Source organism: Gordonia mangrovi, from assembly GCF_024734075.1.
Lineage (GTDB): Bacteria > Actinomycetota > Actinomycetes > Mycobacteriales > Mycobacteriaceae > Gordonia > Gordonia mangrovi.
The window spans coordinates 2,528,192-2,642,573 of the sequence record NZ_CP102850.1 but is presented as its reverse complement, the minus strand read 5'-3'; the positions used below and the strand labels follow the sequence as shown (position 1 = coordinate 2,642,573).

Sequence of the window (114,382 nt, the reverse complement as noted above, 5' to 3'; positions counted from 1 at the left end):
ACCGGCGGTCACGCCGGCCCGGTGGAGGATCGTACGACCAGTCGGGGCACGAGCACCGTTGACGTCCGCTCGTTGCGACGAGTGTCGAGGCGGTCGACGACGGCGGCGACCGCCCGGTCGGCCTGCTCGGTCGGCTGCTGGCTGACCGAGGTGAGATCGACATTGGCCAGCCGCGCCAGGGCACTGTCGTCATAGCCGGTGATGGACACGTCTCCGGGTACATCGAGCCCGGCGCGGCGCACCATGTCGAGTATCCCCACCGCCAATCGGTCATTGGCGCAGACGATCCCGGTCGGCATTTCAGAACCGAGTAGCCGGCGCGCCGCCGCCATACCGGCCTCCTCGGTATAGCCGCCGGCGTCGATGACGGCGTCGTGGGCGTCGAGTTGATGGCGCTGCATGGCCCGCAGGAACCCGGCGCGCCGGTCGCTTGCGATCACGCCAGGCCCGGCCGCCACGTGCACGATCCGCCGATGGCCCAGATCGACCAGGTGGTCGACCACCGTCCCGATACCGCGAGCGTCGTTGGCGCGCACGACGTCGACCAACGGTGAGCTCATCCGACGCCCGACCACCACGGTGGGCAGTCGCTCACCCAACTCGACGATGTCCTTCGCATCCAGCTCTGGGCCGATGAGAAGCATTCCTTCACAACGGAAGTCGATCAAGGTCTCGATGACCCGACTCTCATCGTGAGTCGGGGTGACCGCCCCCAGTACGGTCTCGTACCCGACCAGATCAGCTGCCGAGACGATGCTCTCGACGATCTCGGCGTGAAAACTGTTGCGAATCTGCACCACCACCCCGAGCAGATGCGATCGACGGGCGGTCATCAACGCGGCCGCGCGGTTCATCCGGTAGCCGAGCGCCTCGGCCGCGGCCAGCACATCCTCGCGCGTCTTGTCACCCACCCCCGGCGCCTTCCGGAAGACCAGCGACACCGTCGCCTTGGAGACCCCGACACGGTCCGCGACGTCCTGCATCGTCGGCCTGTTCGACCCGTTGGCCACCTCTGCACTCCCATCCGATCGGCTCACTACGGGGGTTGACATACCCCTGTGATTGGGCTCATAGTAGCGGAACTAGACCGGTTTAGTAGACCGGACAAGTTGAGACTTCGACCACCCGGCACACCGGGATCAGCAAGAAGGAGCTGGCCAGTGACTGACAGAACGATCGGCGTCGCCGTCATCGGTGGCGGTATGGCGGGTCGCGCCCACGCCGCGGGATATCGGATGGCGAGCACCCTGTTCGGTACCGAACGACCCGATGTGCGGTTGGTCGCCATCGCCGACGCCAACCGGGCTGTCGCCGACGACACCGCCAAGCGCTACGGTTACGAGCGCGCCGAATTTGACTGGAAGGCCATCGCCGCGGCATCGGACATCGACGTGGTCAGCGTCGTCGTCGCCAATCACTTGCACCGCGAGATGGTCGAGGGCCTGCTGGCCGCCGGCAAACACGTCCTGTGCGAAAAGCCCCTCGCCGGCTCGGCTGCCGATGCCGAGGCGATGCTGCTCGCGGCCGAGCGCGCCGACAGCCTGGCCGCGGTCGGGTACACCTACCGTCGCTCGCCCGCGGTCGAGCAGATCCGTCGTGAACTGGCTGCCGGCACCGTCGGCGAGCTCGTCCACCTCAACGGCCACTACTGGTGCGACTACGGCCTCGAACCCACCTCGCCGATCACCTGGCGCCATCGCGGCGGCCCCGGCACCGGAGCCCTCGCCGACGTCGGCAGCCACCTCATCGACCTGTCGGAGTTCGTGTGCGGACCGATCACCGAGGTCAGCGGCGCGACCTTCCACACGCTCATCACCGAGCGTCCGGTCCCGGTCGGCACCACCTATGGCCACACCAAGGCCGCCGTCACCGGCGAGATGGCGCCGGTGGAGAACGAGGACGTCGCCACCTTCACCGCTACCTTCGCCAACGGCGCCGTGGGCACGTTCTCCGCTTCCCGCGTCGCCCACGCGCTGCCAGACGGTCTCGGTTTCGAACTCTTCGGCTCACAGGGCTCGGCGTCGTGGCAGCTGTTCCGGGCGAGCGAGTACGAGATCTCCGTGGTCGGCGACCGCCCCGAGCTGTCCGGTCCGCGCCGCGTGATCATCGGCCCTGATCACCCCTACATCCGTGGCGGTCTGCCGATGGATGCCGGCGGCGTCGGACACGGCAAGGCGGAGTTCTTCGCCTATCAAGCACGCGCCTTCCTCGACCAGGTCGCCGGCATCGACGGCGGTCTCGCCCCGGTCCCCGACTTCGCCACCGGCGTGCACAGCATGCGCACCGTCGCTTCGATCACCGAATCAGCCCTCGGTGGCGGCGCCACCGTAAAGGTCTCCTGAAAACCCTCGCACCACACGCTTTACGAAAGGTCCATGAACAATGAAGCTCGGCGTCTACACCGCAATCCTGCACCACAAGCCACTGCGCGAGGCACTCGAGATCATCGGCTCCCTCGGCCTGACCGGCGCGGAGATCAACGCCGGTGGCTTCCTGCCGACCCCGCATCTGCCGGTTGACGACCTGCTCTCCGGTGCGGTCACACCCCAGGAGTATCTGGCCACCTTCGACGGCACCGGCGTGTCGATCGCGGGACTGAACTGCAACGGCAACCCGCTGCACCCCGACCCCGAGGTGGGTCCCGAGGACGCCGAGGACCTGCGCAAGGCCATCCGCGTCGCCGGATTGCTCGGCGTCGACCGGGTCGTCACCATGTCCGGTCTGCCCCAGGCCCATCCGGGTGGGCAGTGGCCGGCATGGCACGTCAACACCTGGGACTCGGGCTATCTCGATTCCCTGGACTACCAGTGGGACGAGGTCGCGGTGCCGTTCTGGAAAGAGATCGACGCGCTGGCCCGCGAGCACGGCGTGAAGGTCGCCATCGAGATGCACCCGCAGAATCTGGTGTTCAATCCGCCCACGCTCAAGCGGCTCGTCGACAAGGTCGGCGCCACCAACGTCGGGGCGGAGATGGACCCGTCGCACCTGTTCTGGCAGGGCATCGACCCCGTTGCCGCCATCGAGTGGCTCGGCCCGCTGGTGTTCCACGCCGCCGCCAAGGACACCCGGATCAACGAGAACTGTGCGATCTACGGTGTACTCGACGATCGGTTCACCCGTATCCCACTGTCGGACAACCCGACCGGGCTGGGAGGACGGCATGTGGTCAACAAGTGGCCCGAGGACTCCGCTTGGGATTTCGTCGCGGTCGGCCGCGGCCACGACATCGACTTCTGGACACGCTTCCTGCAGGCACTGGAGAAGGTCGACCCCGACATGTGGGTGAACATCGAACACGAGGATGTCGAGTTCGATGCGCTCGAGGGCCTGCAGGTGGCCGCCGAGAGCCTGAAGTCCGCCAACTCCAGCCCGGTCAGTTGACGACCGCGTCACCGAAGGAAGCCTGCTGATGAAGCTCGCACTCGACCCGACCCCGTTCCACCACAGCCATGACCTGCTGGACTTCCCGGCACTCGTTGCCGACCTCGGCTACGAGTATCTCCAGCTGACCCCCCACCGCGATTTCATCCCGTTCTTCAATCACCCACGCGCCGACGACGATCTTGTCAAGAGGTTCCGCACGGCCTGCGCCGATGCCGGTGTCGGGATCGCGTCGGTGCTGCCGGTGTTGCGCTGGTCGGGGCCCGACGAGGACGCACGCGAGGCGGCGGTGCGCAACTGGAAACGGGTCATCCAGATCACCGTGGACCTCGGCGTGAACGTCATCAACACCGAATTCTCCGGGCGACCCGAACGTGCCGAGGAATCCGAACGGGCGTTCTTCCGCTCCATGGAGGAACTCATCCCGATCATCGAGCGAGAGGGACTCGACGTCCGGATCGATCCGCACCCCGACGATTTCGTCGAGGACGGACTCGAGGCGGTCCGGATCATCCGCGGGGTGAACTCGCCGAACCTCGGCATGGTCTACGTCGCCTGCCACACGTTTCACATGGGCGGCAACATGTCCGAGATCATGGATGCCGCCGGCGACAAGTTGCGGCTGGTCCATGTCGCCGATTCGATGGATCATCATCGCTCGCATGGACTTCGGTACATCACCAACCCGCCCGGCAACCCGGTCCGCGTCCATCAGCACCTCAAGATCGGCGACGGTGATGTGGACTGGGACGAGTTCTTCGGCGGATTGGGCCGGCTCGGCTTCTTCGATCGCGCCGACACCGTGATGGTCTCATCGGTGTTCGCGGAGAACGAGAATGCCGCCGAGGTGTCGCGCTACCAGCGCGAGACGATGCTGGCCTATCTGGACAAGTACCGCGCCGGCTGAGCTACGACAGCCGCCGGGGTTGAGTAGCGGTGAGCGAGCCTGCGGATTGGTTCCTTCACCCGTGCTTGCCGACCGGCAGCGCGCCGATCTCGGCGCCGTCGGTCCCGAAATGCCGGAACATCGCGCGGTCGCGCGCCACCCGACCGCGCCATTCGAGGTAACGCGCGCCGAGCGGCGTCGGACCGATGAGCCGATAGCTGACGGTGTTGCGGAGCCAGGCGGTGCCGAATGCCCACGGAAGACGATGCGGCAGGTGGAGATCACGCATCCCGCGAGTGCCGAGAAAACCCTCGAGCATGCTCAGCAGACGTTCGCGGGTATAGCGGGCCGCGACCGGGTGCGCGAACCGGTAGTGCAGGTCGCCCTGCACGTCGACCAGGGCACCGGCGAGTTGGGCACCCGCATGGGTCACGTCGCTCTGGGACAACAGGATCGCGTAGCTGAGCTGATGTTGATCACGTTCGTCGTCGAACAGCCAGTCCTCGTCCACGCCGATGAGCCAACCCACGTATTTCCACAGGTGCATCAGCGCCCGTGAGTCCGCTCTCGATATCGGCACCCCCAACGCGCGCACACCCATCATGAGCGCACCACTGAACAGATTGAGTGTCGAGGCGAGGTCGGTCTGGTTGATCGGCAGGCCCCACTCGGCGCTGTCCCAGCGCCCGTTGCGTTCGAACGCCTCGTTGACGAGCGCATGCATCAACCGGACGTGAACGGTCAGCCGCCACCCCTCGCCGTCACGATCCATGCCGCCGGGACGGCCGACGGCGACCGCCCATGTCTGCGTCTCCCCGAGCCGACGCATCGTGGTGGTGCCCGACAGCCCGCCCGTCTCGGCGAGCAGGTCGACCGGGCCGCCGAAGCGATATCCACCGATCAGCGACAGCTGCAGGAGCACATCGTTGGCGTTCTGCCCGAACCGCCGGAACACCGCGGCGCCACGTTCACACAGGTCGTGGTCCACCCAGGGCGGAGTGTCCTCGACGAGCTCGAAGAAGTCACGCAACGCATCGGGGCTGTCGTCGTCGACACCCGAGTCGAGTGCGCGGTGGAACTGCGCCATCGTCACCCGCTGCGGGTCGTCGGCGGGCAGACGCATCGCACGCACCAACGCTGCTGCTGGTTCATCCCGCGTCATCAGGCGGCGACCGAGCACTGCGAGCTCCGCCTCGGTCGGCTCGGACAGCCGCCAGTACAGCCGCAGCAGTTTGCCCATCCGGCGGCCTCGCTTGTCGGCGGCGCGGAAGCGTCGTGGTGGCCTGGGCATGAGCGCAGCTGCCGGTACCTCGGTCGTCGTCGACATGAGACGATTTTATCTATTCGTCTCACCGGTGGCAATGGGGCGTGCGGAGGCATCTCCCCTACTGTCGTGGACATGCAGGATCGACTGTCGACACTTGCCGGGCGGCGGGCCATCGTCACCGGTGCCACCAACGGACTCGGGATGGCGACGGCTCGCGCCCTGGCGCATGCGGGGTTGCGTGTGGTGCTGGCGGTCCGCGACGTCGACCTCGGCACCCGGCGCGCCCGCGAGTTCGGCGGCGACTGTGAGGTCGTTCGGCTGGACCTCGCCGACCTGGCCTCGGTGCGCGCCTTCGCCGATGGGCTCAACGGCCCCGTCGACTACCTGATCAACAACGCCGGGGTGTTTCCGCACCAGCACCGGCACACGGCCGACGGTTTCGAACTCGGCATCGGCACCAACTTCCTCGGGCCGTTCGCGCTGACGAATCTGCTTCTGCCGCGTATCGAACGACAGATCGTGTCGGTGGCCTCCGACGCGCATCGGGGCGCGAAGTCTCTCGATCTCGACGATCTCGACCTGGCCCACACACGCTGGTCGCCACCGCGTGCCTACGCCCGCTCGAAACTCGCGGTGATGTTGTGGGGACTCGAACTCGACCGGCGGTTGCGGGCTGTGGGGTCACCGGTGAGTGCGATGCTCACCACGCCGGGCTGGGTTGCCTCGAACATCTCCAACAAACCCCATCTGGGTCTCGCACACAAGGTGGTGCAGGGCGCGGCAGCGCGATTCGCCAACGATGTCGATGCGGGCGCGCAGACCACCCTGTACTGCCTCACCGAACCCATCGCGACGGGCAGCTATGTCGGCGTCGACGGCATCTGGGCGTTGCGCGGCGAGCCGGTCCTGTTCGGCCGGTCAGCGGCCGCATGCGATTTCGAGACCGCAGTTCGGCTGTGGGCCAAGGCCGAGGAGTTGACCGGCACCGCGTGGCCATTCGCCGTTGATGACCCGTCGTGATGTCTTCGTGACGCCCGCCATCACAGGTCGAAGGCCGCGCGGTAACGGGCGTACACCGATTCCACCTCGGTCACGGTGAGGCCGAAGTCCGCGAGATCGTAGGTGTGCACGCCATGCGCATGCTGTGCGTGTCCGGCGCGATGGCGCTCCATCTCCTCGCGAACCAGCCCGGTGAGATCGAATCCAGCTGCTGCATATATCTTCTCGACCACAGCGAGTGGATCGTCGACGAGATCGTCATAGCGGACGTCCACGAAGCGGTCGGGATGGCGCGCCCGGACGTCGAGCGCCCGGTCGACCATGGAGCCGTTCAACTCCAGCCAGTGCCGGGCCACGGCGTGGGCATCGACGTGATCGCTGAACATCGAGTGCCCGTGTGCCAGCATGCTGGAAAACGACGCCGTGGTGCGGACCGGGCCGCGATGTGTCTGCACGATCAGGGCGTCCGGGAAGACGTCGAACAGGACGTCGAGGTGCTCCAGATGCGCCGGCGTCTTCAGCACCCAGCGTGCCCGCGGGTTCTGCAGGTGCAGGATCTGCAGCAGGAGCCTGAGGTACGCATAGGATGCGTGCATGTCCTGGCGGCGCAGCCAGGTCGCGTAGGCGGGGACGTCGAGCATCGCCTCGGGCACCTGCGAGAGCAACGAATACTCCTGCAGCAGCACATCTTCTTCCGGACCGTCGGCCTCCACCGCGTGGATGGCGAAGAACTGCGGGTTCAGATATCGCAGCGTCCATTCGGCCATCGTCGTCTGCGCAACCCGGATCGTGGGTGCGCCCGGCTTCTCGTGCTTGCGCGGCAACGGATGGATCACCTCCCACGATCCGACGGCGCGCACCTCCGGATCAGCGGCGATCAGCCGGTGCAGCATGGTGGTTCCGCTGCGCTGCAGACCGGCGATGACGATCGGGGGTTCGATCGGTGTGTCGGCGATCTCCGGGTGCGTCCGGATCAGCTCGGCGACCCGCAGCCGCGTACACAGGATGCCGTGCATACGTGCCCGAATCACCAGCGACCCGAACAGGCTCAACTTCGCCTCCTCGATGATCGACGCGCACAACACGTCGAGGGCTTCGTCGGCCTGCGGCTCACAGGTCCAGGGCAGCCCGGTGGCCTTCGCCGCGCGCCGCCGGAGGGTGTCCGCCGACAGATCCACCACCGACAGCCCACGGGCGTCGAGCCTCTCGCCGACGGCATTGATCGCCCGCACCGGGCGTCGCCGAAATGGCGTGAACGTGCCGGCCACCATCAATCCAGCTGCGCCAGTTCGGCAGTGGACACCACTCGGGTTCGCGGCTGGGGGTGCGTGGCGGCGCGTATCCACCGGAATGTCATCGCCCCGCAGTCGTGGCCGGTGGTGTCGATCCAGTTGGGCAGAACGGGATCTCGATGCGCCACCACGATCCGCACACTGCCGTCCTCCCGGTACTTTGCGGTGTGCTTGTTGACGTGGATGGTGTGGTAGCGATAGTCGAGTGATTCGAGCCAATGGTTGTCCAGCTGGAAGTTCCAGCCGTCACACTCCGGGATCTCGCTCTCGATGATGAGGGCCTCATCGGGGCCCAGTCGCCAATAGCTGTGGTAGTAGATGATGTTCGGGTCGCCACCGGCCTTGGTGGACCGTTCGGGGTCGAACATCGGCAGTTCGTTGGTGTGCTGGGCGAAGTCGCGGGCCCACTTCGCGAACAGCATCGACGCACCGGCCACGAGTAGGCTGGCCTTCCCGAGTCCGGCGTCGAGTTGTGCCGGGGTGAGTGGTTCCGGTGGCGCCGAGCCCGCCAGGAGTTCGATGGTCAGATCGGCCGGCACCTCGGCCGTGCGGTCGGCGAAGGTCTGGCGGACGATGAGCAGCCCGGTCGCCGGGGTCATCGGCAGCCAGTTGCCGTCGTGTGCGGTGGCGCTCACGATCAGTTCGAACCTGCCGTCCGGACCGATCTCGAGGTCGGCGGCCTCCACGTAGCCGGTGGTGGGCATCTGCCCGCCTTCACCGTAATTGCCCTCCTGGGTGCCGAATCCGAGGTAGTCGACGGTCCCGCGGGTACCCGTGATGCGGTAGTCGAGGGTGCCGTCGACGGTGGCGTTCAGGTAATGGTTGTCGGGATTGTCCGAACCCATCTTGGCCGTCTCGTGGATCATTCGGCGCAGCACCGGCGCACGCGGGTCGGCATATTCGACGAACGCCTCCAGGCCTGCGCGCGTCAGTCTGCTGAGGTAGCGATAGCCCTCGGCTTGGGTGAGTGGGTCGGTCGGCGTCCCGGGGAACACGATCGCGGCGCCCGCCGATTTGAGGGTGTCGCAGAATTCGTCCCACGACGTCCCGTCGACGACCCGCTGCTCGGCGACGGTGTCCGGCGTCTGGCCGCGCAGCCGCAGGTAGGCCACGCGCACCTTCTTGAACTGTGCCAACGCAGCCGTCGCGATCGTCCGACCGTTCATCGTCCACCTCTCGCCCGTGCCGGTGCCTCCATGATGTCGCCGATGGCGCCGTCTGTCCCGCGATCTCTGATCACCCGCACACTCTGTCGGGCTATGGTGCAGGTCATGCCCGCTCTCCGACTCGTCCCGCCGATCGTCGACGATCCCGCCGAGTTCCACGCCCTGCGCCTCGAGGTCCGTGCGTTCATCGACGAACAGCGACGCGCCGGTCGTATCGGACGCGAGGTCGATACCTGGCTGACCGGCTGGGATGAGGAGTTCACCCGGGCGCTCGCCGCGCGGGGCTGGCTGGGTATGACCGTTCCGGTTGAATACGGCGGGCGCGGAGTCGGTTTCCTCGAGCGCTTCGTGGTGACCGAGGAGCTGCTCGCGGCGGGTGCACCGGTTGCCGCCCACTGGATCGCCGACCGGCAGGTGGTGCCATCGCTGCTGAAGTACGGCACCGAAGCCCAGAAGCACCGCTACCTCCCACGCATCTCCGACGGCACCTGCTCGTTCGCGATCGGTATGAGCGAACCCGAGTCCGGGTCCGACCTGGCGAGCGTGCGCACTCGAGCCACCCGCGTCGACGGCGGCTGGTCGATCACCGGTACCAAGGTGTGGACGTCGGGCGCGCACCGGGCCGAGGCGTTCATCTGCCTCACCCGCTCGGAGCCGCTCGACGCGGCGCACCGGCACCGGGGGCTCACCCAGTTCATCGTGGACCTGCGCTCCGACGGCCTGCGCGTCTCTCCGATCCGGTCGATGGACGGTCGCCACCACTCCAACGAGGTCGTCCTCGACAACGTGTTCGTGCCCGACGACATGGTCTTCGGGACCGTCGGTGCGGGATGGGCGCAGGTGACCTCCGAGCTCTCGTTCGAACGCAGCGGCCCAGAGCGGCTGCTGTCCACGTTCCCGCTGCTGGCCGAGACCGCCGACCAGATGGGTCGGGGATCGCTGCCTCACCACCCCGACCTCGGCCGTTTCGTGGCCCGCATCGCCGGACTGCATCAGATGTCCACCGCCGTGGCCGGCGCACTGACGCGGCAGGAACCTGCCGACACCGCCGCCGCCGTGGTCAAGGTCCTCGGTACCACCACCGAGGGCGACATCGCCGACTTCGCCGACACGCTCACCGACGATACGAATCCGGCGCTGGCCGAGCATCGCCGGATGGTCGACACCGCGGTGGTGCAACGACCCGGATTCACGTTGCGCGGCGGCACGAACGAGGTGTTGCGCGGGGTGATCGCGCGCGGTCTGGGGTTGCGCTGATGCCCGGCCTCACGGTGGATACCGAATTGGCCGAGCTGATGTCGGATGTGTTCGCCGCGCATCGGAAACGACTCGACGACAGCGTGGATGGCTCCACCGGCGACGCGGATGCCGCATTGTGGCGACAGCTGTGCGATCTCGGGCTGGCGCGGCTGACGGGCAGTGAGACGTCCGGCGGCAGTGGCGCCGACTGGCCGGCGGCGGCCGAACTGCTGCGCGCCGCGGCGTCCCACCGAGTGCCGACCCCGGTTGTCGAACACGACCTGCTGGCCGGGTGGTTGCTGGAGACCGCAGGTCTGCCGGCCGACGACTCGCGGAGGTCGGCGTGTGTGCTCGACGAGACGGGCACCGCCCGCGACGTCGGGTGGGCGCAGGCCGCCGAACGGATCGTCGTCGCGTGGCGTGGCGAGTTCGGGTGGCGGGTCACCGATATCGACGTCGCGGATCTGACGATCACACCAGGCCGCAATGTCGCCGATGAACCGCGCGACATCGTCGTCATCGACACGACCCTCCTGACCGGCGTGGCCGTCGATGACGGTGTGCTCACCCGGTTTCGCCTCCGCGGCGCCCTGGCGCGCGCCGTGCAGGTGTGTGGCGCGCTCGACGGCGCTCTCGCCGTGTCCGTCGCCCACGCCGCCGACCGGGAACAGTTCGGCCGTCCGTTGGCACGGTTCCAGGCCGTGACCAACCTGGTCGCCGACATCGCCGCGGAAGCCGCGCTGGCTCGGGCGGCCACCGAGGCCGCACTCGGCGCCGCGGTGCAGTCCGACTGGACGGCACCCGACCTGACATTCCTGGTGGCGGTGGCCCGTTCGTGTGTGGGCAGGGCGGCGTCGGTGGTGGTGCGCAACGCCCATCAGGTGCTCGGCGCCATCGGCACCACCCAGGAGCATCAGCTACACGGGTTCACCTTGCCGGCGCTGGCATGGCGGTCGGAGTTCGGTTCGGTGCACGACTGGGAACACGTCGTCACCGACGCCGCGATCGAGGCGGGTGTCGACGGTTTGTGGCCCCTCATCTCGGGGACCGCCCCGCTGTCGCCACCAGCGCGGGCGCAGGAAAGCTGACGGCGCCGGACCTGTCGCAGAAGCCGGCCAACCGCTGCGAGGCCTGCTGCCGGAGGTCGTCGAATTGAGCGTCATCGAGCATCTCGTCGAGCGTCCAGGCTCGGACATCGGTGGTGACCCAGGCGTCGATCGACGGGAAACGCGCCACGCCGGCGAGCCGGTGGACCTCGACGTCGTCGAAGGCCGTGCGCACGATGTCCGTCAGCTCGGCGGACGTCCCGATGCAGAACGGCGCGGCCAGTGCGTCGGCATACTGGGCTCCGAACATCTCGTCGAGCAACTCGACCATCGCCGTATAGCCGGGGGTTTCGGCCAATTGCGCCCAGGTCGCGATGCATACCCGGCCGCCGGGGCGCAGCACCCGGGCCATCTCCGCAACGGCGGCGGCACGGTCGGCGAAGAACATCAGACCGAATTGGCAGAACACCCGGTCGTAGCTGCCGGCGGCCATCGGCAACGCCTCGGCACGTCCGGGGATCCAGGTGATCTCCGGGGCCAGGCCGCGGGCGACATCCAGCATGCCCGCGTTCGGATCGAGCCCCGCGACGGAACCGGTCGCTCCGACCCGAGATCGTGCAGTTCGTGCCACAACACCTGTGCCGCAGGCGATGTCCAGAACATCGTCGCCACTCCCGGCCCCGCCGAGATCGAGCAGCCGGTTCGGCCACTGACCGAACAGTGCGGGTACGAAGAACCTCTCGTACAACCGCGCCGCCGTGTCCGTCACCTGTCCGGCTGCCGCTGTGTGCCTCGTTGTCATGTCGCCCATGTCTTCAGCATCGCCGGCACCGGACCCTTGCGGAAGTCCTGAAAACGAACTCGACAGGTCCGGGCGGCGGCACGAGAATGGGATCGTGCGTACCTATGGTCAGTACTGCCCGATCGCTCGCGCATCGGAGCTCCTGGCGGAGCGGTGGACCCCACTGCTCGTCCGAAACCTCATGTTCGGCGCCGAGACCTTCAGCGCGATCGCGCACGGCGTGCCACAGATGTCGCGGTCGATGCTGGTCACCCGACTCGATGAGATGGAACGCGCCGGACTGATCTCGGTGACGCCCAAAGCCCACGGACGCGGCCACCTGTATCACCTCACCGAGGCCGGACAGGACCTGTCGGCGGTGGTGAGCGCATTGGCGGACTGGGGCGAACGATGGGCGGACCTCGGGCCCCAGCACACCGATCCCGGATTCGCCCTCTGGTCGTGGTGTCAGGTTCAACTCGACCGCTCGGCGTTGCCCACCCGGCGCGTGGTGATCGCATTCGTCTTCCCCGATCAGCCGCGCGGTAACCGCAACTTCTGGCTGTTGATCGATCAGGGGGACGCGGAGGTCTGTTACTCCGATCCGGGCGGTGACCCGGCTGTGTACGTCCGGGCCGAATCCGCCGCATTCATCGACTGGCACCGCGGCGCGTTGTCGTGGCGCAGCGCAATCCGATCCGGCCGCATCGCGATTCACGGCGATCGCGCTCTCGCTCGTGCGCTGCCGACGTGGAATACCCGCGAGCCGCAGATGCGTTAGAGGACTGCGCCGATCGCGCCGGACAACTTCTCCGGTCTGGTGGTCGGGGCGAATCGGTCCACCACGTTGCCGTTCCGATCGATCAGGAACTTGGTGAAGTTCCACTGGATTCGGCCGCCGAGCAGACCGCGTTTCTGCGACCGCAACCAGTCGTAGAGCGGATGCGCGTCGGAGCCGTTGACGTCGATCTTGGCGAACATCGGGAAGGTGACGTCGTAGGTCAGCGAGCAGAAGTTCTTGATCTCGTCGGCATCGCCCGGCTCCTGATGCGCGAACTGATCGCATGGGAACCCGAGCACGCGCAGCCCGTGCCCGCCGTACTCCCGGTTGAGTGCCTCGAGTCCCTCATACTGCGGGGTGAAGCCACATTTGGATGCGGTGTTGACGATCAGCAACGGCAATCCCGCATAGGTCGACAGAGATACCGGATTGCCGTCGAGGTCGTCGGCGGTGAAGTCGTAGGCTGTGACGTCGGTGGTGGTCATGGTCCCCCCTGTTCGTGCCGGTCAGGTGTAGGCCGGTCGGCCGAGAATCTCGTCGCACGCGGCACCGCCCTCGACAATGCCACGTTCGAAGGCGCGACCGCGCTGAACCCCGGTACCGTGCGACGCTTGGTCGCGCAGCGAGTACATGAACGCGGTGGCTTCGATGCGGTCGGCCACCGTCAGCAATCCGCTCGACACGTACCACGACCATGCCGCTCCCGACCAGCAATCACTGGCCAACTCGAGTCGTCGCAGATCTTCGACGGGACCGAAGATGGTGGTGGACACCGGCGTCAGACCGACCGCCTCCTGCACACCGTGGCTCGATTCGTGGGCGAAAGCGGCGACCGCGCGCGCCCGTGTCCGGATCAGCGCGGCATCGGTGTTCCGGTTGAAGAAGGTGGTCGTGTCGCAGTGGTGCAGACCGACATTGAGCAGCGTCCCGAGTTCGGCGTAGACACAGATGTCTCGATTTCGGGGATTCCACGTGAGGCCCGCGGCCGGGTTGCTCACCTCCACCGTCCGGCGCACCACCGAGGCGTGCCCGGTGTGCTCGAGCCACCGACGCGTCAGCGCGACAGCGCAGACGACGTTGTCCATCGGTGTCGCCGCGTCCGCACACGCCGAGATGTCACCGCGCACCGTCGCCGTCCCCCAGGGGGCCGGCTCCGCCGACGCACGCGCAACGCCGACGCTCCCGGTCAGGCATAGCACGACGACGACCATCGCCACGAGGTTGCGCCCGGTCACTCCGTCACGGCCGTCCTGACGAACTCACGACTTCGGCGGGTTCAGCATCGGCACCAGGTACTGGCGGGCGATCGCGGCGAGCTGATCGTCATCGTGCACATCGACGAGCTGGCTGGGCACGGTCAGGAACGAGTTCGAGAATCGGACCATCATCTCGGCGGTCAGCTCGGTGTCGAGGTCGGCGGCGATGTTGCCGGCCAGTTGATCCCTGCGCAGCTGTTGGGAGAGGAACTGCCGGACTGCGGCCAGCATCCGCCCGTCGTCGGCGCCGATCGACCCGGCGAGCAATGTCGGCTCCGTCTCGATGAGGCCGCCGATGAGCGGGTTGTCGAGGATTGACCGCAGCGAACTGACGAATCCGAACACCACTCGTTCTTCTGCGGTGTCCGCCTCACCGATATCGGCCAGGAACCGCACGAAGTACCGACGGAACTCGCGCAGGATGACCTGTTCCACCAGCGCGTCCTTGGTGTCGAACTTCCGGTAGATCGTCACCCGGGACAGCCCGGCACGTCGGGCGACCTCGTCCATCGACGATCGCTGGATACCCATTCGGCAGAATTGGTCGAACGCGGCATCGAGCAGCCGGGTCCGGGTCGGGTCGTCGGGCTCATCGAAATCGCCGCCGATCACCGCCACGTAGGCGCGCTGCAGCAATGACGGGGACTGCTCAGGCGCCCGGATATCCGGCGCCGCGACGGCATGGCCTGGTTTCACTTGTACTCCTCGCCGGTCGTGCGCGAAGCATACCGCGAGCCCCCCACAGCCGCCGTAAGCATGTGTGGCTACGACCGTAGCCACACCGTCTTGTGAGTGTAGTCACACTGTGCTAATCCTATGTAACAGAGTTACAGGGATTGTTTCATCGCGTCATCGAGTCGGGTGGCGATAGACGGGAGTCAAGAATCATGGAGAATCTGAGCAGGCGAAACATGCTGAAGGCCGGTGGCACGGTGGGCGCGGTGGGCGCGCTGGCCACCGTCGGTCAGGCGACACCGTGGACGTGGTCACCGGCGGGTTCGGTGCCCGGCCGGGGCAGCGGCGCCAACCCCCAGGGAGTCTGGGACGACGAGGCCGACCCGGTGGTGGCCAAGCTCCTCGAGCGTGGCCAGGTGCAGCGGGTCAACGAACTGCTGCGAGGCTGGACCAAGAACGGTCAGCCGCTGCCCGCCGGCCTGCCCAACGAACTGCGCGACTTCATGGAGCACGCACGCCAGCTGCCGTCGTGGACCGACCGTGGCAAACTGGAGACCGCGGTCCGGTTCAACCAGAAGCGCGGCACCTACCTGGGCGTCCTGTACGGATTCGCCAGCGGCATGATGAGCACCGTCATCCCGCGGGAGGCGCGGGCGGTGTACTACTCGCAGGGCGGTGCGGACATGAAGGACCGCATCACCAAGACCGCGAAACTCGGCTACGACATCGGCTCGCTCAACGCCTACCGGCCCGACGGCGAGATGATCGTCACCTGCCTCAAGACACGGCTGGCCCACGCATCCGTGCGGACCCTGTTGCCGCAGTCGCCGTGGTGGAACCACTCCGCACAGGAAAAGATCCCGATCAGTCAGGCCGACATCATGGTCACCTGGCACAGCCTGCCCACCACCGTTATGCGCATGCTCAATCGATGGAATGTGCCGATCGCCGCCGACGAGTCGGCCGGCTTCCTGCACTCGTGGCAGATCACCGCCCACATGCTCGGTGTTCAGGATCAGTACATCCCCAACTCCTGGAACCAGGCCGACGCGCAGGCCCGCCAGGTGCTCGACCCGATCCTCGCCCCCACCCCGGAGGGCAAGAAGCTCGCCGACATCCTGCTCGATCTCGGCATGAACCTCGACCTCAGCCTGCTGTCGCGGGGCGTCCTGGGTGCGCTCACGCGATTCATGCTCGGCGACAAGATCGCCGACTGGCTCGAGATCCCGCGTGAGCCGGTGTGGAGCCCCTTGCTCGAGACCGCTTGGGGCCCCTACGTTCTGGTCCGCGAGGGACTGCTCCAGGTCGGCATGCCGAAGGAAGCGTACTGGCTCTTCGACGAGTTCCTGCGCCAGTTCGTCCTGTTCTACATGTCGGAACTGCGCATGCCGATCAACATCACCATCCCGGTGGGCAACAACCCGCGCTACAGCTGACGCCGGAAGCCGCTGCACACGAACAACTGTCGGGGGAAGCACGATGACGGTGCGCGGATGGTTCGTGGTGCTCGCCGTCGTGGTGGCCGGGCTCGTCATGCCGGCCACCGCGGCGGCGGCGCCCGGGCCGTCACATCGAACCAACTGTCCTGATCTGTATGTCCTGGCGATTCCGGGGACGTGGGCCAATGCCAGCGACCCCGGCATTCTCCGAGACGTCACCGATGGCCTCGGGCCCCGCACGTTGGTGCACTTCGTCGGTTACGACGCGACCGCCTTCCCGTGGGAGGGGGCCATCTACGGACGCTCGAAGGCACAGGCGGTGGCGAACACCACCGGCTTGGCGCTCACCATGCTGCACCGGTGTCCCGCCACCAAGCTGGCGATCACCGGTTACAGCCAGGGCGCCGATGCCGCCGGGGACGTGGCCGCCGAGATCGGCACCGGTCGCGCCGCGATCAGACCAGATCAGGTTGCCGCGGTGGTACTCATCTCCGATCCTCGCCGGTCACACAAGGACAATCTGGTCGGCCCCCGACTGGCGGGCCAGGGCAGCGGAGGGCCGCGTCTGACGGGCATGGGGTGGCTCAGCGCAGTGACCCACACCATCTGCGCGCCCAGAGACCTCTACTGCAACACGCCTCGCGACTACTACGTGACGCGGATCGTCGGATATCTCGCGGAGACCAGCGATCCCACGCCGAGCCAGATGGGCCAGTACCACGCGGAAGCGAACGCGATCCTGGGTGAACTACTGGCCAAGGGCGGGATCGGCGCAGTCGGCCGCGAGGTGAGCGATCAGCGTGCACGCCAACAGATCATCGTCTTCAATCGGTTTCTACAGTCCGGCGTGCACACCAACTATGCCGCCTTCCAGGTAGCGCCCGGGGTCAGCGCCGTGGACTGGGCGTACAACCGCCTCGCGGCATTGGCCACCTCGCACCGCTGACCACCGCATATCCCTGACCCCGGATCGGAAGGACGCCTGATGGACAGACAGCTACTCGAGCACAGCCTCGCCTCGGTGGACCTACCCGACGACGGCCTCACCGTGCGCTTCTACCAGATACTGTTCGAGAGATATCCGGCTGTCGAACCGATGTTTCAGCGTGACACCAAGATTCAGGCGGAAATGCTGCGCACCGCCATCGTGTCGGTGATCGACAATCTCGACGACGCCGAGTGGTTGACCACCAACCTCGGGTCCCTCGGCAAACGACACGCCGAGATGGGCGTCACCGCACCGATGTACGAGGCGGTCGGCGAATGCATGATCGCGGCGATGGCCGAGATCGGCGGCGACGCATGGACCCGCGACATGACCGCAGCGTGGACCGAAGCCCTCACTGCCGTGGCATCGCTGATGCTCGCTGGCTACCCCGGGGGCGATAGCCACTCGGGGAACTGACATTCACGCCGGTCATCACCCGTGTGAGTGTCAGTTCCCCCTGTAGGTCGCGCGATGGTCGTCGCGGTTCACATGCGTGTTGCGCCCGAGGGGAGTAGACCGGAGGAGGAAAGGGACACGAGCTGAAGGGTTGTGAGCGCATGAAGGCCATCCAGATCGTCAAGCCGGGCAGCGAACCCGAACTGCGGGAGGTGGACAAGCCCTCACCCGGACCCGGCCAGGTGCTACTGAAGGTGACCGCGGCGGGCGCCTGCCACTCCGACGACTTCGTGCTGAACATGCCCGCCGAGGGCTTTCCCTACCCCCTGCCCATGACGCTCGGCCACGAGGGCGTCGGAGTGGTCGCGGAAACCGGCAGCGGTGTGACCAGCATCGCGGAGGGAACCCCGGTGGCCGTCTACGGGCCGTGGGGATGCGGGGTATGCCACTTCTGCTCCGGCGGGCTGGAGAACTACTGCAGCCGCGCCGCCGAACTGCAGATCACCCCGCCGGGCCTCGGCGTCGACGGCGCAATGGCCGACTACCTGCTCGTCGACGATCCGCGCCACCTGGTACCGATCGGCGACCTCGATCCGGTCCGAACCGTCCCGCTGACCGACGCCGGCCTGACGCCGTATCACGCCATCAAGCCGTCGCTGCCCAAGCTGGTGGGCGGCAGCACCGCGGTGGTGATCGGCGCCGGCGGGCTGGGTCACGTCGCGATCCAGATGCTGCGCCACCTCACCCCGTCGCGCATCATCGCCCTCGACGTGACCGAGGAGAAGTTGGCCTTCGCATCCGAGGTCGGTGCCCACGAGACGGTCCTGAGTAACGAGGATGCGGTTGCAGGCGTCCGCAAGATCGTCGGAAATGAGGGCGCCACAGCAGTGTTCGACTTCGTCGGCTACCAGCCCACCATCGACACCGCGTTGGGAGTGGTGGGCACCATGGGTGACGTCGTCGTCGTCGGCCTCGGCGACGGTGCGGCCACCGCGAAGATCGGCATCTTCGCCCAGCCGTTCGAGGTCTCGGCACGCGCGCCGTACTGGGGCACCCGCAGCGAGCTGATCGAGGTGCTCGACCTCGCCCGTGACGGTGTCCTCGACGTGGCGGTGGAGACCTTCTCGCTCGACGATGGTCTCGAGGCCTACCGCAAGCTTGCCGCGAACGATCTGCGAGGACGTGCGGTGGTGGTCCCGGACTGAGCCGCGAACAGGAACGCGAGCACCGCGATCACTGCGGACATCAACATCACGACCGCGAGCGGGCCCGCAGTGTTCTCGCCGCGGATGCTCACCAGTGGTGACACCACTGCGGCCAGCGCGAACTGCGCAGCACCCAGAATCGCCGAGGCGCTGCCCGCAGCTTCTGGAACCGCCTGCAGCGCCAGGGCCGTGGCGTTCCCGAACACCAAGCCACAGCTACCCACGGCACCGAAGATCGGCAGCGCGAGCCATCCGGCGCCCACATCGAGGATGACCAGCATCCCGAGGACGCCGGTGAAGACCAGGATTGCGGAGACACCGGCGCCGACGAGCGAACGAACAGAGCGGGTTCGGGTGAGCCGGGCGGCCACCGCACTCGTCACCATGAGTGCCAATGCGTTGGCGCCGAAAGCCAACCCGTATCCGGCAGCGCCGAGGCCGATCATCTCCTGGTAGAGGAACGGCGACGCCGAGATGTAGGCCATCATCACTGCGAACGCGAACGCGAACGCCACCGCATACCCGAGGAAGGCCCGGGACCTCAGCGCAGCCAGCGGAGACGACGACCCGCGCCGCTCCGAACTGATCGCCGCTCGACGCTCGGGCGGCAAGGTCTCCCGGATCACGGCGACGGTCGAGACCATCATGGCGACGGCGAGTGCCAATACCACTGCGAGAATCCCCCGCCACCCGATCGGGCCCACCAGGAACCCACCGACCAGCGGTGCGACCACGGGGGCCACACCGACGACGATCATCATCAGGCTGAACGCGCGAGCCGCGTCTTTTCCCCGCGCCAGATCGGAGATTATCGCGCGACCGATTACCATCCCGGCGGCCCCGCCCAGACCTTGGGCGAACCGGGCGACCACCAACACGGTTATGTTCGGCGCCCACACCACGATCGCACTCGCCACGACACACAGGACCGCACCGGCCAGGAGCGGACTCCGTCGGCCCCACCGATCGGAAATCGGACCGAAGACGAGTTGCCCGATGGTCACCCCCACGAGAAACGCGGTCAACGAGAGTTGCACTGCGGTGGCCGACACCGACAATTCTTCGGTCATCTGCGGAAATGCCGGGAGGTACATGTCGGTCGCGAACGGCGCCACGGCCGACAGCAACGCGAGGACGAGTAGGAGTGCGCCGCCGACCGGGCGCGGCCCGGCCGCAGCGTGCGCCGAATCAGCCTCGGCGTGTGTGAGCTCGGTTGACATGTTGGTTATGTAATCATAATTGTTATGTCTTCACAATCGCCGCCGCTGGGCGCCCTCGCCGATGTGATCCTGCGGATCGCCCGCAGTGTCGAGCCACACCGGTTCGGCATCGAGCCACTCACTGGTACCGAAGCCGCAGTGCTGCACTGGATCGACGACCACCCCGGCACGTCACCGAGCGCCACTGCCGCTGCCACCAGCCTGCAGAAGAGCAACGTCAGCACCACATTGAGGAGCCTGGAGGCCAAGGGACTGATCGAACGCTCTCGAGACCCGCAGGACGCCCGGCTGGTTCTGCTGTCCACGACGGTGCGGGCGCGCCGCAACATCAGCCACCTCTACGCCGAGTGGACCCGTGTTCTGACCGAAGCGCTCGGCGGCGACCTGTCCGGTATCGACGAGACCCTCGCGACACTGACCCGCGTCGACGAGGGACTCAGAAGGCAGAGCTGATCCGGCCCGGCGCTTCGGCGCTATTCCTACCGGGATGGAAACACCTGCACCGCAGACCTATTCAGGAGGCCACTTCCACGAGATCAAAGCGTTCACGCAGTTCGGCCCAGGTCGCGCAGCGCCGACCGTCGACGGTCCGATAGAGATCATCGTGCCCGGGACGCCACATCCGCATCAGATCATCGCGAACCGCTGGACGATCCGCCGGCTCGGCGCTGCCGCAGACCGCGGCCACCAGCCACACCCGGGGCCGGGCGGTCCCGCTGGTCGTGCGGTCGACGCTGGTCTCATCAGTTCTCATGTCATCGGCTTTCATGACGGTGGCCTTCCGCGGTCGGAGTCCTCGTTCTCCGAGCTCACTACGTGGTCGTATCGGGGTATTGCCCCAGAGTGGACCAGCTCGGTGAGCGTGGCTGTCTCAAAGTGCGACAGCCACGGCCGGGGCTCGAGCATTTGCCCCTGGCCACGATGCTGCCGCTGAGTACCGTCGACATATGCGCTACGGAATCTGCATCCTGCCCGATCGACCCTGGTCACAGACGCGGCAACAGTGGCAGCGGGCCGAGGAGATGGGTTTCGATCACGCATGGACCTACGACCACCTGGTGTGGGGCGGGTTGCCACAGTCGCAGTGGTTCTCGTGCATCCCGACGCTGACGGCCGCGGCCGGCGTGACCGAGCACATCGGGCTGGGAGCGTTCGTGGTCTCCCCCAATTTCCGCCACCCCGTGGCATTTTCACGTGAGGTGCAGACCCTCGTGGACATCTCCGGAGGTCGTTTCCTCCTCGGACTCGGGGTGGGTGGTACTCCCGACGACACGCTGCTCGGACTCCCGCAGTACACCATCAGGCAACGTGTCGCCCGGTTTCAGGAGTTCACCCTCATGCTCGACGCCACCCTGCGCGACGATCATGTGACCCGCGACGGCGAGTTCTACCGCGCACAGGACATGCGGCTCGTCGGTGGCTCCGTCCGCGATCGGGTGCCGCTGCTGGTCGCCGCCAACGGTCCGCGCAACGTCCGCTTCGCCGCCCGCCACGGCGACGGCTGGATCACCACCGGCGGTCCGTCGACGTCGCTCGACGAGTGGTTCGGCGGCATCCGCCGCACGTGCGAGGTACTCGAGGCGACCTTGGCCGACCACTCGCGCGACGTCCGTCGCTACCTCAGCCTCGACGCTTCACCGCGCAACGCACTCGAGAGCCTGCATCTGTTCGACGACATGGTCGGTCGGGCCACCGACCTCGGCTTCACCGACGTCATAGTGCACTGGCCGCGCTCCGAAGATCCGTATCGCGCACCGGAGGCCGTGCTCGACGCGCTGGCCGCCCGCGGATTGCACTGATCCGCACCGGGACACCCACGAGTTGGTCACCGTCGACCGCACCGTCGATAGACTCGGTCGGGTGAGTGTGCGCGCAGGCATCGTGGTCACCGGCACCGAGGTGCTGACCGGTCGGGTCACCGACCAGAACGGGCCGTGGGTGGCCGGCCGACTCCTGGATCTCGGGGTGGACGTCGCCCACATCACCATCTGCGGGGACCGTCCCGCGGACCTCATCGGACAGCTGCGGTTCCTCGCCGACGACGGGGTGGACCTCATCGTCACCACCGGCGGACTCGGACCCACCGCCGACGATCTCACTGTCGCCGCCGTCGCCGATTTCTGCCGACGCCCGCTGCATCTCGACGCTGACCTCGAGGCGCACATCGCCGACATCATCGACCGCTGGATGAAGCTCCGCAACGCCGATGCGGATACCGCACCGCTGCGCGCGGGCATCCGCAAACAGGCGATGGTCCCCGACGGCGCCGCACCGATCCCGCCCACCGGTACCGCGCCCGGCGTCGCCGTACCCGCGGCCGGGCCGCTGCCGGCGATCGTCGTCCTGCCCGGGCCACCTCGAGAACTGCGGGCGATGTGGCCGAACGCACTCACAGCGGCGCCGATCGCCGCTGCAGTCGCCGGGCGCGTGCAGCACCGGCAGGAGATCATCCGGGCCTACGGATTGTCGGAGGCCGACCTCGCGGAGACGCTGCGGACGGCCGAGCAGACGATGTCTGGTTTCGACGACCTGGAGATCACCACCTGCCTGCGCCACGGTGAGCTCGAGATGGTGACCCGGTTCCCCGACCACGCCGCGGCCACCTACACCGCGCTGGCGGCGTCGGTGACCGACCATCACCGAAAACACATCTTCTCCACCGACGGCTCGACCATCGACGACCAACTCGTTGCGGCCTTGGCGGGTCGGACGGTGGCGACAGCCGAATCCTGCACCGGCGGAATGGTCGCAGCGCGGCTCACCGACCGGGCCGGGTCGTCGGCCTACCTGGTGGGCGGTGTGGTCGCCTATGCCAACGAGACCAAGATCGGACAGCTCGATGTCCCGGCGGCGCTGATCGACGAACACGGCGCGGTGAGCGAAGAGGTGGCGGCCGCGATGGCCGACGGTGCCGTGCGCCGCCTCGGCGCCGATATTGCGGTGTCCACCACCGGTGTGGCCGGCCCGGGCGGTGGTTCGGACGCCAAACCGGTGGGGACGGTGTGTTTCGGTGTGGCCGTGGCCGGCTGCCCGACCATCACCGTTCGGCGGTTTCTCCCCGGCGACCGCGCCAACGTGCGGATGCTGTCGACGGTCGCCGCGATGCATCTACTGGTGGGTGTGCTGACCGACTGATCGCCTCGACCACCCACCTATCCGATCCCGCGTCGGCTCCGAAGAACCGGTGTGACCCCCACCGAGTCCGCCGCCATGCCGCACACAGCACTTTCCACTGTCGACCTGGATCGCCGAGCGCGTGCCGTCGCCGACAGTGACATCTCCCTGGTCAGCGCCGTCCTGCGAGAGAACCTGGCCACTCACGCCGCGATCCTCACCGGCGTCCACCACGATCTCGGTCCGTTGACGGCCGTGCTCGACCGGGCCGGTGCGCGCGGCAAACGACTGCGCGCATCGTTCTGTCTCTGGGGCGCCCGCGGCGCCTCCGGCGGCGACTTGCCCGCGGGTGCCCCGGAGGTCGCCGCGGCCATCGAACTGTTCCATCTCGCCGCCCTCGTCCACGACGACGTCATGGACCACAGTGACCACCGCCGTGGCCTGCCGACGGTGCACCGACACTTCGCCGACGAACACCGGCACAACCGCCGGGCCGGCGACGCCGACGCCTACGGCGAGGCCGTCGCAATCCTCGCCGGAGATCTGTGCCTGACCTGGTCCGACGATGTGCTCGCCGACGGTACCGCCGACCTCGATCGGCCCACCCGACGTCGGGTGCGGCAGATCTGGTCGGCCATGCGCGACGAGACGATCGCCGGACAGTTCCTCGACATCGACGGGCAGACGCATCCGGCCAGTTCCGCGGCGCAGGCGGAACTCGTTCTGCGGTTCAAGAGCGCCAAGTACACCGTCTCGCATCCCCTGCGACTCGGTGGAGCCCTCGCCGGGGCGCCGGCCGAGCTGCTCAGCGCCTACGACCAGATCGGCATCGCCGCCGGTGAGGCGTTCCAACTGCGGGACGACCTGCTCGGGGTGCTCGGCGATCCGGCGCTCACCGGCAAGCCGACGATCGACGACATCCGAGAAGGCAAGCGCACCCTGGCGATCGCCTGGGCGGAGGAGAACTCGAGCCGCGTCCAGCGACGTGTTCTGGCCGAACATCTGGGCAACCCCGAGGTGACCGAGGACGGCGCGCGGGCCGTGTGCGACGTGCTGCATGACAGCGGCGCGGTGCAGCGCGTGGAGGATCGCATCGCGGTGCTGGCTGCCGACGCCACCGCACGCATCGCCGCGCTGGCGGTCGACGACGTCACCCGGCGCGCACTCGCCGGTCTCGTCGCCCGGTGCGTGTGGCGTGCATCCTGAGTCGGACGGATATCCGCCCGCCGGCACCTGCGGCCGGTACGGTGAACGAACACCATGAACCCCTTCGCATCTCGTGCGACCCCGCTGGCTCCGCCGCTCGTCGACCGGTGGCGTGTCGCCGCGCCCTGGGCGCTGTTCGGGTGTGCCTTCCTCGCTCAGACGGCGTTCCCCTTCACCGACGGGGGCACCCCGGCGTTGACCACGGCGAGCGTGATGTTCCTGGCCGCGGCCGTGGTCGCGCACATGGCGAGCAGCCGCGGCGCCCGTGCGGCGTTGACCCTCGTGGCGGTCGCGGGCGTCGGCGGCCTGGTCGCCGAAACCGTCGGTGTGCATACCGGTTTCCCGTTCGGCAGCTACGAGTACAACACCACGCTCGGCCTGCAGGTCGTCGGCGTCCCCGCCCTGGTTCCGCTGGCCTGGACGATGATGGCGTGGCCGGCGCTGGCCGCGGCACGACGGCTCGTCGGCCCGCACCGCGTGGTGACGACCCTGGTCGGTGCCTGGGCGTTGACCGCCTGGGATGTGTTCCTCGATCCGCAGATGGTCGATCAGGGGCACTGGCGGTGGTCCGATCCGCATCCGGCACTGCCTGGTGTGGAGGGCATCCCGCTCACCAATTTCGCCGGCTGGTTTCTGGTGTCGGCGATCATGGTCACGCTGCTCGACCGGCTGATCCCCGTGGCCCCGACATCCCCCGGCGACCCCGGCCCGTCCGACAGCTGGAGTGCGACAGCCGATCTGCTGCCGCTGGCCGTCTACCTGTGGACCTACGTGTCGTCGGTGATCGCGCATGCGGTGTTCTTCGGTCGTCCACCAGTGGCGCTGGTCGGTGGCGTGGTGATGGGACTGGTGGCCATCCCGGTGGCGATCACCGTGCTCCGACGGTCGGCGCTTCGAGGGTCCGCGCGTGCCCAGAACTGAGGTCATGCGAACCACGGTCTTGGTGGCGAGCACGGGTGCGGCGGCGTCCTTGGCGCTGACGCTCGACAACGCCCGGCGCATCCGCCGACCCGATCCGATGGTCGTCGTCGTGCCCGAACCACTGACCGTGCTCGTGCCGGTGCGTGACGAGGTCGACGATGTCGGAGGGTGCCTCGCGGCGCTGCGCGTCGCCGCCGACCGTTGGCCGGGCCCGATCCGCATCCTCGTGCTCGACGACGAGTCCACGGATGGCACCGATCGGGTGCTGGCCGAACTGGCGCAGGCTGACGAGCGAATTGAGGTCATGCGCGGCACACCGACACCACCGGGCTGGCTGGGGAAGTCGTGGGCGTGTGAACAGTTGTCCCGCAACGCCGAGACCGGGATCCTCGTCTTCGTAGACGCCGATGTGCGGGTCGCGCCCGATGCGCTGGTGGCGTCCGCCGCGCTGCTGCGCGCGACCGGACTCGATCTCCTCTCGCCCTATCCCCGGCAGCACGCAGACGGACCGGCCGAGCGACTGGTGCAGCCGCTGCTGCAGTGGTCCTGGATGAGCACCTTGCCGCTGGGGCTTGCGGAACGCTCGTCGCGGCCGTCGATGTCGGCGGCCAACGGTCAGTTCCTCGTCGTCGACGCGGCCGCCTACCGTCGCGCCGGCGGGCATGTCGCGGTACGCGCCGAGGTGCTCGAGGACATCGCACTGTTGCGGGCGGTCAAGCGGTCCGGCGGACGCGGGGTGGCCGCCGACGGCAGCGCGGTCGCGAGCTGCCACATGTATCACGGTTGGCGTGAGGTGCGGGCCGGGTACCGCAAGTCGCTGTGGTCGGCCTTCGGTTCGGTGCCCGGCACGGTGGCGGTGGTGGCACTGCTGAACCTGCTCTACGTCGTACCACCGATCGCGGCGCTGCGGGGCTCGCGCGTCGGGCTGCTCGGGTACCTGCTCGGGGTGGCGTCGCGGGTGATCTCCGCCCGGTCCACCGGCGGGCGCAGCTGGCCCGACGCACTCGCGCACCCGATCTCGATCCTCACGTTCACCGCATTGACCGCGGACTCGGTGGTCGCCAGGCGCACCGGCAGGCTGACCTGGAAGGGTCGTACCATCTCGGGGCCGACCCGATGAGCAGCATCGTGGTGATCGGCGCGGGGGTCGGCGGGCTGGCCGCAGCGCTGCGCCTGCAGGCCGCCGGACATCGCGTCACGGTGCTCGAGCAGGCGCCCGAGATCGGCGGGAAGCTGGGCGTGATCCGACACGACGGCTTCGTCTTCGACACCGGCCCGTCCTTGGTCACGATGCCGCACATCCTCGCGGAGTTGCTCGCCTGCGCCGACCGGCGCCTCGACGACGTGCTGCCACTCACCCGGCTCGACGTGGCGGCACGGTACCGCTTCCCCGACGGCACGCGATTGGACCTCCCGGGTGAACTCGCCCGGATCCCCCAGGCTCTCGACCGCGCCCTCGGTCCCGGCCGCGGCGACCAGTGGATGGCATTCCTGGCCCGCGCCCGGTCGATCTGGGCGGCATCGCGTGGCCCGTTCCTGGAGTCACCGATCGACCCTCGGGTCGTCGTCCGTCAATCCCGGCCGTCCGACCTGATGACCATCGCCCCGTGGCGCAGTCTGCGCGGGTTGGGTGGTCGGTACCTCGACGACCCACGGCTGGCCATGCTGCTCGACCGCTACGCCACCTACACCGGCTCCGATCCGCGGCGTGCCCCGGCCGCGCTGGCAGCGGTGCCGTGGACCGAGCAGGCGTGGGGCTCATGGTATGTGCCCGGCGGCCTCGGGTTGATCGCAGAAGTGGTGCGCGACAGCTTCCTCGACCATGGAGGTGTGCTCGAACTCGATGCCACGGTCGAGGGGATCGAGACCGATACGTTGGGGCGCGTGCACGGCGTGACACTCGCCGACGGAACGTTCCGGCCGGCCGATCTGGTGGTCGCCAACGCGGATGCCCGCCAGGTGTACGACCATTTGGTGTGGACCCCCGGCGCGGACCGGGCCGCCGCCCGCATGCGCCGCGCCACTCCCTCGCTGGCCGGTTTCGTGATCCTCCTCGCGCTCGATGATCCACCGGCGGCGACACCGCATCATCAGGTGTTGTTCGGTGATGACTACGACGACGAGTTCGACTCCGTGTTCGGCTTCGGCGGACCGGCACGTCCGGTTGCCCGTCCGACCGTGTACATCTCGGCACCCGAGGATCCGGCAATCGTGCCCGGCCCGGGAACCGGCTCGTGGTTCGTGCTGGTCAACGCTCCTCGACACGATCCGGACGGCGGAGTCGACTGGGACGCTCCCGGTCTCGCCGCCGACTATGCCGACCGAATCCTGGGGCTGATGGCCGAGCGCGGCGTCGATGTGCGGTCGTCGATCCGGCATCAGATCGTGATGACACCGGCCGACCTCGAGCGCCGCACCCGAACGCCGGGCGGGTCGATCTACGGGTCGTCGTCGAATGGTCCGCGCGCCGCATTCCTGCGGCCGCGCAACGCATCCCCGGTTCCGGGACTGTATCTGGTGGGCGGGTCGGCGCATCCGGGCGGCGGGTTGCCGCTGGTGATGTTGTCGGCGAAGATCGTCGCCGGACTGATCGGCCCGGCAACCTGACGCGACACGAGCCGCGTGCGTTCACCGGGTGGGCAGCGGCCCCACCGACCGATCCCCTCGGATCCGCTTGAGCACGAGCTCCGCGCTGATCAGACACATCGGCAACCCGATGCCGGGGGTGGTACTCGAACCCGCATAGTAGAGCCCCTCGACCTTGCGTGACCTGTTTCCCGCGCGCAGAAAGGCGCTCTGCCGCAATGTGTGTGCCGGACCGAGCGCACCACCGCGCCACGAGTTGAGGTCGGCGACGAAGTCGCCGGGTCCCATGGTGCGACGGACCACGACCCGGTCGGCGAGGTCGGGTACCGCTGCCCAGTCGGCGACCAGGTCGATCGCACGGTCGGCGATCTGCTCGACGGTCGCGGCTCCCGCGCCGTCGACGCCGCCCGATCCGATCCCTGGATCGGCCGGCACAGGGACCAGGATGAAGAGGTTCTCGTCGCCCTCCGGCGCCACCGAATCGTCCGACGCCGACGGCCGGCACACATATAGCGACGCGGGGTCGGGGACGCGGGTGGGCGACTCGAAGATCGCGTCGAAGTTGGCGTTCCAGTCGCCGGTGAAGAACAGCGAATGATGCGCCAGTTCGGGCAGCCGTCCGCGGACCCCGAGAAAGACGAGAACCGCACCGGGCCCGGATGTCGCCTTGTCCCACCACTTCTGCGGGAACGTCTGCAGTTGCGGCGGCAGCATCGTGGTCTCGACATGATGGAGGTCTGCGGCTCCGATGACCAGGTCGGCCGGCAGATCGTGTTCGACACCGTCGCGCTCGCGCGTACGCACTCCGGTGACGCGGGCGCGACGCGGACTCCATCGGCCGGCGGTCTCGCGTAATTCGGTGCGGATGGCGGTGGCGTCGGTCGCGGTGTGGACCCGCACCCCGTTCTCGACCGCCAGCTTCTCCAGGACTTCGGCCAGCCGCACGAATCCGCCGTCGGGGTAGCGGACGCCGTCGGCCATGTCGAGCCAGCTCATCAGGTGATACATGGCGGGTGCACGGTCCGGGGAGGCACCCAGGAACACTGCGGGATAGCCGAGGATCTGCCGAATGCGGTTGTCGCGGAAGCGTGACGCGATATGCGAGTCCAATTTCCTCGTCAGCAGACGGGCCAACTGGCGGGCGTTGGCCAGCACGCGGCGGCCGGCGAAGGCACCGACGGCGTCGAAGTTGGTGTAGAGGAAACGCTCCACCGCGATGTCGTAGGCCCGACGCGCGGATGCGAGGTAGTCGTCGAAGACCCTCCCGGCCCCCGGTTCGAGCGCGTCGAACAGTTCCCGGTTGCGCTGGGCCTGTCCCGCGATGTCGACGCTGTCGGCCTCACCTTCGAAGAACACGCGATAGCCCGGTTCCAGGCGCAGCAGGTCGATCTGCTCCGCGGTCGAGGTCCCGAGCAACTCGAAGAAGTGATCGAACACGTCCGGCATGAGCCACCACGAGGGACCGGTGTCGAACCGGAAGCCGTCGCGTTCCCATGACCCGGCCCGCCCGCCGACCCGCTCGTTCTTCTCGACGAGGTCTACCTGATGACCGTCGGCGGCCAGCAGTGCGGCGCTGGCCAGGCCGGCGACTCCGCCGCCGATGACGACGATCCGGCGAGCCCCGGCGATCATGCGTTCACCCGCCGCGGCTGGCCGCGACGTAGCGCGGCCGCCCCGGCGATCCGAGCCTTCGCCGGCCCCGGCACCCGCACGCGGCTGCGGCAGGCGTCCTCCGGCGCGACGGCCCGCAGCCGCGTGGCGAGTTCGGCGAACAGATCGTGGGCGGCACAGACCGCCACCCGGGTTCCGCTGGGCAGCAACGGTATTGCCTCCTGAGCGCAGGACAGATCCTGGTCGATGTCGTCGAGCCACCCGTGCCATGCCTCGGCGGATGGCCGCTTCGGGTCCAGACCCACCAGGTAGCGGCGACCGAGTTCCATGCTGTCGGCGCCGATGTCCCGCAGGAAGTTGATCTTCTGGAAAGCCGCGCCGAGACGTCGGGCCCCGGGCGCGAGTTGGTCGTAGCGCGCTTTGCGGTGCGGTTCGTCTGCCAGGAAGGCATGGACGCACATCAGTCCGACGACTTCCGCCGACCCGTAGATGTAGGTCGCCAGGCTGTCGGCGTCGTGGTTCGCGTGTTCGAGGTCCATCCGCATGGAGGCGAAGAACGGTGCCGTGAGTGCCTGGTCGATCCCGGTGCGGCGGGCGGTGCGCGCGAAGGCATGCACCACGAGGTTGCTGCTCGCACCGGTCGTCATCGCAGCGTGGGTCTGTTCCTCCAGCGCATCCAGTGCGGCGCGACGTTGGTCGACGGACTGTCCGGGCCGCGGCGCATCGACGATCTCGTCGGCGATGCGCACCAGGGCGTAGATGTTGTGGACGTCGCGACGGACGGGCGCGGCGAGCAGACGGGACGCGAGACCGAACGACGAGGAGTACGAGCGGATCACCAGCGCGGCGGTATGTTCGGCGACCTCGTCGTAATGGCGATAGGGCAGCGCATGGTCGGTGGCGCGATCTGCGGTCGAGGTCATCGTCATCACCCGGCGATTCCGCGATACGGATCGGCTCCGAGGGCGTGGACTTGATCGACGAACCAGGGACTGAACACCCAGGGTGTGCGGAGCGCCGACGTCCAGACGTCCTCGATGGGCGCCCAGACGAAGTCCATCACTTCGTCCGGGTTCGGGACAGGCGATCCACATGGTCGGGCCCGATAGACCGGGCACACCTCGTTCTCCACCATTCCGCTGGCATCCACGGCGCGGTAGCTGAAGTCGGGTAGTACACAGGCCAGGTCGCTGACCTCGAACCCGAGTTCGCGCGGCGCGTACCGGCGGACCGCGTCCTCGATGGGTTCCTCGGGCCTGGGATGTCCGCAGAACGAGTTGGTCCACACCCCGGGCCAGGTGCGTTTGGTCAACGCCCGGCGCGTCATCAGGATGCGGTCGAAGTCGTCGACGACATGACAGGAGAAGGCCAGGTGAAGTGGGGTGTCGCTACCGTGCACGCTGCCCCGCGGCGCGGTGCCGCGGGGCCTGCGCTCGGCATCGACGAGTACCACCAGATCAGTTGTCATCGGCCGTCCTCCGTTCGCTGCGCGGCGATGCGGCCGCCGCCGCATACGCTTCATTCTTCGTTACCGCGGGCACAACGGATGGATCGGACGAACAAATCTTCTCGGTCGCGTCGACGTGATTCTCAGTAGAAGTGTTTCCGGCCGCCGACAGCGCGCCCGGTGGCTCCGAGGATGGCGAGGATCGCGCCCACCACGATGAGAATGATGCCGATCGTCCACAGGATCGGGATGCTGAAGATGAAGCCGAGGACGAGCAAGATCAGGCCGAGAATGATCACGGTCTACCTCCTGTAGTCGGTTGACGGTCTGCTCGACGCTGCTGCAAGCACTTCCACCGTACTTGCCGTGTTGATCACCCATGTCCGATTTCCGGAGCGGTCATCATGCCGTGTCGGGCGACAGTTCGACGATTGCCAGTGGCCGCGACGTTTTCTGCTGGTAACCGCGGTAACGCCCGTTGTTCACCTTGTCGACGATGTCGAACCGGCGCGCGTAGTCGGGATCGTCGGGGAAGGTAGGCCGGGCGGTGACCGCGAGCTGCCGCCGACCGACCTGGATCTCGCAGCGCGGATTCGCGGTGATGTTGCCCAGCCATGCCGGCGGCCGCGGCGACCCGCCGTTGGATGCCACGACCAGGTACTTCCCGCCATCGGTGGCGTAGGTGAGGGCTGAGGTGCGCAACCTACCGGTGCGGCTGCCGGTATGACGCAGCAGCAGGGTGGGATTGCCCATCAGCAGACGATGGCCGAGCCACCCGCCGGAGTGCTCGTAGATCCACTGATGCACCTGCAGGGTGCGGACGAAGAGGCTGGCCATGCAGGCAGATTAGGCCATGCCGGGACGTCCACCCGTGCCGGCGGGCATCGCCGCGCCGGACATCGGCGTCGTGTCGACTCGTGTCCGCGCCGATGCCGCGACGACGAGTCCGACGACGGCCCACACCGCGAGCACAGCCAGCGCCGCGCCACCGCCATGACCGTCGAAGAATGCCACGCTGCGCAGTGCGGTATTGCCTGCGCCCACGGGCAGGTACTGGGCGATCTGCCCCCACGGGGTGGGCAGCAGTTGCCACGCCGACGTCGCGCCCGACAACGGGAACCCGTAGAAGAAGACCACCACTGCGGCCACCGGGATACCCGGGAGACCGATCAGCGTGATCAGTCCGGATGTCGCCGCGCTGATTGCCGCGCACAGCAACGTCATCACACCGGCGTTGGCGATCCAGGTGCCGGTCAGCACTTCGAGCGCACCCTGCAGCGCCCATGTCGAGAGCGCTCCAGCGGCCACCGCATAGCCCAGCAGCGCCGCTACCCGAATCGCACGGCCTCCCGACAGCAGGCTGATCAACGCCCCCGCCGCGATGGAGGTGATGGTCAGCGCGATGAGCGAGATGGGGAGACCTTGCCCATGGGGATCATGCTGCGGGTTGGGGACCAGTGGGGTCACGGCGACCTGCGCTGACGGATTCATCTGGCGTACGGCCGCTGGAACGGTCTCACTCAGCGCCGACGCCACCGCCGCACTCGCGGCCGGAGCGGTGTAGAGCGTCGTCCCCGTGTCCGCCACCACCAGCGCGCCATACGCTTCACGGGTGGTCACGGACTCGCGAGCGGCCTCGGGTCCGTCCACCACGGTGATGTCGAATGCACCTGGGGCGTTGCGGTTCATCCCGGTGACGATGCCGGCGACCACCGGTTGCGGGCCGGCGACCGCCAGCGGGAGATCACGGGGTTGCTGGCGTGATGCCGCCCAGGCGAACAACAGCACCAGCACGACCTGCGCCACCACGATGGCTCCGACCACGATGACGACCCGACGCGTCGGGTTGGGCATCTCCACCGAGCTCGACTCCATGACACCACCTCCATAAGAGAACGATCGTTCTCTTATGCTGCGCCCGGCCGAGGCGCACTGTCAAGAACGGTCGTTCTCTTTTATTCGTCCGCCGCCTACGATGTGCGTCGTGCCGAAGATCAGCGAGGAAGTCCGCGCCGCGCGCCGCGCCCACATCCTGGATGCGGCACGCGCCTGTTTCCTCACCCGCGGCTTTCATCAGACGTCCATGGACGACATCCTGCGGGCGGCCGACGTCTCCGCCGGCGCGGCCTACCGGTACTTTGCGGGCAAGGGCGAGATCATCGAGGCGGTGGCCGGGGAGACGGTCACCGGGCTGACCTCGCGGATCGAGTCGATGGCCGCCGAGGACCCGCCGCCCAATCTCCCCGATGTCATGCGGCGGCTCGTGCACCTGATCGACGACGTTGCCGACGACTCCGGGCGACTGGCGCTGATCGTGTGGGGCGAGGCACAGACCGACCCGGTGATCGGCGAACTGGCCCGCGGCGAGTTGCTGCGGCTGCGTCGGGTCCTGCAATCACTTGTCGCACAGTCTGAACCGGGGAACAATGCGACACCCGAATCGGCCGCGGCAGTCGTGTACTCGTTGCTCGCCGGGTTCCTGGTTCAGCGACGCGTGATCGGCAGCGCCGATGCCGAGGCCTACGCCGCGACCGCCGCAGCTTTGGTCTCTGATCTCTGACCGCAGCGCTGGTCTCAGATCTCCGAGAAGTCTCCGTGCCGCCCTGATCCACCCGTGAACCGGGCCGCCCCGGTGTGTCCGTCGGCGTTGAGCGATTCGATGCCGAGCGCGATCTCGGTGGCCATCGCGTCCTGCTCGCGGAGACCCGCCTGGTCGTACGCGGAGCGACGGTCGTTGCGCATACAGGTCGGCGGGAACTGCCTGATCTGCTGCGCCAGCGCCTGCGCCGTCGCCAGACTCGTCCCCGGCTCGACAAGTCGGTTGACCAGGCCGAATCGCTCGGCCTCCACGGCGTCGACCGGCCGACCGGTGAGGATCATGTCCATCGCCCGACTGGCGCCGATGAGTCGGGGCAGCCGGACCGTGCCGCCGTCGACCAACGGGACACCCCAGCGTCGGCAGAACACCCCGAACGTGGCATCCGTCGCAGCGACCCTCAGATCGCACCAGATCGCCAACTCCAATCCGCCGGCCACCGCGTAGCCCTCTACGGCGGCGATGACCGGCTTGGACATCGTCAGACGCGTCGGCCCCATCGGGCCGTCACCGGTCGGCTCGACCCGGTTGATCCGGTCGGTCCCGACGGCCTTGAGATCTGCGCCGGCGCAGAAGTGTCCACCGGTTCCCCACAGCACGGCGACATCCGCCTCGGGGTCGGCTTCGAAGGCCCGGAACGCTGTGGCGAGTTCGGCCGCCATGGCGCGGTCGACTGCGTTGCGCACCTCGGGTCGACACATCGACACGGTCGTGACCCGGTCAGCGGTCTCCACACGGATGGACGTGTAGTCCATTGCACCGTCATCAGGATTCGAGTCCACCCCTTGGACTGTAGCCCCGATCGAGCGGCCACCCCCGGGGTGAACGCACCAACCTCAGAACGATCATCAGGGATGTGCGACGACGGACGCGGCGCCGCGCATCGCGCACCGTGGTGGCCAAGAGGCCGGGATGGCCGTCGGGTACGCGGCATCGCGTCGGCGTCATCGCTATCACTCTATGGAGTTATCAAGGGACGGTTGCGGTCCCGACCGGGTCGGGTGCGTGGGAAGTGGTGGGCCTGGCTTCAGGCGGCTGCAGGCAGGTTGTCGAGGTTCAGGGTGCGTCGGTTGTAGGCGGGTATCGGTCGGCGTTTGGGGTCGACCGAAACGGGTGGGATGAGCCAGGGATGGCGGTCGTGGCCCATGATCACCTCCCATCCGTTGTGGTGGATGTCGGCGTGACAGGATGGACACAGCAGGCATCCGTTGTCCAACACTGTGATTCCACCGTCAGCCCAATGCACGAGATGGTGTCCCTGGCAGCGGGTGGCCGCTACTCCGCATTTGATGCAGCACTGATCCCGCTTGTGCAAGGCTTTGCGCAGATGCGGCGGGAACAGGCGTTTCTCCTTGCTCATCTCCATCGGCACCTGCTCACCGTCGACGATCGCGACGGTCGCGGTGGTGTCGCAGGTCAGGGTGCGCAACGTGGCTTCGGTGAGTGACCCCATGAACGGCAGTTCGGCCAGGTCCGGGGTATCGGCCGGTACCGACACCAGCATCTGATGACGCGGTGCGGACGCGGCATCCCCGCTGCGGGCGGCGATATCCAAGAGCGCTTCGAGGGCGTCGGCGTGGCGGCGCTCCGGGCTGCGGGCATCGGGTGAGCCGTCGGGTTCGGGGCGGGGTGCCGCCAACTCTTCCATCGCCGCACTGAATTTTTCGCCGACTTCGGTGTTGAGGTCGGCGCGCACCTGCAGGCGCCCGTCACCGTCGACGTCGTGGGTGAGGGCGTTGAGGTTGCGGTCCTCGCAGGCGGGGAGCCCACCGGTGTCCTCGGCGTGCTGGTTACCCAGTCGGCGGGCGTGTTTTCCGATCTCGGCGGGGGTGGCGCCGGAGAAGAACTGGGCGAGGAGGTCGGTCACGATGTTGAGACGCGCCGGGTCGTCGATCGGTTCCGCCGATCTTGTCGCGACGTGCTCGACACCTTTGCCGACCGCGTCGACATGTTCGGCCGAGATCGCCCCATCGGCGGCATGGGCGCCCAGGGTCGGGAGTTTCTCGCGGGCGGCGGCGATCCGGATCAACCAGGAGGCGACCGCCGGGGCCAACCCCATCACGATCAACAGTTCGCTGAGTTTGCGGCCATGATCGCGCGCCACGCCCAGCCGGTCGAGATGGCCGACCACCGTGGCGGCGTGATGCTCGATCAGATTACGCAACGTGACCAGCGCGGTCATCGCGTCGAACGCCGCCCGCCCCGACATGTCGTCGGCGAAACGCAGTTCACGAACAGAATCAGTGATGGTGGTGAGATCCCCCGAAGTTCTCATGACTCCAACGTAATCGCAAGGGTGTTCGATGTCAAGGGATTCGTTCGTGAGAATTATTCTGGGACAGAGGGTTTGGACGGAAACGCAGTGAATTGTGCTTTTCAGTGGACTTTGGTGATCAGGAGTCACAGGAGTTACATGTTTCGGGTAAAAATCACCGCGAGAGGACAATTCGCCCGAGCGCGCAGCGAGTTCGTCTGGGTAGGCGACTGGCCAAGTGTCGATCAGCCACCGGCGATGATCCGCGCTGCGATCCCCATCGCCCGATCGATCGGCACCGCGAAGCCGATGCCGATATTGCCGGACTCCGCGCCCCCGACGGTGGCGATCGCCGTGTTCACCCCCACCACTCGCCCGTCGAGATCGGCCAGTGGGCCGCCGGAGTTGCCCGGGTTGATCGATGCATCCGTCTGGATCATCGGCTGGCGCGTCCGGCCCGGACCGCCGAGCCCGGCCGGTCGATCGGTTGCGCTCACGATTCCTGCCGTGACGGTGGAGGACAGACCCAGCGGCGATCCCACGGCGATCACCGGCTGGCCGATCTGTAGCCCGGCGCTCACCCCGAGCTCTGCAGAACTGATTGCCGTACCAGGTATCTCGACCACAGCAATGTCCGCATTCGGGTCGCTACCCAGCACCGCACCGCCGATCACCCGTCCATCGGCGAGCTGCACCTCCACCCGACCGGCGCCGGCCACGACGTGATGGTTGGTCATGATGTGGCCGTCGTCGTCGATCGCGAAGCCGGATCCGCGGGCGTTGCCGGCTCGAATCTGCACGACGCTGGGCAGCAACGCCGACGATGCGGCCTGCGTGTCTCCACCTCCGGAAGCAGACGGCGGCGCCGCCGGCGAGGCGAATCCGCCCGGCGCGTACGCGGCACTCGCCATCAGACCGGCACCGCCACCGGCGATGGCACCGGCCAGCAGACATCCGATCACGAGCAGCGCCGTGCGGCCGCCGCGCCCATGCGCATCGGCCGAGATCTGTTGAGCTTCACCACCATACTCCTCTCCACCAGGTATCTCGCCGCCGTGCGCCGCACCGTCACGACCGGACGACGGTGCGCCATACGCGACCCGGATGGCGTTCGGTGGATTGCCGACCTGTCGCGGCGACACAGCGGTGTGCGGAGTGGGTGGAACGTGGTGGTCGGTGGACAGGACAGTGTCCATCGGCAGGAAATCGGGTCCGGCCGGACGGCCCAGGTCGTAGCCCGAAGCACCGTTGGGTGAGCTCGTCATGTCATCGTCCTCAGATCATTCGGGAGAACCAGCGCAGCGAGAAGGCGGCTGCGACGAGACCCACCAACAACGCGATGCCGGCCACGAACGGGGTCACCTCGCGCTGCTCGGTACGCCAGCCGATCGACGACCCGATCTCCTCGTAGACGTCCTGCAGTTCGTCGCTGCTGGCCGCCTCGTAGCTGCGGCCGCCCGTCGCCTCCGACAGGTCGGCGAGGACGGCGGCATCCACCGGGACCGGGATCGCGTACACCCCGCTGTTCAGCGTCCCCGATTCGCTGCCGTAGGCGATCGTCGACACCGGTACGCCGGCCGCGGCGGCCACCTGCGCGGCCAGCGCCGGCGGCCGACCGCTGGTGTTGCTGCCGTCGGAGAGCAGCACGATATGAGCCGGGAGATCCTCCTGGCCGGGGCCGACGACGCCACGGATCTGGTCCAGCGAGGTCAGCACGCCTTCGCCGATCGCGGTGCGGGACTCGGTGGTCGCCATCTGCAGAGTTCCACGCGCCGCCTCGTGGTCGGTGTCGGGCGGATGCATCACCGTGGTGGTGCCGGCGAAGGTGACCACGCCGACGTTGAACGTGTCGGGCAGTTGCTCGATGAACTCGCCGGCGGCGTCGAGAGCGGCGGTGAGTCGATCCGGTTCGACGTCCCGGGCACGCATGGAGGCAGACGTGTCGATCGCGACCATGATGGTCGCCCGTTCATACGGCACCCGCACCGGTAGTTCGGGGCGGGCGACAGCGAGTCCGGTGAGCGCCAGCGCGACCACCAACAGCGCGGCCGGCACATGCCGGCGCCACCGCGGCTGCTCTGGGACGACACTGTCCAACAAGGGAAGTGCGGCGAACCGGACCGCGTAGCGCTGGCGCCGCCGCAGCATCACGACATACGCCACCGCCAACACCGCAACGGGAATGAGGACCAGCAGGCCCCAGGGAAAGAGGAAGGTCATGCAGCGCCCTTCATCGGATGTGGGCGTTGTGTCCGGGACGCCCGACGGTGTGGGAGGTACGGCGGCGAGCGCGGAGGAAAGCGGCCAGGTCGCGAATCCAGTCACGACCCGTGTCGACGTCGAGGTGTTCGGCGCCGGCGCCGAGGATGGCGCGGTGCACGTTGACCTCACGCTGCGCTGCGGCAGCCGCGTAGCGGTCACGCAGATGGCGGTCGCCGGTCCAGATGTGGCGTTGCCGACCGGATTCGGGGTCGACGAGGGTCAGCGCTCCGACGTTCGGCAGCTCCCGTTCGCGCGGATCGCTCACCTCGACCGCGATCACGTCGTGTCGTGCGGCGAGATGACGAAGTGGATGCTGCCACTCGAACGGGGCCTCGTGATGACCATCGGGGTCGATGAAGTCGGAGATGACGACCCGCAGGCCGGTGCGGCGGTAGCGGCGGGAGAACGCGTCGATCGTGGACCCCAACGGCGCCGCCGTCCCCTCCCGGTCACCGGCGGCCGCCATCTCGCGGCCGCATCGATGCGCGGCGAAGCGGGACCGCTCGGGACGGCCCCACCTGACACCGTCGGCCGACAGCGTCGCGATGCCCATCCGGTTGCCCGGCGCGTCGGTCAATTCGCCGATGGCCCACACCACCTGCGCGGCCAGGTCCCGTTTCTCCCCGGTCACCGTGCCGAACGCCATGCTGGGGCTCAGGTCGAGGAGCACCCAGGTGTCGAGTTGGTTGTCGGCGCGTGATCGCCACACGTGCATGTCGACCGAACGGGCGGTGATGTTCCAGTCGATCCGGCGTACGTCGTCGCCGGGTTGGTACCGCACCACTTCCTCCGGCTCGCTGCCGGCGCCGAGACGCGAGCTGTCGTGGTCGCCGGCTACCAGGCTGTCGAGCCGGCGGCGAAGTCCCAGGTCGAGTGAGCGAAACGGGTTGCCACTCACGACGCCGCCTCGGCTGGGGTGTCGCGCGAGACGATCTGCGGGGCCGCGACACCCGCCAGGACCTGCTCGACGATCCAGCGCGGCGCCACCCCGTCGGCGACGGCGTCGAAGGTCAGCACGAGGCGGTGCGCCAGGACGTCGCCGGCGACGTCTCGGACGTCCTCGGGCAGCACATAGTCGCGTCCGCGGATCAGCGCAAGTGCCCGTGACGCGGCCAGGAGGCCCAGCGAGCCTCGCGGGCTGACCCCGTACTCGAGCAACGGTTCGATGACGGGCACGCCGTAGGCGGCGGGCTGCCGAGTGGCCATCACCACCCGCACGATGTAGTGCGCCACCGCGTGATGGACGAACACCTCGTCGCTCGCCTCCTGGAGCGCGAGCACATCGTCGGTCGACAGGATCTGCGCCGGTTCGGGTGGCCGGCGCCCCATTCGGACGAGGACCTCCATCTCGTCCAGCTCGTTGGGATGGCCCAACTCCACCTTCACCAGGAATCGGTCGCGCTGCGCCTCCGGCAGGTGATAGACGCCGTCGGTTTCGATCGGGTTCTGCGTCGCCAGCACCAGGAACGGATGTGGCAGCCGGAAGGTGGAGCCGCCGATGCTGACCTGACGTTCGGCCATCGCCTCCAGCAGCGCCGACTGCACCTTGGCGGGCGCGCGATTGATCTCGTCGGCGAGCACCAGGTTGCCGAACACCGGGCCGAGTTCGATGTCGAACGATTCGGTGGAGGGACGCCACACCCGGGTGCCGACGATGTCGGCGGGCATCAGGTCGGGCGTGAACTGCAGCCGCCGGAACGACCCGCCGACGACGTCGGCGACCGTGCGCACCGCGAGCGTCTTTGCGATGCCCGGCACACCCTCGAGCAGGATGTGTCCGCGCGCCAGCAGACCGACCAGCAGGCGTTCGAGCATCACGTCCTGGCCGACCACCACCCGTTTCATCTCGAACAGCGCACGTTCCAGGGTGGCTGCGGTGGATGTCGGCGAGATGGCCGACAGGTGTTCGGAGGGTTTGGGTCCGGCTGGTGCGGAACGCGGTTCGTCGTCTCCGGTCATCATGTCCCGAAGCTCATCAGATGACCCCGAAAACCAGTGGAAGAAGGACCGAAAGCAGATCGAAAGTGCGGTGGCCGAGCGCAATAGGCGACGCTACGCTGGGGTGGATGCGCGTGTTGATCGTCGAGGACGAAGAAGGGTTGGTCAGCGCTCTGCGGATCGCCTTGCAGCGCGAAGGCTACGCGATCGATGCGGCGCTGACCCACGCCGGTGCCCGAGAACGACTGTCGGTCAACGAGTACGACGTGGCACTGATCGATGTGACGTTGCCCGATGGGGACGGCCTCGAGCTGGCCCGCGACATCCGAGACGGTGGCGTCGAGTGCCGTTCCGGGCGCGACATGCGTGTGGTGATGCTCACCGCACTCGGCACACTGCCCGATCGGGTGCGGGGTCTCGATGCCGGCGCCGACGACTACATCGTCAAGCCGTTTGCGCTCGCCGAGCTCAGCGCCCGTCTGCGGGCGGTCCTGCGACGCGAGGTGCGTGGCGCGTCGTCGTCGATGCGGGTCGGCGACATCACCATGGACACCGCGCGGCAGGTCGTTCACCGAGGGGTCCGTGAGGTGGATCTCACCCTCAAAGAGTTCGCGGTGTTGCGGTTCCTCATGTCACGTCCCGATCATGTGGTGTCGGCCGAACAACTCCTCGAACACGTGTGGGACGAGCACACCGACCCGTTCACGCAGACCGTCCGCGTCACGGTCGGCACCCTGCGCCGCAAACTCACCGTCGACGACGAGGAACAGGTCCTGCACACCGCAGTCGGCCGCGGGTACCGGCTGCGCGCCGCGGACTCCGCGGCGGCACGGAGTTCGTGATCCGTGTCGCGACTGCACCGCACCCTGCGCCCACTGCATACGATCCGGGTGCGGTTGGCGTTGACGACCTCGGCGTGGCTGTTCGCGATCTCCGGACTCATCCTGCTCGGGCTGTATCTGGCCCTGCAGCACAGCATCGACGCCCGACCGCTTGATCCGGTCACCGTCGGAAAGTTCGTGCAGAAGTCCGACGGCACGCTGAAATACAAGACCGGCGAGACCTTCCAGGCCGCGGATCTGGAGAGTGTGCAGCAGGCCGTCAATCAATCGACGCTCGACCTCCTGCGCAACTACTCACTCATCGCGCTGGCGGTGATCTCGTTGATCAGCCTGCTCGTGGGGTGGTTCGTCGCGGGCCGCATGCTCCGGCCGATCGACGCCATCACCTCAACGGCGAACCGCCTGCGCGCCACCGACCTCTCGCAGCGCATCAACGCTTCGGGCCCCGACGATGAACTCCGCAACCTGGCCGACACGCTCGACAACCTCCTCGATCGCCTGGACACCGCGTTCCGTGCCGAACGCGCTCTGGTCGCCGACGTCTCCCACGAACTCCGTAATCCGGTGGCGGTGATCCAGGCCAACGTCGAGGCGGTGCTCGCCGACGAACGCGCCACCCCGGCCGAACGCGCCGACGCACTGGCGATCGTGTCCCGGCAGACCGCGCGGATGAGTCGACTGCTCGATGACCTGCTCGCCACCGCCCGGCGGCGTTCGGGTTCCTTCGCCGACGAACGAGTCGACGTCCACGACTTCGTCAACGACATCGTCGGCGATCATCAGCTGCTCGCCCGCGAGCGATCACTCGAGCTGACCGGTCACTGTTCGCCGGGGCCGATGGTCTATGCCGATCCGGAATCGCTGGCCCGCGCCCTGACGAACCTGCTGAGCAATGCACTACGCCTGGCCCCGGAGGGCTCGACGATCACCGTGGCCGCCGGCAGCGTCGGCGGCTGGGCCTGGATCGCGGTACGCGACGAGGGCCCGGGCATCGCCGAGGCCGACCAGCAGCGGGTCTTCGAACGATTCCGTCGCGTCGACACCCCGGATTCCCCCACGGCCCACCGCGGTTCCGGCCTCGGGCTGACCATCGCCCGACAGATCGTGGAATCGCATGAGGGTCGGTTGTACCTCTACAGCGTGCTCAGTGTCGGCAGCACTTTCGTCATCTGGCTTCCCGACCGTGCCGACGCCGCCCGCGGCGTCCGGTCCGGGCGGCCACCGGACGAAGATCCGTTGGGCGCACGGGGAGGTTCCCCCAACCGTTCATCGAGCACCTGACGACCCAGCGAGGAACCGCATCGAGGTCAGCCCCACCATCCGCGCGCCCGGGTGAGAACGGGAGGCGACCTTCGTGTCGATTTCGTTGCCTTTTCTAGGCCGATCCGATGCCATAGGTCGGGCCGTCGCCGCCGGTCGGGCGCCTATCCTGCAGTCAAGCCGAGTGGGGGGCCGCCCGAAGGGATGGACCGCCGATGCGAGCACACCGCCGCCATCGTGCACTCGCGCTGCTCGCCGCGGCCATCACCGCCCTCACGCTGGGCGGATGTGCCGGCACCGCCGACGACCCGACGCCGTCGGCCGCACCACCTCCACCCGAACACATTCCCGCCACCTTCGATGTCACCTTCCGATGGCTGGCAAACGGCGTCTTCGACGTCGCCGGACAGGAGGGTACGTTTGTGCGTGCTTTCGTCGAATCCTTCGAACTGGCCAATGCCGGCCGGTCGGTGGAGTGGGGATACCGGGGCTTCGAGGAGGCGGCACCGTCGAACATCGCCCAGATGATCGAGGTGTACCCGGCAGAGACCTCGGCGGCGCATCCCGGTGTGGGCACCGCCTTCTTCACTGGACTGCGGCGGGTCGATGAAGCCGATTGGACACGGATCGTTTTGTGCCGCTATGGCTATCGATCGGTGAAGATGTCAGATGACGAATGGTCGACGCGGCTGGACGCCCCGCGGCCGGTGGAGATCGACTTCCGGCGTGGCGGCGTCGTGCCGCCGAGCAACATCCGCGGAACCGCGCGGACCCCACATGGCGATGTCTTCGGAGACTGGCGGGTGACCCGCTACGACTTCGCCGCGATCTACCCGCACACCACCGCCGATGAACGAGCCTGCGCGGCGGGGGTACCTGCCGAGGTCCCGACGCGTCTTGCCGAGCGGACGCAATCACCCCAACCGCCGCTGACTCCGGTCCCCGGTTGGTGGGCGTCCTCGCCGTTGTAGGACCACTCGACAACGACTGCGCCACCGGTACTTTTCGCCCCTGCCCTCTTCAGGATAACGCGGGAACGGGGCCTTGCCGCAAGACCCGGGTCGGGCTGCACAATGGTCGTCCCGCGAACTGCCGCCCGTATCGCGGACACCGCACCCCTGTCCATCGCCGTCCATCCGGTGTTGCCGTTTCGTGCCGAAACCGCTACTCCGACAACACACCGCCCTTCCAGAATCTCGGAGCCGCCACGCATGCCGCCGTTGACCCCCGGTACCGTCTTCGACACCGCCCACCCGACCAAGACCGCGCCGGAGCTGATCGGCGCCGACGCCCGACATTTCGCGGAGATGTCCGCCGGCCTGGATGCCCTGATCGCCGATCTCACCGACCGACTCGACACGTTGCGCACCGCACCCGGCCGCAAGGGCACCCAGGCGATCGAGCGCGACCTCGAGATCCACGAACTGACCCGACGCCTGCGCACCCTGCGCCGCTTCCGCCTCGACCTCTGCCTCGGCCGTATCGTCGGCGCCCGACCGGACGGCACCACCGAGGTCCGCTACATCGGCCGTATCGGTCTCACCGACAGATCGGGTCGACAACTCCTGATCGACTGGCGCACGCCGGCGGCCGCCCCGTTCTTCGCGGCCACGCCCGCCCAGCCGATGGGGTTGACCAGCCGACGCCGGTACCGGTGGGGACGCGGCCGCATCGTCGACTTCTGGGACGAGGCGTTCACCGCGGACGCAGCCACCGACCCCTCCCTGTCACTCGATGCCGATTCCGCATTCATCGCAGGCCTCGAGGCGAGTCGCTCACCACGCATGCGCGATGTGCTGAGCACGATCGCATCCGACCAGGATGCAATCGTGCGTGCGGATTCGCACGGCGCCCTGGTGGTCGACGGCGGACCCGGCACGGGCAAGACCGTCGTCGCGCTGCACCGCGCGGCCTACCTGCTCTACACCGATCCGCGGTTGGCCGGCAACCGGGGCGGTGTCCTGGTGGCGGGCCCGCACGAGCCATACCTCGGCTACATCACCGACGTGCTGCCGAGCCTCGGCGAGGAGGGTGTGCAGACGGTCACCCTGCGCGACCTGGTGCCCGAAGGTGCGGCAGCAGTACCCGAGACCAATCCAGAGGTCGCCCGACTCAAGGCGGCGGTTGCCATGGTCGACGCCATCGAACCGGCCGTGCGCTTCTACGAGACGCCGCCCACCGCATCGATGACCGTGGAGACCGACTGGGCCGACGTGCAGATCACCCACGCCGATTGGGTCGAGGCGTTCGGCGCACCCGAGGTCGGCACGCCGCACAACGAGGCGCGCGACGAGGTGTGGGACACGCTGGTGGATCTCATCGTCGCGAAACACGACGCCGACGTCCCCGTGGGCGAGGTGCGAAAATCGTTGGCGGAGAACGGTGAACTTGCCGCGGTGGTGAACCGGGCGTGGCCGATGTTGGAGTACACCGACCTCGTCGGAGATCTCTGGTCGGTGCCCGCCTACCTTCGGATGTGTGCCCCGCACCTCGGACGCGACGAGATCACGATGTTGCAGCGCACCGAGATCCACGCCTGGACGGAAGCGGACCTGCCGCTGCTCGACGCCGCGCGCCGACGACTCGGCGATCCAGGTGCCTCCCGACGCCGCCGTCGAGCCACCGCCGAGCGTCGCGCCGACACACAGCGGGTGGACCGAGTGGTCGACGAGCTGTTGGAGTCCAACGCCTTCGACGACGGCGACGGTCTGATGTCGATGCTTCGGAGCACCGATCTGCGCGACGTGCTCGACGACGCCGGGAGATCCTCAGTCGCCGCTGCTGCACCGCTGTCCGGACCGTACGCCCACATCATCGTCGACGAGGCTCAGGAACTCACCGACGCGCAGTGGCAGATGCTGTTGGCGCGCTGTCCGTCGCGCAGCTTCACGGTTGTCGGCGACCGCGCCCAGGCGCGCAATGGTTTTGCCGAATCATGGTCTCAGCGACTGACCCGCGTCGGATTCCGTCATGTCAGGCAGGCGACGTTGACGGTGAACTACCGGACGCCTGACGAGATCATGGCCGAGGCAGCACCGGCGATCCGCGCGGTGCTACCCGACGCCAATGTGCCGACATCGATTCGGAGCAGCGGTATTCCGGTGCAGTCCGGCACGGTCGCAGACCTGGATCAGATCGTGGCGCAGTGGTCGGAGGCCAACCCCGATGGCACGGCATGTGTCATCGGTGCCCCCGCGTATGCCGGCTCCGCCCGCATCCGCTCGCTGACCCCACAACAGGCGAAGGGGTTGGAGTTCGATCTGGTGGTGTTGGTCAACCCGGAGGCGTTCGGCAGCGGGCTCACCGGCGCGGTCGACCGCTACGTCGCGATGACCCGGGCGACACGGGAACTCGTGGTGCTGCGCGGCTGAGCGCACACCGATCCGCGAGCATCCCCATCTCGCTTTCACGGTCGGTGACGAAGCCGTTGACCGCTGCGTACTCCGCGTACGGGCCGGCCACTTCCACCTCCCCATACGGCTACCGCTCCGTGGCCGAGACGCGGTGGTGAACCGGTGAGGGTGCCGCTCAGTACGCCGAGTTGACGTTGTCCATCGAGCCGTAGCGATGCGCCGCGTAGTTGCAGGCCGCGACGATGTTGGAGACCGGGTTCCAGACGTCGAACGCGGTGCCCTTGACGTGGTAGGCGGCGAAGGTCGGGTCGATCACCTGCAGCAGCCCCTTGGACGGGATGCCGGCGGCGGCGTTGGAGTCCCACAGGTTGATGGCCTGCGGGTTGCCGGTCGACTCACGCATGATGTTGCGGTGGATGGCGTCGTAGCTGCCCGGGATGTTGTTGGCCCGCATGATGTCGAGCGCCTCGCGAATCCACCCGTCGAGGTTGTTCGGATAGACCGGTTTCGGCGCCGGCGCCGGCGCCGGCTGCGGGGTGGGCGCTGCCGCCGGTGCAACCGTCGGTTCCGGTGTCGTTGTCGAGGACTTCGCTGCAGGCGTCTGAGCGCTGTCGCCCAGATCGATGGTGTGCGCGGTCTGCGCGATCGGCTGCTCGGCCCGGGCGGGCTCGTCGACGGTCATCGAACCCGCGGTGACCGCGGCGGCGATGGCGAGCGTCGCGGCACCCAGGGCGTGGCTTTTGCGGGCACGGGCGATGCCGCGGACACGGCGGCGCGAAGTGGTGACTACAGACATGTGAGGTGGTTCCTGATCGTTGCGGCCGCACGGCGACCGGCAGCACACAACCTCCGGGGCACTCCAGAGGCACCCGGTATGGGTCAGCGCTGTGTGGGTTGACTTGTGACTGGACGACGTGGGTCGTCGCGCGCAGTGCGCAATCCCGGGCGAAGCGGGTCGTCTGGCGTGGCTCGCTCAGACAGCGGCGGTGATGGCCCCGATGGCCAACACGAGTCCGCGGATTGCGCATGCGGGGTGGTTCCGCATAGCTATTCGACTTTCTCGTGCTGGGCAGACCGTCGCCTGCCTCGTGACAGGTAACAGATTGATATACATACCTGTGAGTTGTCCAAGTGAACGGCGGGCAAATCGCTTGAAATCGGGAACACCTCGGGTCGCCAGATGTCGGCCATCTGCCTCCTGAGCAGGATTTTCCCGATCAGGCCGGGTGGGTGACTCATTTCACACAATTTGTCAACTCGACGCGCTTGTTTGACGCCAATTCGTGACATATAGACGCTCGGAGAAGGACCTGGTGAACCCTGGCGGTCAGTGTGTGATGTTTGTCCCGGTGACCGACGGCGACTGGCACAGCGGCCGAATCCAGTGCCACCATGATTGGGTGCGTCGTGCAACCAATTCGGACCGCGGGTGGGTGCGCTCCGTGCTGACTCCGCGCCGCTGGCCGATTGCGCGCCTGCTGAGCCGCAACCCGCTCGTCCGCAGCACCGACCGGATCGAGGCCCTGACGCTCTGCCTGGCCGCCGCGCTGGCCCTGGTGGCCATCCCGTTGTCGGTCCTCGTCCACGACGAGGTCAGCGCGGCGCAGACCGCTGCGATGGAGCGCCAGGCGCAGACCATCCACTCGGTCCAGGCCACTGCCGTCGACGACGCGTCGGCGATCGTCACCGAAACCGGCGGCGGCGCGATCGTGACCGCGCGATGGACCTACAACGCGGTCCCGCACACCGGCAGTGTCAATGTGGTCGACGGCAGCATCAACGCCGGCGAGCGCTTCGATCTCTGGGTCGATCAGCGGGGCGAGGCCACCCGCGGCCCGCTGACCGCGGCCGAGGCCGCGATGGGATCGGTCCTGACCGCCATCGCCTTCTATCTCGCGGTGCTGGCCCTCACCACCCTGCTGGTCGTCGCCGCCCGCGCGGTGCTCCGACGATTCCGACATCGTGCGTGGGACATCGACCTGGCACTGCTCACCGGCAGCGGAGGCGGCCACCTCCACCGGTGAGACGAGCCATCTCGCGGATTTTCGTGCTATTGCCTGGGCATTCCCAGCGGCTTCCCGGGCGCGCGACGAGCCGCGTAGCGACGTGTTCATCGGGCCGTTACTCCGTCGAGGACTGGTCGACGGCGTGAAGCCGTCCGCAGCCGGATGAACACCTGCTCCCATGTGTACGCTCGGTGGGTATCTCGACAAAGGACTCGCCACATGAATCAAGCGCTCACCCCCGAAGCCGACGCCGCCATCGCCGACGTGGCGCAGCGCCACGGGCTCTCCTACGACGCGGTGGTCTCCATGCTGGTGGCCGTCAATGCGGGGGGCGGGACCATGGCCCAGTTCTCCATCCCCGAGCTCGGCGGGTCGGGCCAATGGATGCGCGGCGGCATGACGATGGTCGGCAACATGTTCGACAACGCACTCAAGGCGCGCGTTGATGCGCTGTGCAACGAGCTCTCCCAACTGCTGGCCACCACCAGGGTGTTCCCGCCGCTGCCGACGGCTGCACAGGGCGGTTTCACCTCGAACAACTGGTGGCCCGACGAGCTCGGCGTCCCGAGCTCGAGCGGTGGCCAGAACCAGTCCCGCTACGCCATCTTCCCCAGCACCCGCCGTCTGGCCATCGACAACGGTGGGCTCGTGCGCATCTACGACACCGGTGACCACAACATCGGCGGTGTGCAACAGCAACAGGGCGGCCCGTCGGGCTCGTTGACGTTCACCAGCCAGTACGGCACCTTCGACGTCTCGAGTCTGCCGGAGGTGGGCGGGCCCAACTCCCCCGGATCGGCCGGTGAACCGTCGCAGGACCAATACTCCGCTCCAGCGCCGATGAACCCGGAACCGACAGCGCCGCAGCAGGACCCGATGCCGTCCACTCCTCAGATGGACAGCGACGCCGCGGATCCGACGTCGATCGTCAACGCCATCGAGTCGCTGGCCGGACTGCACCAGCGCGGCATCCTCTCCGACGAGGAATTCGCCGCCAAGAAGGCAGAGCTGCTGGGACGTCTCTGACGACGGTGCGCCCGGCCCTCGAGCGCGTCAGATCGCGTTCGCGAGCGTCTCCAGAGCGCTGGTGGCGTCGATGTACTCCTGCACCCACCGCTCGATGACCGCCGACGATTTCTCCACCTTCTGGAACTGACCGACGACCTGACCGACCGGGTTGAAGGCCACGTCGATGCTCTCGTCGGGATGTTTGTGAGTGGCGGCCACCGCCATCCCGGACACCATGTACTGCAGGGGCATTCCCAACGGGTCCGGGTTGTTCGGGTCCTCCCACGCCTCGGTCCATTCGTTGCGTAGCATCCGGCACGGCTTTCCGGTGAACGACCGGCTCCGCACGGTGTCGCGGCTGCCGGCGTCGATGTAGGCCTGCTGCTGGATCGGTGTGTTCTCGGACTCCTCCACCATCAGCCACTGCGATCCGGTCCACGCGCCCTGCGTGCCGAGCGCAAGCGCCGCAGCGATCTGCTGGCCGCTGCCGATGCCGCCTGCGGCCAGCACCGGACGTGGGGCCACCGCCTTGACGACTTGCGGCCACAACACGATCGAGCCCACCTCGCCGCAGTGCCCGCCACCCTCGCCACCCTGCGCGATGATGATGTCGACGTCGGCGTCGGCGTGCTTGAGTGCCTGCTGCGGAGAGCCGCACAACGCGGCCACCTTCCGCCCGGCCTGGTGGATCTTCTCGATCATGTCGATCGGTGGCGTCCCGAGTGCGTTGGCGATCAGACTGACCTTCGAATGCTGCAGCGCGATCTCCACCTGCGGTGTCGCGGTCGCCTCGGTCCAGCCGAGCAGTTGCAGCGAGTTGTCGTCGTCCTCGTTCAGCGGAACGCCGTGGTCCAACAGCAGTTTGCGGCCGAAGTCGAGTGTCTCGGCCGGCACCATGGACTGGAGCATCTTCGTCAGATCCTCCGCGGACATGTTCGTGTCCATACCTTCGTATTTGTTCGGGATGACGATGTCGACGCCGTAGGGGTGGTCGCCGATGTGCTCGTCGATCCAGTTCAGCTCGATCTCGAGTTGCTCGGGTGTGAACCCGACGGCACCGAGAACCCCGAACCCGCCCGCCTTGCTGACCGCGACCACCACGTCGCGGCAGTGGGTGAACGCGAAGATCGGGAACTCGATACCGAGTTCATCGCAGATCGGGGTGTGCATGCAGGACTCCTTCAGCACGAAGTCGGACTAGAACGTGTTCTTGTTTTGATACTAGATCGTACGCCGTGACGGCAAGCGCACGATGCGCATACTCGGACCAGTCGGCTTCGACACTTTTCGTAGAACACGTTCTAATGCCTCGCGTGGACATGCCGTAAAGATCGGTCTTGGTGACCGGCGATCGCCGCGAGCAACACCCATCGCTGGTTCGGGGACTTGTGCGTACCGACCTGGTGGCGGCAGTGCTGGGAGACCAGGCGCTCAGCGAGGACTATCGAGGAGTCGACGTGACGCGACCCAGTGGAATCATCACTGTTCGACAACTCGTCTGACCGCGAGGCCGGGCACATGGCGAGACACCAGTTGGGCACCCTGGAGTGGACCCCACGTCAGGAAGGTGACCGATGGGCGAACTCGACAACACGGTGAACGTGGTGATGCTGCTCCTGGTGCTCGGCACCGGCGCCGCGGCCACCGCGTGTGCGGTCACCGCGGCGTATGTCTACCTGCGTCCGGGTCGCGACCGGTCCGCCGGCGATCGACTCGCCCGGCGGTGGCTGGTGGCGACCGCCATTCTCGGGTTCACCGCCATCGGATTGCGGTTCGTGTGGGCACTGCTGCTCTGACAGCTTTCGCGCGATCCCACCGACGTCCGACGTCGATACCCTGGGCGGTATGAGCGCCAGACGACGTTACGGTTGATGCCCGCACGGCAAACCCGAGTTCGTGCGCCTGCGGTTTGCGGCGTCGTTGGGGTTGCCCGCACCACTGACCGAGCTCACGGTGCGCGCCGACGAACTCGCGCAGCTCGAGCTGACGCCACGCAGTGCACTCGTGATCGAGAACGAGATCACCTACCTGAGTGTCGACGTCCCCGACAATGGTGTGGTGCTGTGGGGCAAAGGCTTCGAGGTGGATCGAATCGGGTGCCTGCCCTGGCTCGCCGCTGTGCCCATCCGCTACTGGGGTGACCTCGACACCCACGGCTTCGCGATCCTCGACCGCATGCGTGCCTGGCTGCCGCAGACCGAGTCGGTGCTGATGGATCGGGACACCCGAGCCAGTAGTCACCCCATCAGTTCGGCTGCGTTCGCCCCGGTCACCTGACGCCAGGAACCGCTGTCGCAGAAGGTATGCCATGACCGATCCAGGGTATCCTGTTGCGCGCGCACCGCGAACTCGGGGGTGAAACAGAAATCGCTGCCGTAGACCACTCGGCCGCGGTCGGCGTGTGGCGCCAGCGCGCCGAAAGCCACCTCGTCCGGCGAACCGGCGAGATCCCACCACAACGAGCCGAGGGCATCGCGAACATCGGTGGCATCGACTGCGGGGTCGCCTGCGGGCGCGAGGAAACGCAGGCCCTGCTGGAACGTCGTCACACGCGATACGAGCAGCGGCAACACCCCTCCGCAATGCGGAACGATCAGCCGCAGGCCCGGGTGTCGGTCGAGCAGTCCGCCGAGCAGCAGAGCGGAAACCACCCGGGCGCTGTCGAAGAAGAACTCCATCATCGGCCGCGGAAGACCCAAGGACGTCGCCTCCCACCCGGGTGGAGAGGTCGGGTGCAGCAGGACGGGTACCTGGCGTTCGGCAAGTACCGCCCACACGGCATCGTGCCCTGGGTCGGTGAGATACGTACCGTGCGTGTGGGTCTGCAGGATGACGCCCGACGCCCCGAGAATATCGAGAGCACGATGCGCTTCGGCTGACGCCGACACGACATCAGGCAGCGGGAGGGTCGCCAGGAATCCGAAGCGGTCGGGGAATCGTGCCACCACACTGGCGGCCGAATCGTTGACCCGCGCGGCAAGGGCAGGAGCGTCTTCGGGTCCGACGACACTCACCCCGGGCGTCGACAGCGACAGCAGCGATCGGCCGATTCCGAGATCGTCCATCAGACGGAGGTGATCGTCGGCGTTCCAGGTCGGCCACGCCGGCATCCCGTCCGGTGTCGAGAAACCGCCGCGCACCGCCTCCTCGACATACCAGTCGGGGAGGAAATGGCTGTGCACGTCGATCAGCGAAGGCGTAATCGAGTCACCCGTCGGTGGCAGCCCACTCATCGCCAGCGATCCCCTCTCATTCCCTTGACCAGCACAGACCGGCTCCGCGCATGAGACGACGCTGAGAATATCACCAGAACCTGCCGAAATCGTCACTTCTGTCGAAATCGGCCAGTAAGGTGCGTGGGTGTGACAACTCAGCACGCGATGAACAGCCCGACCGGCCGAGCCCGCGCCCTCAGTCGGCGCCGAGTCCTGCTGGCCGGCGGCGCGATCATCGGAGCGGGCGCCGCCTTCAGCGGCGCCGGCTACGGCCGCGCCGCACCGCCGGTCAACAAAGTGCTCCCCACCGGGTTCGCCGTCGATGCGCCGTGGCATGCGGCGGCTGCCCGCGCCGGATTCCAGGCGAAGAGTGCGACGGTCAATGGCGTGCAGTTCAGTTTCCGCGAAGGCCCTGCGAACGGTCCGGCGCTGATTCTGCTCCACGCACAACAGATGGACTGGTTCTCCTACAGCCGTGTGTTGCCGACCCTGGCGAAGAGCTTCCACGTCTTCGACATCGACTATCAGGGCCATGGCACCACCCGGGTACCGAACGGCTATCCCATGACTGCCCACCGGATCGGCGCGGACCTGGCAGCGTTCCTCGAATCGGTCGTCGGTGAACCGGCCTACCTCACCGGCAACTCGTCCGGCGGACTGTTGACCGTGTGGTTGGCGGCCAACCGCGCCGATCTGGTGAAGGCGACCGTACTCGAGGACCCGCCGCTGTTCTCGTCGGAGTATCCGCGGATCAAGAAGACCATCGCCTATCGCGACTTCGCATCCAGCGACAAGGCCGTGCGCCACCCGGTCGACGACTTCCTACTGTTCTGGATCAACGACAGCCGAGAGTTCTTCGACCAGAACGTCTTCCCCGGATCGTCAGTGGTCCTCACGGAGGCGGTCAAGGCTCAGCGCCTGATCCGGCCCGGCCAACCGGTCGAACTCGACATCGTCGGCAACGACATGATCCGCCTGTTCCTACGCGGGATGGACCACCAGTACGATCCGCGGTTCGGCTCCGCGTTCTATCGCGGCACCTGGAACAGGGGCTTCGATCACGCCGAGGCGCTGAGCAAGATCAGTGTGCCGTCGTTGCTGCTGCACGCGAACTTCTCCTGGACCGACGGCGACATCCTGTACGGCGCAATGGATCAGAACGACGCCGACCAGGCGATGTCGTTGCTGCGCAACGGCACCTACCGCCGCATCGACGCCGAGCACGTCACCCACCTGGACAAGCCGGACGAGTTCCTGTCGATCACGCAGCAGTTCTTCGCGGCACACCCATAGCAGGAGTCGCGGCGTCTCTCAGCGGTGATCGGCGTCCTGCGAACCGATCTCGGGTGCCGCCGGCTCGGCGAGCGCGGATAGCAGCCGCAACTTCTCCGCGTCAGCCGAGCCGACCTCGGCGTGGTAGGCGACCAGCATCAAGCCGTCGGCTCCACTGACCGCGAGCTTCTCTCTGTCCAGGCGGAGTTCGCCGACCGAGGGATGGTTGAACGTGACGGCGGCGCCGGTCCGCGATTTGACGTCGTGACGCGCCCAGAGCGTCCGGAACAGTGGACTCGCCAGCGACACCTCACCGACGAGTTCGATGTAGCGCGGATCGTCGATGTCAGTACCGACTGATTGGCGGAAACCGGCGACGAGCGCGCCCGCTGCGGCTTCGCCATGTGAGAACAACGCCTGCTCGGCAGGATCGAGAAAGATGTCGCGCAGCCGGTTGCGGCCAACCCGCAGCCGCGGTGAGAGCGCGGTCGCCAACGGATTGGCGGCGAGCACATCGAGGTAGCGGCCTTCGATGAACGCCGGGTACGGCAGATGCGCTACGAATCTCGCAGTGGATGGCGGTACGGTCTCGCGGCGAGTACGTCGCACCGTGCGTCGAGGACGTTCGGCGACCAGCGAGAGCAGGTAACTGTCGTCGTCGAGCTGGAGCACCCGGGCGATCGCCTGCAGTACCTGCACCGACGGGTTGCGGTCGCGCCCCTGCTCCAGACGCAGGTAGTACTCGGCACTGATACCGGCGAGCATCGCAACCTCTTCGCGTCGCAGGCCAGGCACGCGCCGCGACGTGAGGACCGGGATGCCGACCCGATCCGGGGTCACCAGTTCGCGGCGCGCACGAAGGTACTCACCGAGCAGATTGTGATCATCGGGCACCGTGTCACGGTAACCCCCGAGGCCACCCGGAGCCTGTCCCTGCGAGTACCAGTGTTCGCGGGGATCTGGACCGGCCACGACCGGCCGGACATCCTCGATCCCATGACCACAGACACCATTCTTGTCACCGGCGGCTCCGGCTTCATCGCCGGCCACTGCATCCTCCAACTGCTCGAGCAGGGCTATTCCGTACGCACCACGGTGCGCGACATGCGGAAGGAGACACAGGTCCGCAACGTCCTCGATGCTGCGGGCATGTCCCGCGGCGACGCGCTGACGTTCGTCCAGGCTGACCTCATGCACGATGTTGGCTGGTCAGCCGCGGTGAATGGCATCGACGCGGTGCTGCACGTCGCGTCGCCCGTGCAACCCGGGAAGGTCAAGGACGAGAACGATGTCATCGCGCCGGCGAGGGAGGGGACCCTGCGAGTGCTGCGCGCCGCGCGGGATGCGGGCGTACGGCGTGTGGTGCTCACGTCGGCTTTCCACGCGGTCGGATTCGGACATGGGCGTTCACATGCACCGTTCACCGAGGAGGACTGGTCAGTGCTCGACGGTCCGGGCGTGGACGCCTACGGCAAGAGCAAGATCCTGGCCGAACGCGCCGCGTGGGACTTCACCCGCGCCGAGGGCGGGACCACCGAGTTGGTGACGCTGCAGCCGGTGGCGGTCATGGGACCGCTGATGGGCAAGGACATCTCGGGCTCGAATCATCTCATCCAGAACATGTTGACCGGCAAGATGGCGGGTCTGCCCGACATGTACATACCGATCGTCGACGTGCGCGACGTCGCGGCGGCTCATGTGGGGGCGATCAAACCACCGGACGCCGCGGGGCAACGCTTCCTGATCGCGGCCGCGGAACCGGCGGTCGCATTGTCACAGGTGTCGAAGATCCTCCGGGATTCGCTCGGGGACAGCGCATCCAGAGTTCCGGCCCGTCGCATCCCAGGACTCGTGGTGCGCGTGATGGCATTGTCCTCCGAGGAGGCGCGCGGTGCTGCGGCCGAACTCGGTTTCCAGAAGATCATCACGATCGACAAGGCCAGAAAGGTTCTCGGCTTCTCGCCGCGATCCTCGGCGGAGGCTATCGTGGCCGCCGCGGAGAGCATCGTCGCCAACGGTCTCGGGTAGGAGTTCCGGGGAGTGGCGATCAAGCTCACGAGCCGAACCCCTCAGCCCGGCACCGGCCGACCCGACTGCTGTGACCAGAGTTCCGGGTCGTCGCGCAGTAGACGCGCGCGGCCTTTGCGCCGATAGCGCCAGATCTGCGTCACGCCGATCCCCCACAGCAGGAACTGCGCCGACATCGCCCAGGTGAAGGCGTCGGCGGGGTAGCCCGCCACGTCGTCGGGGGTGCGCCAATCGAGGATCAGGCCGATCAGCGCCACAGTGGTGAGGCTGGCGAAGAATCCGCCCTGGTTGATGATCCCGGTGGCAGTGCTGACCCGGACCACCGGATTCGACGTGCGGGCCAGGTCGAAGCCGATGATCGACGCCGGGCCGCCCATGCCGCAGATCACCACCAGGATGACCAGCAGCCAATAGGGTGCCGGTCCGGGCCACGCCAGCACCACCGCCCAGGCCCCGGCGATCGAGGCGACCACGAGCAGCACGAGGGTCGACCGATGCCACGGCCATCGAGTGATCAGCCCGGCGAAGACGGGACCGAACGCCATGATCGAGAGCACCATGATGGTCAGCAGCACACCGGCCGCCGCCGAACTGACGCCCTGTCCCTCGACGAAGAACGGGTACCCCCACAGCAAGCCCAGCACGGTCGCGCTGAACTGCGTCGAGAAGTGCATCCAGAACCCGAGGCGGGTGCCGGGGTGCCCCCACGACGAAACGAGGCTGTCCTTGATGCCGGCCAGGCCGAGCATCGGTCCCGACATCGAGCGCTGCTCCACGGAGTCGCGGACCACCACCAGCGTGGCGACCAGCAGCACGGCCCCGAGCGCAGCGGTGGCGAGGTAGGCGTGTGTCCAGCCCAACGCCGACAGCGCCCACGTCATCGGCACCGCCGCGGCGACCGCCCCGAGCTGTCCGAACACCCCGGTGAGCTGGGTCATCAGCGGGATGCGGCGGACCGGGAACCAGGCGGTCACCAGCCGCAGGACACACACGAACGTCATCGCGTCGCCGATGCCGACGAAGAATCGCGACGACAACGCCCACACGTAGTTGTCGGCGAACGCGAAGCTCAGCTGCGCGCAGGTGAGGATCAACGTGCCGGTGAGCAGCACCCGGCGCGGTCCGAACCGATCCACCAGTAGCCCCACGGGTACCTGCATGAGCGCGTAGATCAGCAGCTGCAGCACCACGAACGTCGACAGCTGCGACGCGGTGATGTCGAAGCGATCGGCCGCGAGCAGACCGGCGACGGCCAGCGACGAGCGATGGAACACGGCGACGAAGTAGACGGCGAGCCCGACGAGCCAGATCGCCATCGCCTGGGCCGGGCGCGGTGGGGCGGTCATCGGCGGAGGTCCCTGATGGGGTGCGGGGGCTGCAGACTGTCGAACACTCGGTTCATTGTCCGGCATGCGACCGGGCGTCCTCCGCCGGGTATCGCGCCGTCAGGTCTCGCACACCTCTCGGAAACCGGTGGCGAGGCTCTCGACCAGGACGTCGAGATCAGGGACCGCCGCGTCATCGACGTCGATCCCCATGCAGCAGTCACCGACGTAGGACAGCAGGGTCACGTTGAAGGCGGCACCGATGGTCGGGCCGAACGCGTACTGCCGGGTGATCTTCGCGCCCGCCAGGTACAACGGGACCGGCGAGCCGGGAACGTCGGAGGCGAGGAAGTCGACGTGCTCGAGCATCGCTCCGACCGCGGCGGCGGGTAGCACGTTCAGCGCGCCGGCGATGGGGTCGGCCAGCGGCACCGCCGGTTCCAGCCGCCACTTCATCACGATGTCGTGGATGCGGTCGATCAGTTTCTTCGGTTCGTCGAGATCGCACGGAATCCGGATCCGCACCAACGTGATCCGGTTCCCGCCGAGCGGGTCGTCCTCGTGGCGCAGGTTCATCGGCATGGTCACGCGCAAGTGATCGATCTGCGCATCGTGGCGTCGGTGATAGTCACGCATCCCGAGCACGATTCCGGCCAGGAAGGCGTCGTTGAGCGTTCCGCCGCCGGCTTCTCCGGCGGCAGCCAGCGCGTCGACGGGGACGTCCAGGGTGGCGAGATGTCGTCGGGTGCTGCGTTCGGTCATCACCGGCGACGCCGTGGAGGTGACCGGTTCGACGATCCGCGCGACCGACACCGCCGTTCCGGCGACGTCACGCAACGCCCGCAACGGCCGGACCACCATGCGGGCACCGAGCCGCGCCGCCGACGACACCGACTGGCGCACGACCGTGACACCGGAGGACGCGTACCAGCCGACGGTGTCGCGCAACGTCGGCGCGGGCGCGATCTGGTCGGAACTCGCGATCGGCTCACGCTCGGTGCCGCCTCGTTCGAAGTCCATGATCTCCGCGGCGATGCGCACCCCGCCGACCCCGTCGGTCAGCGAGTGATGGAACTTCATCACCACCGCGGCCGCCGCATCCTCCTCGAGGCCGTCGAGCAGTGTGTACTCCCACATCGGTCGCGCCGGGTCGAAGGCGGTCATCGCGGCGGTCCGCGCGACCTCGAGCACCCCGTCGAGGTTCTTCGGATGTGGGGCGTCGAGTCGGCGCACGTGCCAGTTGAGGTCGAAGTCGGCGTCGTCGACCCACCGCGCCGGCGCGAGTCCGCGGTCGGGCACGAGTTTGCGGCGCATCGCCGGCAGCACCTGCGCGGCGCGTTCGACCGTGGCGAGGAACCGATCCCAATCCGGGGAGGCGTCGAGCAGCACCACAACCACCACGGTCGAGCGCAGAATCGGGTTCTGCTCCATGTGCCAGGAGAACATGTCCGACTGGGTCATCCGGGGGGCGTCGTTGCTCACAGCAACCATGTTCCTCTGGTGATCCAGGACACGGGAGAGTCCTTCGGCCCCAGCCGGCGGCCGGACCTCCTTGGGTATGTGGTGCGCACCGCGGGCCTTCGTCAGGGAACCGAGTGTTACCCGGCTGCCGGAGCGAACGACGCCGACCGGGAAGAATGGTCGGCGCGTCCCTGGTGCGCGCTGAAGGGAGAACTGTGCGGCTGTTTCGTCGACGCGAGTTGGGGCTGGCCATCGTGCTGTCCGGGATCGCCGGGTTCGTGGATGCGATCGGCTTCGTCCACCTCGGCGGCTACTTCCTGTCGTTCATGAGTGGCAACACGACCCGGATGGCAGCGGGCGTGGCGCAGTTCCGGTGGGAGGTCGTCGGCATCACGGCCGGGTTGGTGGGGTCGTTCTTCCTCGGTGTGATCGTCGGCGCGGTGGCCGCCCGGGTGAGCAGCTCGCGGATGGGCGTGTTGTGGCTGGTGTGCACCGTCCTGCTGGCCGCCGCGGCCGTGGCGCAGGCGGGTTTCGACACCGCCTCGATGGGGGTGATGGCCGCATCGATGGGGATGATGAACTCGGTGTTCCAGCGTGACGGCGAGGTGACCGTGGGGCTGACCTACATGACCGGCACCCTCGTCAAGGCCGGCCAGCGGCTCGTCGACGCCTTCGCGGGCGGTCCACGCTGGCTGTGGCTGCGCTACCTGTCGCTGTGGGCCGGACTCGCCGTCGGCGCCATCCTGGGTGCGCTCGCCTACCGCGGCCTGGGAATCGACGTGCTGTGGCTGGCGGCCGGGGTGACGATCGTCATCGCCGCAGCCACCACGTTCTTGCGGCCGCGCCTACCGCAGCGGCCGGTACGGATGACCGAGCAGGAGTTTCCTCACTGACCGGGTGACGGCGGAGCCGATGCCTCATTCCACCCCGACCGATCTGAGCCAAAGCCCACCAGCATGGATGTGACCCGCGACACAATGGACGTGCCGCGTTGCCGCGCGGTGACGACGTGAGGGTGGTGCACATGACCGACGAGGTCGTCGTTCTGGCGGAGACACGCACGTCCGTCGAGCTGCGGGCGGTTACCGACTGGGCGTCGACCGCCCACCCGGGTGCCCCGGTTCGCCGGCCGGACGATGTCGACTTCGATGCCCTGCCGCCATCGACGATGCTGGTGCCGGTACGGCCGGTGTGGCTGCCCGCGGTCCGCCAGGGCGAGCGCCGCGTCACGCTCGGCGACGTGCTGGTGCTGTCAAACCCGCGGCGTCCTGTGGGACTGGTGCAGCCGCTGATCCGCGGCCGGCGGCCGGACAGTCTGCGCGTCGTGGAAGGGGCGCCGGCGACCATCGCGGAACTCCGTGAGCGCTACGCCCGCGACCTCGCCGAGGGTGCACCGTTCGGGAAGTACGTCGCCGTCCAGGCATCCCTGTCGGCCGAGCGGGCCGAGCGGCAGATCATCGGGGACCGCTACAAGGTGCCGCAGCTGGTCGCCGAACAGGTCAGCAGTTCGGCACGGTTCCAGGCCGGTGCGGCGAAGCTGGCCGCCGAGCTCGGCCGGCCCACCGAAACGGTGGTGGCCGAGGCCGTCGACAAGCTGTCCGGCTTCGTGGCCACCCAGAGCCGGCTGATGGACGATGTGTTCTCCGCGACCTTCGATCGGCTGCACGAACGGGCGTGGCATGTCACGGTGGATCTGGACACGCTCAACACCCTGCGGACCCTGAACAAGTCGACCGGCCTGGTGTTCCTGCCGTCCCACCGGTCTTACGTCGATCCGTTGGTGTTGGCGAAAGTGCTGCGCAGCAACGATTTCCCACCCACTCTGGTCCTGGGCGGCAACAATCTGTCGTTCTGGCCGGTGGGCCCGGTCGCACGCCGGGCCGGCATGATCTTCATCCGACGGAAGTTCGGGTCGGACCCGGTCTACAAGTTCGCCATGCGGTCCTATCTCTCCTACATCGTCGAGAAGCGGTTCAACCTGGAGTGGTACATCGAGGGCGGCCGCAGTCGCACCGGCAAGCTGCGTAAACCGATGATGGGCCTGCTCAACTACGTCGTCGACGCGGTGACCCAACTCGACTCCGGCGACGTGACCATCGTGCCCACCTCGATCGTCTACGACCAGCTGCAGGAGATCGGCGCGATGGCCGCCGAGGACGCCGGCGGCGCCAAGAAGCCCGAGGGAATCGGGTGGCTGCTCCGATATGCCAAGGCCCAGCGCAGCTATCTCGGCGAAGCAAGAGTCCGCTTCGGCACGCCGTTCTCGCTGCGCTCGGCACTGGACGACGCCGGTGAGGGCCGCGCCCGACTGGAGAAGGTCGCGTTCCGCGTGATGGACGAGATCAATTCCGCCACACCGATATCGGCGACTTCGCTGGCCGGCTTCGCGCTGCTGGGTGCACCCGACCGCGCCTACACCCTGGCGGAGATCGAGGCGATTCTGGTGCCGCTGCTCGACTACATCGCGCGCCGCGGCCTACCCGGACCCGACCCGGCGCGTTGTCGCGGGGTGGGCCTGACCCAGACTATGCGGGTGCTGGCCGGCAACGGCGTGGTGAGCTGTTTCGACGGTGGGTCCGAGCCGGTCTGGTCGATCGTGCCGGACAACCGCGCGGTCGCCGCCTACTACCGCAACGGTGCGCTGCACCATTTCGTGAACCGGGCCATCGTCGAGGTCAACATGCTGGCGGTGGCCGAAGGTGAGGTCCGCGCCACCGGCGACTACGCCACCGATGAAGGCCTGCTGGCCGTGGCGCAGCGCGAAGCCCTGCGGATACGAGATCTGCTCAAGTTCGAGTTCTTCTTTCCGGTCAAGGACGAGTACTTCCACCGGCTCGCCGCCGAACTCGACCTGATCGCGCCGGAGTGGCGCGAGCGGATACCGACCCAGGAGTGGACGTATGAGGTCCTGCACGGTCACACCGGCGCCCTGCTCGCGCGGCGGACCCTGCAACCATTCTTCGATGCGCAGCTGGTGGCCGCCACACGGCTCGTCCAGCTGGGCACCGCCGCGTGCGACAAAGCCGACCTGATCGCCGACTGCCTGGGCCTCGGCAGCCAGCTGTCATTACAAGGCATTGTGCGCAGCAAGGATTCGGTGTCCAAGGACCTTTACGACGGCGCTTATCGACTCGCCGACAATCGCGATCTCATTCACGGCGAAGGTGTCACAGATCTTCTTGCCGCCCGTCAGGAGTGGCTCGACGAGGTGAACCTCATGCGTGATCGACTCGCTCGTATCGCCGAGATCGAGGACATCCAACCGGCGCTCGGACAGAGGGATGCCCGATGAGCGCATTCACCGACCGGATGCGCGCGATCCGTGCGGCGCCGACGGGCAAGAAGGTGGCCGCGCTGTTCGACTACGACGGCACCCTGATCGAGGGCTTCTCTGCCGCGGCCATCATGCGGGCGCGCATGCGCAGCATGGAGTTCGGGCTCGGCGAGCTGGCCGACTACCTGCTGATCGGGCTGCGCGGCGTGGTGTCCGAGCAGGACTACGCCGAGGTACTCGCGGCGACGAAGCCGACATTCGCCGGCAAGACCTACACCGAGATGCTGGAGTTCGGTGAGGATCTGTTCAAGCATGAGACGGCGGCCAAGCTGCGCCCGCAGATGTGGCAGATCCTGCGCGCGCACCGGGAGATGGGCCACACGATCGTGATCGCCTCGTCGGCGACCCGATTTCAGATCGCACCGATCGCCCGGGAGATCGAGGCCGACCACGCGCTGGCCACCGATGTCGAGGTCGTCGACGGTGTGCTCACCGGCAGGATTCTGGGCCGACCGCTGTGGGGGCCGGGCAAGGCGGCGGCCGTGCGGGCGTTGGCCCGCGACCACGAGATCGACCTGGGCGCGTCGTTCGCCTACAGCGACGGCAACGAGGACATCCCTTATCTGGAGTCGGTCGGCCATCCGGCCGCCGTCTCGCCCCGTCGTTTGCTGCGCGCCGAAGCCGAGGCCCGCGGGTGGCCGATCCTGGACCTGAAGAACCCCACCTACAACCGGGCCGGCATGTTGGCCCGCACCGGCGCCTTCTACGGTTCGTTCATCGCTTCTGCCGCTGTGGGTTTCACTGCGGGACTGGTGCGTCGGAACCCTCAGACACTTGTCGAGACCCTCCCGACGGGTGTCGATGTCGGGTTGTCGCTGGCCGGTGTGCACGTGCGGGTCCTCGACGGTGGCGAATACCTCACCTCGGACCGACCGTGCGTTTTCGTGTTCAACCACCAGTCCAAACTCGACCTACCGGTGATGATCAACCTCGTCCGATCGGATGCGACGGGGGTGGCCAAGAAGGAAGTCCAGCGTGTGCCCGTGGTGGGTCAGATCCTCGATCAGGCCGGACTGGTGTTCATCGACCGCGCCGACCCGAGCCGGGCGATCGAACAGCTGGCGCCGGCGGTGAAAGCACTCCGTGAGGACGGGATGTCGCTGGTGGTGGCGCCCGAGGGGACACGGTCCGCGACGCCCCGGATCGGACCGTTCAAGAAGGGACCGTTCCACATCGCCGCGCAAGCGGAAGTACCGGTGGTCCCGGTGGTGATGCGTAACACCGGCGAATTGATGTGGCGCGGTTCGCAGTTGATCCGACCGGGAATCGTGGAGGTGCGGGTGCTGCCGCCGGTCGAGACAACCGGGTGGCGGGCCGAGGAGATGGGCACCCACGCCGAGGAGGTACGGCAGATGTTCGTGACCGCGCTCGCCGATTGGCCACTCGAGTCGTTCACCGACGATTCCCCGGAGTCCGAACAGGAGACAGTAGATGAGTGACACGGCTGATGCCGGCGATGCGGGTGATCGCCCGCTGGACTGGGCGAATGAGCCCCATATGAGCCCGGTGGACACCATCATGTGGCGCGGTGACACCGACCGGCGCATGCGCGGCACCATCTGCATGCTGGAGATCTACGACTGCGCCCCGGATTGGGATCGGCTGGTCGCCGCCCACGAGTGGGCGAGCCGGATGGCCCCGCGGTTCCGTCAGCGTGTGGTCGACTCACCGTTCGGCACCGGAACACCCAGCTGGGCAATCGATCCCGAGTTCGATCTGCATTACCACCTGCGCCGGATCCGGATCGGCGGAGACGGCAGCATGCGTGAGCTGTTGTCCACCTGCGAGCAGCTCGCCATGACCGCGCTCGACCCCGCCCGCCCGCCGTGGGAGGGCACGGTGATCGAAGGTCTGCCCGACGGAAAGGCCGCCTATTTCCTGAAGGGACATCACGCACTGACCGACGGACTGGGCGCCATCCTCGGTCTCGCCCAGTTGCATTCACCGACCCGCGAGCACAATCCGAGCAAACCGCAGCCGCCGAACCCCGAGCCGGACAACATCACCGCCCTCGATCTGCTGCGGCGCCAGTTCGGCGAGGAGGTCCGCCGGGTCCCCCATCGCCTCGATGTGGCCATCTCCGGAGTACGTGCCCTGGCACATCCGCGCCGCGCCTTGAGTTCTGCGTTGCGCTACGGGCGGTCGGTGCCCCGGGTTGCGGGGCTGGCGAGTCCACCCGGTTCCCCGCTACTCGCGCACCGCAGCCTGTCGTGGCGGTTCAGCGCATTCGAGGTTCCCTTCGCCGATCTGAAGGCGGCCGCCGCGGCCACCAAGGCGTCCATCAACGACGTCTATCTGGCCGGGCTGATCGGCGGCTTCCGGCTGTATCACGAGAAGATGGGCGCTCCGGTGGACGCGATCCCTGTCGCGATCCCCATCTCGGTGCGCCGGCCCGAGGACCCCGCCGGCGGAAACCGGATCGCGGTGGGCCGCCTGTCCGGGCCGGTCGCCATCGCCGACCCGTTCGAACGTGTGCTGACCATCCGGGAACAGGTGCGCGTCGCCCGCCACGAACCCGCGGTTGACCTGTTCAACACCCTAGGCTCGGTGATGGCCTGGCTACCCGGATCGCTGCTCATGCAGTTCAGCGGGACCACCAGCCAGAACGATCTGCAGGCCAGCAACGTCCCCGGAATCCCCTGGGACACCTACGTTGCCGGCGCCAAGGTGGAACGGATGTTCCCGTTCGGACCGCTACCCGGTTGCGCGATGATGGCGACGATGATCACCCACAACGGCACCGCCTGCCTGGGCCTGAACTCCGACGGCGCCGCCATCACCGACCTCGAGTTGTTCGCCGACTGCCTCGTGGCCGGGTTTGGTGAGGTGCTCGCGCTGGCCGCCGACGACGACCTCGCGGCGGGGGTGCTACGTCGCGTGGTGTGACCCCCGGCCCGGGTGGATCGGTTCGTCCCCCGGGAATCGCTTCGCCCTCCGCGTGCACACAGAGGATGAGCTGAAAGCAGGCGGACGAAGCTGTGCGTGCGGGTACGATCCGGATGTGCGCGGAACAGTGCGCGGCGCTTTCGTTGGCGGCGTGATCCTGTGTGCGGCGGTCGTCGAGCCGGTGCAGCCCGTGTCCGGCGCGCCGTCGGCCTGGGCGGCCGCCTGCGGTGTACCGCTCAGCGCCACCGAGGTGTCCGAGATCGTCAGCTTGTCCGACCTCGACACCCTGCCCAGCAGCCCGACCTTGCCACGGCTGGAGGCCACAGCCTCGCGCCTCAACAGGATCACCGAAATCCTTGTTCAGCACAGGGATTGGCGCGCGACGTTCGCACTCGGCCTGGATGCCCTCGAACAGGAGGCGGTGCTGCCACTGCAACGCACCGAGTCGGCGTTCGACGATCCCGACTATGCCCACCGGCTCAGCATCGCGGTGATGAGCCAGTTCCTGGTGAACCTGCACGGGGAGTTCGCTTCCGGCCACGTCGAGCCGCGCTGGGCGCGCCACTTCGCGCTGGCCCACGACTGCAGCCTGTCGCTCGGACGCGTGGCGATGACCGGATACAACGCGCACTTCACCGTGGACATGCCCCGCGCTGTCGCCGCGATCGGTTCCCGGCCGGACAACGCACGCGACTACTTCACGGTCCTCGACACGATCGGGCGCAACACACATGTCATCGTCGACCGCACCAAAGCGGTTTTCGGCAATGCTCTCGGCCCAGTCCTCGATGTCTTGTCATTCAACGGGTTCACCACTGCCGGCTTCGGCGGTTTCAACGCGATCAACTTCGCCAACGGCCTGGCGTTACAGAACCCGAGCCTGCGTGGAGCGACCGAGGCCGCAATAGGCGCGCAGTGGAAGTCCGTCGACGTCGCCGTTCAGGTCCTGTAAGGACTGCGCAGCTTCTCGGCACCGAAAGTGCTGTTCGCCATCTGATGTCGGTGTCACACTTCTGGCGTGACACCGAAGAGATCGCCCCTGGTCCTGCTGCATGGCGTAGTCGGCTCGGGCCGCGTCTGGCAGGACGTCGTTCCGCAGTTGTCCGAACATCACAATGTCCACACGCCAACACTTCTCGGGCACCACGGCGGTCCTCCGATCCGGCGCCGTCCGATCCGCGTCAGCGACGTGGTGGACGCAGCGGAACGCTACCTGGATGAACATGATCTGGCGAGGCCGCATCTCGCCGGGTACTCGCTGGGCGGATGGGTGGCCATCGAGTTGGCACGGCGCGGGCGCGCCGCAAGCGTCTGCGCCTTCTCCCCCGCAGGCTTCTGGTGGAACCGCGGCGCCCATGAACGGACCGTTAGACAGATACGCAGGTCGCGTACGCTGGCGCGTGTCTCCCGCCCGATAGCGCCGCTCGGAGTCAGGTCGGCGACAGTCCGCCGCCTCGGTTTGCGCGCCATCGCTTGTCACGGCGATCGCCTCACCGCGGCGAGGGTCCGGGAAATGATCGACTACTCCATCGACTGCCCGTTCATGGATGACTACGCACCCGTCGAGCAGGCCGAGCCGATGGACCCGTTGCCGTGCCCGATAACTCTGGCATGGGCCCAGTGCGACCGGCTCGTTCCAGCCGCTACGTATGGCCGGACGGCACGCGAACGACTGCCCGGCGCGCAGTGGGTACTTCTGCCCGGCGTCGGACACATTCCGATGATCGACGACCCCGACCTGGTGGTCCGGGCCATCGGGGCCGTGACCGGTGGTCCAGCCTGACCTGCGGGGGCATTTTGGGTCAAGGCCAGGCGGGTGCTCCGGGTCCCTTCGGTTGTCCGCCGACTCGCCACACTGCAACCCATGCGAAGGAGGCGGTCGTCGTGCGTCACGACAGGGACGCGATCACCTCGACGAGCGTATCCGGCCCTGCACCTTCCACATTGAGCAAATGGCCGGCCTCCGGCACCACGACCAGCCGAGCACCCGGAATTCCGTCAGCCATTCGGTGAGCATGTGACCGTGGCGTGGTCCGATCCGCGTCACCGACCATCACCACGGTCGGCACCCGGATCTCACCCAATCGCGGGTAGCGATCCTCGGCGTTGAACGCTCGCAAGATGGGCACCAACGGACCATGCCGGTTCATGTGGTCGTTCAACCCCGTTCGGGACACGTCCACGACTGCCGGCGACGGCGTCGATCCGCACATTGTGATCGCCAGGAGCCTTCCGCCGGCGTCGGTGCGGGCGATACGCTGCATAATCCCGGCCTCGGCCAGCGGAACCTGGATCCGAGTCTGCGGCGCTCCGTGGTATACACGTCCGGCCCAGGTGGAGAACAACACCAACCCACGAAGCCGGTCTCTTACCTCCGGTTGGTCCAGGACTGCCCGGATGGCGACAAAGCCACCCATCGAGTGCCCGACGAGTATCGCGTCACGGAGGTCGAAATGGGTGAAGATGGCGGCGTAGTCTTCGGCCATCTGGCCCGATCCGATGCCGTCCGCCCCGATCGTGGAGTCGCCATGACCGCGCTGGTCGAATGCGATGACGCGGTAGCCGTTTTCGATCAGCTTGTCCCAGACAAGGTTCCAGTTCCACCACGCGCCGGTGTAGCCATGCGCAAAGACGACCGGCTTACCGCTGTCGGCGTACCGGACCTGAAGGACGGTGCCATCCGGTCTCGTGAGCGACAGCTCCTCGGCGGCTGGGCGCGACATGAGTCGCTCACGCGGCACCGGATCCGGATTCTGCGCCACCTTGTCCAGCAGCGACCGCACGCCGAGCGCGGCAGCCGCAGACGCCACCCCCAACGCGCAGGCAGTGATGCCCACAACCGACGACAGCTTCGCCATTCGACCTCCCCGATCACGTTCGGAGCGAGTCTAGTGTGACATCGACGTCCGAGTTCGATGTATGCCGAAGTAGCGGACTCTCTCGCGGTCCGTGGCTCGGATATACGGAACAGTTTGCGTACATACTGGTGCGATGACGAAGCATCTGATCGACATCGATGACGAGACGCTGGGCGCTGCCCGCGCCGAGTAGGGCACCAGCACGAAAAAGGACACTGTGAACGAGGCGTTGCGACGTGCAACAGCCGTTCGTGAGCCCCGGATCACTGCGGCCCTGGACGTGCTCGCGAACGCTGACCTCGACGATCGCTCCGACGCGTGGCGCTGAGCTTCGTCCTCGACACCAGTGTGGTGAAGAGACCCGGACGGCCCGAGGTCCGTGCGGCCGTCGAACCGCTGGCCCGCAGCGGACAACTCGGTCGAGCGCGCATTCGCGACCTCGAAGTAGGCTACTCAGCTCGCAACGCCGACGAATGGGATCTTCTCGTGGGAGCCCTCGACGCCTTCTCCGCATTGGAAAACACTGCCGCTCATGTGAATAGAGCATTGCAGGTTCAGCGGTTACTCGCTGCGCGAGGCCAGCGGGGGCGCAAGATCCCGGACCTGCTCATCGCAGCGGCAGCCGAAGAACTGGGCATCACTGTTCTACATTACGACGCGGACTTCGACCTCATCGCCTCAGTCACCGGGCACATGTGTCGGTGGGTTGTACCCGCAGGGAGCATCGAATAGGCCACGCGGACAAAGGTCCCGCGCAAATATTGCACGAGTTCGTTCCGAGCAGGAGTGTCTCAAGCTTCTTACACACGTGCAGCGCTGGTGAACTCGTCGTGGCATTCTGACCAGAGCCAACTAGGCATCGCCGCATCGACTGCGGAAGCACCGAAGAACTCGTTCATCTCGCCCTGGCCGGTGACCCACTTACCGGCTACCGTCTGGTCCGATTCGCCGTCACCGCAGACATCGCCCGATCTGTCGCGGCTGCCGCTCACCTCGGCGTGATCACCAGACAGGTCTACCAAGAGACCCGATACCTCCAAAACTGCTTGGGGCAGATCTATTCACTCCAGGACTCCGAGGATCGGGCCAGCGCCTTCTCACCCCAACAGGCGCCCAGTTGCGCGACACGGCGCGCGCCAACATTGACCGCATGCGCATCGTTGCCGACCGCGCAAACATGTCGGAACAATCGCAAGCGTAGCCTGCAGCTCCCGCCAGACTCACACATCCAACGCCAACTCGGACATATCCACGGGCCTCTTCGTCTCCACATTTCACGATGGCGACGACAACAACAACTACCCGCGCGCCATATCCACGAACTTGCTCAAATGCAGTTGGTGCGCAACGGTTATCGTCGCCGTGGGACCATTGCGGTGTTTTCCCAGGATGATGTCGGCTTCACCGGCGCGTGGGTCGTCGCGCTCGAAGGCATCGGGCCGGTGGAGCAGGATCACCATGTCGGCGTCCTGCTCGAGGCTGTTGTGCAGTGCGATGCCGTTGGCGATGAAGTTGTGGGCACCCGGCACGGTGCCATCGAACACGTCCCGCTCGCCGACGGATTCGATCTCGACGATACGGTCCCAGTACACATCGTTTGTCGCAAGCATCTTGATCTCTGCACTGTTCAGCACCTGGGCAACTCGAGCAAGACGGGACCGACTCGGAGAGTGTTTCCACATTGTGGAGCCACAGAAACGCGAGCCCATCGCCGCAGCGAACTCTCGGTGAGTCATCCCGCTGTCGCGCAGCAGCCCTCGAACCTGATCCCACACCGCCTTCGGAACAGTGTCCACGTTGGTGTTCGGCTCGATGCTCTCCAACTCCCTCAGGACACGACGTGCTTTGACACCTCTCGCGCCATGCACCCCGATCTTGGCGAGAAACGTCGTCTGCGCGTCGACCCCGTTGATGGTCACTTGCCAACATGCGCGGTAAGAAGCCTTCTGCGTCCGTGCAATGCGCGCGTAGATGCCAAATCGCAGGAGCAGCTGCGCGACGTCATCGGCCAATTGCCGTGATGTCGTCGCGTAATACACCTGGCCCTGCTTTCGCTTCTCATCCCAGCGAACGGACCCGTCTGTCGACCACAGATGCTGAAGGAACAGTGCAACCTGGTCTGTTGGCAGCGAGAAAACCGTGGGAGGAACGAACTTCTCGTAGCTCCTCAGGCCGAACAAGCCGAGCTCGTCAAGCCACGCGGCTATCGGATTCCTCTTGCCATGCGTCAGTCGATACGGCGCCGGCAATCGGAGCGTCGTCACATGTGCCGCCGGGTAGTTGTCGCGAATCGCCTTCACGCCGAAATAGCTGGCGGCATGCTGAACAGCTTGGAGATTCTCTTCGTCCACGCTTGCATACCGCAATGGCTGTCGCTTCACACAGGATCCATCGCCGATCATATGCGCGAGCATGATGAGTTCCTGCTCAGCCATCAACCCAGTGTCACGCGGCTCCGCAACCCATCGTGGCGCCGCGACACGATCCCCGAACGTAAGTTCCTGCAACGGAATCCAGCCGTCGACAGTCAGAAACGGATGGTTCCCGGTCGCCTCGACGACCCGCCCGGACGCCATGCGTACCCGGAAGACCTCTTTACGGCCGCTCGGAAAGACTTTGACCATCCGACGTTTGACCAAACGCATACGCTCGTTGAGCGACCACACCAACGGCTGCTCACCCGTCGCCATCAGCTCACCGAGCGTGACCTCGGACCCATTGTCAGCGCGCAGGATTCGCGCCGAGGCGGGCAAGCATCCCGACTCACGCAGGTCCGACACCTGCGGTTTCTTGTCGGTCCGCTGTTCCGGACCACGGTTGAGCTGACTGATCGCAACCACCGGAACCTCGAGTTCCTTTGCCAGCAGCTTCAACTGGCGGGAAAACTCGGAGACCTCCTGCTGGCGGGACTCGACCTTCTTGCCCGACGTCATCAGCTGCATGTAGTCGACGACGACGAGGCGCAGGTCTTGGCGCTGTTTCAACCGCCGCGCCTTGGCGCGGATCTCCATCATCGTCAGGTTCGGCGAGTCGTCGATGAACAGTGGCGCTTCGGAGATCTCACCCATGCGGCGGGCGAGGCGGGTCCAGTCGTCGTCGGTCATCGAACCGCCACGCATGTCACCGAGTTTGACCTTGGCCTCCGCCGACAGCAGACGCATGACGATCTCGGTCTTACTCATCTCCAGCGAGAACATCGCACTGGTCAGTCCATTGGAGATCGAGCACGATCGCAGGAAATCCATCGCCAGCGTCGAGTTGTGCGTGGGCACCATCGCCTCGCCGGCGAGGTACATGTGCTCGTTGTTGTCCACCTCGACGCAGCGCACCGGGACCGAATCGATGGGCCGCACGTTGACGAGCCGCCGTACCCCGGCGCGGCGACGGAGTTCCTTATGGCGAATCGCCTTGTGGTGCACGGTGAACACGTCGTCGTCGGCGTCTACGCGCAGCCAGCCGGTCGCGGACCTCTTGTAGTTGTAGCCCAGCCCGGCCACCAGGTCGGCGACGACGGCGGTCATGTGCCGCGTGGCGGCCGGCACCGTGATCCAACCGTCGTCGTCGACCGTGGCACGCGCGTCGAGCAACCCCGCGAGCAGTGCCCGACGCTGCGCGATCGACCCCCGCAGATACTCGAACGGAATACGTCCGCCGAGATCGGCCATCAACGTCATCACGTCGACCGGGCCCTCGGCGTCGATCCGCATGCCGATCTCGGGATCGTCGAAGGCCATGCCGGCCAACGCGGCAACGGTGTACGGCCCGTAAGCGAAACGCTTGCGCGGCAGATCCAGCGGTTGGGTGTTGCGCACCACGGCGCATCCGACGTGGGCGCGCAGCGCGCCGGTGGTGACGGTCTGCCGCTTACCGTCGATGTCGGCAACCCACTGATGTTGTTCGTCGGCGACGAGCATTGTGCCGTCGTTGAATTCGACCTCATAGCACGGTCGTTCGGTCATCACCTCGGTGGCGGCGACCACCCGGGTGGGCCGGCCCTGCGCATCGAGCAGCTGATCGCCGACGCCGACGGTGCCCATGGTGGTCCAGCCGGTCGGCGTGGGCAGCGGTGTGTCGAGCGCGAGCGCCTTGCCGACACCGGGGCGGGCGGCGACGATGATCATCTGCCCGGGATGAAGACCGTTGGTGATCTTGTCCAGGTCGACGAAGCCGGTCGGCACTCCCAGCGACAGTCCGCCGCGCGAGGCGATGGAGTCGATCTCGTCCATCGTCGGCTGCAGCAGCTCCTCGAGCGGCAGATAGTCTTCGGCGGTGCGACGTTCGGTGACCTCGTACACCTCGGCCTGCGCGCGGTCGACGACCTCGGCGACGTCCTGGCCGTCGGCCCCGGCGTACCCGAATTGGACGATGCGAGTACCGGCGGTCACCAGTCGGCGCAGAATCGCCTTCTCCGCGACGATCTCGGCGTAGTAGCCCGCGTTGGCCGCGGTCGGCACCGTGGAGATCAGGGTGTGTAGGTACGGAGCACCGCCGATCCGGCGGAGCTCACCGGCCCGCTCGAGTTCGGCCGACACCGTCACCGCATCGGCCGGCTCCCCCTTGCCGTAGAGCTCCAGGATGGCGTCGTAGACCGCCTGATGCGCGGGACGGTAGAAGTCCGCGGACCGCAGCTTCTCGACCACATCGGCGATGGCGTCCTTGGACAGCAACATGCCACCGAGCACCGACTGCTCGGCCGCCATGTCCTGGGGCGGTTGCCGCCCAAAATCCTCCGTGGGAACTCCGTCGTTCCCGCGGCCTGCTCGTCCCCCGGACACCGGTTCCAAGTGGCCCGGTTCGTGCCCGCGGTCGTCGACTACAGCCACTCGTGTCAAACCTCTCGCAGTACTTGCACCACTCGACTTCGAGTGGGTCCGACTCTGTGGCGTCCGCGGCATGCGCCGCCGACGTCGGTCGTGCTGCCTCCGTAGTAGTCGGCGGCACCGACAGGCTTTCCCGACGGACCCCGAGCGCTCACGCAGAAGCACTGACGGAGCACATTAGATCCCCGATCCGGGCGCACTCAAACGCGGTTGTGCACAAGTTTGTCAGCAAACTGTGGACCGACTGTGGACGCGTTCGGAAGTGTTGTGAACCCCCTGTGCACAACATGGGGAGACCTTTGTTGTGGACAAATGTCGTCGCAGGTCAGCGGGGTGATCCTTCATCCACAGCCGGGGTGGAAAATTCCCTCGGCGTGTCCCGCCGAACGCCCGGATCGGCGTGTTGCCCTCAAGGTTCAACCACGCGTTGCCAACGACTCGGTAAACATCGCGTGTGACCCCGGTAACAGCTGGTCATCGCGCCGCTGGTTTCTGAAGTGCGAGTGGGTCAGCTGTCCACAGATCGTGACGAGGCGGCCCACACACCCCCGAACGTGTGTTGGAATGGTCGACGTGGGGAGGCAACAACATCTGCGGACATCGCGCACCGGTCGACGGCTGCCGGCAAAGGCAACCGTCGTCGTGGCGCTGGCGGTGACCGTCGTCGCGGTACTCGCGGGTCCGGCGCCGAGTTCGTCGGCGGCCCCGCCCGGCCCGACCTTGCCCGCCGAGTTCGACCTCTCCCGCTACCAACCGGTCAATCCCGAACAGTTCCGGTCGTTGGCCTACGTCGACAACGGTCGCGGTTTTCTGCGGGTCGGGCGCTGGATGTGTCAGATCGGCCCCGGCTACCGCTACGTCGGCTGTCAGGGGCATCCCGCGACCGCTCCACCCGACGTCCGGGGCGCGGCGATCTCCGGCGACCAGCAGGGGCCGTGGTGGGTGCCACCTGGCACCACCTATCGTTTCGGCGCACCGTCGGGCTTCCGGCCGCCGACCCTGCCGATCGGCAGCCGCGTCACCCTCTACGGCGTCACCTGCACCGCACCCCGGGCGGATGTGGTGGCCTGCCGAACCGGCTCGCGGGCGATGATCTTCACACCGGGCTGGCACAAGTTCTTCTTCCCCAGCGGCGACATCGCGCACAGTCCGAATCCGGCTCCGCGCTACCTACCGCCACGACTGCAGTACTGGAATCAGTTGCCGGTATCCCCGGCACCGCCGCGCTGACGGTGGCCGGGGGACCGGGACTCAGATGAAGGACCGGAGCTGGGTGGCGAAATCGAACACCCAAGCGCGCGAACGTCTGTGTGCTACCCGACGCGGCGATGCGGGGGCCGTGGCCCGGGCAGCCGCGGCCACCGCCCGACGCTTGCGACGTTCGGCCTTGCGATGGGCCCGCTCTCGGGCCGCGATGACCTGACGCTGCTCGTAGCGGGCGAAGTCGATCGAGGGCTGGAAGAAATAGGCGAGGACGGCGATGACTGCGCCGACGATGATGATGGTGATGAGCATGGCGAACGTCTCCTGCGGTGCTGTGATGTGTTGTCGCACGAGCCCCGTGGACGTTCGCCTCGTTGCGTCCATCCGGTCCCCCCGGATGTGGTGAACTCGTGGGAGTGACGCTACGGCGGGGGTGAGAGCGTGCCATGCGTACTGGGCTACGCGAGTTTGTTGGGTGGGGGCGTCATCGGTCTGTTGACTACGCAGGTGGTCTCGTCGTCGTGGTGGGTGACACTGGTCTCGATACGTCCTCGCCTAGCGGCTCGGACTACTCCACCAGCAATTCGGCGACGGCGGGAACTGCGCAATACGGGCACGATGACCGCGCACGGATGAATATGGGCGACACCGAGAGCGGCACTTTTCCGGGGTGGGTAAAGTTCTTCTCACGTTGAACAAGCAGCGACCCGGTACTGCCGCGCGCTCGCTGCCGGGTCTTGAGCCGGTGAGAGGTCCCCCGACTTGACATTCGACAGAGTCGACAGCGCTCGACTCCAGCGCCAGATCGCCGATCTGATGACACGGGTGCAGCGCCATGCCGACACCGACGTGCCGCTGGCCCTCGACGAGCTCGCCGCCGGCGCGGCCGAGCTTATCCCGGGCGCGCAGTACGCTGCGGTCACCGTGGCCACCGACAACAACATCGTGGACACCCCCGCGGCCACCCACCGCTATCCGGCCATCCTCGACGACATCCAGCACGACGTACGCGAGGGCCCCTACCTGCAGCTCGCCATGGACAAGGAACCGATCCGGATCGACGACCTGGAGCAGGAGACGCGGTGGCCCACCTACTGCCGCCTCGCGCTCGAACGCACCCCGATCCGCTCGCTGCTGAAGTTCCCCCTCGCGAGTTCGACACACACGCTCGGCGCACTGACCGTGTGCTCCGACACGCCCCACGCCTACGACGAGCATGCCTTCGACGTCGCCCACGCGTATGCCACGCACGCGTCGCTGGCGTGGGATGCGCTTCGTCGCAAAGAACAATTCGCCACCGCCCTGGCGACCCGCGACATCATCGGCCAGGCGAAGGGCATCATCATGGAGCGCTACAGATGCAGCGCCGACCACGCCTTCGGGTTGCTCAAAAAGCTGTCGCAGGAGACGAATCGACCGCTGCGCGACGTCGCCCGACAACTCGTGGATGCCGACGCGCCGATGGCCGAGGCCGACGACGCGGGGGTCAACCCGGGCGGGTGACGCCCGGCGCAGCGTGTGCCGCGAAGACGACGATGCCGGCCGGCCCCAGAGGGGACCGGCCGGCATCGTGTGTCGACTGAGAAGGTCGGATCAGCCTGCGACGACCGCGAGTTCGACGGTGGCCCGCACGTCCGGGTGCAGGTTCACCACGACCGGGTAGTTGCCGGTGGCCTTGATGTGGCCCTTCGGCAGCTCCACGTTGCGCTTGTCGACGGCCGGGCCGCCGGCGGTCTTGATGGCGCCCGCGACGTCGGCCGCGGTGACCGAACCGAACAGCTTGCCCGAGTCGTGGGTCTTCACACCCAGCGACACGTCGCTCAGGGCCTCGATGGCCTGCTTGAGCTCGTTGGCGTGCTCGAGGCCACGGACCTCGCGTGCGGCCTGCACGCGACGGATGTCCTCGACCTGCTTCTCGGCGCCGCGGGTGGCCTTGATGGCCAGGCCGCGGGGCAGCAGGTAGTTGCGGCCGTAGCCGTCCTTGACCTCGACGGTGTCGCCGGCTTCGCCGAGGTTCTCCACGGCGGCGGTGAGGATGAGTTTCATATCAGATCCCTTCCCGCTCAGCGTCCGGTCGAGGTGAACGGCAGCAGCGCCACCTCACGCGAATTCTTGACGGCCACAGCGACATCGCGCTGGTGCTGCACGCAGTTGCCGGTCACGCGACGCGACCGGATCTTGCCGCGATCGGACAGGAAACGGCGCAGCAGCGCGGTGTCCTTGTAGTCGATGACGGCCTTCTTGTCTTTGCAGAAGCTGCACGCCTTGGTCTTGGTGACCTTCTCGACGCGAGGCTTCCGGCTGCTCTTTGCCTTTGCCATTGGTACTCCAGTGTGTTTCTAGAAAGGTGGTTCGTCGTCCCCGCCACCGAACGATCCACTGCTCGCGGGCGCGCTGCCCCAGGGATCGTCGGCAACCTGCTGTCCTCCGCCGCCGCGGCTACCGCCGCCACCGCCGGAGGAGAATCCGCCGCCACCACCACGCGAGGCCTTGTTGACCTTGGCGGTGGCGTAGCGCAGCGAGGGACCGATTTCGTCGACCTCGAGTTCCACCACAGTGCGCTTCTCACCCTCACGGGTTTCGAACGACCGCTGCTTGAGGCGGCCTTGCACAACAACCCGGGTTCCCTTGGACAGGCTCTCGGTCACGTTCTCCGCGGCGTCGCGCCAGATGTTGCAGCGGAGGAACAGCGCTTCGCCGTCCTTCCACTCATTGGTCTGACGGTCGAACGTGCGCGGCGTGGAGGCCACCGTGAAGTTGGCCACCGCGGCTCCCGACGGCGTGAACCGGAGTTCCGGATCGGCGGTCAGGTTGCCTACAACGGTGATGACCGTGTCGCCTGCCATGTGTCTCCCCTTGGGTCGTGGTTGGGCACTCGTTGATCGACGTGTACCGGGACGTTGGGTTCAACCCTAGAGCCCGGCACCGACTGCTTTGGTGTCGATCAGGGAACTGTGGACTACTTCCGCAGGACCTTGGTGCGCAGAACCGACTCGTTGAGCTTCAGCTGGCGGTCGAGCTCGGTGACCGTCTTGGGCTCGGCGTCGAGATCGATGACGGCGTAGATGCCCTCGTTGTGCTTGGCGATCTCGTAGGCGAGACGGCGCTTACCCCAGATGTCGACACCATCCACCTTGCCGCCATCCGTGCGGACAACGTTGAGGAAAGTATCCAGTGAGGGTGCGACGGTGCGCTCGTCCAGATTCGGATCGAGGATGACCATCAATTCGTAGTGACGCATAAGACCACATCACCTCCTATGGGCTAGGTCGGCCACGGACTGTCCGTGGCAGGAGGGTCGCCTGCGTCGGCAACCGCTCCAAGATACACGACAAACCCCTGACCAGCGAAATCGATGCGCGATCACCGAACCTCGCGGCAGCCGTCGGGTGTTTTGTGCGTTTGTGACAACCGCCGTCGCAGACTTCGTCCCGGCAGGACGTGGTGTGCATCACAGTGCACCCCATAGCGTCATGCATCACACATTCCAAGACGCGTGAAGGTGAGTGATGACAGCTTTCGACTATCTGCCGTGGCGGCTCGCCGGTCGATCGGTTTCGGCGCCGGCAGTGTCCGACGACCGGATCACCCTGACGCACAGTGAGTTCGATGCCCGCACCGCTGCGGTCGCACAGCAGCTGAGTGAGCTGGGGGTCGGCGTCGGCGACGTCGTGGCGGTGATGCTGCCCAACCGCGCCGAATTGGTGATCGTGGTCGGTGCCGCCTGGCGGATCGGTGCCGCGGCCACCCCGGTCAACCCGGCGTTCACCGCCGAGGAGGCGTCGCGACAGATCGGTGACTCGGCTGCGCGGGTCGTCGTCACCCTCGACGGACACTCCCCGCACCCCGGGGCGGCCGGAATCCACGTCGACGACCTCGCCACCGAGGTCACCACCGACGTCCCGCCACGGGAGCCCGCCCCCGACGACCTGGCGCTGGTGATCTACACCAGCGGCTCCACCGGCCGCCCGAAGGGTGCGATGCTCACCCACGCCAACGTCGATGCGATGACCTCGATGATGGTCGACCATTTCGGGCTCACCCCGGCCGACCACTGCATGCTGATCCTGCCGCTGTTCCACGTGAACGCGCTGATGGTGTCCACATTCGCACCGCTGCGCGCCGGCGGGCAGGTCACCATCGTCGGGACGTTCTCGGCGAGCCGGTTCTTCGACGACCTGGCGCGGGTGCGGCCCACCTATTTCTCCGCGGTGCCGACCATCTTCGCGCTGCTCGCCGCGACACCGGCCAACGTGGAACCGGACACGTCGTCGGTGCGGTTCGCGGTCTGCGGCGCCGCGCCGGTGTCCGAGGAACTGCTGCGGGCGGTCTCGGACCGGTTCGGATTCACCATGGTCGAGGGGTACGGCCTCACCGAGGGCACCTGCGCCTCGGCGTGCAACCCGGTCGACGGCATCCGCAAACTCGGCACCGTCGGCCCCGCCATCGCCGGCCAGCAGATCCGCGTCGTCGACCCGGACGGCCACGACGTGCCCGTCGGTGAACGCGGTGAGGTGCTGATCGGCGGACCCACCGTGATGGCCGGCTACCTCAACAACCCGGAGGCCACCGCCGCGACCATCGTCGACGGCTGGCTGCACACCGGCGATGTCGGCATCCTCGACGACGACGGCTACCTGCAGGTCGTGGACCGCATCAAGGACATGATCATCCGCGGCGGAGAGAACCTCTACCCCAAGGAGATCGAGTCGGCGCTGGCCGGCGCGCCGGGCGTCCTCGAGGTGGCCGTCGTCGGCAAACCCGACGCCCTGCTCGGCGAGGTGCCGGTCGCCTACGTGGTGCCCTACCCGGACGCCGACGTCTCGGCCGACGAGCTGCGCGCGCACTGCGCCGACCAGCTGACCCGCGTGAAAGTGCCCGCCGAGATCACCGTGTTGCCGGCCTTGCCCAAGAACCCGGTCGGCAAGATCGACAAACCCACACTGCGAGCACGACTCGTGGCCGTCTGACCCGGTCGGCGGTCGCCACCTACGGCCGCCGGCATCCACCAAGAGAACGCCGCACACACGAAACACGTCGTCGTGTGGCGATACCCCCTACCCGAAAACACCCGACAGGAAAGGACTCCCCCGATGGGATTCAAGACAGCCGAGATGCCGCCGGTGGACCCGGCCGAGTTCGGTTCCATGCCGTTCATGGCCCGGATGAAGCTGCTCGCCGTGCACTGGGGCGAATACGGCTTCGGCGGACCGAAGCAGCTCAACATGCTCTACGTCTACAAGCTGCTGTTCTACGCCGGCGTCGGCGTGCTGTTGGTCGGCCTGACCACCCCCGGGCTGGGCGGCTTCGCCGAGTTCACCTCGTGGTGGACCGAACCCATCGTCTACATCAAGCTGATGGCGTGGACGGTGCTGTTCGAGGTCCTCGGCCTCGCATCGTCGTCGGGACCGCTGGCGTTCAAGTTCTCCCCGTTCATCGGCGGCTGCCTCTACTGGCTCAAACCCGGCACCCTGCGGGTACCGCCGTGGCCGGGCAAGGTTCCGCTGACCCGCGGTGACACCCGGCAGTACTGGGATGTCGCGGTCTACGGACTGATCCTGGCCAACCTGGTGTTCTTGATCGTCTTCCCCGGTTCGGAGACCTCCCGGGTGCCGGGCAGCGAGGCCGGTCTGCCGCCGCAGTGGGCGATGTTCAGCTACGTCGCTCTCATCATCGCGATGGGTTTGCGCGACAAGACGGTGTTCCTCGCCGCCCGCTCCGAGCAGTACCTCGCGGCGCTGTTCGTGTTCGCCGCGGCCGGCTCGGTGGTCGACATGATCGTCGCCGCCAAGATCTTCATGTTCGCCAGCTGGTTCGGCGCCGGCATCTCCAAGCTCGGCCGGCACTTCAGCCCCGTCGTCGCCGCAATGGTGTCCAACACGCCGTGGATCACCTCGACCCGGTTCAAGCGCAGCCTCTACCGCGACTTCCCGCGTGACCTGCGGCCGTCGCACGTCAGCGGTGCGATGGCCCACGGTCTGGGCACCATCGTCGAACTGGCGCTGCCGGTGATCCTGCTGTTCTCCACCAACAAGTGGCTCACCCTCGCCGCGCTGATCGGCATGCTCGGATTCCACATCTTCATCATCTCGACGTTCCCGCTGGCCGTGCCGCTGGAATGGAACGTCTTCTTCATGTTCTCGGCCTGGTTCCTGTTCTGGCTGCATCCCGCCGGGGACGGGTACGCCGTCACCGACATGAGCACCGGCTGGCTGATCTTCGCCATCGTCGCGGCCGCAACCTTCCCGATCCTGGGCAACCTCCGTCCCGATCTGGTGTCGTTCCTGCCGTCGATGCGGCAGTACGCGGGCAACTGGGCGTCGGCGACCTGGGCATTCCGCGGCCGGGAGGCCGAGGAGAAGCTGAACACGCACCTGATCAAGTCCAACCTGAACCAGGTCGATCAGCTCACCGCCGCCTACGGGCCCGAGGTCGCCGAGATCTTCATGCAGAAGGCGGTCGCGTGGCGGACGATGCACTCGATGGGACGCGCGCTGATCTCGCTGCTGATGCGCCACACCGACAACCTCGACAACTACGTCGTCCGCGAGGCCGAGTTCGTGTGCACCACCCTGATCGGCTGGCAGTTCGGCGACGGCCACCTGCACAACGAGAACACCATCGCCGCCGTCCAGCGCCGCTGCAACTTCGCGCCGGGTGAGCTGATCATCAGCTGGACCGAGTCGCAGCCGATCCACAAGAACTACGTGGAGTACAAGGTGATCGACGCCGCGATCGGTGTCGTCGAGCGGGGCACGTATGTGGTGAAGGACGCCACCGAGGAGCTGCCGTGGCTGCCGAACGGTCCGATCAAGCACACCATCACCTGGACCCGGCCCGGCTACGTGGCACCGTCGGACGGCTCCGCATATGTCACCGCCGGGGCTGCGGCGACCGGCGACATCGAGATCGGCGCCGAGCCTAAGGTGGGTACATGACACAGGGCGTCGTGGTCGGTAGCGGGCCGAACGGGCTCGCTGCCGCCATCACGCTGGCCGCCGCCGGCGTCTCGGTCACCGTCCTCGAAGCGGCGCAGACGCCCGGCGGCGGCACCCGGTCCGGCGAGGTCACCGTGCCCGGTGTGCTGCACGACGAGTGTTCGGGTTTCCATCCGCTGGCCACCGACAACCCGTTCTCTCGGCGGTTCGACCTCGCCGCACACGGATTGCGTTGGGCCCTGCCGCCGGTGCAGTACGCGCATCCGCTCGACGGCGGACGCGGGGCTGCCGTCCACCGATCGGTGGCGACGACCGCCGCGGGTCTGGGCGCCGACGGCGACCGGTATGCGCAGGTGTTCGGCCCGCTCACCGATCGGTTCGACGCGATCGCCACCGAATTCCTTCAGCCGATGCTGCATCTGCCGCGCCACCCCGTCGCGCTCGGCCGGTTCGGCCTGTTCGCCGCACCGCCGGCGACCTGGGTGGGCCGCCTGTTCTCCACCGACGAGGCGGCCGCACTGTGGGCCGGGGTGGCGGCGCACGCGTTCCATCCGTTGTCGACGCCATTGTCGTCGGCGATCGGGGTGGCGCTGGGCACCGCGGCCCACCGCTTCGGGTGGCCGGTCGCGGTCGGCGGTTCGCAGGCCATCGCGGCGGCGATGGTGTCGCTGTTGACCTCGCTGGGCGGTCGGGTCGAGACCGGCGTGCAGGTGTCGGCGATCGACGACCTCGGCTCGCCGGACATCGTCATGCTCGACACCGCGCCCGGCGCGGCGGCCGGGATTCTCGGTGACCGGCAACCGGCCCGGATCGCGCGGGCCTACCACCGGTACCGGCACGGCCCAGCGGCGTTTCAGGTGGCGTTCGCGGTGCGCGATGGAGTGCCGTGGTCATACGCGCCGGCGCGTGACGCCGGCACCGTGCACGTGGCCGGCGACGCCGCGGCGGTGGTGGCCGCCGAACGCGGCGTGTGGCGGGGGCGCCTGCCGGACGAGCCGTTCGTCCTCGTCGGCCAGCAGTATCTCGCCGATCCCGACCGGTCCGTCGGCGACATCCACCCCGTCGACGCCTACGCGCACGTCCCGACCGGTTTCCGCGGCAACGCCCGGGACCAGATCATCGCCCAGATCGAACGGTTCGCCCCCGGATTCCGGAAGCGGATCGTGGCCACCCATGTCCGCGCGACCGCCGACATCGCCGCAGACAACGCCAACTATGTCGCCGGCGACATCGTCACCGGCGCCAACACCGCCGGCCAGCTGATCTTCCGGCCCCGCGTCGCGGCCAACCCGTATGCCACCGGAGTGGACGGCGTCTTCCTGTGCTCGGCGGCCACCCCACCCGGCGCGGGTGCCCACGGTTTGGCCGGCTGGCACGCGGCACGGTCGGCGCTGCGGCGTCGCGGGCTGCTCGACACCCTCGACCGCCCGGCCGGCGCGGTCGCCGCCGACGCGAAACGGGTGCGATGAACAGCGGGTCCCTGCAGCGTCGCCTCGTCTCCCCCGACGCCCCGGAGGCCGCCGAGGTCCACCGTCTCGTCGCGGTGGTCGGCGACCGGTTGCAGGCCCGGTTCACCGAGATCAATGAGTCGATGAACGCGGCCATCGAAGCGGGGATGGACGAACTCACCGAACCGGATCTCGTCGACATGCTGCACGCCAGTGTGGAGAGCAACATCGCGACGATCCTGCAGATGATCCGCAACGACATCCCGCTCGACCACGTGCAACCGATCACGGCGGCCACCGAGTACGCCGACCGGCTCGGCCAGCGCGGCATCCCGGCGTCGTCGCTGCGACGCGCCTACCACTTCGGCTCCGACGACCTGCTCGCGTTCATCTTCGAGGAGGTCCGCCGCCTGGATTGCCCGCCGGAGATGCAACTGCACGTGCTGCATCACCTGTCGGGTTGGATGCACAAATACGTCGACTGGATCACCGGCGTGGTGCTCGAGGTGCACGAGGAGGGTCGGCGGTTCTCCGTCGAGCAGAATGCCACTGTGGTGTCGGCCATGGTCGGCAAGGTGCTGCGCGGCGAGGATGTGACGGAAGGCGAGTTCGCGCTGCGGACCGGCTATGCCTTGCAGCCGCCGCACCTCGCGGCGGTGCTGTGGATCGACCGTGCCAACCCGGGCATCGACCAGACCGCGGTGCTCGAGACGACGGCGCGGCAGATCGCCACCTGCCTCGGATGTGCCCGGGCGCCATTGGTCACCGTCGTCGACCGCAGTACGGCGTGGGTGTGGTTCGGTTCCCCAGCGGACGTGGATCCCACCGCCGATGCGGCGTTGCGCTCCATCACCGCGGCCGTCCCCGGCCTGCGCATCGCCTTCGGGGCACGCGCGTCGGGCGTTGCCGGGTTCCGCGGCAGCCACGATCAGGCCGAGGCCATCAAGCACGTGGCCATCATCTCCACCAATCCGGCGATGAGCGTGGTCGGGCACAGCGTCGAGGGGATGGCGGTGGTGGCGGTACTCGCCCGCGATCTCGACGCCACCCGCCGCTGGGTGCACGACGTGCTCGGCCCGTTGTCGGCCGACAGCGACGCCGCGTCGCGGCTGCGGGAGACCGTGCGGACGTTCCTGGGCTCGGGCAACAGCTACGTGACGACCGCGGAGAAGCTCAACATGCACCGCAACACGGTGAAGTACCGCCTCGGACGCGCCACCGACGAACTGGGCCGGCCGCTGTCGGAACGCCGCCTGGACACCGAACTGGCGCTGCACGTCGCCGAGATCCTGGGGTCTACGGTGCTCACCGGGCCGCAGTGAGCACCGGAAACCACCATCGGACACCGAGGGCTCCTGAAATACGGCACCGCCACCTGCCGGATAGCGACGAGCGCCACTAGCGAGAATCCCGGCCCGATCGGTGCCGGACGCCGGGTGCCACTTAGCCTGTAGGCCATGTCCGCATCCTCTGCCGCGCCGGCGCGCTTGGGCCACGCGTTGCTGGCCGGCCGCGGCCGGATGGCGCTCATCCTGGTCGTGTCCCTGTTGGCCACCTGCCTGACGATGTGGTGGAGCTATCAGGTCAAACTCAAGTGCGGCGGCGCCCCGTTCCTCGACGAGGGCCGCAGCTCGCACTGGCCGGTCGGCGACCCGGATGCGGTGATCCCCTGTTACTCCGACCTGATGTACCTGTGGATCGGGCGCGACATCAACAACCATGTGTTCCCGTTCATCAACGGCGGCATCACTCCGGACGGGAAGTTGTTCGGCGGGGTCGTCGAGTACCCGGTGCTGTCGGGGATGCTCATGTGGCTCGGCGCCATCGGCGCGCACACCGACACCGAGTTCTTCCAGCATTCGGTGTTGCTGCTGGTCCCGTTCGGGTTGGCGATCACCGTGATGCTCGCACTGATGACCCGCTGGTGGGTGCTGCTGTGGGCGGCCACCCCGCCGCTGGTGCTCTACGCCTTCCACAACTGGGAGTTGCCGGTGGTGGCGACCGCCGTCGGCGCCGTCGCGGTGATGGCATGGGGATCGACGATCAGCCCACGCACCGGCGACCGCCGACTCTCGGTGCGGACCGCGGCGATCCTGGCGGCGATCCTGCTGGGCATCGGTTTCTGTCTGAAGCTCTATCCCGGGTTCTTCGTGTTGCCGTTGGCAGCGTACGTGCTCACCTACGGCACGTCGCCCGGCCCCGACGGCGCCGCCCCGCTGCGTCGCACGCTCGACTGGGTAGGCGCGGTGTGGGTGGCGGCGGCCGCGACGCTGACCGTGATCGCCATCCAGGCGCCGTTCATGATCCTCGGTTTCGAGGGGTGGCAGGCGGCGCTGTCGTTCCAGGGCAAACGCAAGGCCGACGTCGACACCAACTCCATCTGGTACTGGGGACTGCGCCACTTCACCGGCGGCCAGAACGACACCTACAACACGCTGGTCGGGCTGCTGTCGCCGATGCTGATCGTCGCCGCATTCGCGCTGGCGGTGTACCTGGGCTGGCGGGTCTACCAGCGTGACGGGGTGTATCCGTGGATCGGGGTGTCGGCGTCGATGCTGGCCGGCTTCATGCTGTTCCACAAGGTGCACTCGCCGCAGTACACGCTGTGGATTCTGCCGTTCTTCGTGCTGCTGCAGGTGCGGTGGCCGGTGATCGCCGGCTACCTGATCGCCGACTTCATCCTCGACACCACCATCTTCCGGCTGTTCGGGATCTACACGTCCGGGTCGCCGATGAAGTGGTGGGTGATCACCGGTGTCAACGTGGGGGTATGGGTGCACGCGGTGTTGCTGGCCTACCTCATCTTCGCCTTCGTGCGGGCGCCGCTGCGTGAACCGTTGGCGTCCTTCGGTCGCCGGGCCCGGCCGTCGGAACCCGACCTGGTCACGACATCATGAGCACCTGGCTGGGCACGGAACCGATGTCGCTGGGCCGGGTCACGCTGCGCCCGTTGGTGTCCGACGATGCCGACGCACTGGCCCGGGTTGTCGGCGACCCGGGCCGGTTCCGCTGGGCGGGCGTGCCGTCGGATCTCGAGTCGAGTAGGCGATGGCTCGACACCGCACGCGCCGACCCGTCGTATCGGGTGGCCTACGCAGTCATCGACAACACCGACGGCCGCCTGGTCGGGTCGACGAGCTACTACGAGATCGACCCGACCAACCTGGCGGCCACGATCGGCTACACCTTCTATGCCGAGGATGTACAGGGCTCGTCCATCAACCCGACCGCCAAGTTCCTGCTGATGCGGCACGCCTTCGAGCACTGCGCCGCGGTGCGGCTGGTGTGGCACACGCATGAGCACAATGCCCGGTCGCGGGCGGCGATCGCCACGTTGGGTGCGACCTTCGAGGGGCTGCTCCGCAAACACCGACGCTTCGGGGACGGCTGGCGCACGACCGCGCAGTACGCGATGACCGACGACGACTGGCCGGCAGCGAAGACACGACTGCTGGAACGAATCTCGGAGTAGCTGGCTAGGGCTTCTCGGTGTGATCGGGATGCCCATGGGTGCGGCGCTGTTCTTTCATCCGCGCCTCGTGCAGATGTCGCACCCCGTCCATGAGTTCGTCGCGCACGCGCTGGTCGGCCGCACGGAACGGCGACCAATAGGTGTCGTCGAACTCTTCGACGACCTGGAAGGTCCACCGGCCGTTGAGCACGTTGCGACCGACCATCTCGGTGTCCAGTGTGTTCGCGAGGTCGGTGTGGCCATCGGCGCGAAGCTCATCCACCGCCTCGCCGAGTACCAGATCGGCGTGCCCGATGAGCTGATGGAAGCTGTAGAGGTGACCGCGGGCCCGTTCGACGAACTCGAGGGCTTCGGAGACCTTCCCGGCCGCATCAGCGGTGGTATCGGAGATGTGCTCGGCGCGATCCGACATATACCCATCTGTACCTCATCCTGGGCTTCTTCGGGACGGGACGGAGTTCAGGTGGGAACCAGGATTTGCCGCGAGTGATCGACCTGCGCCGAAACCCCTCAGCCGAGCGGAAGCCGCATGAGATCGTTGCCCACGATCACCCGTCCACGAAAACCACGTTGGGCCTGGGTCAGCCACAGCAGGTCGGGGATCTCCTTGGTCCCCGGGGCGAGGTGATTGAGCACCAATGTCTTGACGCCGGCCTCGGCGGCCAGCGCACCCACCCGGGTCACATCCGAGTGGGCGCGTTCGTGATGCTGGACCTGCTCGGGTGACAGGCCACCCGCGTTCCGGACCACCTTGAGGTCGATCACCTCATGTACCAGGACATCCGCGCCGCGAGCGAGGGTGACCATGTTGGGGGTGATGGTGGTGTCACCGCTGACGACGACCGAGCCGTATCGGGTGTCGAACCGGAATCCGTACGACGGGAAGATCGGCGGGTGCTCCACGAGGATCGCGCTGACCCGTACCCGTGCGTCGGACATCACCGTGAACGGCTTCATGCGTGGGGCGACATTCCCGCGCGCGGACGCGCCGACGTCCGGCGTAGGGATCTCGTGCCCGTGGAACATCGATCGGAAGTCCGGCCACCCTTCGTCGCGCATCCGGGTGTTGATGTCGTAGGCGGCCGCAGCCGTGTTGAGGCGGAGAAAGTCGGCCAGACCGGGTGTGGGGTTGTCGGGATTCACGGTGCCGCCCGGTCGCCCGATGAAGTCGGGCAGTTCCCTGGCCGACGCCGGACCATGGATGTGCACCGGATGAGTCATCGGATCGACGCCGCCGAAGCGCAGCCACAGGAGAGTGAAGAGATCCGCGAGGTGGTCGGAATGCATGTGCGTGACGAAGATCCGGTCGAGGTCGCCGATCGCCAGCCCGGATCTCTGAAACTGTTCGAAGGCCCCGTGCCCGAAGTCGATCAGATAGATGTGTCCGTCGACCACCAAGGCGGTCGAGACGCCGGTGCGACCGGCCATCGGCACCGGTCCGGCTGCGGTGCCCAGCAGCACGAGGTGAGCGCCGGTGCGCGGCACGGGGATCGGCAGCGCCGTCGCCTCGCCGGCGCCGAGGGGTGTGGCTGCGGTCCCGGCCACGGCGGCGCCACCCGCGGCGAGCATGGCAGATCGGAGTGCAGTACGGCGATTGAATTTCATGAAGTCCTCATTGACGTCGATGGGCTGGTGTCCCGCGTCACCAGACGGCGACACGAGGTGCGCCGAGAGCGGGAAGATAGGTGTAGACGGCGGACACGGAGGCACCGGCGACTGTGACGACCCGATCCGGGCGAACGACCGCCGCCGTCGCGCCTCCGGAAGCCAGCCACCGACCAAGGGGTGAGTGCTCGCCGACCGTCATCACGCGGGCGCCGCGTCGCTCGATCTCGTCGGTCTGCGCCCGGCTCGGGCGCGTGATGGTCACCAGGAGGAACGTCGACGACACGACGTCGTCGAGCCTCTTCTCCCCCGCACCGATCACAGCGTTGGGACACAGCGTCCCCGCGAGGCTGCGCGGGTCCAGTCCCGCGGCGGGCGTGGGCAGCAGCCGGCCCCGGGACCAACCGGAGTGCACGAGTGCCGATGCCGACAGCGCCGGCGATGCGCCGTCCACGGCCTGCTGGGTGACCCCGGGCAGATGCGGGAGCAGCGGCCCCACGACGCTGCGAACGATGTCGCCGATCCGGCCGCCGCCGGTCATGGTCACACCGATCGCCATGGCCAAGGTGATCAGTGAGGTCACGTGCGGCTTACGTTCCTGCTCGTAGGTGTCCAGAGCCGATTCCGGCAAGGTCTGGTCGATGACCCCGGCGAGCTTCCACGCCAGATTCATCGAGTCCCGCAGACCTGATCCCATGCCCTGCCCGATGAACGGTGGGGTGAGATGCGCAGCGTCACCCAGCAGGAAGATCCGTCGGTCGCGCCAGCGCTGGGCGACGTGGGCACGGAAGGTGTACTCGCGTGACCGCACGAGCGTGAGTTCGTCGATGCCGGTGGACGACAACCACGGGCGCAGAAGCGGTTCCAAGGCATTGAGATCCGGAAAGCTGTCCGCGGATTCTCCATCCAGCAACTGGAACTCCCACCGGTAGCGGACATCGCTCACCCGCATGAACGTGCCGGCTCTGCGGCCGTCGCAGACCTGCGCGACGCCGTCCCACTGGCGCAGATCCGCCGGGGTGTCGACGTCGACCACCAGCCACCGTTGGGTGAATCCGAGATCGTTCCACCGGGTACCCATCGAACGGCGGACCACACTGTTCGCGCCGTCGCACCCCAGCACGTACCGCGCCCGCACCACCTGTCGGCCGCCGGTGCGGCGGTCGGTGAGCTCGACACGCGCCGCGTTGCCCTCGTTCACCACGAGGTCCACCTCGACATCGGTCACCACGGTCACCGACTCGCGACACTCGACTGCGCCGCGCAGCAGTTGCTCGAGTTCGGGCTGGTCGAACATCGACGCACCGGGATGGCCGTGCCGACCGACCTCGGTGCGCCGGCCGAACTCGGCGAGCACGCGCAGCGACCGGTCCACGAGCCGGAGTCCACGCGCAGGCCGCGACCGCTTTCCGAACTCGTCCGCGATCCCCACGGCGTCGAGGATCCTGAACACCTCGTCGTCGAGGTGGACCGCGCGGGGTTGTGGGTACGGGTTGGCCCATCGCTCCAGGATCATCGACGGCACACCGAGATCGGCGAGCAGCGCAGCAGCAGTCAAGCCGGTCGGTCCCCCGCCGACGATGACCACTGGCAACACGTCGGGACCGTCGTCGAGCACACTGAGTTGCTGCACGTCACACCTCGCCGGCTCGGTCGGCGAACTCCCACCGCAGCGGCAGCCGGTCGAGTGCGGACCGGACTGTTGTGAGCTCGGCGTCGTCCCCGGCGGCCGGGGTCAGAACGGTGACCACTGTGCCGTCGTCGACCATGGTGTCGACGGTCATCTCGATACCGAACCCCGCGACGATCTCCTCGACGACCCGGCGAGTGGCATCCGCGCGCAGTGCGAGTTTGTACGGCTTGCCGACATCGGTGACCGGAAGATCATCGCGGACCGTCACCGAGACCGGGACCGCAGCCGATTCCGGCACGTGCGCAACTGCCCAGTCCCGCAGGTCTTCTGCGGCGATGTCGGCCCCCGGATGCAGTGTCACGTAGGCCACCGGCACCTCGCCGGCGTGCTCATCCGGTCGGCCGACAGCTGCGGCACCGGTGACATCGGGGTGCGCGAGAAGTGCGTCCTCGATGCTCGCGGGATCGATGTTGTGACCGCCGCGGATGATGAGATCCTTCTCCCGGCCGGTCAACCGGAGGAATCCACGTTCGTCGACCGCACCCAGATCGCCGGTGTCAAGCCATCCGTCCACCAGCTTGCCCAGCCCATCCAGAACGACGCCATCCGGCCCGCGCCCGACGACATACCCGGCGAACACCGTCGGCCCATGGATGACCACCGTGCCGACCTCTCCCGGCGGCAGAACGGTCCAGATGCCGTCGTCAGCGATCCGCACCGCCGTGATCTGCTGGTAAGGCAATCGCTGACCGACCGTTCCGGCCGGTTGCCCGATGGCGAAGCTCCGCGCGCTCGCGCAGGTCGCCTCGGTGAGGCCGTATCCTTCGAGCAGTGACACCCCGGTGTGTGATTCGAACGCGTCGCGGACCGCGCGAGGCAGCATCGACGCGCCCACCATGCACACCCGCAGGCTGGAGATGTCGGCGTCGACCGGACATTGTGCAAGCACCGAATACACCGTCGGCACAGCGCTCATCGCGGCGATGCGGTGGTGTTCGACGATCTTCCAGAACTGGCCGTACAGTTCCGGATCGCGGTACCCGAGAGGGCCCGCCCACACGACGGTCTGACCGCGCAGCAATGGGGACAGCACAGTCACGATCAGCGCGTTGACGTGGAACAGCGGCAGCGCGGCGAAGATGTGCGAGTGCTCGTCGAGCATCGTGTTGGCGGCCAGCATCCAGGCATTGGCCACCTCGTTGGAGTGGCGATGCGCGGCGAGTTTCGGTGCGCCGGTGGTACCTCCGGTGTGGAAGAGTGCCGCGAGGTCGTCCGGCTCGGGCGACGGGACGGTGACCGCCGTGTCCCCCCTGGCGACATGGTCCGCCAGATACTCGACGTGCACGCCGTCGACCATCGGCGCGCGTGCCGTGACCTCGACGCCGGTGGGACGCAACAGGAGCAGCATGTCGATCGCTCCGGTACGTGCGATCGCCTCCGCCTTGGCGAAGACCGTCTCATCGAGTTCGGGGCCGGCGGCGATCAGGGTCCGGGCACCCGAGCGTCGCAGGAGTTCCGAAATGTGCTGCTGTCCGAGTGCAGGATTCATCGGCGCCGCAACCCCGGCGGTCTCACACGCCAGGAGTGCGACGATCAACTCGGCACAGTTCGGAGACAGCAACCCGACCGGTTCGCTCCGGCGGATGCCGTGTTCGGCCAGCGCGCCGGCCAACCGGGACACCTCGCGGTGCAGTTGGCCGAACGTCAGCTCGACCGGGTCTCGCCATCGCGCCGCATCGGACATCACCGAGATCGCCGTCCGATCCGGCCACAGCGTGGCGGCGCGCTCGAGCACCCGGTAGGTCGAGTCGGGTAGTCCACGATCCTGCAACGGAATCGATTCCACCCGTGCGAGATCATCGGGCGTCTCGTAGGCCGTCCACATCGCTTGGTCGGCCAATGCTGTTGTCGTCGAGTGGCTGTCGTAGACGGTCATGAGTAATGCACCTCGGTCCGCTGGACGCCGAGGTCCAGCTTGCCGTCGTCGGTCGCGATGGCGAGCTCCATGACGTCGCCGTCCCGCAGGTACTTGGGGTTCTTCGCCTGGCTTGAGAAGAAGCTCTTCCACTTCAGGGCGGGTGGCAACAGTGAGCCGATGATCTCGATCGGTTTGGGTGGCGCGGTGAGCGCGGTGCCGCCCGGTGTCCCGGTCAGGATGAGGTCGCCGGTGTCGAGACGCTGGAACCGGGACAGGGCCTGCAGGGCCTCGAGCGGCGAGTAGATCATGTCGGCGACCGTGGAATCCTGTCGGACCTCACCATTCACGCGGGTGATCAGCCGGAGGTTGTCGATCTGGTCGAGGTCGCCCGGCTCGAGGATCACCAGTGCCGGCCCGACCGGCGTGAAGGATGGGTAGGACTTGCCTTCGTAGAACTGCGTTTTCGGCAGTTGGACGTCGCGGGCGGACACGTCGTTGGTGATCACCAGCGCTACGAGGTGGCGCGGCAGATCCGTCGCGGAGAGTGTGGTGCCCACGGGGATCGGTTCGCCGATGACCAGACCCAGCTCGATCTCGTAGTCGAGGAGTTTGACGTGCTCCGGTTTGATCACATCCGCAGTGGGACCTGTGATCGAGCCAGATGCCTTCCGGAAAAAGGTGAGCGGAACGGTCTCCGGGTTCATGCCGGAATCCTTGACATGGGACACGTAGTTGGTCATCTGCGCGACCACCCGGCACGGCGTCGTGACCGGCGAGATCAGTTCCAGCGTTGCGATATCCACCGAGTCGGAGTCATCGGCCGCCTGTTCCAGCTGCGTCCGGTCCTTCGTCACCGCGGCCAGCAGCTCGGCGGTGGTGGTGGCGGACGTGGCGATCCGGTGCGCGCGGGTGGTGTCGCGGACCCACCATGCGTCCGCGGTCCGGAGAACGGAAATGCTCATGACGATGCAACTTTCACTAGGCCGAGCAGACGCTGCACGTCGAACTCGTTATCGGATTCACGAAGTGAGTTGAGAATGGCGGCGAACTCCCGGATGGATTCGCGGCCGGGCTTCACGCCGAGGAAGTCGGCGGTGGCCGGTGGGCCCCACTGGTTGAGGCCGGATGCCGTCATCGGCGCCCACCCGGGTTCCAGCGTGCAGTCGAACAGATCGCCATCGGCGAAGTGCTCGACCAGGAACCCGTCGGGATCGCGCCAGTAGTCGAAGATCTGACTGCCCTGGATGTGACGTCCGATCCCCCACGAGCGGAAGTGGCCGCGCTCGCGCAGGTACTCACCGCCCTGCGCGAGCACATCGAGGTCGCGGACCTGGTATGCGGAGTGGACGTACCTGTTCGCCGGTCCCAGGGTCATCGCCAGCGTGTGGTGGTCGGCGGGGGTGGAGCCCCGGTCGCAGCGGATGAAGCTCATCACCGGCCCGCGCTCCCGTTGGCCGGGATAGAACAGAAAATCGCTGACGATGAGACCGAGATTGGCGAGGTACCAGTTCAGCGTCTCGAGGTACCGGTTCGACTGCAGTACAACATGTCCGAGTCGCTCGACCTGCGCGGGCTCGCGCGGTTGACGCACCGTGGCGTTGAACCGTTCCTGCCGCCCGCCGGTGTTGTGCAGAACTGCCTGCTGCGCCGGTAGCGCCAGGAGGTCGCGCACTCCGGCGACCACCTGGACCCGCGCTCCACTGGGATCTCGGGTGGTCGCGACGACCCCGCCGAGCGTCTCCGGAAGCCGGTCCACGCGCGCATCGACCCCGGCGGCGAATGTGTGCACATCCTCGAGCGCGGCGGCGCGGAAGGTCGGGCCGACGAACTTCGACCGCGGACCACGACGCACGATCACGCACGGCGGGCCTGCCAGCGCTCCTCGCAGATGAAGCTCGTCGTCGGTGTGCAGCGAGGTGGTGAATCCGAAGTCGGCAGCGAACGCCGCGGTGCGCGCGAGATCGGGCTTCTCGAACTCCAGCCAGGCCAGATCCTCCACCTTGATCACCGGATTCGCGTGCCGCCCCGGGTGTTCGCCGGGCAGCGCGCCCTGATCGACATGCAGGTCGTGATGCACGTCCTGTGGTGTCTCGAGATCCATGGGAATCACCTTCGTATCTAGACTGACGATATCGTCACATATGCTGCAATACTCAGTCAACAATCTCTGACGAAATCATCACTGTTGAGAGCGCGGTGTAGAGTCAGCGCTGAAGGTAAGGGGCGAGCGCATGGCGACATCGACGAACGCGGCGGTCAGCCGATCGGAGCGACGAAAACTGCGCACCCGGTCGGCGCTGATCGGGGCCGCGCAGCGGTTTCTTGCCGAGGGGCGGCTGACCGCGTCCGTGCTCGACCTGACGAATGCCGCCGATGTCGGGATGGGATCGTTCTACAACCACTTCGACAGCAAGGAAGACCTGTATCAGGCCGCCGTCGATGCTGCGCTCGAGGCTCACGGTGCGCTGATGGACCACATCACGCACGACATGGCCGATCCGGCCGAGGCATTCACGCAGAGTTTCCGACTCACCGGACGCATGCATCGGCTCAATCCGGAGATCAGCCGCGTTCTGCTACAGCGTGGTAGCTCGATGTTGCTCGCCGACGAGGGGCTCGCGCCCCGGGCCCGCCGAGATCTCATCGCAGCCGCCGCAGCGGGACGATTCGCCATCGATGACATCGACACCGCGATGGTCACGGTGGCCGGGGCCGCCGTCGCGCTCGGCGAACTGTTGCATTCGCAACCCGATCGCGACGCCGGCACGACGTCGGACGCCGTCACCCAACGGGTTCTCATGTCGTTGGGGATTAGCGCCGACGACGCCGCCGCGCTGTGCCGGATCCCGTTGCCGGATATCGGGTCTGCGGATTTGCTGACCGACGGGGCCTGACGGGCGGGCGCGGTCACCTCAGCCGGCCCGCGTCACCGCCGGCGGATTCCAGTTCCCATCGACGATCTGCTCGGATGGCCAATACAGCCGCAACACCAGCGACGCCTGTCCGTCGGCGGGCATGGGCAGCCAGTTGGATTCCCTTCCAGAACCGGGATTCTCGCGCTGGATGTAGATGTCGATCGAACCGTCGGGGTTGGTCCGTAGACGCTCGCCGCGCACCGCATAGCGGTTGATCGGGTTGGCAGCGAGGTAGCCCTGTTCGTCGTAGAGGGTGAGGGACCAGAAGGCGCGGACATCCGGAACCTGGTCCTTGTCGAAGTGCAGCACATAGTTCTGATCTGCACGCAGCGGCCTGCCGTCACCGGTGTTCTCGCCCATGGCATACACGGCGTCTTCGGGCAGGTTGGCACCCAATAGCCGGGCCGCGGTGACCGCGCGGGCCAGATAGTCGGTGCCATAGGCGCCGATGTTCTCGACCGGGGTACGCCACCCGTCTACCTGCGGGGTGGTGTTGGCGAAATCGAGACGTCCGCGGGTGGCCGGCCAGGCCTTCGTCCACACCGCTCGATCGGCTGCGGACAGGCTCGCCAGGTCGAGGCGGTGATTCGGTGACCATCCGTATCGGGCAAGGTCGGCGAGCAGCTCCTCGTCGCCCGGTCGGGTCTGGGTATGAGATCGGGCCTCGTAGTACAGATCCCAGTACTCCTGGGGAGACAATGCGGCGATGTAGTCGCCGACCTTCACGTTGCGGGGCCACTCCGGGTGGAGGTCGGTGTTGGGAAGCGGGAGGTACGGACGTCCCAGAGAGCTGAGCGGGACCGCCGAGAGCTGACGCTGCAACCCCTGCACAGCGGGGATGTCGTTGGGCTCGTTCACCTGGATCCGGCCGATCATCCACCCGGTGTCCGTCGCCATCCGGTATTCACGGATTCCGGCGGGCAGTGTGCCTTTCCAATTCGGCCCGACGATCGCGAACCGGTACGCCTGCCCGTCACCGACCGTGCGGGAGCCCGGGGCCGCAGTGGTGTCGGTCCACATGTCCATGATGGAGAAGACGTGATATCGGTCGCCCATGTCCGGAACGCTGATGACGATGGGTTCGGCGGCCACGTCATAGAGCATCGACGTGTACAGGGTGTCGACGTTGGTCCGGACCACACCCTTGAAGCTCGCGTCCGGCAGGTTGTCCTTCGATCCGAGTTGGTTTGTCGGCGCGATACCGATCGCCGGGATCGGAACGGGCACATTCGTGTTCTGCCGCCGCGTCACCTCCATCGAGACCAGCGGGTACGTATAGGTGTAAGCAGCGGTCGCTGCCTCGTCGAGCGAGGTGATCGGAAGACGTGGGGTTGCGGCTGCGGCCGACGAACAGACGATGGTCCACAGCAATGCCATCACGGTGATCGCCACTCCGAGGACGGTTCGCCGAGTGGTTCTCGAAGCTCCGTTGTGTCGTGGTCTCATTCTGATTCCTCACGCGGCGTGGCCGATTCGGTACGTAGGTCAGCTGCGCTCGACGTATGGCGGAAGACCCCGCGCAATGTGGCGGTGAATACCGCCGTGAGAGTGGCCCGATCAACCCGATCGGGATCGGTGCCGTGTTCGAGCGCGAGTCCGAGACGTAGCGCCTGCAACGTCAGGGCAAGCTGTTCGACCGGCACGGTGATCTCGATACCCAACTCCTCCGCTGCGGCCCTGAGTGTGTCGGCGAGTTCGGTGCGTAGCCCACGTCGCACAGGCGCATACAGTTCCCGCACCTCGGGATCACGGGCCGCGAGCTGGGCGATCTCGGTGAGCAGCCGGGTCCAGGCCTCCTGCTCCACGATGCCCCGCGCCCAGACCTCGGCGATGTCCTCCAGTGCGGCGTGCGGACGATTCTGCGCACGGACTTCCACGTTGCCCACCACGAGCTGCGTGCGGGCCTTGTCCTCGATCAACTCGGCAAGGAGCGCGTGTTTGCTCGAGAAGTTCGAATACACGGCCCCTTTGGTGAAACCGGCGACGCGCGCGATCTCATCCATCCGCGCGCCGGCGTAGCCGCGTTCAGCGAATACCGACACCGCGGCGTCGAACAGACGTCGCCGTACTTCCTCTCGAGGCACGCGGGCAACGGGTCCGGTCATCGTCGGAACCCGGGGTTCATCCGAGCAGTAGTCGGCAGATGGTTGATCACGCCGACACGATACTCATGAGTATCGGATACTCGCAAGTATCGAATACTTCTGGGTATCCAACACGTGCCGTCCTCTCGGCCACGCGGCTACACGTTGGTTCAGAATTCGCCGGCGACGATGACCCGCGTACGTCCCGTGACGCCGCCGGAGAGGATCGTCTTGATCGACTTCGGCAGTGCGGTCACCGCGACGTCGGTGGTCACGTCGTCGAGGTGACGGGGCTTGAGTTCACCTTCGAGTTTGGCCCACAGCGCGCGACGGTTGACGATGGGCAACTGCACCGAATCGATACCGGCCAGCGTGACCCCGCGCAGGATGAACGGGTGGACCGTCGTGGGGAGGTCGGCGCTGCCGGCGAGTCCGGATGCGGCTACCACACCGCCGTAGGCCAGCGTGCTCAGCGCGTACGCGAGGGTGGTGCCGCCGACACAGTCGACGACGGCGGCCCAGCGAGTCTTGCCGAGCGCACGGACCTTCTCGCCCTCCTCGGGGAGGCGGCCGATGATCTCGGTGGCGCCGAGGGTGCGTAGCAGGTCGGTGGCATCGGACTTGCCGGTGGAGGCGATCACCTCGAACCCGGCGGCAGCGAGCAGGTCGACGCTGACGCTGCCCACCCCGCCGGTGGCGCCGGTGACGAGCACCGGTCCGTCGGACGGGGTGATGCCGTGGGCGGTCAGCGCCTCGACGCTCATCGCGGCGGTGAACCCGGCGGTGCCGATGGCGGCGGCATCCTTGGCCGAGAGTCCGGTCAGTTTGACCACCATGTCGGCGGGCAGTCGGGCGGTGTCGGCGTAGCCGCCGTGGCGGCCGGTGCCGATGTCGTAACCGTGCGCCACCACCACGTCACCGGCGGAGAACTCCGGCGAGGTACTCGACCGGACGGTACCAGTGAGATCGATACCGGGGATCAGCGGATAGGATCGCGCGACACCACCTTTGGGGGTCACCGCGAGGGCATCCTTGAAGTTCACGCCCGAATACTCGACGGCGATCTCCACGTCGCCGTCGGGCAGGAAGCTCTCCTCGACGGTTTCGTGGACGAGGTCGATGTTGCCGTCGTCGTCCTGATGTGCCACCAGTGCTTGTACGTCACCCATGGTGCGCACCCTACGGAAATGCGTCGGCCGACGGGTCCGGTACCGCGACCCGCGACGCCCGGATGCTGACCAGTCGCCGGAGGAACAACTCCTCGTCGAGACCCTTGCGCCGCATCCAGGAAGTCACCTCGGTGTTGCACTTGCTGGCATTGCAGGACTGGCAGGCCGGCACCACGTTGAGTTCGGTGTAGCGGCCGCCCACCGACAGCGGCTGGACGCAGTCGCGCTGGAGGACGGTGTCGGTGCGGCCACAGTACGCGCAGCCGCCCCAGGCGGCCTTGATCTGCTGCCACTGCGCCGCGCTGAGGTCGTTGTCGGCGAGGCGCATCCGGCGTTGCCGCTTACGTCCCGCGCGTGCTCGTCTCGAGCCGCCGCGTGCCATGGACCGATCCTAGTGTCCGGCCTGACCGCCGACGTCGCAGGCTCGCGGGGGATGCTGTCGACGCGAAACCGGGTTCCGTCGGCGGGATTGCGGGTTCTGTCGGCGGGATTCAGGGTGCCGTCGGCGTGAGATCCGAGGATGGGGGCGGCGGCGGGCGATGGACCGAGTCGTCCACGCCGCGGCGCGGGCGACGCACGCCGCGCAGGGTGAATCGATCCGGGGCGCCGTCGAGGACGCCGCCGGCGGGGTCGTCGAGCAGGTGTTCGGGCCCGGGGTCGCGGGCGTCGCGGCGGGGATTGCGCATCAGGTCGTCGGCGGGGTGCCAGATCTGCCACAGCACCACCACGCACAACCCGATCACCATCAGGGCGCGCAACACGATGACGACGGTGAACCATTCGTCGGGCAGCCAGCGCCGATCGGCATCCAGGTACAGCGACATCCGGGGTACCCACACCAGGGCGTCCACGATCATCCAGGCGAACAGCAACCTGGTGTGCGGAATCGCGAGCACCGCCAGCGGCACCAGCCACAGGGAGTACTGCGGACTCCACACCTTGTTCACCAGCAGGAAACCGGCGACCAGCAGGAACGCCAACTGCGCCAATCGCGGTCGTTGTGGCGCACCGAGTGCGACCGCGCCCACCCCAAGCGCGACGAGCCCCAGCACACCGAGCGACACCGCATTGAGAACCGTGACGTTCCACTGGAATCCGGTCGCCGCGCTGATCACGCGATAAAGACTGTCGGCTTCGGCGGCGCGTTCGGAGTTGTAGCGGAAGAACTCCCACCAGCCCTGCGGATAGAGGATGAGGATCGGCAGATTGACCGCCACCCACACCAGTACGGCGGTCGCCGCGGTCTGCGCGAACTCCCGTAACCGTGCCGAGCGCAGACACAGGACGAGCAGCACCCCGAGCAGCAGCACCGGATACAGCTTCGCGGCGGTGCCCAATCCGATGAACAGACCGGCCAGCCACGGCTTCCGACGGGCCCAGCACAGGATGGCGAGGGCGACCATGGCGGTGGCGATGGCGTCGAAGTTGGTGAAGGCGTGCACCAGCACCAGCGGTGAGAGTGCGGCGATCCAGGCCGCCCAGATCCGGCGGCGCGCGGTGAGCGCGGTGGCCCAGATGGTGACCAGCCAGAACAGGGCGAGTCCGAGGGCCGCGAGGTCGAAGAACAGCACGACGTCGAGAGCGGCCGGCACACCCCACTTCTCGTGCGCCGACAGCCAGGCGCGCGCGACCGTCGCCATGCCGTACATGTACATGCCGGTGATGACCGGATACTCCATGTACCGCTTGATCTGCTGTCCGTCGGGGCCCTGCTCGTACCAGAAGGTGCGGTACGGGAAGGCGCCCTCGTTGAGGCGTTCGGCTCCGAACAGTCCGATCACATCGGAGTAGCAGAGGTTGGTGTACTGGCGCTGATCGTCCCAGTCGAGCCGCAGTTCTGCTCCGGCGGGGGAGTTCTCGTCGGCGGGTGCCTGCTGCAGACAGCTCGCCTTGCCGAACCAGCTCACCGCCAACGCGCACAGCGCGAGCAGGAACAGCACCCGGATCGGTGTCCATGCCCGGCTGCGACCGACCGCGGCATGCCGTCCCACCGGTCCGCCCACCACGGTCGACGCCTCTCGGGCGACGACATCGGTGCGGCTCGGCAACACCCGGGTGTGATCGACGCGCGGGTCCTCGGCGAGGACGGCCGCGGACTCCCAGTCGGGGTCGCGGTCACGATCGCGGTCGGCGGTCACCGCCCACGGGTCACCGGGGGAGCCCGGTTCGTTCGAGTTCTCCTCTGCCACGGTCGGTGTCGGCTCAGTTCAGCGGTGGGGGTTCCGGGATGTCGCCACCGAAACCGTCCTGGTAGCCGCCTCCTGTTGTGCCGTCGCCGGTCCCGCCACCACCGGTGTAGTCGTCACCGCCGGTATTGCCGCCGCCCGAGTCACCGCCCGGGTTGCCACCGGAGTTGCCGCCCGAATTCCCGGAGTTGCCACCACCACCCGGTGCGGCGTTGCCCGGTAGTGGGATGGTGACGCCGGGCGCCAGGGTCAGGTTGCCGTCACCGTTGCCGGGGAACCGGCGTGACGGCCCCTCATCGTCGGGCGACTCCGTCTCCCGAGTGTCCGGGTCGTAGGTCACCGGCGGCGGCTCGTAGGGCACACCGGCCTGACCGCCCACGGCGTCGGGCTCCGGGAAGTCCTGGATCGGCTTACCTTCCAGCGCACCGTTCATGGCGGCCTGCCAGATATCCGACGGCAGCATGCTGCCGTAGATCGAGGAGCCGGCGTAGTTGGTGATCGCGGTGCCCTCGTCGGTACCGACCCATACCGCGGTGGACAGTTGCGGCGTGTAGCCGACCATCCACGCATCCTTGTTCTGTCCGGTGTCACCGAGCTGTGCGGTACCGGTCTTGGACGCCGACGGACGTGATCCGAGGCTCGGGTCGTAGAGCGCGTGGCCGTTGGAGTAGGACGCGATCGGCTCGAGCGCGGCGCTCACGTTGTCGGCCACCTTCGCCTCGAAGACGCGTTCGCCCTTGTTGGGCTGGCGGTCGAAGAGTACTTCGCCATCGGAGGTCTCCACCTTCTGCACGAAGTACGGCTCGCGGTACACGCCGGATGCGGCGAGAGTCGCATACGCCGAGGCCATGTCGATGACCCGCGACGGGTACTGGCCGAGCACCACGCCACCCTCGACACCCCCGTTGGCTTCCTGCAGCGTGTGCTCGATGGTGCCGAAGCTCTCGGCGACGCCGGCCTGATGTGCGGCGTCGGCGACCGCTTGTGCCTGGCCGTCGAGGTCCATCATCAGGCGGTAGTAGACGGTGTTGAGCGACATCTTCATCGCCGTCGCCAGGTTGCAGGACCCGCAGCTCTCGCCGTCGGAGTTCTCCACGGTCAGCCCACCCGGCGCGGAGTAGGGTGCCGAGCTGTACGTCTTGGACAGCGGGATATCCTGCTCCAGCGCAGCGACGAGGGCGAACACCTTGAATGACGACCCGGTCTGCAGCCCAGCCTGTGCGTAGTCCCAGCCGGTGGCGTCGTTGCCGCCGAAGTAGCCCTGCACTCCGCCGGTACGCGGGTCGATGGAGACCACTGAGGTCCGCAGCTTCTTCGGCTCCCCCTCGAGTTTGCCGTTGGCCGCTGCGACCACCGAGCGCTGCACCTTCGGATCGATGGTGGTGGTGATCTTGAGTCCCTCGGTGCGGACCTGCTGCTCGGAGATGTTGAGCTCACCGAGCTCGGCGAGTACCTGCCGCTTGATCAAGCCGTTCGCCCCCGGCGTGTCGTCCCCTTGCGCGCGGGCCGCCGGCACCTTCGGGTACTGCATCGCCGCACGATCGGTGGGCGCGAGCGCACCGGTGCTGACCATGCCGTCGAGCACATAATTCCAGCGCGCCTCGGCGGCCTCCCGGTTGATCTCCGGGTCGTAGTACGACGGCGAGCGAATCGCGGCCGCGAGCACCGCGGCCTCCTCGGTGGTGATCTTGCTCAGATCCTTGCGGAAATACGCCTGGGATGCGGCAGCCACACCGTAGGCACCACGGCCGAAGTAGATGGTGTTGAGGTAGGCGGCCATGATGTCGTCCTTGGACCACTCGTTCGACATCTTGGTCGCGATCGCGAGTTCTTTGAACTTGCGCTCGTAACTGTGCTCGTCACCGACGAGTGCGTTCTTGACGTATTGCTGAGTGATGGTCGATCCACCGCCGGCCTCACCACCGTTTCCGGTGACCTGTCCGATCGCCGCGCGCGACAGGCCACGGATGGAGAAGCCGGAGTTGCTCTCGAACTCGCGGTCCTCGGCGGCGATCACCGCGTCCTGGACCGACTGGGGGATGTCCTCGATCTTGACGTCGGTGCGGTTGCCCTCCTCGGGCACCACGCGCGCGATGGTCTGGCCGTTGGAGGTCAGGATGGTCGCGACCTGATTCTGCTTGATGTCGCCGGGCGCGGGCACCGACGCACCGACGTAGGTGAGCATGAAGGCGACAATGCCGATCAGGGCCACCGCGGGCACGATGGCGCCGACGGCGCCGAGTCCGACCGCGAGCCATTTCTGCCGCTTGCGGCGCGGGTCGTCGGCGGAGGAGCGAGCCCTACGTCCACCGCCGGCGGGCGATGTACCGCGTGTACTCATGGTCCAACCATCCGATCTGCGCGCACGACCGTGTCAGCGCTGTTCACTATCCGTCTCCGTCATTCCGCCGGTCACCCAGCCCGTTACCCTACTGTGACCTACGAACGGCGTTAGGGCAAAGTTCCACGACCCTCAGCCGACGGTGGGGCCGCGGCCCACACCGGCGCGGCGCACCCGGCGCTACTTGGCGACCCGGCGCGAACGCGACGAACGTGGCGGCAAGCCGGCAACGTACGACTGCACCAAATGGTTCCAGCTACACGTGCGGCACACCTCCACCACGTGTACCGAGAATTCCTCGGCGGTGGTGTCGAGCCGGGCGATCTCGTCGTTGGTACGCGCCGACCCCGACACCTGCCCCAGTTTCTCACCGAAGACCCAGGACACCAGGGTGACCGGCTCCTTTCGGCAGATCGGGCACAGGGTCGGCGACGGGCGGCCGTGGAACTTCGCGGCCCGCAGCAGATACGGACTCGCATCGCAGACATCGGCCACGGCGGTCCGTCCGGAATGGACCTCGGACAGCCGCGACCTGCGCTGCAGGGCGTAGTCGACGATCTGGCGTTGCACGGGTTCAAGGGTACGTGCTCACCCCCACGACTGTGGGTGTGACCGTCATCCCCATCGGCACCGTGTCGTGACAGGGCGGGCGGCTGGAGCCTCTGGGAGCGCGAGCCCGCTGTAGACGACGAATATATCGGTGCGATACATTGGTAATCACATCGCGGCGAGGTGTTGTGGCGTCAGAGTTGTCGAACACATCGTCTCGCCTTGCGGTGGTCGTCACGGACGCCCGGCGGAAACAGGCAATGGATCGAGAAGGGAGTGAGCGCCGATGTTGGAGCTCGCTGTTCTCGGATTGCTGCTGGAAGCTCCGATGCACGGCTATGAGCTGCGTAAACGGTTGACCGGGTTGCTCGGCGCGTTTCGCGCGTTCTCCTACGGGTCGCTGTATCCGACGCTGCGACGGATGCAGGCCGACGGTCTCATCGACGAGGCCACTGCGCCGACCGCGGTCAAGGTGCGCCGCGGCCGTCGGGTGTATCAACTCACCGACAAGGGACGCGAACGGTTCAGCGAGCTCGTCGCCGACACCGGTCCGCAGAACTACACCGACGACGGTTTCGGTGTACATCTCGCGTTCTTCAGCCGCACCCCCGCCGTGGCGCGGATGCGCATCCTGGAGGGCCGCCGCCGACAGGTGGAGGAACGCCGGGAGGGATTGCGTGAGATCGTCGGCCGCTCCAACCGGGCCGTCGACCGCTATACCCGTCAACTGCACCAACTCAGCCTCGAATCGAGCGAGCGCGAGGTGCGCTGGCTCAACGAACTGATCGCTGCCGAGGCCTCGGGCGATCACGACGGCGACGATCTGACCGATCCCGAACGGGATCCGCTGATCGACACCGCCGACACCGACTTCCGCGTCGCGGGCTCAGAGCCGTCCCGCGACGGGGGGCGAGAAGAAACCCACCAAGAGAAAACACCGGTGACGCAACGAACTGCGGCGCCGCGATCAGAAGGAGAGCCCGACCATGGGTGAGCCCAATAAGGTGCGCGTGGCCATTGTGGGCGTAGGAAACTGCGCTTCATCCTTGGTTCAAGGCGTGCAGTACTACAAGGACGCCGACGAGAACTCCACCGTCCCCGGCCTGATGCACGTGAAGTTCGGTCCGTACCACGTGCGCGACGTCGAGTTCGTCGCCGCGTTCGACGTCGACGCCAAGAAGGTCGGCTTCGACCTGTCCGACGCGATCTTCGCGAGCGAGAACAACACCATCAAGATCGCCGACGTGCCGCCGACCGGCGTCACCGTGCAGCGCGGCCAGACACTCGACGGGCTCGGCAAGTACTACCGCGAGACCATCACCGAGGCCGACGGCGACGGAGTCGACGTGGTCCAGGCACTGAAGGACGCCGAGGTCGACGTCCTCGTGTCCTACCTGCCGGTCGGCTCGGATCAGGCCGACAAGTTCTACGCCCAGTGCGCGATCGACGCGAACGTCGCGTTCGTCAACGCGCTGCCGGTGTTCATCGCCTCCGATCCGGAGTGGGCGCAGAAGTTCATCGACGCCGGTGTCCCGATCGTCGGTGACGACATCAAGAGCCAGGTCGGCGCCACCATCACCCACCGCGTGATGGCGAAGCTGTTCGAGGACCGCGGCGTCACCCTCGACCGCACCTACCAGCTCAACGTCGGCGGCAACATGGACTTCAAGAACATGCTCGAGCGTGAGCGTCTGGAGTCGAAGAAGGTCTCCAAGACCCAGGCCGTGACGTCCAACCTGACCGGCTCGCTGGCCGGCAAGGTCGAGGACAAGAACGTCCACATCGGCCCCTCCGATCACGTCGAGTGGCTCGACGACCGCAAGTGGGCCTACGTCCGCCTCGAAGGCCGCGCCTTCGGCGACGTCCCGCTGAACCTCGAGTACAAGCTCGAGGTGTGGGACTCCCCCAACTCGGCCGGCATCATCATCGACGCCGTGCGTGCCGCCAAGATCGCCAAGGACCGCGGCATCGGCGGCCCGATCCTGCCGGCCTCGTCCTACCTGATGAAGTCCCCGCCGCAGCAGCTCGCCGACGACGTCGCGCGCGCGCAGCTCGAGGCGTTCATCCAGGGCTGACCGACACCCGCCGCGGTCACTGACTGAGATCGTCCCCGTCAGCGGGGTCCGAGGGGATACATATCTATCCCCCGGATCACGCTGACGGGGACGTTTGTCGTCGCCGTCCCGTGCGAAACTGAAATCCGGACCCTGGGAGGCACGGACTTGCTGGACGGCTCGACGGACGACGCGAAAGACGACTCGGCGGGGGACTCGGCGGGGGGAATCGCCACCGCCTCAGACGCGGCCCCGGCACGGCCACCGCGCACGGTGGTTCGCTGGATCGTGGTCGGCGTGCTCGCCATCGCGATCGGTGTGGCGACCTACGTCCTCGCCGTGCGCACGATCACCGGTCAGACGATCGAGAACGCCGCACTGCGCGGCGCCGACCAGGCGGGCCGGGCGATGACGGTGCAGGCCGATTCGGTACTGGGCACCATCACCATCACCTCGATGGTGATCGCGATGCTGGCGCTGCTCGTGTTCGCCGTGATCCGACGCCGGTCGTGGGTCGGGCTCGCCGCACTTGTCATCATCGTCGCCGGTCAGGTCGTCACACAGGTCCTCAAGAGCTTTGTTCTGGCGCGGCCCGAACTGATCGACGCCTACCCGCAGTACCTACAGAACAGCCTGCCGAGCGGCCACACCACCGCGGCGATGACCATCCTCTTCGGCGTGCTGCTGGTCACGCCGTTCCGCCTGCGCGCGCTCGTCGCGCTGGTGGTGATGCCGTGGGCCATCGGCGTCGGCGCCTACACCATCACCGCGAAGTGGCACCGCTTCTCCGACACCCTCGCCGCCGATGCGGTGGCCCTCGTCATCGCCTGCCTCGTGTGTGTGATCGGCGTGCGGATGGGATACCTGCGCATCACCGTCGCCGAACCACCCGGGCGTCCGATCGGTCACCGCGCCGTCGTCGCGTTCTGGTCGGTGCTGTTCGTGGTCGCCCTCGTCGGCGGCCTCGCGCTCTGGGTCCTCACCTGGCTCGCCGGACCGATCGACGCTTCGGCGGAGTACCGGTACTTCCTCGGCGCGCTCGTCGGTTCCGCGGCCGGATCGATCGCGACCGGACTGGTGTTCTGGTGGACGCTGCAGGGGGTGACCATCGGCGATGGACCCGCCGCACGCGATGACGCCGCCCGCTGATCAGCTCGGCAGCGTTCCCAGCACGTCCGAATGCCCGTGCCGGCGACACCAGCTCACGATGTAGCGAGCATGTAGTCCGCACCACCGGTACACCGCCGCCTGCGACATCGGCAGGCGCTCGTCGTGTTCGCCGCGCTGGGTGATGATCGGGCCGAGGTAGTGACTGGTGAGCTTGTTCGCGGTGTTGGGTGACACCTTGGCCGCGACCGCGAGGCTCGCGGTGTCGGTGGCGTTGCCCGACGCGATGGCGCCCGCGAGTCTGCCCGCCGTATGACCACGGCGCCCGACGAACAGCTCGTACAGCGGGGCGACGCGGCGACCGGTCGACTCCCCCACCGACAATCGCTGACCGAGTGCGACGGTCCGGATCGCGTTCATCAACGGCATCAACCCGTCGGACTTGGCGATCACCCCCGACACCTCAGGCCGCAGGCGGGCCTCCTCGAGGTGATCACGTTCCATGCTGTGGCCTTGGGTCGCCAGTAGCACCGGCGCCAGCCGGTCGGCCTGACGAAGGGCGTCGATGGCGTCCAGCCCATCGAAGGTCCACTCCATCGTCGGCCGATTCCAGATGAGGTCGGCGGCCACCACGTCGAACCGAACCCGCCCGGCGATACCACGCACGAACTCGTCCTGGTCGACGGCCACCTCCACCGTCACGTCATCGAACGACGATTCCAACGGCATGGCGACGACATGCCCCAGGGGCGAGGCGATGAGGATACGAATCCGACTTCCCACATGCGTAATCTTGCCTCCAGATCCGCCGGTCATGCGCGATCTGACATCGAAATCAACCGTTCGGGTGACAAACGAACAGAAACTGATCGCAATGGGTCACAACAACTGCTGATCTTGTCGGTGCGGTACGTGAGGCTGGATTTCATCTGATCCATCTCCAGCACAGGGGAACACATGACCAGTCAGATCGACCAGGAACTCCGGGTCCCGCTGTACTCACTGCCCAGCCCGGCCACCGTGGCAGTCGTCGCCGAGCGCGACCTCACCGACGCCGCCCTCGTCGCGCTCGTGGAAAGTCTCGGCTACCACACCGTCGTCATCGACCTCGACGTCAACGCCACCCCGATGCCGCCGACGATCGCCATCATCCGGTCGGCCGACAAACTCGCCCGATTCCGCGCGCGACGCGGCATGCACAACTGTCTGATCGCGGCCATCGGGATCGACATCCGCGATGCCCCGGGGATCGCCATCGCGGACTCCCCGCTGGCGGCGCGGCAGCTCGAGACGCTGCTGGAGCAGACCGCACGGCGCCGGCCACAGCTTCGCAGCCGGGTGTGCGTGACCGACCGCGAGCGGGAGATCCTCACCACCTACGCACTGGGCGCGACGCTGCGCGAGACGTCGCACACCCACTATGTCGCCGAGAGCACGGTGCGCGCCCACTACCGCCGGGTCTCGCAGCGCTACAGCGAGGCCGGCCGACCGGTGGGCAACAAGGCGCAGCTGCTGTTGCAGTTCATGGCCGACGGCTGGGTGCAGCCCGACCAACTGGCCATGTGACGCGACACCCGCCAGGTTGGTACTCGGTTCTGGCCGCAGCTACGGGTTCTGGCCGCAGTTTCGGCCGCAAGCCGGAACCCACAGGTGCGGCCAGAACCGAGGGCTGACCTGGCGCTAACCTGGCGGGATGCGCACACACCGCTGGGTCGCCACCGGCTTCGGCGGACTCGACGACTTCGAGTTCGTCGCCGACGAACTGTCGCCGCCGCAGCCCGGGGAGGTCACGATCGAGGTCCGGGCGGCCGGGGTGAATCCGGCCGACCTCAAACATGCTCAGCGCGGTGGTGACCCGGCGGATCTGCCGCTGCCGATCGGCTACGAGGTCGCCGGCACGATCGCCGCCATCGGCTCGGACACCGAGATCGCCTCCGGTGGTGGGGCGGTCGGCGACGATGTGCTCGCATTCCGGGTGCGCGGCGGGTACGCCACTGCGCTGACCGTGCCCGCGTCGACGGTGTTCGCCAAACCGGAGTCTCTCGACTTCCCGGAGGCCGCCAACCTGTTGCTCGCCGGGTGCACCGCCGCAGACATGCTTCGCGCCGCACGCATCGAGCGCGACGACACCGTCCTGCTGCATGCGGCGTCGGGCGCCGTCGGCGTCGCCGTCCTCCAATTCGCCCGACTCCGCGGAGTCACGGTGATCGGGACGGTTGGTGGCCCGGACAGTGCTGAGCGGGTCCGCGCGTTCGGCGGGATACCGGTCCGCCATGGCGAGGGGCTGACCGACAGGGTGCTCGCGATCAGCGAGGAGCCCGTGGTCGCGGCCTTGGACGCTGCGGGCACCGACGAGGCCGTCGACTCCTCGCTCGAGCTCGTCGCCGACAGGTCACGAGTGATCACCATCGCGGCACCACAACGCGCCCGCACCGCCGGATTCATCGCCCTGGGCGGCGCCCAGCCGGAGAGTCTGGCGTTCCGCAACGCGGTGCGACCCGAACTGATCGCACTGGCCGGCGACGGCGACCTGATGGTGCCCATGGCGCGTACCTATCCGCTCGCCGATGCCCGGACCGCACTCGAGGTGGTCGCAGGCGGCCATCCGGGCGGCAAGATCGCGCTGATCCCCTGAGGCTGCTCAGCTGATCTCGCCGCTGTCCTGCAGCACGGTTTCCTCGGCACGGTGCTCGTCGGAGTGTTCCTCCGCGGCCAGCCGCGAGATCAGACCGCCCGCGAGCACATCGGCGACCTGTCGGGGCGAGAGGCGATGGCGCACCCTGAACGTTTCGTCTTTCGTCACATTGGCGACGGTGAGGGTGTCTGTCGAGCCGATGGTGTCGCGCAGGTTCTCCAGCCGCAGCACGTCGTCCCGGTCGATGCCGTCGTAGTCGGCGGGGTCGGCGAACTCCAGCGCGAGGACGCCGAAGTTGGCGAGGTTCTGCCAGTGGATGCGGGCGAACGACTTCGCGATCGCCACACGCAGCCCGAGATGCCGCGGTGCGATGGCCGCATGTTCCCGCGACGATCCCTGCCCGTAGTTGTCGCCGCCGACGATGATGTGTCCGCCGTCGGCGGCGCGGGCACGGTCCGGGTAGGTCTCGTCGACCTGGGTGAAGCTGAACTCGGCAAGCTTGGGGATGTTGGAGCGCAACGGCAGCGCCCGGGCACCGGCCGGAGAGATCTCGTCGGTGGAGATGTTGTCGCCGACCTTCAGCAGCACCGGTATCTCGATCTCGTCGGGCAACGGGTCGAGCTCCGGCAGGCTGGAGATGTTAGGACCCTTCACCGGTTCGATCGCCGCCGCCTCGGCGGGTGGCGGCGGTTCGACGAGCATCGCCGTGTTGATCGCATGCTGTTTCGGCAGATCGAGTGCCGGATACGCCATGCCGACGTCGGCGGCCCAGTCCCGCGGATCGGTGATCTGCCCGGTCAGCGCCGATGCGGCCGCCGTCTCCGGCGAGCACAGCCACACCGCGTCCTCCTTGGTGCCCGAGCGTCCCGGGAAGTTGCGTGGCATCGTGCGCAACGAGTTCCGCCCGGTCGCGGGCGCCTGACCCATCCCGATGCAGCCCATACATCCGGCCTGATGGATACGCGCCCCACTGATGACGAGCTCGGATGTGGCGCCCATCTTCGTGAGATCGGTGAGGATCTCTCGGGACGTCGGGTTGATGTCGAAGCTCACCTCGGCGGCGCTCTGACGGCCCGCCACCATCGCGGCGGCGATGGCGAAGTCCCGCAGCCCGGGATTGGCGCTCGACCCGATGACGACCTGCGAGATCTCCGCACCGGCGACCTCGCGTACCGGCACTACATTGCCCGGCGACGACGGCTTGGCGATCAGCGGTTGGATCTCACCGAGGTCGATGCTCTCCTCGACGTCGTAACTCGCACCGGGATCGGCGACGAGTTCGGTCCAGTCGTCTTCGCGTCCTTCGGCTGCCAGGAACTGCTGCACCGCGCCGTCACTCGGGAACACCGTGGTGGTGGCACCCAGTTCGGCGCCCATGTTGGCGATCACGTGGCGGTCCATCGCGGTGAGTCCGTCGAGCCCGGGACCGTGATACTCGATGATCCGATTCACCCCACCCTTGACGTCGTGGCGGCGCAACATCTCCAGGATGACGTCTTTGGCCGAACACCATTCGGGCAGTTCGCCTTCCAGGCGGACACCCCAGATCTCCGGCATTCGGATGTTGAGCGGGCGGCCGGCGATCGCGAGGGCCACCTCCAGCCCACCCACGCCGATCGCGAGCATCCCCAGCGACCCGGCCGCCGGGGTGTGCGAGTCGGACCCGACCATCGTCTTGCCGGGTATCCCGAATCGCTGCATGTGGGTGGGATGGGAGACACCGTTGCCGGGTTTGGAGAACCACAGCCCGAAACGGGCGCACGCGGTTCGCAGGTACTCGTGGTCCTCGGCGTTCTTCTCGTCGGTCTGCAGCAGGTTGTGATCGACGTACTGGACGCTGACCTCGGTGCGGGCGCGATCGAGTCCGAGCGCCTCGAGTTCCTGCATCACCAGCGTGCCGGTCGCGTCCTGGGTCAGCGTCTGGTCGATGCGGATCGCGATCTCCTCACCGGGTGTCATCTCACCGGCCTCCAGATGTGCGGCGATGAGTTTGCGGGCGACGTTTTCGGGCATGATGTGCTCCTCCGACACGACTGGGCGATCTCGGGTCCGGACCCATCACCGGGTTACCCAGAACACGTCGCGATGACACCGGCGAATTGGTGCCCTTTGGCCCACGACATCCGCAGCGCAGCGGCGCATGCTGGGGTCATGAACACCGGATGGATCCTCGCCGCGGGCGCTGTGGCTGCCGCCGCCGCGGTGGGCTACCAACGCAACCTCCGGCAGCCGATTCTGAACTGGGGCGCCACCGACGACGAGGTCGCCGCCACGTTGCCGGGCGACGAGTTGTTGCCCGACCCCGACGGCGTGTCGACCCGCGCCATCACCATCCTGGCCCGCCCCGAGTACGTGTATCCGTGGCTGGCACAGATGGGCCCGACCCCGCGCGGCGGGGCCTACACCTACGACTGGATCGAGAATCTCCTCGGCCTGCACATGCACAGCACCGACGTGGTACTCGACGAATTCCAGCACCCACAGATCGGCGACGAGATCGGTCTGGGTCCCAACAAGATGCGGGTGGAGATCGCGGAACAGAATCACGCATTCGCGACGCGCTCGGCCGACGGCAACTGGGTATGGGCGTTCACCCTGATCGACCGCCACGACGGCACGACCCGGCTGATCAGCCGCAACCGTTTCCGCCTGCCCCGGCTGATCGACCGGATCGGGATGCTCCCGATGGAACCGGGCTCACTGATCATGGAACACAAGATGCTGCACGGTATCCGGGATCGGGCCGAGACGCTGGCGGGCACCGGGTCGCACGTCACCTGACTGGTCGCCGGACCGGCGTTACTCTTCGACGCGGTTACCCTTCTCGTCCCAGTGCGCGGCGACCTTCTTGCTGGGCTGCACCCGCGGCGGTTCGCCGGGCATCTTGGGGTAGCTGGGCGGATACGGCATGTCGCCGAGCCCGTTGGCGTCGTCGCGCTGCACCATCTCCAGCAGCGGTTCGATGCCCCGGCGGCGCTCGGCGATGTCGGCCATCGGATCTCCGCGTCGAGCCACCAGATCGGGCACGGTCGCGATGGTGCAGTCGTCGGGGTCAACTTCGGCCAGTTCGTCCCACGTCACCGGCGTGGACACGCGCGCGTTGGGGCTGCGTCGCGCCGAATACGGCGAGGCCATCGTACGGTCGCGCGCATTCTGGTTGAAGTCGATGAAGATCCGTTCGCCGCGTTCCTCTTTCCACCACGAGGTGGTCACCGCGTCGGGGTCGCGTCGTTCCAGTTCACGGGCCAGCGCGATCACCGCACGCCGGGTGGCGATGAAGTCCCATTTCGGTTCGATGGGGACGAACACGTGGATGCCACGACCGCCGGAGGTCTTCGGAAAACCCGTGTAACCCAACTCCTCCAGCAGTGGTTTCAGCCCGTCGATGGCGACGCGTCGCACGTCGTCGAAGTCGGTGCCCGGCTGCGGGTCGAGGTCGATGCGGAGCTGATCGGGGTGGTCGTTGTCGGGGTCGACGGTGGGCCAACTGTGGAAGGTGACGGTGCCGAGGTTGGCGCCCCACACGATGTCGGCGGGGATGGTCGGTTTGATCGCGTCGCCGGTGCGGCCGGAGGGGAACACGATTCGCGTCGACTGCACGTGCTCGGGCCGCTTCTTGGCGATGTGTTTCTGGTAGATCTCGTCGCCGTCGACCCCGTCGGGGAAACGTTGCAGGAACGTCGGCCGGTTGCGCAGGGCGGTCATGATGGCGCCCTGCAGGGCGATGTCGCGGTAGTACCCGACGAGATCGCGTTTGCGGCCACCGTTCTCGCCGAGTTCCGGAAAGTAGATCTTGTCCGGGTTGCTCAGCCGGACGGCGACACCGTCGACGTCGAGTTCCTCCGCGGGAGAACGAGAAGGCATGTCAGGACGTTCCTTCCAGGACGTCGTGCAGGTCGTAGGTGAGTGGCACCTCGAGCTGCTCGTAGGTGCAGCTCTCCGGATCGCGGTCCGGTCGCCAGCGCAGGAACTTCACGGTGTGCCGGAACCGGTGGTTTTCCATCTGGTCGTAGGCCACCTCCACCACCAGCTCGGGCCGGATGGGAATCCACTCGCCGGACTTCTCCGAGCGCCAGCGGGTCGGTTCCCCCGCGGATGGTTTGTCGGGATCCAGGCGCATCGGCTCGAACATCTGCTGCAGCTCGATGCGTTTGGCGTCGGAGAAGGCGCCGGCACCGCCGACCATCCGTAGCTCGCCGTCGGCGTAGAGCCCGAGCAGCATGGAGCCGAGGCCGGTGCCGCTCTTGTGCACGCGGTAGCCGAACACGACGCAGTCGGCGGTGCGCTTGTGTTTGACCTTCACCATCTCCCGTTTGTTCTCGACGTAGGCGCCGGCGAGCCGTTTGGCGACGACGCCGTCGAGCCCGGCGCCCTCGAAGGCGGTGAACCAGTCGGTGGCGACGGCCGCATCGTCGGTCACCCGACTGACCCGTAGTCGGCGGTCGGCGCCACCGGACGGATCGATGGCCCGCAGCAGGGCCTCCCGCCGGACTGCGAACGGCTCGCCCATCACGTCGGCGCGCCCCAGCGCCAGCGCGTCGAACCCGATGAAGATCGCCGGTGTCTTCGCCGCGAGCATGGTGACCCGGGACTCGGCCGGGTGGATGCGCTGGGCCAGCGAGTCCCAGTCCAGTCGGTGCGTGTCGCCGATCAGCGCCGGGACCCCGATCTCCCCGTCCACGACCGCCTTCTCCGGCAGTTCGGCCTTGGCGGCGGCGACCAGTTCAGGGAAGTAGCGGGCCAGATCTTTGCCGCCGCGCGAACCGATCGCCACCTCGTGACCGTCCCGAAAGATCAACGCCCGAAAGCCATCCCACTTGGGTTCGTAGGACCACACCAGATCGCCACCAGGCTGGTCGGGGACCGTCGTGACGGCTTTGGCGAGCATTGGCGCGATCGGCGGCATTACCGGGAGGTCCACGGGTCACATGGTACGGGCCGGCCGGATACGGGCGGGGTGATCGAGGTGATGGGGCCGAGGATGCGGCCCGGTCGGTAGGGTGATCGCGATGGACCTGGGTGCAAGCGCGATGCCGGCGGGACGGTATGCGCCGTCCCCGTCGGGTGACCTGCACGTCGGCAATCTCCGCACCGCGGTGCTGGCATGGTTGTTCGCCCGCACCACCGACCGGGCCTTCTTCATCCGGATGGAGGACCTCGACCGCACCGCAGTGGGCTCCGACCGTCAGCAACTCACCGATCTGGCGGCGCTGGGTCTGGACTGGGACCCGCCGGTGATCTACCAGTCACACCGGCTGCCGTCGTACCGGTCGGTCATCGACGGGCTGCACGAGCAGGGCCGCACCTTCGAGTGTTTCTGCACGCGCCGCGAGATCATGGAGGCGCCGTCGGCGCCGCACGCCCCGCAGGGCGCCTACCCCGGCACCTGCCGCGACCTCACCGAGGCCGGCCGCGCCGAACGACGCAAGACTCGACCACCCGCGATCCGAATCCGCTCCGAGGTGGACCATTTCACCGTCGATGACATCCTGCACGGCCCCTACACCGCGATGGTCGACGACTTCGTCATCCAACGCAACGACGGCACCCCCGCCTACAACCTCGCGGTGGTCGTCGACGACGCCGCCCAAGGCGTCGACCAGGTGGTGCGCGGCGGTGACCTGCTCTCGTCGGCGCCGCGGCAGGCGTACCTCGCCACCCTGCTCGGGCATCGGCCACCCGGCTATGCCCACGTGCCGATGGTGCTCAACGACAAGCGCATTCGGCTCAGCAAGCGCGACGGCGCGGTGACCCTGACCGATCTCGCCGAACACGGTGTCACCGCCGGCCAGGTGCTGTCGCACATCGCACAGTCGCTGTGGCTCGCCGACGACGGCGAGTCGGTGGACCTGCCGTTGCTCGCCGAACGGTTCCGGCCCGACACCCTGCCGAAGGAACCGTGGATTCTGACCGGGGCCGAGTGGCGATAGGCCGGTCTCAGGCAGTCGCCAACAGTCGATCCAGAACGTCGTGCAGGGTCAGCACCCCGGCGACCTCGTCGTCGACCATCACGACGGCCACATGCTGTCGGGTCTCCCGCATCGTGGCCAACGCCCGATGTACGGGCTCGGTAGCCGGAAAGGTCGGCACCGGACGCATCAGGTCGGCTGCACTGGCGTCGGCGCCGGCGGCCAGGCAATCCCGCACGTGGACGACGCCCACGTAGGGTCGGGCCCCGGAGTCGCTGCCCCGCACGAGAAGCCGCCGATGTCCGGTCGCCATCGACATCGCCCGGATCACCGCCGGCGACGCGGTCGCATCCACCGCGCTCACCGCGTCGTCGGTGAGCACGTCTGCGACGGTCAGTCGCTGCAGTTCCAGCGCTCCGGACAGATGTGCGTGATAGCGCTCGTCGAGGGTGCCGACGGTGGCGGAATGCTCGACCAGGTGACGCAGGGCGTCGGCGTCCTGCCCGGCGGCGACCTCGTCGACCGCCTCGACCCCCACCCGGTGCAGACACCAGTTGGCCAGCGCGTTCAGTCGCACGATGAGCGGACGGGTGAGCCACATGAACGCGCGCATCGGCAGGGCCAGCATCGTCGCCGACCGTTCCGGATGCGCGATCGCCCACGATTTCGGCGCCATCTCACCGACAACGAGGTGCAGGAATGTCACCACGATCAGCGCGAGGACGAAGCCGGCGACATCGGCGGACCACGTCGGCATCCCCCACGTCTCGAACAACGGCGTGAGCCAATGATGCACGGCCGGCTTGGTGACGGCGCCGAGTGCGAGCGTGCAGACGGTGATCCCCAGTTGCGAACCCGCCAACAGCACCGATAGCTCCGAGGCGCTGCGCAGCGCGGCGCGCGCCGACCGACTGCCGGCGGCGGCATCTTCGAGCCGGTGCCGTCGGGCGGCGATGAGCGCGAACTCCACGGCGACGAAGAAGGCGCTGGCCGCGATCAATCCGACGGTGACCAGTACGACGATCCACGGATTGCTCATCGCGCACGCTCCTCATCGACGGTCGGGATGGTCAACAGCACCGACGACGGCACATGCCGGCCCACCGACAGCACCGTCAGGGTCGCGATCGCGGGGCGCAGATCGTCGTCGCCGATCGGCACGGGGTCACCGGCCAAGTCGACCTCGATGACGTCGCCGACGGCCGGTAGGCCACCGAATTCGGCGATGACCAGCCCAGCCACGGTCTCGTGGTCCCCCTCGGGTAGGTCGCGGCCGACCACTCGGGACACCTCGTCGAGGTGTGCGTCGCCGCGGATCCGCCAGCCGTCCTCGACGCGGGCGATCGGTCGTGCGACATCCGGATCGTGTTCGTCGTCGATCTCCCCGACGAGTTCCTCGGCGATGTCCTCGACGGTCACCACCCCGGCGAATCCGCCGTACTCGTCGATGACCACCGCCAGTTCGTCGTGGGCGTCGTCGATCTGGGCGAGCACCTCCGGCAGAGGCAGCGAGACCGGCACGATGACGGCCGGTCTGGCGAGGTCGGCGGCCGTGGTGGTGCTGTCAGCGGTGTCGCCGTCAGACCAGACGAGCAC

105 protein-coding genes and 1 pseudogene (1 of these 106 only partly in view) are annotated in these 114,382 nt (G+C 67.4%); 52 read left to right on the top strand and 54 right to left on the bottom strand.

Going from position 1 to position 114,382, the window contains the following annotated elements; genetic code table 11:
- Window positions 1-8: 8 nt before the first annotated feature.
- Entirely contained in the window at window positions 9-983 is a 975-nt protein-coding gene (locus NWF22_RS11985; RefSeq protein WP_202398551.1) for a LacI family DNA-binding transcriptional regulator, read from the bottom strand.
- 177 nt (window positions 984-1,160) lie between these two features.
- Between NWF22_RS11985 and NWF22_RS11980 the strand changes: the two genes are divergently transcribed.
- Genes NWF22_RS11980 through NWF22_RS11970 form a run of 3 tightly spaced genes read left to right on the top strand, consistent with a single transcriptional unit; the run spans window position 1,161 to window position 4,288 of the window.
- A complete protein-coding gene (locus NWF22_RS11980; RefSeq protein WP_160901906.1) occupies window positions 1,161-2,342 on the top strand; it encodes a Gfo/Idh/MocA family protein in 1,182 nt (393 codons plus the stop codon).
- 40 nt (window positions 2,343-2,382) lie between these two features.
- Window positions 2,383-3,381 (top strand): sugar phosphate isomerase/epimerase family protein, encoded by a 999-nt coding sequence (locus tag NWF22_RS11975; RefSeq protein ID WP_160901905.1) that lies wholly within the window; start codon window positions 2,383-2,385, stop codon window positions 3,379-3,381.
- 28 nt (window positions 3,382-3,409) lie between these two features.
- Window positions 3,410-4,288, top strand: a complete 879-nt coding sequence (locus NWF22_RS11970) for a sugar phosphate isomerase/epimerase family protein (RefSeq protein WP_160901904.1) — start codon at window positions 3,410-3,412, stop codon at window positions 4,286-4,288.
- Between the two features lie 55 nt (window positions 4,289-4,343).
- Here the strand turns inward: NWF22_RS11970 and NWF22_RS11965 are convergent, their stop codons facing one another.
- Complete coding sequence (locus NWF22_RS11965; protein WP_160901903.1) at window positions 4,344-5,594, bottom strand: oxygenase MpaB family protein; 1,251 nt, start codon at window positions 5,592-5,594, stop codon at window positions 4,344-4,346.
- Between the two features lie 72 nt (window positions 5,595-5,666).
- Here NWF22_RS11965 and NWF22_RS11960 point away from each other — a divergent pair, with 72 nt between their 5' ends.
- A complete protein-coding gene (locus NWF22_RS11960) occupies window positions 5,667-6,554 on the top strand; it encodes an SDR family NAD(P)-dependent oxidoreductase (RefSeq protein ID WP_160901902.1) in 888 nt (295 codons plus the stop codon).
- A 20-nt stretch (window positions 6,555-6,574) separates the two neighbouring features.
- On the opposite strand, the gene NWF22_RS11955 is transcribed toward NWF22_RS11960, so the two are convergent.
- Both NWF22_RS11955 and NWF22_RS11950 read right to left on the bottom strand, forming a co-directional pair.
- Complete coding sequence (locus NWF22_RS11955) at window positions 6,575-7,804, bottom strand: sulfotransferase family protein (protein WP_202398465.1); 1,230 nt, start codon at window positions 7,802-7,804, stop codon at window positions 6,575-6,577.
- Window positions 7,804-8,991 (bottom strand): DUF1214 domain-containing protein, encoded by a 1,188-nt coding sequence (locus NWF22_RS11950; RefSeq protein ID WP_160901901.1) that lies wholly within the window; start codon window positions 8,989-8,991, stop codon window positions 7,804-7,806. The genes NWF22_RS11955 and NWF22_RS11950 overlap by 1 nt, the downstream gene beginning before the upstream one ends.
- A 105-nt stretch (window positions 8,992-9,096) precedes the next feature.
- On the opposite strand from NWF22_RS11950, the gene NWF22_RS11945 reads away from it, so the two are divergent.
- Both NWF22_RS11945 and NWF22_RS11940 read left to right on the top strand, forming a co-directional pair.
- Complete coding sequence (locus NWF22_RS11945; protein ID WP_160901900.1) at window positions 9,097-10,248, top strand: acyl-CoA dehydrogenase family protein; 1,152 nt, start codon at window positions 9,097-9,099, stop codon at window positions 10,246-10,248.
- The gene (locus NWF22_RS11940; protein ID WP_160901899.1) at window positions 10,248-11,318 is read left to right on the top strand and encodes an acyl-CoA dehydrogenase family protein; all 1,071 of its coding nucleotides are present in this window, start codon (window positions 10,248-10,250) and stop codon (window positions 11,316-11,318) included. Before NWF22_RS11945 ends, NWF22_RS11940 begins: the two co-directional genes overlap by 1 nt.
- Here NWF22_RS11940 and NWF22_RS11935 read toward each other — a convergent pair.
- The gene (locus NWF22_RS11935; RefSeq protein WP_160901898.1) at window positions 11,266-12,087 is read right to left on the bottom strand and encodes a methyltransferase domain-containing protein; all 822 of its coding nucleotides are present in this window, start codon (window positions 12,085-12,087) and stop codon (window positions 11,266-11,268) included. The two genes, NWF22_RS11940 and NWF22_RS11935, sit on opposite strands and share 53 nt — an antisense overlap.
- Before the next feature lie 85 nt (window positions 12,088-12,172).
- Here NWF22_RS11935 and NWF22_RS11930 point away from each other — a divergent pair, with 85 nt between their 5' ends.
- The gene (locus tag NWF22_RS11930; RefSeq protein ID WP_160901897.1) at window positions 12,173-12,838 is read left to right on the top strand and encodes a winged helix-turn-helix transcriptional regulator; all 666 of its coding nucleotides are present in this window, start codon (window positions 12,173-12,175) and stop codon (window positions 12,836-12,838) included.
- Here NWF22_RS11930 and NWF22_RS11925 read toward each other — a convergent pair.
- Genes NWF22_RS11925 through NWF22_RS11915 form a run of 3 tightly spaced genes read right to left on the bottom strand, consistent with a single transcriptional unit; the run spans window position 12,835 to window position 14,790 of the window.
- A complete protein-coding gene (locus NWF22_RS11925) occupies window positions 12,835-13,323 on the bottom strand; it encodes a glutathione peroxidase (protein ID WP_160901896.1) in 489 nt (162 codons plus the stop codon). The genes NWF22_RS11930 and NWF22_RS11925 overlap by 4 nt on opposite strands.
- A gap of 21 nt (window positions 13,324-13,344) precedes the next feature.
- A complete protein-coding gene (locus tag NWF22_RS11920; RefSeq protein ID WP_160901895.1) occupies window positions 13,345-14,073 on the bottom strand; it encodes a neutral zinc metallopeptidase in 729 nt (242 codons plus the stop codon).
- Window positions 14,074-14,097: 24 nt separating this feature from the next.
- Window positions 14,098-14,790: a TetR/AcrR family transcriptional regulator gene (locus tag NWF22_RS11915; protein WP_258321400.1), complete on the bottom strand. Its 693-nt coding sequence runs from the start codon at window positions 14,788-14,790 to the stop codon at window positions 14,098-14,100.
- Between the two features lie 191 nt (window positions 14,791-14,981).
- On the opposite strand from NWF22_RS11915, the gene NWF22_RS11910 reads away from it, so the two are divergent.
- The 4 genes from NWF22_RS11910 to NWF22_RS11895 all read left to right on the top strand — a co-directional run bounded on the left by NWF22_RS11910 (window position 14,982) and on the right by NWF22_RS11895 (window position 18,797).
- Window positions 14,982-16,205, top strand: coding sequence for an oxygenase MpaB family protein (locus tag NWF22_RS11910; RefSeq protein WP_160901894.1), 1,224 nt, complete (start codon window positions 14,982-14,984; stop codon window positions 16,203-16,205).
- Between the two features lie 43 nt (window positions 16,206-16,248).
- Window positions 16,249-17,154, top strand: coding sequence for a cutinase family protein (locus tag NWF22_RS11905; RefSeq protein ID WP_160901893.1), 906 nt, complete (start codon window positions 16,249-16,251; stop codon window positions 17,152-17,154).
- A gap of 39 nt (window positions 17,155-17,193) precedes the next feature.
- Window positions 17,194-17,613, top strand: a complete 420-nt coding sequence (locus NWF22_RS11900; RefSeq protein ID WP_160901892.1) for a globin domain-containing protein — start codon at window positions 17,194-17,196, stop codon at window positions 17,611-17,613.
- A gap of 140 nt (window positions 17,614-17,753) precedes the next feature.
- Complete coding sequence (locus tag NWF22_RS11895; protein WP_160901891.1) at window positions 17,754-18,797, top strand: NAD(P)-dependent alcohol dehydrogenase; 1,044 nt, start codon at window positions 17,754-17,756, stop codon at window positions 18,795-18,797.
- Here the strand turns inward: NWF22_RS11895 and NWF22_RS11890 are convergent.
- A complete protein-coding gene (locus NWF22_RS11890; RefSeq protein ID WP_160901890.1) occupies window positions 18,740-20,017 on the bottom strand; it encodes a multidrug effflux MFS transporter in 1,278 nt (425 codons plus the stop codon). The genes NWF22_RS11895 and NWF22_RS11890 overlap by 58 nt on opposite strands.
- Before the next feature lie 24 nt (window positions 20,018-20,041).
- Here NWF22_RS11890 and NWF22_RS11885 point away from each other — a divergent pair, with 24 nt between their 5' ends.
- A complete protein-coding gene (locus NWF22_RS11885) occupies window positions 20,042-20,470 on the top strand; it encodes a MarR family winged helix-turn-helix transcriptional regulator (protein ID WP_160901889.1) in 429 nt (142 codons plus the stop codon).
- Between the two features lie 61 nt (window positions 20,471-20,531).
- Here NWF22_RS11885 and NWF22_RS11880 read toward each other — a convergent pair whose 3' ends face one another.
- Complete coding sequence (locus tag NWF22_RS11880; RefSeq protein WP_160901888.1) at window positions 20,532-20,771, bottom strand: hypothetical protein; 240 nt, start codon at window positions 20,769-20,771, stop codon at window positions 20,532-20,534.
- A gap of 193 nt (window positions 20,772-20,964) precedes the next feature.
- Between NWF22_RS11880 and NWF22_RS11875 the strand changes: the two genes are divergently transcribed.
- From NWF22_RS11875 to NWF22_RS11850, 6 genes are all read left to right on the top strand, one after another.
- Complete coding sequence (locus tag NWF22_RS11875) at window positions 20,965-21,816, top strand: LLM class flavin-dependent oxidoreductase (RefSeq protein ID WP_160901887.1); 852 nt, start codon at window positions 20,965-20,967, stop codon at window positions 21,814-21,816.
- A 61-nt stretch (window positions 21,817-21,877) separates the two neighbouring features.
- Window positions 21,878-23,152: a competence/damage-inducible protein A gene (locus NWF22_RS11870; RefSeq protein WP_160901886.1), complete on the top strand. Its 1,275-nt coding sequence runs from the start codon at window positions 21,878-21,880 to the stop codon at window positions 23,150-23,152.
- Window positions 23,153-23,203: 51 nt separating this feature from the next.
- On the top strand, window positions 23,204-24,337 hold the full coding sequence (locus NWF22_RS11865; protein WP_258321399.1) for a polyprenyl synthetase family protein: 1,134 nt from the start codon (window positions 23,204-23,206) through the stop codon (window positions 24,335-24,337).
- A gap of 54 nt (window positions 24,338-24,391) precedes the next feature.
- A complete protein-coding gene (locus NWF22_RS11860; protein WP_160901885.1) occupies window positions 24,392-25,258 on the top strand; it encodes a carotenoid biosynthesis protein in 867 nt (288 codons plus the stop codon).
- 4 nt (window positions 25,259-25,262) lie between these two features.
- Window positions 25,263-26,378 carry a glycosyltransferase family 2 protein gene (locus NWF22_RS11855; protein ID WP_160901884.1) on the top strand — a complete coding sequence of 372 codons (1,116 nt, stop codon included), beginning with the start codon at window positions 25,263-25,265 and terminating at the stop codon, window positions 26,376-26,378.
- A complete protein-coding gene (locus tag NWF22_RS11850; protein WP_160901883.1) occupies window positions 26,375-27,865 on the top strand; it encodes a phytoene desaturase family protein in 1,491 nt (496 codons plus the stop codon). Before NWF22_RS11855 ends, NWF22_RS11850 begins: the two co-directional genes overlap by 4 nt.
- Window positions 27,866-27,886: 21 nt before the next feature.
- On the opposite strand, the gene crtI is transcribed toward NWF22_RS11850, so the two are convergent.
- The 6 genes from crtI to NWF22_RS11820 all read right to left on the bottom strand — a co-directional run bounded on the left by crtI (window position 27,887) and on the right by NWF22_RS11820 (window position 32,777).
- A complete protein-coding gene (gene crtI / locus NWF22_RS11845; protein ID WP_202398462.1) occupies window positions 27,887-29,476 on the bottom strand; it encodes a phytoene desaturase family protein in 1,590 nt (529 codons plus the stop codon).
- Complete coding sequence (locus tag NWF22_RS11840; protein ID WP_202398461.1) at window positions 29,473-30,378, bottom strand: phytoene/squalene synthase family protein; 906 nt, start codon at window positions 30,376-30,378, stop codon at window positions 29,473-29,475. The genes crtI and NWF22_RS11840 overlap by 4 nt, the downstream gene beginning before the upstream one ends.
- A gap of 5 nt (window positions 30,379-30,383) precedes the next feature.
- Window positions 30,384-30,923, bottom strand: coding sequence for an isopentenyl-diphosphate Delta-isomerase (idi, locus tag NWF22_RS11835; RefSeq protein WP_160901881.1), 540 nt, complete (start codon window positions 30,921-30,923; stop codon window positions 30,384-30,386).
- Between the two features lie 122 nt (window positions 30,924-31,045).
- A complete protein-coding gene (locus NWF22_RS11830) occupies window positions 31,046-31,201 on the bottom strand; it encodes a DUF6131 family protein (protein ID WP_202398583.1) in 156 nt (51 codons plus the stop codon).
- A 103-nt stretch (window positions 31,202-31,304) separates the two neighbouring features.
- Entirely contained in the window at window positions 31,305-31,739 is a 435-nt protein-coding gene (locus NWF22_RS11825) for a nitroreductase/quinone reductase family protein (protein WP_160901880.1), read from the bottom strand.
- Between the two features lie 9 nt (window positions 31,740-31,748).
- Entirely contained in the window at window positions 31,749-32,777 is a 1,029-nt protein-coding gene (locus NWF22_RS11820) for a hypothetical protein (protein WP_160901879.1), read from the bottom strand.
- A gap of 109 nt (window positions 32,778-32,886) precedes the next feature.
- On the opposite strand from NWF22_RS11820, the gene NWF22_RS11815 reads away from it, so the two are divergent.
- On the top strand, window positions 32,887-33,462 hold the full coding sequence (locus NWF22_RS11815; RefSeq protein ID WP_160901878.1) for a TetR/AcrR family transcriptional regulator: 576 nt from the start codon (window positions 32,887-32,889) through the stop codon (window positions 33,460-33,462).
- 14 nt (window positions 33,463-33,476) lie between these two features.
- On the opposite strand, the gene NWF22_RS11810 is transcribed toward NWF22_RS11815, so the two are convergent.
- The 6 genes from NWF22_RS11810 to NWF22_RS11785 all read right to left on the bottom strand — a co-directional run bounded on the left by NWF22_RS11810 (window position 33,477) and on the right by NWF22_RS11785 (window position 39,973).
- Window positions 33,477-34,253: a crotonase/enoyl-CoA hydratase family protein gene (locus NWF22_RS11810; RefSeq protein WP_160902181.1), complete on the bottom strand. Its 777-nt coding sequence runs from the start codon at window positions 34,251-34,253 to the stop codon at window positions 33,477-33,479.
- A gap of 272 nt (window positions 34,254-34,525) precedes the next feature.
- The gene (locus NWF22_RS11805) at window positions 34,526-35,773 is read right to left on the bottom strand and encodes an HNH endonuclease (RefSeq protein WP_160901877.1); all 1,248 of its coding nucleotides are present in this window, start codon (window positions 35,771-35,773) and stop codon (window positions 34,526-34,528) included.
- Between the two features lie 224 nt (window positions 35,774-35,997).
- On the bottom strand, window positions 35,998-37,017 hold the full coding sequence (locus tag NWF22_RS11800; protein WP_202398460.1) for a S1C family serine protease: 1,020 nt from the start codon (window positions 37,015-37,017) through the stop codon (window positions 35,998-36,000).
- Between the two features lie 10 nt (window positions 37,018-37,027).
- Window positions 37,028-37,972: a VWA domain-containing protein gene (locus NWF22_RS11795; RefSeq protein WP_160901876.1), complete on the bottom strand. Its 945-nt coding sequence runs from the start codon at window positions 37,970-37,972 to the stop codon at window positions 37,028-37,030.
- 10 nt (window positions 37,973-37,982) lie between these two features.
- A complete protein-coding gene (locus tag NWF22_RS11790) occupies window positions 37,983-38,912 on the bottom strand; it encodes a DUF58 domain-containing protein (protein WP_160901875.1) in 930 nt (309 codons plus the stop codon).
- The gene (locus tag NWF22_RS11785; protein ID WP_373692013.1) at window positions 38,909-39,973 is read right to left on the bottom strand and encodes an AAA family ATPase; all 1,065 of its coding nucleotides are present in this window, start codon (window positions 39,971-39,973) and stop codon (window positions 38,909-38,911) included. Before NWF22_RS11785 ends, NWF22_RS11790 begins: the two co-directional genes overlap by 4 nt.
- Before the next feature lie 107 nt (window positions 39,974-40,080).
- Here NWF22_RS11785 and NWF22_RS11780 point away from each other — a divergent pair, with 107 nt between their 5' ends.
- From NWF22_RS11780 to helR, 4 genes are all read left to right on the top strand, one after another.
- Window positions 40,081-40,794 (top strand): response regulator transcription factor, encoded by a 714-nt coding sequence (locus NWF22_RS11780; protein WP_160901873.1) that lies wholly within the window; start codon window positions 40,081-40,083, stop codon window positions 40,792-40,794.
- Between the two features lie 3 nt (window positions 40,795-40,797).
- Window positions 40,798-42,075, top strand: coding sequence for a sensor histidine kinase (locus NWF22_RS11775; RefSeq protein ID WP_160901872.1), 1,278 nt, complete (start codon window positions 40,798-40,800; stop codon window positions 42,073-42,075).
- A gap of 194 nt (window positions 42,076-42,269) precedes the next feature.
- Entirely contained in the window at window positions 42,270-43,025 is a 756-nt protein-coding gene (locus tag NWF22_RS11770; RefSeq protein WP_160901871.1) for a hypothetical protein, read from the top strand.
- 240 nt (window positions 43,026-43,265) lie between these two features.
- Window positions 43,266-45,425 (top strand): RNA polymerase recycling motor ATPase HelR, encoded by a 2,160-nt coding sequence (gene helR / locus NWF22_RS11765; protein WP_160901870.1) that lies wholly within the window; start codon window positions 43,266-43,268, stop codon window positions 45,423-45,425.
- 157 nt (window positions 45,426-45,582) lie between these two features.
- On the opposite strand, the gene NWF22_RS11760 is transcribed toward helR, so the two are convergent.
- Complete coding sequence (locus NWF22_RS11760) at window positions 45,583-46,203, bottom strand: transglycosylase SLT domain-containing protein (RefSeq protein WP_233751051.1); 621 nt, start codon at window positions 46,201-46,203, stop codon at window positions 45,583-45,585.
- Window positions 46,204-46,807: 604 nt separating this feature from the next.
- Here NWF22_RS11760 and NWF22_RS11755 point away from each other — a divergent pair.
- Both NWF22_RS11755 and NWF22_RS11750 read left to right on the top strand, forming a co-directional pair.
- The gene (locus NWF22_RS11755) at window positions 46,808-47,431 is read left to right on the top strand and encodes an Rv1733c family protein (RefSeq protein WP_160901869.1); all 624 of its coding nucleotides are present in this window, start codon (window positions 46,808-46,810) and stop codon (window positions 47,429-47,431) included.
- A gap of 201 nt (window positions 47,432-47,632) precedes the next feature.
- Entirely contained in the window at window positions 47,633-48,439 is an 807-nt protein-coding gene (locus NWF22_RS11750; RefSeq protein ID WP_160901868.1) for an SHOCT domain-containing protein, read from the top strand.
- Between the two features lie 27 nt (window positions 48,440-48,466).
- On the opposite strand, the gene NWF22_RS11745 is transcribed toward NWF22_RS11750, so the two are convergent.
- Entirely contained in the window at window positions 48,467-49,591 is a 1,125-nt protein-coding gene (locus NWF22_RS11745; RefSeq protein WP_160901867.1) for a nitronate monooxygenase, read from the bottom strand.
- A 404-nt stretch (window positions 49,592-49,995) separates the two neighbouring features.
- On the opposite strand from NWF22_RS11745, the gene NWF22_RS11740 reads away from it, so the two are divergent.
- Together NWF22_RS11740 and NWF22_RS11735 are read left to right on the top strand one after the other, a co-directional pair.
- Window positions 49,996-50,217, top strand: a complete 222-nt coding sequence (locus tag NWF22_RS11740) for a hypothetical protein (protein ID WP_160901866.1) — start codon at window positions 49,996-49,998, stop codon at window positions 50,215-50,217.
- Window positions 50,218-50,305: 88 nt separating this feature from the next.
- A pseudogene (locus NWF22_RS11735) lies at window positions 50,306-50,647 on the top strand (DUF2220 domain-containing protein); the annotation flags it as partial.
- 11 nt (window positions 50,648-50,658) lie between these two features.
- Here NWF22_RS11735 and NWF22_RS11730 read toward each other — a convergent pair.
- Complete coding sequence (locus NWF22_RS11730; protein ID WP_160901865.1) at window positions 50,659-51,654, bottom strand: amidohydrolase family protein; 996 nt, start codon at window positions 51,652-51,654, stop codon at window positions 50,659-50,661.
- A 129-nt stretch (window positions 51,655-51,783) separates the two neighbouring features.
- On the opposite strand from NWF22_RS11730, the gene NWF22_RS11725 reads away from it, so the two are divergent.
- Entirely contained in the window at window positions 51,784-52,929 is a 1,146-nt protein-coding gene (locus NWF22_RS11725) for an alpha/beta fold hydrolase (RefSeq protein WP_258321398.1), read from the top strand.
- 18 nt (window positions 52,930-52,947) lie between these two features.
- Here NWF22_RS11725 and NWF22_RS11720 read toward each other — a convergent pair whose 3' ends face one another.
- Window positions 52,948-53,802, bottom strand: a complete 855-nt coding sequence (locus NWF22_RS11720) for a helix-turn-helix domain-containing protein (RefSeq protein WP_160901864.1) — start codon at window positions 53,800-53,802, stop codon at window positions 52,948-52,950.
- Between the two features lie 102 nt (window positions 53,803-53,904).
- Here NWF22_RS11720 and NWF22_RS11715 point away from each other — a divergent pair, with 102 nt between their 5' ends.
- Window positions 53,905-54,936: an NAD-dependent epimerase/dehydratase family protein gene (locus NWF22_RS11715; RefSeq protein ID WP_160901863.1), complete on the top strand. Its 1,032-nt coding sequence runs from the start codon at window positions 53,905-53,907 to the stop codon at window positions 54,934-54,936.
- A 41-nt stretch (window positions 54,937-54,977) separates the two neighbouring features.
- Here the strand turns inward: NWF22_RS11715 and NWF22_RS11710 are convergent, their stop codons facing one another.
- On the bottom strand, window positions 54,978-56,282 hold the full coding sequence (locus NWF22_RS11710) for an MFS transporter (protein ID WP_160901862.1): 1,305 nt from the start codon (window positions 56,280-56,282) through the stop codon (window positions 54,978-54,980).
- 99 nt (window positions 56,283-56,381) lie between these two features.
- Complete coding sequence (locus NWF22_RS11705) at window positions 56,382-57,752, bottom strand: wax ester/triacylglycerol synthase domain-containing protein (protein ID WP_160901861.1); 1,371 nt, start codon at window positions 57,750-57,752, stop codon at window positions 56,382-56,384.
- 185 nt (window positions 57,753-57,937) lie between these two features.
- Here NWF22_RS11705 and NWF22_RS11700 point away from each other — a divergent pair, with 185 nt between their 5' ends.
- The 6 genes from NWF22_RS11700 (at window position 57,938) to NWF22_RS11675 (ending at window position 65,725) form a co-directional block, all read left to right on the top strand.
- Window positions 57,938-58,615: a YoaK family protein gene (locus NWF22_RS11700; RefSeq protein WP_373691997.1), complete on the top strand. Its 678-nt coding sequence runs from the start codon at window positions 57,938-57,940 to the stop codon at window positions 58,613-58,615.
- A gap of 125 nt (window positions 58,616-58,740) precedes the next feature.
- Window positions 58,741-61,014, top strand: coding sequence for a glycerol-3-phosphate 1-O-acyltransferase (locus NWF22_RS11695; RefSeq protein ID WP_160902176.1), 2,274 nt, complete (start codon window positions 58,741-58,743; stop codon window positions 61,012-61,014).
- Window positions 61,011-62,495 (top strand): HAD-IB family hydrolase, encoded by a 1,485-nt coding sequence (locus NWF22_RS11690; protein ID WP_160901860.1) that lies wholly within the window; start codon window positions 61,011-61,013, stop codon window positions 62,493-62,495. The genes NWF22_RS11695 and NWF22_RS11690 overlap by 4 nt, the downstream gene beginning before the upstream one ends.
- The gene (locus NWF22_RS11685) at window positions 62,488-63,942 is read left to right on the top strand and encodes a wax ester/triacylglycerol synthase domain-containing protein (protein WP_160901859.1); all 1,455 of its coding nucleotides are present in this window, start codon (window positions 62,488-62,490) and stop codon (window positions 63,940-63,942) included. The genes NWF22_RS11690 and NWF22_RS11685 overlap by 8 nt, the downstream gene beginning before the upstream one ends.
- A gap of 115 nt (window positions 63,943-64,057) precedes the next feature.
- Window positions 64,058-64,894 (top strand): DUF5995 family protein, encoded by an 837-nt coding sequence (locus NWF22_RS11680; RefSeq protein WP_258321397.1) that lies wholly within the window; start codon window positions 64,058-64,060, stop codon window positions 64,892-64,894.
- 66 nt (window positions 64,895-64,960) lie between these two features.
- Window positions 64,961-65,725 carry an alpha/beta fold hydrolase gene (locus NWF22_RS11675; protein WP_160901858.1) on the top strand — a complete coding sequence of 255 codons (765 nt, stop codon included), beginning with the start codon at window positions 64,961-64,963 and terminating at the stop codon, window positions 65,723-65,725.
- Window positions 65,726-65,831: 106 nt separating this feature from the next.
- Here NWF22_RS11675 and NWF22_RS11670 read toward each other — a convergent pair whose 3' ends face one another.
- On the bottom strand, window positions 65,832-66,800 hold the full coding sequence (locus NWF22_RS11670) for an alpha/beta fold hydrolase (protein WP_160901857.1): 969 nt from the start codon (window positions 66,798-66,800) through the stop codon (window positions 65,832-65,834).
- Between the two features lie 318 nt (window positions 66,801-67,118).
- Between NWF22_RS11670 and NWF22_RS11665 the strand changes: the two genes are divergently transcribed.
- Entirely contained in the window at window positions 67,119-67,532 is a 414-nt protein-coding gene (locus tag NWF22_RS11665) for a PIN domain nuclease (RefSeq protein WP_160901856.1), read from the top strand.
- A gap of 566 nt (window positions 67,533-68,098) precedes the next feature.
- On the opposite strand, the gene NWF22_RS11660 is transcribed toward NWF22_RS11665, so the two are convergent.
- On the bottom strand, window positions 68,099-71,623 hold the full coding sequence (locus NWF22_RS11660; protein WP_258321396.1) for a replicative DNA helicase: 3,525 nt from the start codon (window positions 71,621-71,623) through the stop codon (window positions 68,099-68,101).
- Between the two features lie 561 nt (window positions 71,624-72,184).
- Here NWF22_RS11660 and NWF22_RS11655 point away from each other — a divergent pair.
- Window positions 72,185-72,850 carry a hypothetical protein gene (locus NWF22_RS11655; RefSeq protein WP_233751043.1) on the top strand — a complete coding sequence of 222 codons (666 nt, stop codon included), beginning with the start codon at window positions 72,185-72,187 and terminating at the stop codon, window positions 72,848-72,850.
- A gap of 21 nt (window positions 72,851-72,871) precedes the next feature.
- On the opposite strand, the gene NWF22_RS11650 is transcribed toward NWF22_RS11655, so the two are convergent.
- Window positions 72,872-73,135, bottom strand: a complete 264-nt coding sequence (locus tag NWF22_RS11650) for a hypothetical protein (protein ID WP_160901855.1) — start codon at window positions 73,133-73,135, stop codon at window positions 72,872-72,874.
- A gap of 450 nt (window positions 73,136-73,585) precedes the next feature.
- On the opposite strand from NWF22_RS11650, the gene NWF22_RS11645 reads away from it, so the two are divergent.
- On the top strand, window positions 73,586-74,326 hold the full coding sequence (locus tag NWF22_RS11645; protein WP_233751042.1) for a GAF and ANTAR domain-containing protein: 741 nt from the start codon (window positions 73,586-73,588) through the stop codon (window positions 74,324-74,326).
- Window positions 74,327-74,416: 90 nt separating this feature from the next.
- On the opposite strand, the gene rplI is transcribed toward NWF22_RS11645, so the two are convergent.
- The 4 genes from rplI to rpsF form a co-directional block, all read right to left on the bottom strand.
- Window positions 74,417-74,869, bottom strand: coding sequence for a 50S ribosomal protein L9 (gene rplI, locus NWF22_RS11640; RefSeq protein ID WP_160901854.1), 453 nt, complete (start codon window positions 74,867-74,869; stop codon window positions 74,417-74,419).
- A gap of 17 nt (window positions 74,870-74,886) precedes the next feature.
- Window positions 74,887-75,144: a 30S ribosomal protein S18 gene (gene rpsR / locus NWF22_RS11635; RefSeq protein ID WP_160901853.1), complete on the bottom strand. Its 258-nt coding sequence runs from the start codon at window positions 75,142-75,144 to the stop codon at window positions 74,887-74,889.
- A gap of 18 nt (window positions 75,145-75,162) precedes the next feature.
- Complete coding sequence (locus tag NWF22_RS11630) at window positions 75,163-75,669, bottom strand: single-stranded DNA-binding protein (RefSeq protein ID WP_160901852.1); 507 nt, start codon at window positions 75,667-75,669, stop codon at window positions 75,163-75,165.
- Window positions 75,670-75,782: 113 nt separating this feature from the next.
- Window positions 75,783-76,064 (bottom strand): 30S ribosomal protein S6, encoded by a 282-nt coding sequence (gene rpsF, locus NWF22_RS11625; RefSeq protein ID WP_160901851.1) that lies wholly within the window; start codon window positions 76,062-76,064, stop codon window positions 75,783-75,785.
- Window positions 76,065-76,332: 268 nt separating this feature from the next.
- On the opposite strand from rpsF, the gene NWF22_RS11620 reads away from it, so the two are divergent.
- From NWF22_RS11620 to NWF22_RS11595, 6 genes are all read left to right on the top strand, one after another.
- Window positions 76,333-77,793, top strand: coding sequence for a class I adenylate-forming enzyme family protein (locus NWF22_RS11620; RefSeq protein WP_160901850.1), 1,461 nt, complete (start codon window positions 76,333-76,335; stop codon window positions 77,791-77,793).
- A 123-nt stretch (window positions 77,794-77,916) separates the two neighbouring features.
- A complete protein-coding gene (locus tag NWF22_RS11615) occupies window positions 77,917-79,761 on the top strand; it encodes a DUF3556 domain-containing protein (RefSeq protein ID WP_160901849.1) in 1,845 nt (614 codons plus the stop codon).
- On the top strand, window positions 79,758-81,230 hold the full coding sequence (locus NWF22_RS11610; protein ID WP_160901848.1) for a phytoene desaturase family protein: 1,473 nt from the start codon (window positions 79,758-79,760) through the stop codon (window positions 81,228-81,230). Before NWF22_RS11615 ends, NWF22_RS11610 begins: the two co-directional genes overlap by 4 nt.
- Window positions 81,227-82,531: a PucR family transcriptional regulator gene (locus NWF22_RS11605; RefSeq protein ID WP_160901847.1), complete on the top strand. Its 1,305-nt coding sequence runs from the start codon at window positions 81,227-81,229 to the stop codon at window positions 82,529-82,531. The genes NWF22_RS11610 and NWF22_RS11605 overlap by 4 nt, the downstream gene beginning before the upstream one ends.
- A gap of 135 nt (window positions 82,532-82,666) precedes the next feature.
- Window positions 82,667-84,106 (top strand): glycosyltransferase family protein, encoded by a 1,440-nt coding sequence (locus tag NWF22_RS11600; RefSeq protein ID WP_258321395.1) that lies wholly within the window; start codon window positions 82,667-82,669, stop codon window positions 84,104-84,106.
- Window positions 84,103-84,681: a GNAT family N-acetyltransferase gene (locus NWF22_RS11595; RefSeq protein ID WP_160901845.1), complete on the top strand. Its 579-nt coding sequence runs from the start codon at window positions 84,103-84,105 to the stop codon at window positions 84,679-84,681. Before NWF22_RS11600 ends, NWF22_RS11595 begins: the two co-directional genes overlap by 4 nt.
- A 4-nt stretch (window positions 84,682-84,685) precedes the next feature.
- Here the strand turns inward: NWF22_RS11595 and NWF22_RS11590 are convergent, their stop codons facing one another.
- From NWF22_RS11590 to NWF22_RS11565, 6 genes are all read right to left on the bottom strand, one after another.
- On the bottom strand, window positions 84,686-85,093 hold the full coding sequence (locus NWF22_RS11590) for a hypothetical protein (protein WP_160901844.1): 408 nt from the start codon (window positions 85,091-85,093) through the stop codon (window positions 84,686-84,688).
- A 98-nt stretch (window positions 85,094-85,191) separates the two neighbouring features.
- Complete coding sequence (locus NWF22_RS11585) at window positions 85,192-86,286, bottom strand: MBL fold metallo-hydrolase (RefSeq protein WP_160901843.1); 1,095 nt, start codon at window positions 86,284-86,286, stop codon at window positions 85,192-85,194.
- A gap of 37 nt (window positions 86,287-86,323) precedes the next feature.
- Window positions 86,324-87,919: a bifunctional 3-(3-hydroxy-phenyl)propionate/3-hydroxycinnamic acid hydroxylase gene (locus tag NWF22_RS11580; RefSeq protein WP_258321394.1), complete on the bottom strand. Its 1,596-nt coding sequence runs from the start codon at window positions 87,917-87,919 to the stop codon at window positions 86,324-86,326.
- Window position 87,920: 1 nt separating this feature from the next.
- Entirely contained in the window at window positions 87,921-89,855 is a 1,935-nt protein-coding gene (locus tag NWF22_RS11575) for an acyl-CoA synthetase (protein ID WP_373691996.1), read from the bottom strand.
- Window positions 89,852-90,799 (bottom strand): fumarylacetoacetate hydrolase family protein, encoded by a 948-nt coding sequence (locus tag NWF22_RS11570; RefSeq protein ID WP_160901842.1) that lies wholly within the window; start codon window positions 90,797-90,799, stop codon window positions 89,852-89,854. Before NWF22_RS11570 ends, NWF22_RS11575 begins: the two co-directional genes overlap by 4 nt.
- Window positions 90,796-91,938, bottom strand: a complete 1,143-nt coding sequence (locus tag NWF22_RS11565) for a VOC family protein (protein ID WP_160901841.1) — start codon at window positions 91,936-91,938, stop codon at window positions 90,796-90,798. The genes NWF22_RS11570 and NWF22_RS11565 overlap by 4 nt, the downstream gene beginning before the upstream one ends.
- Window positions 91,939-92,068: 130 nt before the next feature.
- On the opposite strand from NWF22_RS11565, the gene NWF22_RS11560 reads away from it, so the two are divergent.
- Window positions 92,069-92,731 carry a TetR/AcrR family transcriptional regulator gene (locus NWF22_RS11560; protein WP_160901840.1) on the top strand — a complete coding sequence of 221 codons (663 nt, stop codon included), beginning with the start codon at window positions 92,069-92,071 and terminating at the stop codon, window positions 92,729-92,731.
- 18 nt (window positions 92,732-92,749) lie between these two features.
- Here the strand turns inward: NWF22_RS11560 and NWF22_RS11555 are convergent, their stop codons facing one another.
- The 7 genes from NWF22_RS11555 to NWF22_RS11525 all read right to left on the bottom strand — a co-directional run bounded on the left by NWF22_RS11555 (window position 92,750) and on the right by NWF22_RS11525 (window position 101,102).
- Window positions 92,750-94,144 (bottom strand): DUF1254 domain-containing protein, encoded by a 1,395-nt coding sequence (locus NWF22_RS11555; RefSeq protein ID WP_160901839.1) that lies wholly within the window; start codon window positions 94,142-94,144, stop codon window positions 92,750-92,752.
- A 50-nt stretch (window positions 94,145-94,194) separates the two neighbouring features.
- A complete protein-coding gene (locus NWF22_RS11550) occupies window positions 94,195-94,857 on the bottom strand; it encodes a TetR/AcrR family transcriptional regulator (RefSeq protein ID WP_160901838.1) in 663 nt (220 codons plus the stop codon).
- A 149-nt stretch (window positions 94,858-95,006) separates the two neighbouring features.
- On the bottom strand, window positions 95,007-96,005 hold the full coding sequence (locus NWF22_RS11545) for an acrylyl-CoA reductase family protein (protein WP_160901837.1): 999 nt from the start codon (window positions 96,003-96,005) through the stop codon (window positions 95,007-95,009).
- A gap of 10 nt (window positions 96,006-96,015) precedes the next feature.
- Window positions 96,016-96,387: an HNH endonuclease gene (locus NWF22_RS11540; protein WP_160901836.1), complete on the bottom strand. Its 372-nt coding sequence runs from the start codon at window positions 96,385-96,387 to the stop codon at window positions 96,016-96,018.
- Between the two features lie 109 nt (window positions 96,388-96,496).
- Window positions 96,497-98,143 (bottom strand): glycosyltransferase family 87 protein, encoded by a 1,647-nt coding sequence (locus tag NWF22_RS11535; RefSeq protein ID WP_258321427.1) that lies wholly within the window; start codon window positions 98,141-98,143, stop codon window positions 96,497-96,499.
- 64 nt (window positions 98,144-98,207) lie between these two features.
- Window positions 98,208-100,532, bottom strand: coding sequence for a transglycosylase domain-containing protein (locus tag NWF22_RS11530; RefSeq protein ID WP_160901834.1), 2,325 nt, complete (start codon window positions 100,530-100,532; stop codon window positions 98,208-98,210).
- Window positions 100,533-100,712: 180 nt separating this feature from the next.
- Window positions 100,713-101,102, bottom strand: coding sequence for a DUF5318 family protein (locus tag NWF22_RS11525; RefSeq protein WP_160901833.1), 390 nt, complete (start codon window positions 101,100-101,102; stop codon window positions 100,713-100,715).
- A 265-nt stretch (window positions 101,103-101,367) separates the two neighbouring features.
- On the opposite strand from NWF22_RS11525, the gene NWF22_RS11520 reads away from it, so the two are divergent.
- The 3 genes from NWF22_RS11520 to NWF22_RS11510 all read left to right on the top strand — a co-directional run bounded on the left by NWF22_RS11520 (window position 101,368) and on the right by NWF22_RS11510 (window position 104,284).
- Window positions 101,368-102,075 carry a PadR family transcriptional regulator gene (locus NWF22_RS11520; protein ID WP_160901832.1) on the top strand — a complete coding sequence of 236 codons (708 nt, stop codon included), beginning with the start codon at window positions 101,368-101,370 and terminating at the stop codon, window positions 102,073-102,075.
- Window positions 102,068-103,156, top strand: coding sequence for an inositol-3-phosphate synthase (locus NWF22_RS11515; protein WP_160901831.1), 1,089 nt, complete (start codon window positions 102,068-102,070; stop codon window positions 103,154-103,156). Before NWF22_RS11520 ends, NWF22_RS11515 begins: the two co-directional genes overlap by 8 nt.
- Window positions 103,157-103,303: 147 nt before the next feature.
- Entirely contained in the window at window positions 103,304-104,284 is a 981-nt protein-coding gene (locus NWF22_RS11510; protein ID WP_160901830.1) for a phosphatase PAP2 family protein, read from the top strand.
- On the opposite strand, the gene NWF22_RS11505 is transcribed toward NWF22_RS11510, so the two are convergent.
- Window positions 104,285-105,058 (bottom strand): MSMEG_1198 family transcriptional regulator, encoded by a 774-nt coding sequence (locus NWF22_RS11505; protein WP_160901829.1) that lies wholly within the window; start codon window positions 105,056-105,058, stop codon window positions 104,285-104,287.
- 141 nt (window positions 105,059-105,199) lie between these two features.
- On the opposite strand from NWF22_RS11505, the gene NWF22_RS11500 reads away from it, so the two are divergent.
- Both NWF22_RS11500 and NWF22_RS11495 read left to right on the top strand, forming a co-directional pair.
- Window positions 105,200-105,808: a helix-turn-helix transcriptional regulator gene (locus tag NWF22_RS11500; protein ID WP_160901828.1), complete on the top strand. Its 609-nt coding sequence runs from the start codon at window positions 105,200-105,202 to the stop codon at window positions 105,806-105,808.
- Between the two features lie 127 nt (window positions 105,809-105,935).
- Window positions 105,936-106,877, top strand: a complete 942-nt coding sequence (locus NWF22_RS11495) for a quinone oxidoreductase family protein (protein ID WP_160901827.1) — start codon at window positions 105,936-105,938, stop codon at window positions 106,875-106,877.
- A gap of 6 nt (window positions 106,878-106,883) precedes the next feature.
- On the opposite strand, the gene NWF22_RS11490 is transcribed toward NWF22_RS11495, so the two are convergent.
- Window positions 106,884-108,890: an aconitate hydratase gene (locus tag NWF22_RS11490; protein WP_160901826.1), complete on the bottom strand. Its 2,007-nt coding sequence runs from the start codon at window positions 108,888-108,890 to the stop codon at window positions 106,884-106,886.
- Between the two features lie 138 nt (window positions 108,891-109,028).
- Between NWF22_RS11490 and NWF22_RS11485 the strand changes: the two genes are divergently transcribed.
- A complete protein-coding gene (locus tag NWF22_RS11485) occupies window positions 109,029-109,658 on the top strand; it encodes an SRPBCC family protein (RefSeq protein ID WP_160901825.1) in 630 nt (209 codons plus the stop codon).
- An 18-nt stretch (window positions 109,659-109,676) separates the two neighbouring features.
- Here NWF22_RS11485 and NWF22_RS11480 read toward each other — a convergent pair whose 3' ends face one another.
- Both NWF22_RS11480 and NWF22_RS11475 read right to left on the bottom strand, forming a co-directional pair.
- Entirely contained in the window at window positions 109,677-110,741 is a 1,065-nt protein-coding gene (locus NWF22_RS11480) for a DNA polymerase domain-containing protein (protein WP_160901824.1), read from the bottom strand.
- A gap of 1 nt (window position 110,742) precedes the next feature.
- Window positions 110,743-111,798 carry an ATP-dependent DNA ligase gene (locus tag NWF22_RS11475; protein WP_160901823.1) on the bottom strand — a complete coding sequence of 352 codons (1,056 nt, stop codon included), beginning with the start codon at window positions 111,796-111,798 and terminating at the stop codon, window positions 110,743-110,745.
- A gap of 88 nt (window positions 111,799-111,886) precedes the next feature.
- Between NWF22_RS11475 and gluQRS the strand changes: the two genes are divergently transcribed.
- Window positions 111,887-112,807, top strand: a complete 921-nt coding sequence (gene gluQRS, locus NWF22_RS11470; protein WP_202398457.1) for a tRNA glutamyl-Q(34) synthetase GluQRS — start codon at window positions 111,887-111,889, stop codon at window positions 112,805-112,807.
- A 7-nt stretch (window positions 112,808-112,814) separates the two neighbouring features.
- Here the strand turns inward: gluQRS and NWF22_RS11465 are convergent, their stop codons facing one another.
- Together NWF22_RS11465 and NWF22_RS11460 are read right to left on the bottom strand one after the other, a co-directional pair.
- Window positions 112,815-113,825 (bottom strand): hemolysin family protein, encoded by a 1,011-nt coding sequence (locus tag NWF22_RS11465; protein WP_160901822.1) that lies wholly within the window; start codon window positions 113,823-113,825, stop codon window positions 112,815-112,817.
- Window positions 113,822-114,382 carry the 3' portion of a hemolysin family protein gene (locus NWF22_RS11460; protein ID WP_160901821.1) on the bottom strand. The gene runs 813 nt beyond the window's last position, so 561 of the gene's 1,374 nt are visible here — the last part of the coding sequence; its start codon lies off the right edge, out of view; its stop codon occupies window positions 113,822-113,824. The genes NWF22_RS11465 and NWF22_RS11460 overlap by 4 nt, the downstream gene beginning before the upstream one ends.

Bases quoted from the DNA above. Each gene is read 5' to 3' on its own strand.
- NWF22_RS11820 (WP_160901879.1), bottom strand. From the start codon at position 32,777: ATGGAGTCGAGCTCGGTGGAGATGCCCAACCCGACGCGTCGGGTCGTC.
- NWF22_RS11605 (WP_160901847.1), top strand. From the start codon at position 81,227: ATGAACAGCGGGTCCCTGCAGCGTCGCCTCGTCTCCCCCGACGCCCCG.
- NWF22_RS11880 (WP_160901888.1), bottom strand. From the start codon at position 20,771: ATGAGAACTGATGAGACCAGCGTCGACCGCACGACCAGCGGGACCGCC.
- NWF22_RS11465 (WP_160901822.1), bottom strand. From the start codon at position 113,825: ATGAGCAATCCGTGGATCGTCGTACTGGTCACCGTCGGATTGATCGCG.
- NWF22_RS11485 (WP_160901825.1), top strand. From the start codon at position 109,029: ATGAACACCGGATGGATCCTCGCCGCGGGCGCTGTGGCTGCCGCCGCC.
- NWF22_RS11685 (WP_160901859.1), top strand. From the start codon at position 62,488: ATGAGTGACACGGCTGATGCCGGCGATGCGGGTGATCGCCCGCTGGAC.
- NWF22_RS11800 (WP_202398460.1), bottom strand. From the start codon at position 37,017: ATGACGAGCTCACCCAACGGTGCTTCGGGCTACGACCTGGGCCGTCCG.
- NWF22_RS11740 (WP_160901866.1), top strand. From the start codon at position 49,996: ATGGGCGAACTCGACAACACGGTGAACGTGGTGATGCTGCTCCTGGTG.
- NWF22_RS11615 (WP_160901849.1), top strand. From the start codon at position 77,917: ATGGGATTCAAGACAGCCGAGATGCCGCCGGTGGACCCGGCCGAGTTC.
- NWF22_RS11600 (WP_258321395.1), top strand. From the start codon at position 82,667: ATGTCCGCATCCTCTGCCGCGCCGGCGCGCTTGGGCCACGCGTTGCTG.
- NWF22_RS11955 (WP_202398465.1), bottom strand. From the start codon at position 7,804: ATGGTGGCCGGCACGTTCACGCCATTTCGGCGACGCCCGGTGCGGGCG.
- NWF22_RS11855 (WP_160901884.1), top strand. From the start codon at position 25,263: ATGCGAACCACGGTCTTGGTGGCGAGCACGGGTGCGGCGGCGTCCTTG.
- NWF22_RS11910 (WP_160901894.1), top strand. From the start codon at position 14,982: ATGGAGAATCTGAGCAGGCGAAACATGCTGAAGGCCGGTGGCACGGTG.
- NWF22_RS11570 (WP_160901842.1), bottom strand. From the start codon at position 90,799: ATGAGCATTTCCGTTCTCCGGACCGCGGACGCATGGTGGGTCCGCGAC.
- NWF22_RS11780 (WP_160901873.1), top strand. From the start codon at position 40,081: ATGCGCGTGTTGATCGTCGAGGACGAAGAAGGGTTGGTCAGCGCTCTG.
- NWF22_RS11975 (WP_160901905.1), top strand. From the start codon at position 2,383: ATGAAGCTCGGCGTCTACACCGCAATCCTGCACCACAAGCCACTGCGC.
- NWF22_RS11480 (WP_160901824.1), bottom strand. From the start codon at position 110,741: ATGCCTTCTCGTTCTCCCGCGGAGGAACTCGACGTCGACGGTGTCGCC.
- NWF22_RS11965 (WP_160901903.1), bottom strand. From the start codon at position 5,594: ATGTCGACGACGACCGAGGTACCGGCAGCTGCGCTCATGCCCAGGCCA.
- crtI (WP_202398462.1), bottom strand. From the start codon at position 29,476: ATGATCGCCGGGGCTCGCCGGATCGTCGTCATCGGCGGCGGAGTCGCC.
- idi (WP_160901881.1), bottom strand. From the start codon at position 30,923: ATGACAACTGATCTGGTGGTACTCGTCGATGCCGAGCGCAGGCCCCGC.
- NWF22_RS11810 (WP_160902181.1), bottom strand. From the start codon at position 34,253: ATGGACTACACGTCCATCCGTGTGGAGACCGCTGACCGGGTCACGACC.
- NWF22_RS11890 (WP_160901890.1), bottom strand. From the start codon at position 20,017: ATGTCAACCGAGCTCACACACGCCGAGGCTGATTCGGCGCACGCTGCG.
- NWF22_RS11960 (WP_160901902.1), top strand. From the start codon at position 5,667: ATGCAGGATCGACTGTCGACACTTGCCGGGCGGCGGGCCATCGTCACC.
- NWF22_RS11520 (WP_160901832.1), top strand. From the start codon at position 101,368: ATGTTGGAGCTCGCTGTTCTCGGATTGCTGCTGGAAGCTCCGATGCAC.
- NWF22_RS11530 (WP_160901834.1), bottom strand. From the start codon at position 100,532: ATGAGTACACGCGGTACATCGCCCGCCGGCGGTGGACGTAGGGCTCGC.
- NWF22_RS11650 (WP_160901855.1), bottom strand. From the start codon at position 73,135: ATGCTCATCACCATCATCATCGTCGGCGCAGTCATCGCCGTCCTCGCC.
- NWF22_RS11595 (WP_160901845.1), top strand. From the start codon at position 84,103: ATGAGCACCTGGCTGGGCACGGAACCGATGTCGCTGGGCCGGGTCACG.
- NWF22_RS11905 (WP_160901893.1), top strand. From the start codon at position 16,249: ATGACGGTGCGCGGATGGTTCGTGGTGCTCGCCGTCGTGGTGGCCGGG.
- NWF22_RS11500 (WP_160901828.1), top strand. From the start codon at position 105,200: ATGACCAGTCAGATCGACCAGGAACTCCGGGTCCCGCTGTACTCACTG.
- NWF22_RS11690 (WP_160901860.1), top strand. From the start codon at position 61,011: ATGAGCGCATTCACCGACCGGATGCGCGCGATCCGTGCGGCGCCGACG.
- NWF22_RS11490 (WP_160901826.1), bottom strand. From the start codon at position 108,890: ATGCCCGAAAACGTCGCCCGCAAACTCATCGCCGCACATCTGGAGGCC.
- NWF22_RS11610 (WP_160901848.1), top strand. From the start codon at position 79,758: ATGACACAGGGCGTCGTGGTCGGTAGCGGGCCGAACGGGCTCGCTGCC.
- rpsR (WP_160901853.1), bottom strand. From the start codon at position 75,144: ATGGCAAAGGCAAAGAGCAGCCGGAAGCCTCGCGTCGAGAAGGTCACC.
- NWF22_RS11985 (WP_202398551.1), bottom strand. From the start codon at position 983: ATGCAGGACGTCGCGGACCGTGTCGGGGTCTCCAAGGCGACGGTGTCG.
- NWF22_RS11825 (WP_160901880.1), bottom strand. From the start codon at position 31,739: ATGGCCAGCCTCTTCGTCCGCACCCTGCAGGTGCATCAGTGGATCTAC.
- NWF22_RS11850 (WP_160901883.1), top strand. From the start codon at position 26,375: ATGAGCAGCATCGTGGTGATCGGCGCGGGGGTCGGCGGGCTGGCCGCA.
- NWF22_RS11940 (WP_160901899.1), top strand. From the start codon at position 10,248: ATGCCCGGCCTCACGGTGGATACCGAATTGGCCGAGCTGATGTCGGAT.
- NWF22_RS11795 (WP_160901876.1), bottom strand. From the start codon at position 37,972: ATGACCTTCCTCTTTCCCTGGGGCCTGCTGGTCCTCATTCCCGTTGCG.
- NWF22_RS11710 (WP_160901862.1), bottom strand. From the start codon at position 56,282: ATGACCGCCCCACCGCGCCCGGCCCAGGCGATGGCGATCTGGCTCGTC.
- NWF22_RS11620 (WP_160901850.1), top strand. From the start codon at position 76,333: ATGACAGCTTTCGACTATCTGCCGTGGCGGCTCGCCGGTCGATCGGTT.
- NWF22_RS11900 (WP_160901892.1), top strand. From the start codon at position 17,194: ATGGACAGACAGCTACTCGAGCACAGCCTCGCCTCGGTGGACCTACCC.
- NWF22_RS11670 (WP_160901857.1), bottom strand. From the start codon at position 66,800: ATGGCGAAGCTGTCGTCGGTTGTGGGCATCACTGCCTGCGCGTTGGGG.
- NWF22_RS11945 (WP_160901900.1), top strand. From the start codon at position 9,097: ATGCCCGCTCTCCGACTCGTCCCGCCGATCGTCGACGATCCCGCCGAG.
- NWF22_RS11565 (WP_160901841.1), bottom strand. From the start codon at position 91,938: ATGGATCTCGAGACACCACAGGACGTGCATCACGACCTGCATGTCGAT.
- NWF22_RS11805 (WP_160901877.1), bottom strand. From the start codon at position 35,773: ATGAGAACTTCGGGGGATCTCACCACCATCACTGATTCTGTTCGTGAA.
- NWF22_RS11550 (WP_160901838.1), bottom strand. From the start codon at position 94,857: ATGACCGGACCCGTTGCCCGCGTGCCTCGAGAGGAAGTACGGCGACGT.
- NWF22_RS11540 (WP_160901836.1), bottom strand. From the start codon at position 96,387: ATGGCACGCGGCGGCTCGAGACGAGCACGCGCGGGACGTAAGCGGCAA.
- NWF22_RS11885 (WP_160901889.1), top strand. From the start codon at position 20,042: ATGTCTTCACAATCGCCGCCGCTGGGCGCCCTCGCCGATGTGATCCTG.
- NWF22_RS11935 (WP_160901898.1), bottom strand. From the start codon at position 12,087: ATGGGCGACATGACAACGAGGCACACAGCGGCAGCCGGACAGGTGACG.
- NWF22_RS11785 (WP_373692013.1), bottom strand. From the start codon at position 39,973: ATGACCGGAGACGACGAACCGCGTTCCGCACCAGCCGGACCCAAACCC.
- gluQRS (WP_202398457.1), top strand. From the start codon at position 111,887: ATGGACCTGGGTGCAAGCGCGATGCCGGCGGGACGGTATGCGCCGTCC.
- NWF22_RS11750 (WP_160901868.1), top strand. From the start codon at position 47,633: ATGAATCAAGCGCTCACCCCCGAAGCCGACGCCGCCATCGCCGACGTG.
- NWF22_RS11585 (WP_160901843.1), bottom strand. From the start codon at position 86,286: ATGAAATTCAATCGCCGTACTGCACTCCGATCTGCCATGCTCGCCGCG.
- NWF22_RS11925 (WP_160901896.1), bottom strand. From the start codon at position 13,323: ATGACCACCACCGACGTCACAGCCTACGACTTCACCGCCGACGACCTC.
- NWF22_RS11730 (WP_160901865.1), bottom strand. From the start codon at position 51,654: ATGAGTGGGCTGCCACCGACGGGTGACTCGATTACGCCTTCGCTGATC.
- NWF22_RS11745 (WP_160901867.1), bottom strand. From the start codon at position 49,591: ATGCACACCCCGATCTGCGATGAACTCGGTATCGAGTTCCCGATCTTC.
- NWF22_RS11655 (WP_233751043.1), top strand. From the start codon at position 72,185: ATGGTCGACGTGGGGAGGCAACAACATCTGCGGACATCGCGCACCGGT.
- NWF22_RS11630 (WP_160901852.1), bottom strand. From the start codon at position 75,669: ATGGCAGGCGACACGGTCATCACCGTTGTAGGCAACCTGACCGCCGAT.
- NWF22_RS11505 (WP_160901829.1), bottom strand. From the start codon at position 105,058: ATGACCGGCGGATCTGGAGGCAAGATTACGCATGTGGGAAGTCGGATT.
- NWF22_RS11895 (WP_160901891.1), top strand. From the start codon at position 17,754: ATGAAGGCCATCCAGATCGTCAAGCCGGGCAGCGAACCCGAACTGCGG.
- NWF22_RS11860 (WP_160901885.1), top strand. From the start codon at position 24,392: ATGAACCCCTTCGCATCTCGTGCGACCCCGCTGGCTCCGCCGCTCGTC.
- NWF22_RS11970 (WP_160901904.1), top strand. From the start codon at position 3,410: ATGAAGCTCGCACTCGACCCGACCCCGTTCCACCACAGCCATGACCTG.
- NWF22_RS11715 (WP_160901863.1), top strand. From the start codon at position 53,905: ATGACCACAGACACCATTCTTGTCACCGGCGGCTCCGGCTTCATCGCC.
- rpsF (WP_160901851.1), bottom strand. From the start codon at position 76,064: ATGCGTCACTACGAATTGATGGTCATCCTCGATCCGAATCTGGACGAG.
- NWF22_RS11515 (WP_160901831.1), top strand. From the start codon at position 102,068: ATGGGTGAGCCCAATAAGGTGCGCGTGGCCATTGTGGGCGTAGGAAAC.
- rplI (WP_160901854.1), bottom strand. From the start codon at position 74,869: ATGAAACTCATCCTCACCGCCGCCGTGGAGAACCTCGGCGAAGCCGGC.
- NWF22_RS11545 (WP_160901837.1), bottom strand. From the start codon at position 96,005: ATGGGTGACGTACAAGCACTGGTGGCACATCAGGACGACGACGGCAAC.
- NWF22_RS11590 (WP_160901844.1), bottom strand. From the start codon at position 85,093: ATGTCGGATCGCGCCGAGCACATCTCCGATACCACCGCTGATGCGGCC.
- NWF22_RS11770 (WP_160901871.1), top strand. From the start codon at position 42,270: ATGCGAGCACACCGCCGCCATCGTGCACTCGCGCTGCTCGCCGCGGCC.
- NWF22_RS11495 (WP_160901827.1), top strand. From the start codon at position 105,936: ATGCGCACACACCGCTGGGTCGCCACCGGCTTCGGCGGACTCGACGAC.
- NWF22_RS11705 (WP_160901861.1), bottom strand. From the start codon at position 57,752: ATGGTTGCTGTGAGCAACGACGCCCCCCGGATGACCCAGTCGGACATG.
- helR (WP_160901870.1), top strand. From the start codon at position 43,266: ATGCCGCCGTTGACCCCCGGTACCGTCTTCGACACCGCCCACCCGACC.
- NWF22_RS11560 (WP_160901840.1), top strand. From the start codon at position 92,069: ATGGCGACATCGACGAACGCGGCGGTCAGCCGATCGGAGCGACGAAAA.
- NWF22_RS11760 (WP_233751051.1), bottom strand. From the start codon at position 46,203: ATGTCTGTAGTCACCACTTCGCGCCGCCGTGTCCGCGGCATCGCCCGT.
- NWF22_RS11875 (WP_160901887.1), top strand. From the start codon at position 20,965: ATGCGCTACGGAATCTGCATCCTGCCCGATCGACCCTGGTCACAGACG.
- NWF22_RS11840 (WP_202398461.1), bottom strand. From the start codon at position 30,378: ATGACCTCGACCGCAGATCGCGCCACCGACCATGCGCTGCCCTATCGC.
- NWF22_RS11575 (WP_373691996.1), bottom strand. From the start codon at position 89,855: ATGACCGTCTACGACAGCCACTCGACGACAACAGCATTGGCCGACCAA.
- NWF22_RS11950 (WP_160901901.1), bottom strand. From the start codon at position 8,991: ATGAACGGTCGGACGATCGCGACGGCTGCGTTGGCACAGTTCAAGAAG.